The sequence below is a fragment of the Microbacterium paraoxydans genome, assembly GCF_900105335.1.
Lineage (GTDB): Bacteria > Actinomycetota > Actinomycetes > Actinomycetales > Microbacteriaceae > Microbacterium > Microbacterium paraoxydans.
In genome coordinates this window covers 2171072-2284123 of sequence record NZ_LT629770.1, presented here as the reverse complement: position 1 = coordinate 2284123, position 113052 = coordinate 2171072, and the positions used below count along the sequence as shown (strand labels likewise).

General features: G+C 68.6%; 109 protein-coding genes (2 of these 109 only partly in view). 59 read left to right on the top strand and 50 right to left on the bottom strand.

The window, feature by feature from the left end; genetic code table 11:
• Window positions 1-465, bottom strand: partial view of a thioredoxin-disulfide reductase gene (gene trxB / locus BLU02_RS11300; protein ID WP_029264076.1) — the beginning only. Its footprint begins 513 nt before the window's first position; only the first 465 of its 978 coding nucleotides appear in the window; it begins with the start codon at window positions 463-465; its stop codon lies off the left edge, out of view.
• Between the two features lie 126 nt (window positions 466-591).
• On the opposite strand from trxB, the gene BLU02_RS11295 reads away from it, so the two are divergent.
• Complete coding sequence (locus BLU02_RS11295) at window positions 592-993, top strand: arsenate-mycothiol transferase ArsC (protein WP_029264075.1); 402 nt, start codon at window positions 592-594, stop codon at window positions 991-993.
• 51 nt (window positions 994-1044) lie between these two features.
• Here the strand turns inward: BLU02_RS11295 and BLU02_RS11290 are convergent, their stop codons facing one another.
• Window positions 1045-2346 (bottom strand): NAD(P)-binding domain-containing protein, encoded by a 1302-nt coding sequence (locus tag BLU02_RS11290; protein WP_060921752.1) that lies wholly within the window; start codon window positions 2344-2346, stop codon window positions 1045-1047.
• Window positions 2347-2375: 29 nt separating this feature from the next.
• Here BLU02_RS11290 and BLU02_RS11285 point away from each other — a divergent pair, with 29 nt between their 5' ends.
• From BLU02_RS11285 to BLU02_RS11255, 7 genes are all read left to right on the top strand, one after another.
• Window positions 2376-2771: an ArsR/SmtB family transcription factor gene (locus tag BLU02_RS11285; RefSeq protein WP_174521422.1), complete on the top strand. Its 396-nt coding sequence runs from the start codon at window positions 2376-2378 to the stop codon at window positions 2769-2771.
• A 53-nt stretch (window positions 2772-2824) separates the two neighbouring features.
• Window positions 2825-3943, top strand: a complete 1119-nt coding sequence (locus tag BLU02_RS11280) for an MFS transporter (protein ID WP_051662430.1) — start codon at window positions 2825-2827, stop codon at window positions 3941-3943.
• A 160-nt stretch (window positions 3944-4103) separates the two neighbouring features.
• The gene (locus BLU02_RS11275; protein WP_231481738.1) at window positions 4104-5066 is read left to right on the top strand and encodes a PstS family phosphate ABC transporter substrate-binding protein; all 963 of its coding nucleotides are present in this window, start codon (window positions 4104-4106) and stop codon (window positions 5064-5066) included.
• A 23-nt stretch (window positions 5067-5089) separates the two neighbouring features.
• Window positions 5090-6046 (top strand): phosphate ABC transporter permease subunit PstC, encoded by a 957-nt coding sequence (gene pstC, locus BLU02_RS11270; RefSeq protein ID WP_029264070.1) that lies wholly within the window; start codon window positions 5090-5092, stop codon window positions 6044-6046.
• The gene (pstA, locus tag BLU02_RS11265; protein WP_029264069.1) at window positions 6046-6960 is read left to right on the top strand and encodes a phosphate ABC transporter permease PstA; all 915 of its coding nucleotides are present in this window, start codon (window positions 6046-6048) and stop codon (window positions 6958-6960) included. The genes pstC and pstA overlap by 1 nt, the downstream gene beginning before the upstream one ends.
• Before the next feature lie 112 nt (window positions 6961-7072).
• Complete coding sequence (gene pstB / locus BLU02_RS11260; protein ID WP_081859936.1) at window positions 7073-7843, top strand: phosphate ABC transporter ATP-binding protein PstB; 771 nt, start codon at window positions 7073-7075, stop codon at window positions 7841-7843.
• Window positions 7840-8526 (top strand): winged helix-turn-helix domain-containing protein, encoded by a 687-nt coding sequence (locus BLU02_RS11255; protein ID WP_029264067.1) that lies wholly within the window; start codon window positions 7840-7842, stop codon window positions 8524-8526. The genes pstB and BLU02_RS11255 overlap by 4 nt, the downstream gene beginning before the upstream one ends.
• Here BLU02_RS11255 and BLU02_RS11250 read toward each other — a convergent pair.
• The 3 genes from BLU02_RS11250 to BLU02_RS11240 form a co-directional block, all read right to left on the bottom strand.
• Window positions 8508-9392, bottom strand: coding sequence for an arsenate-mycothiol transferase ArsC (locus tag BLU02_RS11250; RefSeq protein ID WP_231919561.1), 885 nt, complete (start codon window positions 9390-9392; stop codon window positions 8508-8510). The two genes, BLU02_RS11255 and BLU02_RS11250, sit on opposite strands and share 19 nt — an antisense overlap.
• Before the next feature lie 68 nt (window positions 9393-9460).
• Window positions 9461-9778, bottom strand: coding sequence for an ArsR/SmtB family transcription factor (locus BLU02_RS11245; protein ID WP_029264065.1), 318 nt, complete (start codon window positions 9776-9778; stop codon window positions 9461-9463).
• 463 nt (window positions 9779-10241) lie between these two features.
• Window positions 10242-14000 (bottom strand): hypothetical protein, encoded by a 3759-nt coding sequence (locus BLU02_RS11240; protein ID WP_157547052.1) that lies wholly within the window; start codon window positions 13998-14000, stop codon window positions 10242-10244.
• A gap of 258 nt (window positions 14001-14258) precedes the next feature.
• On the opposite strand from BLU02_RS11240, the gene BLU02_RS11235 reads away from it, so the two are divergent.
• The 4 genes from BLU02_RS11235 (at window position 14259) to BLU02_RS11220 (ending at window position 17633) form a co-directional block, all read left to right on the top strand.
• On the top strand, window positions 14259-15020 hold the full coding sequence (locus BLU02_RS11235) for a hypothetical protein (RefSeq protein WP_051662429.1): 762 nt from the start codon (window positions 14259-14261) through the stop codon (window positions 15018-15020).
• The gene (locus BLU02_RS11230; protein WP_081859934.1) at window positions 14936-15655 is read left to right on the top strand and encodes an RES domain-containing protein; all 720 of its coding nucleotides are present in this window, start codon (window positions 14936-14938) and stop codon (window positions 15653-15655) included. The genes BLU02_RS11235 and BLU02_RS11230 overlap by 85 nt, the downstream gene beginning before the upstream one ends.
• A gap of 73 nt (window positions 15656-15728) precedes the next feature.
• Window positions 15729-16532: a hypothetical protein gene (locus tag BLU02_RS11225; protein ID WP_157547051.1), complete on the top strand. Its 804-nt coding sequence runs from the start codon at window positions 15729-15731 to the stop codon at window positions 16530-16532.
• Window positions 16533-16880: 348 nt separating this feature from the next.
• A complete protein-coding gene (locus tag BLU02_RS11220) occupies window positions 16881-17633 on the top strand; it encodes an SDR family NAD(P)-dependent oxidoreductase (RefSeq protein ID WP_060921943.1) in 753 nt (250 codons plus the stop codon).
• 167 nt (window positions 17634-17800) lie between these two features.
• On the opposite strand, the gene BLU02_RS11215 is transcribed toward BLU02_RS11220, so the two are convergent.
• Together BLU02_RS11215 and BLU02_RS11210 are read right to left on the bottom strand one after the other, a co-directional pair.
• Window positions 17801-18127 (bottom strand): DUF7882 family protein, encoded by a 327-nt coding sequence (locus tag BLU02_RS11215; RefSeq protein WP_060921944.1) that lies wholly within the window; start codon window positions 18125-18127, stop codon window positions 17801-17803.
• Between the two features lie 69 nt (window positions 18128-18196).
• On the bottom strand, window positions 18197-18643 hold the full coding sequence (locus tag BLU02_RS11210) for a MarR family winged helix-turn-helix transcriptional regulator (protein ID WP_060921945.1): 447 nt from the start codon (window positions 18641-18643) through the stop codon (window positions 18197-18199).
• A gap of 129 nt (window positions 18644-18772) precedes the next feature.
• On the opposite strand from BLU02_RS11210, the gene BLU02_RS11205 reads away from it, so the two are divergent.
• Entirely contained in the window at window positions 18773-19009 is a 237-nt protein-coding gene (locus tag BLU02_RS11205; RefSeq protein WP_060921946.1) for a hypothetical protein, read from the top strand.
• Window positions 19006-19551 carry a MarR family winged helix-turn-helix transcriptional regulator gene (locus BLU02_RS11200; protein ID WP_060921947.1) on the top strand — a complete coding sequence of 182 codons (546 nt, stop codon included), beginning with the start codon at window positions 19006-19008 and terminating at the stop codon, window positions 19549-19551. The genes BLU02_RS11205 and BLU02_RS11200 overlap by 4 nt, the downstream gene beginning before the upstream one ends.
• Here the strand turns inward: BLU02_RS11200 and BLU02_RS11195 are convergent.
• Window positions 19548-20771, bottom strand: a complete 1224-nt coding sequence (locus BLU02_RS11195) for an MFS transporter (RefSeq protein WP_060921955.1) — start codon at window positions 20769-20771, stop codon at window positions 19548-19550. The two genes, BLU02_RS11200 and BLU02_RS11195, sit on opposite strands and share 4 nt — an antisense overlap.
• A gap of 119 nt (window positions 20772-20890) precedes the next feature.
• On the opposite strand from BLU02_RS11195, the gene BLU02_RS11190 reads away from it, so the two are divergent.
• Window positions 20891-22474 carry an SDR family oxidoreductase gene (locus BLU02_RS11190; protein ID WP_060921948.1) on the top strand — a complete coding sequence of 528 codons (1584 nt, stop codon included), beginning with the start codon at window positions 20891-20893 and terminating at the stop codon, window positions 22472-22474.
• A gap of 18 nt (window positions 22475-22492) precedes the next feature.
• On the opposite strand, the gene BLU02_RS11185 is transcribed toward BLU02_RS11190, so the two are convergent.
• The 8 genes from BLU02_RS11185 to BLU02_RS11150 all read right to left on the bottom strand — a co-directional run bounded on the left by BLU02_RS11185 (window position 22493) and on the right by BLU02_RS11150 (window position 31763).
• On the bottom strand, window positions 22493-24448 hold the full coding sequence (locus BLU02_RS11185; RefSeq protein ID WP_060921949.1) for a BCCT family transporter: 1956 nt from the start codon (window positions 24446-24448) through the stop codon (window positions 22493-22495).
• Between the two features lie 137 nt (window positions 24449-24585).
• On the bottom strand, window positions 24586-26319 hold the full coding sequence (locus BLU02_RS11180; protein WP_060921950.1) for an ABC1 kinase family protein: 1734 nt from the start codon (window positions 26317-26319) through the stop codon (window positions 24586-24588).
• Window positions 26320-26364: 45 nt separating this feature from the next.
• The gene (locus BLU02_RS11175; RefSeq protein ID WP_082750032.1) at window positions 26365-26982 is read right to left on the bottom strand and encodes a PadR family transcriptional regulator; all 618 of its coding nucleotides are present in this window, start codon (window positions 26980-26982) and stop codon (window positions 26365-26367) included.
• A 71-nt stretch (window positions 26983-27053) separates the two neighbouring features.
• The gene (locus tag BLU02_RS11170) at window positions 27054-27965 is read right to left on the bottom strand and encodes an ROK family protein (protein WP_082750029.1); all 912 of its coding nucleotides are present in this window, start codon (window positions 27963-27965) and stop codon (window positions 27054-27056) included.
• Complete coding sequence (locus BLU02_RS11165) at window positions 27962-28645, bottom strand: N-acetylmannosamine-6-phosphate 2-epimerase (protein WP_060921951.1); 684 nt, start codon at window positions 28643-28645, stop codon at window positions 27962-27964. Before BLU02_RS11165 ends, BLU02_RS11170 begins: the two co-directional genes overlap by 4 nt.
• The gene (locus tag BLU02_RS11160) at window positions 28642-29508 is read right to left on the bottom strand and encodes a carbohydrate ABC transporter permease (RefSeq protein ID WP_025104068.1); all 867 of its coding nucleotides are present in this window, start codon (window positions 29506-29508) and stop codon (window positions 28642-28644) included. Before BLU02_RS11160 ends, BLU02_RS11165 begins: the two co-directional genes overlap by 4 nt.
• Window positions 29495-30463, bottom strand: a complete 969-nt coding sequence (locus tag BLU02_RS11155; RefSeq protein ID WP_082750030.1) for a carbohydrate ABC transporter permease — start codon at window positions 30461-30463, stop codon at window positions 29495-29497. The genes BLU02_RS11160 and BLU02_RS11155 overlap by 14 nt, the downstream gene beginning before the upstream one ends.
• Window positions 30464-30473: 10 nt before the next feature.
• Window positions 30474-31763, bottom strand: coding sequence for an ABC transporter substrate-binding protein (locus BLU02_RS11150; protein ID WP_060921952.1), 1290 nt, complete (start codon window positions 31761-31763; stop codon window positions 30474-30476).
• Window positions 31764-31891: 128 nt separating this feature from the next.
• On the opposite strand from BLU02_RS11150, the gene BLU02_RS11145 reads away from it, so the two are divergent.
• The 3 genes from BLU02_RS11145 to BLU02_RS11135 all read left to right on the top strand — a co-directional run bounded on the left by BLU02_RS11145 (window position 31892) and on the right by BLU02_RS11135 (window position 35880).
• Window positions 31892-32608: a GntR family transcriptional regulator gene (locus BLU02_RS11145; protein ID WP_060921953.1), complete on the top strand. Its 717-nt coding sequence runs from the start codon at window positions 31892-31894 to the stop codon at window positions 32606-32608.
• Window positions 32609-32648: 40 nt separating this feature from the next.
• Window positions 32649-34151, top strand: coding sequence for a DUF4127 family protein (locus tag BLU02_RS11140; RefSeq protein WP_167627846.1), 1503 nt, complete (start codon window positions 32649-32651; stop codon window positions 34149-34151).
• 127 nt (window positions 34152-34278) lie between these two features.
• Window positions 34279-35880, top strand: a complete 1602-nt coding sequence (locus tag BLU02_RS11135) for a glycosyltransferase family 2 protein (protein WP_167627845.1) — start codon at window positions 34279-34281, stop codon at window positions 35878-35880.
• 85 nt (window positions 35881-35965) lie between these two features.
• On the opposite strand, the gene BLU02_RS11130 is transcribed toward BLU02_RS11135, so the two are convergent.
• Window positions 35966-37309, bottom strand: coding sequence for an HNH endonuclease signature motif containing protein (locus BLU02_RS11130; RefSeq protein ID WP_231919560.1), 1344 nt, complete (start codon window positions 37307-37309; stop codon window positions 35966-35968).
• 266 nt (window positions 37310-37575) lie between these two features.
• On the opposite strand from BLU02_RS11130, the gene BLU02_RS11125 reads away from it, so the two are divergent.
• The 5 genes from BLU02_RS11125 (at window position 37576) to BLU02_RS11105 (ending at window position 43513) form a co-directional block, all read left to right on the top strand.
• Window positions 37576-38655 carry an extracellular solute-binding protein gene (locus BLU02_RS11125; RefSeq protein WP_060921318.1) on the top strand — a complete coding sequence of 360 codons (1080 nt, stop codon included), beginning with the start codon at window positions 37576-37578 and terminating at the stop codon, window positions 38653-38655.
• A gap of 37 nt (window positions 38656-38692) precedes the next feature.
• Entirely contained in the window at window positions 38693-39712 is a 1020-nt protein-coding gene (locus tag BLU02_RS11120; protein WP_060921317.1) for an ABC transporter ATP-binding protein, read from the top strand.
• Window positions 39713-39863: 151 nt separating this feature from the next.
• Window positions 39864-41573, top strand: a complete 1710-nt coding sequence (locus BLU02_RS11115) for an ABC transporter permease (RefSeq protein WP_060921322.1) — start codon at window positions 39864-39866, stop codon at window positions 41571-41573.
• Complete coding sequence (locus tag BLU02_RS11110) at window positions 41570-42592, top strand: LacI family DNA-binding transcriptional regulator (protein ID WP_060921316.1); 1023 nt, start codon at window positions 41570-41572, stop codon at window positions 42590-42592. The genes BLU02_RS11115 and BLU02_RS11110 overlap by 4 nt, the downstream gene beginning before the upstream one ends.
• 42 nt (window positions 42593-42634) lie before the next feature.
• Window positions 42635-43513: a metallophosphoesterase gene (locus BLU02_RS11105; protein ID WP_060921315.1), complete on the top strand. Its 879-nt coding sequence runs from the start codon at window positions 42635-42637 to the stop codon at window positions 43511-43513.
• Window positions 43514-43517: 4 nt separating this feature from the next.
• On the opposite strand, the gene BLU02_RS11100 is transcribed toward BLU02_RS11105, so the two are convergent.
• Window positions 43518-44030, bottom strand: coding sequence for a hypothetical protein (locus BLU02_RS11100; protein ID WP_060921314.1), 513 nt, complete (start codon window positions 44028-44030; stop codon window positions 43518-43520).
• 140 nt (window positions 44031-44170) lie between these two features.
• Between BLU02_RS11100 and BLU02_RS11095 the strand changes: the two genes are divergently transcribed.
• The 8 genes from BLU02_RS11095 (at window position 44171) to BLU02_RS11060 (ending at window position 58094) form a co-directional block, all read left to right on the top strand.
• Entirely contained in the window at window positions 44171-45673 is a 1503-nt protein-coding gene (locus BLU02_RS11095) for a SulP family inorganic anion transporter (protein ID WP_060921313.1), read from the top strand.
• Between the two features lie 538 nt (window positions 45674-46211).
• Window positions 46212-46796 (top strand): Swt1 family HEPN domain-containing protein, encoded by a 585-nt coding sequence (locus BLU02_RS11090; protein ID WP_060921312.1) that lies wholly within the window; start codon window positions 46212-46214, stop codon window positions 46794-46796.
• Window positions 46797-46886: 90 nt separating this feature from the next.
• A complete protein-coding gene (locus tag BLU02_RS11085) occupies window positions 46887-48716 on the top strand; it encodes a lipase family protein (RefSeq protein ID WP_082749946.1) in 1830 nt (609 codons plus the stop codon).
• A 55-nt stretch (window positions 48717-48771) separates the two neighbouring features.
• Window positions 48772-50910 (top strand): AAA family ATPase, encoded by a 2139-nt coding sequence (locus BLU02_RS11080; protein WP_082749945.1) that lies wholly within the window; start codon window positions 48772-48774, stop codon window positions 50908-50910.
• Window positions 50907-52139: an McrC family protein gene (locus tag BLU02_RS11075; protein ID WP_082749944.1), complete on the top strand. Its 1233-nt coding sequence runs from the start codon at window positions 50907-50909 to the stop codon at window positions 52137-52139. The genes BLU02_RS11080 and BLU02_RS11075 overlap by 4 nt, the downstream gene beginning before the upstream one ends.
• A gap of 56 nt (window positions 52140-52195) precedes the next feature.
• Window positions 52196-53764, top strand: a complete 1569-nt coding sequence (locus tag BLU02_RS11070; RefSeq protein WP_060921309.1) for a type I restriction-modification system subunit M — start codon at window positions 52196-52198, stop codon at window positions 53762-53764.
• The gene (locus BLU02_RS11065; RefSeq protein WP_082749943.1) at window positions 53761-54993 is read left to right on the top strand and encodes a restriction endonuclease subunit S; all 1233 of its coding nucleotides are present in this window, start codon (window positions 53761-53763) and stop codon (window positions 54991-54993) included. Before BLU02_RS11070 ends, BLU02_RS11065 begins: the two co-directional genes overlap by 4 nt.
• Entirely contained in the window at window positions 54990-58094 is a 3105-nt protein-coding gene (locus BLU02_RS11060; protein WP_060921308.1) for a type I restriction endonuclease subunit R, read from the top strand. Before BLU02_RS11065 ends, BLU02_RS11060 begins: the two co-directional genes overlap by 4 nt.
• A gap of 62 nt (window positions 58095-58156) precedes the next feature.
• Here BLU02_RS11060 and BLU02_RS11055 read toward each other — a convergent pair whose 3' ends face one another.
• Window positions 58157-58786, bottom strand: coding sequence for a MerR family transcriptional regulator (locus BLU02_RS11055; protein WP_060921307.1), 630 nt, complete (start codon window positions 58784-58786; stop codon window positions 58157-58159).
• A 70-nt stretch (window positions 58787-58856) separates the two neighbouring features.
• On the opposite strand from BLU02_RS11055, the gene BLU02_RS11050 reads away from it, so the two are divergent.
• Window positions 58857-59375: a DUF4188 domain-containing protein gene (locus tag BLU02_RS11050; protein WP_060921306.1), complete on the top strand. Its 519-nt coding sequence runs from the start codon at window positions 58857-58859 to the stop codon at window positions 59373-59375.
• Between the two features lie 12 nt (window positions 59376-59387).
• Here the strand turns inward: BLU02_RS11050 and BLU02_RS17435 are convergent, their stop codons facing one another.
• Entirely contained in the window at window positions 59388-59561 is a 174-nt protein-coding gene (locus BLU02_RS17435) for a hypothetical protein (protein WP_157547050.1), read from the bottom strand.
• 116 nt (window positions 59562-59677) lie between these two features.
• Here BLU02_RS17435 and BLU02_RS11045 point away from each other — a divergent pair, with 116 nt between their 5' ends.
• The 6 genes from BLU02_RS11045 to BLU02_RS11025 all read left to right on the top strand — a co-directional run bounded on the left by BLU02_RS11045 (window position 59678) and on the right by BLU02_RS11025 (window position 63848).
• The gene (locus BLU02_RS11045) at window positions 59678-60676 is read left to right on the top strand and encodes a hypothetical protein (protein WP_060921305.1); all 999 of its coding nucleotides are present in this window, start codon (window positions 59678-59680) and stop codon (window positions 60674-60676) included.
• 10 nt (window positions 60677-60686) lie between these two features.
• Window positions 60687-60917 carry a hypothetical protein gene (locus BLU02_RS11040; RefSeq protein ID WP_060921304.1) on the top strand — a complete coding sequence of 77 codons (231 nt, stop codon included), beginning with the start codon at window positions 60687-60689 and terminating at the stop codon, window positions 60915-60917.
• Between the two features lie 154 nt (window positions 60918-61071).
• On the top strand, window positions 61072-61239 hold the full coding sequence (locus BLU02_RS17605; RefSeq protein ID WP_167627844.1) for a hypothetical protein: 168 nt from the start codon (window positions 61072-61074) through the stop codon (window positions 61237-61239).
• The gene (locus tag BLU02_RS11035) at window positions 61217-62050 is read left to right on the top strand and encodes a hypothetical protein (RefSeq protein WP_060921303.1); all 834 of its coding nucleotides are present in this window, start codon (window positions 61217-61219) and stop codon (window positions 62048-62050) included. Before BLU02_RS17605 ends, BLU02_RS11035 begins: the two co-directional genes overlap by 23 nt.
• A 156-nt stretch (window positions 62051-62206) precedes the next feature.
• Window positions 62207-62539, top strand: coding sequence for a YciI family protein (locus BLU02_RS11030; protein WP_060921302.1), 333 nt, complete (start codon window positions 62207-62209; stop codon window positions 62537-62539).
• 10 nt (window positions 62540-62549) lie between these two features.
• A complete protein-coding gene (locus BLU02_RS11025; RefSeq protein WP_082749942.1) occupies window positions 62550-63848 on the top strand; it encodes an RNA polymerase sigma factor in 1299 nt (432 codons plus the stop codon).
• A gap of 388 nt (window positions 63849-64236) precedes the next feature.
• Here BLU02_RS11025 and BLU02_RS11020 read toward each other — a convergent pair whose 3' ends face one another.
• From BLU02_RS11020 to BLU02_RS11010, 3 genes are all read right to left on the bottom strand, one after another.
• Window positions 64237-64620 (bottom strand): hypothetical protein, encoded by a 384-nt coding sequence (locus tag BLU02_RS11020; RefSeq protein ID WP_157547049.1) that lies wholly within the window; start codon window positions 64618-64620, stop codon window positions 64237-64239.
• 16 nt (window positions 64621-64636) lie between these two features.
• Window positions 64637-65650, bottom strand: a complete 1014-nt coding sequence (locus BLU02_RS11015; RefSeq protein ID WP_060921299.1) for a hypothetical protein — start codon at window positions 65648-65650, stop codon at window positions 64637-64639.
• Between the two features lie 99 nt (window positions 65651-65749).
• Window positions 65750-66328, bottom strand: a complete 579-nt coding sequence (locus BLU02_RS11010; RefSeq protein WP_231919559.1) for a TetR/AcrR family transcriptional regulator — start codon at window positions 66326-66328, stop codon at window positions 65750-65752.
• A 75-nt stretch (window positions 66329-66403) separates the two neighbouring features.
• Here BLU02_RS11010 and BLU02_RS11005 point away from each other — a divergent pair, with 75 nt between their 5' ends.
• Complete coding sequence (locus BLU02_RS11005) at window positions 66404-67405, top strand: SDR family NAD(P)-dependent oxidoreductase (RefSeq protein WP_060921297.1); 1002 nt, start codon at window positions 66404-66406, stop codon at window positions 67403-67405.
• 63 nt (window positions 67406-67468) lie between these two features.
• Here the strand turns inward: BLU02_RS11005 and BLU02_RS11000 are convergent, their stop codons facing one another.
• Window positions 67469-67801, bottom strand: a complete 333-nt coding sequence (locus BLU02_RS11000; protein ID WP_060921296.1) for a hypothetical protein — start codon at window positions 67799-67801, stop codon at window positions 67469-67471.
• 43 nt (window positions 67802-67844) lie between these two features.
• The gene (locus BLU02_RS10995; RefSeq protein ID WP_060921295.1) at window positions 67845-68714 is read right to left on the bottom strand and encodes an NmrA family NAD(P)-binding protein; all 870 of its coding nucleotides are present in this window, start codon (window positions 68712-68714) and stop codon (window positions 67845-67847) included.
• 82 nt (window positions 68715-68796) lie between these two features.
• Here BLU02_RS10995 and BLU02_RS10990 point away from each other — a divergent pair, with 82 nt between their 5' ends.
• Together BLU02_RS10990 and BLU02_RS10985 are read left to right on the top strand one after the other, a co-directional pair.
• Complete coding sequence (locus tag BLU02_RS10990) at window positions 68797-69501, top strand: helix-turn-helix transcriptional regulator (RefSeq protein ID WP_060921294.1); 705 nt, start codon at window positions 68797-68799, stop codon at window positions 69499-69501.
• A 58-nt stretch (window positions 69502-69559) separates the two neighbouring features.
• The gene (locus BLU02_RS10985; protein WP_060921293.1) at window positions 69560-69937 is read left to right on the top strand and encodes a VOC family protein; all 378 of its coding nucleotides are present in this window, start codon (window positions 69560-69562) and stop codon (window positions 69935-69937) included.
• Between the two features lie 342 nt (window positions 69938-70279).
• Here the strand turns inward: BLU02_RS10985 and BLU02_RS10980 are convergent, their stop codons facing one another.
• From BLU02_RS10980 to BLU02_RS10965, 4 genes are all read right to left on the bottom strand, one after another.
• Window positions 70280-70486, bottom strand: coding sequence for a hypothetical protein (locus BLU02_RS10980; RefSeq protein ID WP_060921292.1), 207 nt, complete (start codon window positions 70484-70486; stop codon window positions 70280-70282).
• 382 nt (window positions 70487-70868) lie between these two features.
• Window positions 70869-71591, bottom strand: a complete 723-nt coding sequence (locus BLU02_RS10975) for a 3-keto-5-aminohexanoate cleavage protein (RefSeq protein WP_060921291.1) — start codon at window positions 71589-71591, stop codon at window positions 70869-70871.
• Between the two features lie 7 nt (window positions 71592-71598).
• The gene (locus tag BLU02_RS10970) at window positions 71599-71826 is read right to left on the bottom strand and encodes a hypothetical protein (protein ID WP_025104100.1); all 228 of its coding nucleotides are present in this window, start codon (window positions 71824-71826) and stop codon (window positions 71599-71601) included.
• 275 nt (window positions 71827-72101) lie between these two features.
• Complete coding sequence (locus tag BLU02_RS10965; protein ID WP_060921290.1) at window positions 72102-72542, bottom strand: VOC family protein; 441 nt, start codon at window positions 72540-72542, stop codon at window positions 72102-72104.
• Window positions 72543-72641: 99 nt separating this feature from the next.
• Here BLU02_RS10965 and BLU02_RS10960 point away from each other — a divergent pair, with 99 nt between their 5' ends.
• The 5 genes from BLU02_RS10960 to BLU02_RS17600 all read left to right on the top strand — a co-directional run bounded on the left by BLU02_RS10960 (window position 72642) and on the right by BLU02_RS17600 (window position 76951).
• Entirely contained in the window at window positions 72642-73592 is a 951-nt protein-coding gene (locus BLU02_RS10960) for a helix-turn-helix transcriptional regulator (RefSeq protein WP_060921289.1), read from the top strand.
• Between the two features lie 138 nt (window positions 73593-73730).
• A complete protein-coding gene (locus tag BLU02_RS10955; RefSeq protein WP_060921288.1) occupies window positions 73731-73994 on the top strand; it encodes a type II toxin-antitoxin system Phd/YefM family antitoxin in 264 nt (87 codons plus the stop codon).
• A complete protein-coding gene (locus tag BLU02_RS10950; RefSeq protein ID WP_060921287.1) occupies window positions 73991-74371 on the top strand; it encodes a PIN domain-containing protein in 381 nt (126 codons plus the stop codon). The genes BLU02_RS10955 and BLU02_RS10950 overlap by 4 nt, the downstream gene beginning before the upstream one ends.
• 109 nt (window positions 74372-74480) lie before the next feature.
• Window positions 74481-76808 carry a phosphoribosylformylglycinamidine synthase subunit PurL gene (purL, locus tag BLU02_RS10945; RefSeq protein WP_060921286.1) on the top strand — a complete coding sequence of 776 codons (2328 nt, stop codon included), beginning with the start codon at window positions 74481-74483 and terminating at the stop codon, window positions 76806-76808.
• Window positions 76808-76951 carry a hypothetical protein gene (locus tag BLU02_RS17600; protein ID WP_017202962.1) on the top strand — a complete coding sequence of 48 codons (144 nt, stop codon included), beginning with the start codon at window positions 76808-76810 and terminating at the stop codon, window positions 76949-76951. The genes purL and BLU02_RS17600 overlap by 1 nt, the downstream gene beginning before the upstream one ends.
• A gap of 78 nt (window positions 76952-77029) precedes the next feature.
• Here the strand turns inward: BLU02_RS17600 and BLU02_RS10940 are convergent, their stop codons facing one another.
• On the bottom strand, window positions 77030-77602 hold the full coding sequence (locus BLU02_RS10940; RefSeq protein ID WP_025104106.1) for a TetR/AcrR family transcriptional regulator: 573 nt from the start codon (window positions 77600-77602) through the stop codon (window positions 77030-77032).
• A gap of 68 nt (window positions 77603-77670) precedes the next feature.
• Here BLU02_RS10940 and BLU02_RS10935 point away from each other — a divergent pair, with 68 nt between their 5' ends.
• From BLU02_RS10935 to BLU02_RS10925, 3 genes are all read left to right on the top strand, one after another.
• Window positions 77671-80208 (top strand): MMPL family transporter, encoded by a 2538-nt coding sequence (locus tag BLU02_RS10935; protein WP_060921285.1) that lies wholly within the window; start codon window positions 77671-77673, stop codon window positions 80206-80208.
• A gap of 245 nt (window positions 80209-80453) precedes the next feature.
• Window positions 80454-80798 carry a TraR/DksA family transcriptional regulator gene (locus BLU02_RS10930; protein ID WP_060921284.1) on the top strand — a complete coding sequence of 115 codons (345 nt, stop codon included), beginning with the start codon at window positions 80454-80456 and terminating at the stop codon, window positions 80796-80798.
• A gap of 21 nt (window positions 80799-80819) precedes the next feature.
• Window positions 80820-81257 (top strand): VOC family protein, encoded by a 438-nt coding sequence (locus tag BLU02_RS10925; RefSeq protein ID WP_060921283.1) that lies wholly within the window; start codon window positions 80820-80822, stop codon window positions 81255-81257.
• 100 nt (window positions 81258-81357) lie between these two features.
• On the opposite strand, the gene BLU02_RS10920 is transcribed toward BLU02_RS10925, so the two are convergent.
• Window positions 81358-82206 (bottom strand): Gfo/Idh/MocA family oxidoreductase, encoded by an 849-nt coding sequence (locus BLU02_RS10920; protein WP_060921282.1) that lies wholly within the window; start codon window positions 82204-82206, stop codon window positions 81358-81360.
• 65 nt (window positions 82207-82271) lie between these two features.
• On the opposite strand from BLU02_RS10920, the gene BLU02_RS10915 reads away from it, so the two are divergent.
• Both BLU02_RS10915 and BLU02_RS10910 read left to right on the top strand, forming a co-directional pair.
• Complete coding sequence (locus BLU02_RS10915; RefSeq protein ID WP_060921281.1) at window positions 82272-83093, top strand: hypothetical protein; 822 nt, start codon at window positions 82272-82274, stop codon at window positions 83091-83093.
• Entirely contained in the window at window positions 83090-83938 is an 849-nt protein-coding gene (locus BLU02_RS10910; RefSeq protein ID WP_060921280.1) for an SMP-30/gluconolactonase/LRE family protein, read from the top strand. The genes BLU02_RS10915 and BLU02_RS10910 overlap by 4 nt, the downstream gene beginning before the upstream one ends.
• Window positions 83939-84204: 266 nt before the next feature.
• On the opposite strand, the gene BLU02_RS10905 is transcribed toward BLU02_RS10910, so the two are convergent.
• Both BLU02_RS10905 and BLU02_RS10900 read right to left on the bottom strand, forming a co-directional pair.
• The gene (locus tag BLU02_RS10905) at window positions 84205-85062 is read right to left on the bottom strand and encodes a fumarylacetoacetate hydrolase family protein (protein WP_060921279.1); all 858 of its coding nucleotides are present in this window, start codon (window positions 85060-85062) and stop codon (window positions 84205-84207) included.
• Between the two features lie 10 nt (window positions 85063-85072).
• On the bottom strand, window positions 85073-86047 hold the full coding sequence (locus tag BLU02_RS10900) for a C-terminal binding protein (protein WP_060921278.1): 975 nt from the start codon (window positions 86045-86047) through the stop codon (window positions 85073-85075).
• A gap of 77 nt (window positions 86048-86124) precedes the next feature.
• Here BLU02_RS10900 and BLU02_RS10895 point away from each other — a divergent pair, with 77 nt between their 5' ends.
• Both BLU02_RS10895 and BLU02_RS10890 read left to right on the top strand, forming a co-directional pair.
• Complete coding sequence (locus tag BLU02_RS10895; RefSeq protein ID WP_060921277.1) at window positions 86125-86874, top strand: SDR family NAD(P)-dependent oxidoreductase; 750 nt, start codon at window positions 86125-86127, stop codon at window positions 86872-86874.
• A complete protein-coding gene (locus BLU02_RS10890) occupies window positions 86867-87217 on the top strand; it encodes a nuclear transport factor 2 family protein (RefSeq protein ID WP_060921276.1) in 351 nt (116 codons plus the stop codon). Before BLU02_RS10895 ends, BLU02_RS10890 begins: the two co-directional genes overlap by 8 nt.
• Window positions 87218-87286: 69 nt before the next feature.
• On the opposite strand, the gene dinB is transcribed toward BLU02_RS10890, so the two are convergent.
• The 11 genes from dinB to BLU02_RS10835 all read right to left on the bottom strand — a co-directional run bounded on the left by dinB (window position 87287) and on the right by BLU02_RS10835 (window position 101522).
• On the bottom strand, window positions 87287-88483 hold the full coding sequence (gene dinB, locus BLU02_RS10885) for a DNA polymerase IV (protein ID WP_060921275.1): 1197 nt from the start codon (window positions 88481-88483) through the stop codon (window positions 87287-87289).
• Between the two features lie 62 nt (window positions 88484-88545).
• Window positions 88546-89349, bottom strand: coding sequence for an SDR family NAD(P)-dependent oxidoreductase (locus BLU02_RS10880; protein WP_060921274.1), 804 nt, complete (start codon window positions 89347-89349; stop codon window positions 88546-88548).
• Window position 89350: 1 nt separating this feature from the next.
• Window positions 89351-90427 carry an enolase C-terminal domain-like protein gene (locus BLU02_RS10875; RefSeq protein ID WP_060921273.1) on the bottom strand — a complete coding sequence of 359 codons (1077 nt, stop codon included), beginning with the start codon at window positions 90425-90427 and terminating at the stop codon, window positions 89351-89353.
• A complete protein-coding gene (locus BLU02_RS10870) occupies window positions 90424-91182 on the bottom strand; it encodes an SDR family NAD(P)-dependent oxidoreductase (protein WP_060921272.1) in 759 nt (252 codons plus the stop codon). Before BLU02_RS10870 ends, BLU02_RS10875 begins: the two co-directional genes overlap by 4 nt.
• Window positions 91183-91207: 25 nt before the next feature.
• A complete protein-coding gene (locus tag BLU02_RS10865; protein WP_060921271.1) occupies window positions 91208-92680 on the bottom strand; it encodes a hypothetical protein in 1473 nt (490 codons plus the stop codon).
• A 34-nt stretch (window positions 92681-92714) separates the two neighbouring features.
• Window positions 92715-94931 (bottom strand): peptidase C14, encoded by a 2217-nt coding sequence (locus tag BLU02_RS10860; protein ID WP_231919558.1) that lies wholly within the window; start codon window positions 94929-94931, stop codon window positions 92715-92717.
• Window positions 94928-96691, bottom strand: coding sequence for a dipeptide ABC transporter ATP-binding protein (locus BLU02_RS10855; RefSeq protein WP_060922910.1), 1764 nt, complete (start codon window positions 96689-96691; stop codon window positions 94928-94930). The genes BLU02_RS10860 and BLU02_RS10855 overlap by 4 nt, the downstream gene beginning before the upstream one ends.
• Entirely contained in the window at window positions 96688-97536 is an 849-nt protein-coding gene (locus tag BLU02_RS10850) for an ABC transporter permease (protein ID WP_197676691.1), read from the bottom strand. Before BLU02_RS10850 ends, BLU02_RS10855 begins: the two co-directional genes overlap by 4 nt.
• Entirely contained in the window at window positions 97529-98491 is a 963-nt protein-coding gene (locus tag BLU02_RS10845) for an ABC transporter permease (protein ID WP_082750124.1), read from the bottom strand. The genes BLU02_RS10850 and BLU02_RS10845 overlap by 8 nt, the downstream gene beginning before the upstream one ends.
• 1 nt (window position 98492) lies before the next feature.
• Entirely contained in the window at window positions 98493-100028 is a 1536-nt protein-coding gene (locus BLU02_RS10840; protein WP_082750123.1) for an ABC transporter substrate-binding protein, read from the bottom strand.
• Window positions 100029-100160: 132 nt separating this feature from the next.
• Window positions 100161-101522: an MFS transporter gene (locus BLU02_RS10835; protein WP_060922907.1), complete on the bottom strand. Its 1362-nt coding sequence runs from the start codon at window positions 101520-101522 to the stop codon at window positions 100161-100163.
• 151 nt (window positions 101523-101673) lie between these two features.
• On the opposite strand from BLU02_RS10835, the gene BLU02_RS10830 reads away from it, so the two are divergent.
• From BLU02_RS10830 to BLU02_RS10820, 3 genes are read left to right on the top strand one after another with little or no spacing between them, the layout of a single operon-like run.
• Window positions 101674-102324: a GntR family transcriptional regulator gene (locus BLU02_RS10830; protein WP_060922906.1), complete on the top strand. Its 651-nt coding sequence runs from the start codon at window positions 101674-101676 to the stop codon at window positions 102322-102324.
• A gap of 8 nt (window positions 102325-102332) precedes the next feature.
• Window positions 102333-103175, top strand: coding sequence for an SDR family NAD(P)-dependent oxidoreductase (locus BLU02_RS10825; protein ID WP_060922905.1), 843 nt, complete (start codon window positions 102333-102335; stop codon window positions 103173-103175).
• A 24-nt stretch (window positions 103176-103199) separates the two neighbouring features.
• A complete protein-coding gene (locus BLU02_RS10820; RefSeq protein WP_060922904.1) occupies window positions 103200-104111 on the top strand; it encodes a phosphotransferase family protein in 912 nt (303 codons plus the stop codon).
• Between the two features lie 27 nt (window positions 104112-104138).
• Here BLU02_RS10820 and BLU02_RS10815 read toward each other — a convergent pair whose 3' ends face one another.
• Window positions 104139-104726: a helix-turn-helix domain-containing protein gene (locus BLU02_RS10815; protein WP_231919557.1), complete on the bottom strand. Its 588-nt coding sequence runs from the start codon at window positions 104724-104726 to the stop codon at window positions 104139-104141.
• 77 nt (window positions 104727-104803) lie between these two features.
• Between BLU02_RS10815 and BLU02_RS10810 the strand changes: the two genes are divergently transcribed.
• From BLU02_RS10810 to BLU02_RS10800, 3 genes are read left to right on the top strand one after another with little or no spacing between them, the layout of a single operon-like run.
• Complete coding sequence (locus tag BLU02_RS10810; RefSeq protein WP_060922903.1) at window positions 104804-105718, top strand: NAD(P)/FAD-dependent oxidoreductase; 915 nt, start codon at window positions 104804-104806, stop codon at window positions 105716-105718.
• Window positions 105719-105744: 26 nt separating this feature from the next.
• Window positions 105745-106011: a putative antibiotic biosynthesis monooxygenase gene (locus tag BLU02_RS10805; RefSeq protein WP_060922902.1), complete on the top strand. Its 267-nt coding sequence runs from the start codon at window positions 105745-105747 to the stop codon at window positions 106009-106011.
• A 32-nt stretch (window positions 106012-106043) separates the two neighbouring features.
• Window positions 106044-107519, top strand: coding sequence for an APC family permease (locus BLU02_RS10800; RefSeq protein WP_060922901.1), 1476 nt, complete (start codon window positions 106044-106046; stop codon window positions 107517-107519).
• Between the two features lie 56 nt (window positions 107520-107575).
• Here BLU02_RS10800 and BLU02_RS10795 read toward each other — a convergent pair whose 3' ends face one another.
• The 5 genes from BLU02_RS10795 to BLU02_RS10775 all read right to left on the bottom strand — a co-directional run.
• Window positions 107576-109729, bottom strand: a complete 2154-nt coding sequence (locus BLU02_RS10795; RefSeq protein WP_082750122.1) for a peptidase C14 — start codon at window positions 109727-109729, stop codon at window positions 107576-107578.
• 104 nt (window positions 109730-109833) lie between these two features.
• On the bottom strand, window positions 109834-110760 hold the full coding sequence (locus BLU02_RS10790) for a GNAT family N-acetyltransferase (protein ID WP_083370978.1): 927 nt from the start codon (window positions 110758-110760) through the stop codon (window positions 109834-109836).
• A complete protein-coding gene (locus BLU02_RS10785; protein ID WP_083370977.1) occupies window positions 110757-111770 on the bottom strand; it encodes a hydroxyacid dehydrogenase in 1014 nt (337 codons plus the stop codon). The genes BLU02_RS10790 and BLU02_RS10785 overlap by 4 nt, the downstream gene beginning before the upstream one ends.
• Complete coding sequence (locus tag BLU02_RS10780; protein ID WP_083370976.1) at window positions 111767-112852, bottom strand: dihydrodipicolinate synthase family protein; 1086 nt, start codon at window positions 112850-112852, stop codon at window positions 111767-111769. Before BLU02_RS10780 ends, BLU02_RS10785 begins: the two co-directional genes overlap by 4 nt.
• Window positions 112852-113052, bottom strand: partial view of an NAD-dependent epimerase/dehydratase family protein gene (locus BLU02_RS10775; RefSeq protein ID WP_060923531.1) — the 3' portion only. 834 nt of this gene lie beyond the right edge of the window; only the last 201 of its 1035 coding nucleotides appear in the window; the start codon falls outside the window, past its right edge; the stop codon is at window positions 112852-112854. Before BLU02_RS10775 ends, BLU02_RS10780 begins: the two co-directional genes overlap by 1 nt.

Below are 113052 nucleotides of genomic sequence, written 5' to 3'. Positions count from 1 at the left end.
GCCGCCGACGACGACGATCTCCTGCTCACGGAAGAAGAAGCCGTCACAGGTGGCGCACCAGGAGACGCCGTGACCGGTGAGTCGATCCTCATCCGGCAACCCGAGCTTGCGATAGGCGGAGCCCATGGTGAGGATGACGGCGCGGGCGAGGAAGGTCTCTCCAGCGCCGGTCTCGACCGTCTTGATAGGCCCGTCGAGGTCGACCCGGATGGCGTCGTCGAGGAGGATGCGGGCACCGAAGCGCTCGGCCTGAGCGCGCATCGACTCCATCAGTTCGGGTCCCTGCACGCCGTCGACGAAACCGGGGAAGTTCTCGACCTCGGTCGTGGTCATCAGCGCGCCGCCCGCGGTCAAGGAACCGGCGAGGACCACGGGGGCAAGGCCTGCACGCGCGGCATAGACCGCGGCGGTGTAGCCCGCAGGCCCGGACCCGATGATGACCAGCTCAACCTCTTGAATCGACATGTGTCTATATTGACATTCATCGATACCGAGTGCAACTGTTGGTGACGGAGTTCACCTTCTCTTCACCTGGCGCACAGATCATGCAGGTGGAGCAATCGAGACAGTCAGGAAGCCAGAGGACCCCAGATGACCCAGCCCAAGACAGTTCTGTTCATATGCAAGCACAATGCGGGGCGCTCCCAACTCGGCGCCCATCTCCTGACACACATCGGCGATGAGCGACTTGTCGCGACGAGTGCGGGAATCACCCCAGCCGCAACGATCAACCCAGCCGTCGCGTCAACGCTGCACGAGCTCGGAATCGACACGTCAGCGGCCACGCCCCGGGCCGTGACAGTGGATGATCTCAACGCGGCCGATGTCGTGGTCTTGATGAAACCGGGCCTCCCGCTGCCTGGCGCGGTGCACGGAGAGCTGGTCGAGTGGTCATTCCCGGACCCCTCGAACTGGGAGGCCGACGGGGTGCGCGAGCTCCGCGACGCCATCGACGCGAAGGTGCGTGGTCTGGCGGCTCGGCTCGTCAGCTAAGTACTGAGAGGTGGGGCTCGGTTCGGGAGCCCCACCCCTCATGAGTTGCAATCAGCCGACAGTGACAGGCCGCGCGCCGATCTGCAGGGTCTGGGGAGCCGCGCAGCAGCTTCCCGCATTGTCATCGAAGTCACCGGATCCACCGCACACACCAGTGTCAGGGAGAGAGAGTTCGTTGCGTGCGGCCGCCTCGTGGTCGCCAGCGAGGTGAGCTGCGACACTACGGACCTGCTCGAAGCCAGTCAACGCGAGGAACGTTGGGGCTCGCCCGTAGGACTTCACTCCGACGATGAAGAACCCTTGCTCCGGCTGCGCCAGTTCTCTCGCGCCCGTCGCGGGCACCGATCCGCAGGAGTGAATATTCGGGTCGATCTCGGAAGCGATGCCTGCGACCGCCTCGAGAGTGGGATCGAGGTCGATCCTGAGCTCTCGCAGCATCCCGGTGTCAGGGCGGAAGCCCGTGAGTGCGAATACTCGCCCGACATTCGTCACCTCGCGCCCATCTTCGGCGACGAGCGTCAGACCATCGACTCCGTGCTGGAACTCGGCGACACGGAAACCTGTCACCAGATCGACGACCCCCTCGTCGATCACCTTGCGGGCGCGGGAACCGAGCGCGGCACGCTCCGGCAGCTCGTCCCCGATTCCGCCGCCGAAGACGTTGGCGGCGCTCCCTCGGCGTAGCAGCCAGGTCACGCGCGTTCCCGGCGACCGGCGGGCCAACTCACTCAGACGCAGCACGGCATGCGTGGCTGAGTGCCCCGCACCGACCACCACGACGTGCGAACCGGCGAGGTCCGACACATCGGATGGGATGCGGTACGAAATCAGATCGGACGCCGCGGCTTCGCCGGGGGCCGGGAACCCATCCGCCCCGGCGGGATTCGGCAGGCCCCAGGTGCCACTGGCATCGATGACCGCGCGGGCGAGGAGGCGAGATTCGTTGCCCGCGGCATCTACAGTGTGGACGACGAACGGCTGGCTCCGGCGGCCTGCGTCGACGACTTTGTCGCGGCCCTGGCGGGCGACTCCGGTGACAGTCGTCGCGTAGCGGATCCGCTCGCCCAGGACATCCGCGAGTGGCATCAGGTAGTCGCTGACCCACTGCGCGCCGGTCGGATACCCCGAGTCGGGTGCGCTCCACCCCGTGGGCTCGAGCAGGCGGCGCGCAGCGGCGTCCGTGAGTTCTGGCCACGCTGAGAACAAGCGCACGTGTCCCCACTCGGAGACTGCAGCTGCTGGGCCGTGCCCGCGCTCGACGACGAGGACATTCTCGTCGCGTTCGACCAAGTGTGCCGCTGCGGCGAGGCCCTGCGGCCCTGCTCCGATGACGACGACGGGAAGCTCAGACATCACATCTCCTCAAATCGAAAAACTTCAATATGAAGACTGTCGCCTATCTATCGAAGATTGTCAATACGTGCCAGACTAGTCGCGTGAGCTTGCCAACGACAATCGAATCGACCAGCTGCTGCGTCCCGCCAATCACCCCCTCCATGACCGTCGCGGATGCCGAGCGGGTTGCACGCCTGTTCAAGGCGCTCGGCGATCCAACGCGGGTGAGGCTCCTGTCTCTCATCGCCGCCGGGGCTGGCGGCGAGGCGTGCATTTGCGATCTGACCGAGCCCGTGGGGCTTTCGCAGGGCACGGTGTCGCACCATATGAAGCTCCTCGCCGACGCCGGCCTCGTCACGCGTGAACAGCGCGGCAAGTGGGCGTACTTCGCTCTCAACGGCGACGCGATGGATGCCGCTGCCGACTCTCTCCGCGCGGTGTGACCTCAGCGAGTGCCCCTTCGCCACACCTGGGCGGCCGGCTAGCCGCGCTGTCGGTGGGGCAGGTCATCAGTTGGGGAATCCTGTTCTATGCACTGATCGTCGCCTCTCCCGCGGTCGCGGATGACACCGGGTGGCCGGTGGCCCTGGTCACGCTGTCGTTCTCGTCGGGCCTGGTCGCCTCCGCTGTCGCTGGCGTTTTCGTCGGGAAATGGCTCGACGAGCGGGGGCCGCGCCTCATCATGACTGTTGGCAGCGTCGTCGGCCCGCTCGGCGTCGTGCTCGTCGCTCTCGCACCGACCCTTGCAGTCTTCACAGTGGGGTGGGTCATCGCAGGACTCGCACAATCGGCAGTGCTCTACCAGGCGGCGTTCACTGTCATCGCTCGCCGGTACGACGCTCGACGCCGCGGGGCGATGACGATCTTGACGTTGGCCGGCGGGCTCGCCTCCACCATCTTCGCCCCGATTGTCGCCGGACTCCTGGCGATAACCGACTGGCGGACCATGTTCCTGATACTCGCCGGTTTCCTGCTTCTCACCACCGCGCCGCTGCACTGGTTCAGCCTGGAGCGCACCTGGTCACCCGTTCGCCACGACGACGCCGCAGAGGTTCACACGGTGAGCACGGTCGTGCGCACGCGACGATTCTGGATGCTCGAGCTCTCCATGTTCGCTCTCGCTGCTGCGCTGTTCAGCGTGACCCTCGCGCTCATCCCGCTCTTCATGGAGAAGGGCATGAGCTACGAGCTCGCCGCCTGGGCTCTCGGACTCCTCGGCGCCGGTCAGGTGATCGGGCGACTCCTCTACGTCGCCGTCCCGCACACTGCCCCACCATGGGCCCCCCTCACGGTGACCGCCGGCCTCAGTGTCATCTCTCTCACCTTGCTGGCCCTGATTCCCGGGCCTCCGTGGCTGCTGATCTCCATAGGTATCGCTGCGGGTGCGGTGCGAGGCGCTCAGACGCTTGTTCAGGGTTCCGCCGTCGCGGATCGCTGGGGCACCCAGAACTACGGCGCCATCAACGGGATCTTCGCTGCTCCGATCACGCTCGTCGGAGCGTTCGGCCCGGCACTCGGTCCGCTGCTCGCAGTGGCCACCGGTTCGTACTCCGCCATGGCCCTCATCGCCGTCGGGCTCGCTGCGATCTCGCTCGCGTTCGCTCGGTTCTCCTAGCGGTCAGCCGAGTGCTTGCCGGCGATGCGCGGGAGTTCTTCCGAGTCCGTTAACCTCACGTTCACATAGATGACCTTCTATCAATACGTCGAATAGATCACCATCTATTCGAGGCGGTCTATCGGCCGCCTGTCACGAGTCTGAGATGAAGGAAGCAATCGTGCGAAAGACCACAGCAAAGATCTTCGCCTCCACAGCATTGGTCATCGGCGTTCTCGCGCTGAGCGCCTGTGGTGGGCAGCCGAGCGCAGGCGAATCCGCCGGCTCCGGCGAAGGATCGGGCGGGCTGACCGGCTCGGTGAACACCGACGGGTCGTCGACAGTCGCCCCTCTCACGGAAGCCGCAGCCGACCTGTTCCGCGATGAGGAGTCCGGAGTGAACGTCTCCGTCGCTACCTCGGGCACCGGTGGAGGCTTCAAGACCTTCTGCGCGGGCGAGACGGACATCTCCAACGCCTCCCGCGCCATCAAGGACGAGGAAGCCGCCGAGTGCGAGGCTGCCGGCATCGAGTACACCGAGATCATCGCGGCCAACGACGGCCTGTCCGTCGTCGTCAATCCCGAGAACGACTGGGCTGAAGACCTCACCGTCGAGCAGCTGAACAAGATCTGGGGTCCCGAGGCCGAGGGCGAGATCACGAACTGGAACCAGGTCGACTCGAGCTTCCCCGACCAGGCGATCACGCTCTTCGGTGCAGGCACCGACTCGGGAACGTTCGACTACTTCACCGACGCCATCAACGGCGAAGAGGGTGCGATTCGCACCGACTACAGCCCCTCGGAAGACGACAACATCACCATCCAGGGTGTCGCAGGTGACGTCGGTGCCATCGGGTTCCTCGGGCTCAGCTACGTCGAAGAGAACGAGGGCGTCATCAAGGCTGTCGCGGTCGACGGCGTGATGCCGAGCACCGAGACCGTCCAGGACGGCACCTACACTCCGCTCGGGCGCCCGCTGTTCATCTACGTGAACAACGCCTCGTACGTCGACAAGGAGCCGGTGAAGTCGTTCATCGACTTCTACGTCGCCAACTCGCTCGACATCGCCGAGCGCGCACTCTTCGTGCCCCTCACCGAAGAGCAGGTCACCACGGCGGCTGACGAGCTCGCCTCGCTCGGCTAAGCCTCCGGCTCAGGACGATTCCCATGACCACCGTCACTGAGCGGCCCGGGGGCCCGGCTACCGGCCGGGCCCCCGCCCCCTCCTCGTCTTTCGCAGGCCGCCGCCGGCCCGGTGAGTTCCTCATCAAACTCGGTCTGCGCCTTGCCGCAGCCATCACGGTCATCACCACCGTGGGCATCGTCATCGCGCTCCTGGTCCCGTCCCTGAGCTTCTTCGCGGAGGTCTCACCGTTCGAGTTCCTCTTCGGCACGCGCTGGGCCCCTCGATTCGCGGACGCCTCCTTCGGCGTCCTCCCCCTGGTCACGGCAACCCTGTGGACCACGGTCATCGCGCTCCTCGTCGCCGTTCCTTTCGGCCTCGGTGCGGCGATCCTCCTCGCCGAGTACGCGAAACCGCGAGTGCGCAAGGTGCTCAAGCCCCTGCTGGAGATCCTCGCGGGTATCCCGACCGTGGTCTACGGGTTCTTCGCCCTCCAGTTCGTGCAGGGCACCGTCCTCCGCGACTGGCTGCAGCTCCCCACAGGGGCGTTCAGCGTCCTCGCTGCCGGCCTCGTGATGGGAGTCATGATCATCCCGACCATCGCATCCATCGCCGAGGACGCGATGTCTGCTGTCCCCAGCGCGCTCCGTCAGGGAAGTGCCGCTCTCGGCGCCAACCGCATGCAGACCACTCTTCGCGTGGTCTTTCCGGCCGCGCTGTCTGGCATCGTCGCCGCCGTCGTTCTCGGAATCTCCCGGGCCGTCGGAGAAACGATGATCGTCGCAATCGCTGCGGGCAGTCAGGCACAGCTCGTGAGCAATCCGCTGGAGCAGGGGCAGACGATGACCGGCTTCATCGCGAACGCCGCTCTCGGCGACTCCCGCGTCGGAAGCCTCGAGTACAACACCCTCTTCGCTGTCGGACTGCTGTTGTTCCTCATCACACTGCTCATCAACTTCATCAGCATCCGATTCGTCCGCCGATTCCGGGAGGCCTACTGATGTCCGCGCCCACGATTCCCGAGTCCCGTGTGCTCAACGCGACCCGGCCGCTGAATACCGGGCGAAACGGCGAACTGCGTCCCACCGCGCTCATCTTCCTCGTACTTCTTTGGCTGTCGCTCTTCGTCGCATTCGCTGTGCTCGTCACTCTGCTGATCACGATCTTCATCACTGGACAGAACAAGCTCACCTGGAACCTGGTGACGAACTTCCCCTCCGCTGACCCGGAGGAAGCCGGAGCTCGTCCAGCCATCCTCGGATCGGTCTGGGCGATTGGGGCCACCGCTGTGATGACCCTCCCCCTGGGAATCGCCGCCGCCGTGCACCTCGAGGAGTTCGCCGACCGGAAGCGCTGGTTCAACCGGTTCGTCGAGCTCAACGTCCAAAACCTCGCTGCTGTCCCCTCAATCGTCTACGGTCTCCTCGCTCTCGCCTTCTTGTCGATGCTCGGAGTCACCAACAAGAACATCGTCATCGGTGGAGCATTCGCGCTGACGCTGCTCATCCTCCCGGTCATCATCATCGCCACCAGGGAGGCGTTGCGCGCCGTACCCCGGGAGATCCGCGACGGCTCGCTGGCGCTGGGAGCCACCCAATGGCAGACGACGTGGAGGCAGGTGCTTCCCGCGTCGGTCCCAGGCATCGCGACCGGCTCGATCCTCGCGCTGTCCCGAGCTCTCGGCGAAGCAGCTCCATTGCTCGTCCTCGGAGCGCTCGTCTACATCACGTTCGATCCGAACGGGCTGCTCAGCGGATACACCACGCTCCCCATCCAGATCTTCAACTGGACCGGGCGCCCGCAGGAGGGATTCCACGAGCTCGCCGGCGCCACGAGCCTCCTCCTGCTCGCCGTCCTCATCCTGATGAACGCCCTCGCCATCTTCATCCGCAACAAGTTCCAGAAACGGTGGTAAACCCATGAGCACCTCCACGAGCACCTCGACGAGCGCAGCGGCGCCGACGGCGGCCCACACCCACTTCCAGACCGCAGACTCACGGCGGGTTGCCGAAACCCCCAGCGGACTCATCCGCTGCGAAGACGTCAACGTGTACTACGGCGACTTCCGGGCCGTCACAGGCGTCAACCTCGAGTTCGGACGCAACGAGATCACCGCGCTCATCGGCCCCTCCGGATGCGGCAAATCCACGCTCCTGCGCTCCCTGAACCGCATGAACGACCTCGTCGACGGTGCCCGCGTCGAAGGAAACGTCATCTTCCAAGAGGAAGACATCTACGCGAAGGGCGTCGACCCCATCGAGGTCCGACGACGCGTCGGGATGGTCTTCCAAAAGCCGAACCCGTTCCCGAAGTCGATCTACGACAACATCGCCTACGGCCCTCGCGTCACAGGGATGAAGGTCGACAACATGGACGACCTCGTCGAGGAGGCACTCACACGCTCAGCACTCTGGGGCGAGGTGAAAGACAAGCTAAAGCAGTCCGCGTTCGGACTCTCCGGCGGCCAGCAGCAGCGCCTATGCATCGCGCGCACCATCGCGGTGCAGCCCGACGTGATCCTGATGGATGAGCCGTGCTCGGCCCTCGATCCCATCGCCACCTCGCGGATCGAAGACCTCATGCACGAGCTGCGCCAGGACTACACAATCATCATCGTCACCCACAACATGCAGCAGGCTGCACGAGTCGCCGACCGCACGGCATTCTTCACCGCCCTGGCCGACGAGACCACCGGAGACCGCACAGGAGTCCTGGTGGAATACGACCTCACCAAGAACATCTTCGAGCAGCCGCAGGACCAGCGCACGGAGGACTACATCAGCGGACGATTCGGATGACCTCCCTGTCTGGTGGTGACCCGCGGTTCGTTCTGCACGGGCGCAGTTCGGAGATCCTTCGTGGGAGCTTCGCCGAGTTCAGACATGCAGGCGTCCCGATAACGGTGCACGCTGAGATCGTCGATGCGCTGGCAGACTTGGCCCACGATTACGAGGCGTCGCTCGTCCTCGCCGGCGGGGAGTCGGTCGACCGGCTCGCGGCCATCGTGCAGATCGCCGAACCGGTGTGCGGAGGACCGATCTTCTTCGGGGTGAGCGAAGACACGGAGACGTCGATGATCGAAGCTGCGATGCGAGCAGGAATGCGTGGCACCATCCGCCTCCCCATCACCCCCGACCGATTGCGTGAATTGGCGCGCCTCCACCCACGGACAGGCCCGCTTGACCGCACCCTCCGATTCGGGGAGCTGACCCTCGACATCACGCACCGCAGCCTCCGCTGGCAGAAGCATGCACTGTTGCTTCCCCCGCGCGAATTCGAACTCCTGCATCAGATCGTGCGCGCGTATCCCGAGAGTGTGAGCATCGATACACTCGCGCTTGCGTTCGGCTCCGACCTCGAGGATCCGCACGCTTCTGTTCGCGTCGCCATGACGAAGCTGCGCGCCCGGCTGGCGACTTTCGCCCCCGCACAAGCCCTTATCGAGACGGTGCGAGTGGCCGGCTACCGACTCGCGTCCTGAGGCTCCACTTTGAGCTCGACCAGGAGCTGAAGCACCCGGGCGCGAATGTCGTCTCTAACGCCACGGAGACCGTCTTCATCGAGTTCCAACGGATCTGGTAGATCCCACTCCATGTAACGGCGCCCAGGGAAGACGGGGCACGCATCCCCACACCCCATCGTGATGACGTAGTCGGCGGCACGCACCACTTCGTCGGTCAGCGGTTTCGGGAACTCGCCCCAGAGCTCCACGCCCACTTCCTCCAGTGCCGCGGCAACACGAGGGTGCGCGCCCTCCGCCGGTGAGGATCCAGCCGTGCGCACGTGCACCCGGCCGCCAGACAGATGGCGGAGTAGGGCTCCAGCCATCTGCGACCTCCCCGCATTCTGCACGCACACAAACAGGACCTCAGGAGTATCACGCAGAACCAGGCCCTGACTGGTTGCGAGCGCATCCAGGCGGTCGGCGGCGTACCGGGCGGTCATGGTCAACAGGTGCTCGCGCACTCGCGTCCGCTGGCTCAGGAGGAGGTAACTCTGGGCGACATAACCCGCCACTGTCTCGCGGCTGAACGTCGAGCTGAATCGGTACGAGAGGTCGTCAACGATGGTGGACACAGCTCGCGGGAGAGCCGTGACGGAAGCCTCGGGTGTTTTCGGCTCAATCGACTCACTCGACAGCAATCTCCCAAAACGGACCCAGGCATCGGCTGTCGGCACCCAGACATCGCCGTCGCTACGGATGAGATCAACGAGCTCCAGCGAGTGGATTGCCTGCTCGACGACCGATAGATCGGCGTTCAGGACAGCCGCGATCTCCGGGGCTTTGATCCCGGAGGCAAGGGCACTGAGAACGCGGAGCGTATCGGGGTTGCCGAGGACTGACACTTGACCGGCCCGTTCCCGGGCAGCCTGCTCCCCGAGGGGGCTCCCCACTCGGTGCGGCGACCCCTCATTCATCGGAGGAAGTCCTCGACGGCGCTACGGCGCGTCGGGTGCACGGAGAGCCAGCCGAGCTTGCCGTCCTGTTCGCGTGCCAGGAACCCGTCGTCCAACAGAATGCGGACGTGATGGGTCACTGTCGGCTGACGCAACCCCAACGCCTCCGCTAGTTGGCCCACGGTCGCCCGCTCGTCAGCCGATCCCAGAATGATGCTCAAGATCTGCAACCGCGTCGGATCAGCGACCGCCCTCAACGTCCGCGCCAGCTCTTCGGCAGCACCACGATTGAGCGCAGCTCCGACATGAGGCTTCGGTGCGGGCTGAGCGGTCATGCCAGGATTCTAGTTGCCGAACCTTGCGAGCCCCTCAGACGTGCCGGTGATCGAAACGTGCGGACTGGGACGTGACTACTTCGCAAATATGTCGCCGCGAAGCTTCGATGCGGCGTGCAAACGGAGGAGCTCTATGCTGACGGCCGCGCTTGCCGGGATGCTGTGAGATAAGCTCTTCGCGGCAACTGCGAGGGCGGGACGAGCTGCGTTTCGGTCGAGAGCGATCAGCATGTCGACCGAGACTCCGAGGGAACGTCCTCGCCAGACAGCACCAGGTGTCTGGCTGCTCCACAAGGAGTAGGACCTCCGCCGCCGGGCTGGGGGCCCGAGCTAGTGCACGTGCGAGGATCGCCGCATCGGCGTGAATCGGTCCAAGTTCGGTGAGTTGAGGCCATCAGGCCGTTTGTGATCGAGCTGGCGAAGGCGGGGGCCCGCGATGCGCGCCGCCGCTCTCGCATGTCACCTACGGCGTTTGGCCTCGAGCTGCGAGAAACTCCGTCGCCGTCTCAACCCGATACCGCTCGTCGACGTAGTTTGCCGGAGTGAGATTTCGGGTTACGAAGAGCGTGTTCAGGCGAAACTGCTCGCCTTCAGGCGGGTCCCCGAGTCCGAGGCGCGTCGCAATGCTCGCGACGTGGGGCGCTAGTTCGCTCTCCTTGCGGGCTAGCTGCGTGGCGTAGCAGGGCTTGGTCCCGCGGTCTCCTACCTGGTCCCGGAAGAAGGTGCGCAGTTGGCGTGCCGTCTCAGCGAATCCGTGCACCGACGCAGGATCCTTCGCCTCGATTAACCAGATGGTGCTATCGCCAGGGCGTCCGCACACGAGGTCAACTTCGGTCGTGAGAATCGGCACGCCGAGTCGCGCGTGGTCGTTGGGTTTCACGCGGGCGACCGTGGTGTAGCCGAGTTCCTCTAGCCGGTCTTGAAGGAATCTTTCGAACCGAATATTGCGGCGCGCACGGCGATCCGCAAGCGCGTTGCTGACAGGCTGGGGAACGTCTCCCGCCCAGGGAAGAACTCCTTGGAGGAGGTGGCGGTAGTAGACCTGGAAGGACGTCAGTAAGTACTGCGGGCTGATAATGAGTCGTCCGTCCGAGTCTTGCACCAGCGGTTGCACGAGGAGCCGGTGACGCCGTGTGCGCGTTTGCCAGGGTTTCCACTCCACGGCTTGCATCTGGACGGCCGTGCTCGTAAGCATCCCGACAGCGACTTCGACACGCGTTCTCTGCGACTCATCCGCGTCCGGGCCCAGCGCGTCACAGACCCATGCTGTTGCCTCGGCCACGGTGACGTGCGCGGTCGTCCTGCCTGGCTCGAACGTTTCCCACTTTGCGAGGGTGGCGAGTGCGGCGAGCATGTCCTGCGACGTCGCTCCCCATGCCTGCTGGAACGCATCTTCGACGTCGTCTTCTTCGTTCGCCTGCTGCAGCGAGTCGTCGTCTTGAGTGCCGTGCAACCGAACGCTCGCAGCTGCACGGGTCAGTTCGTCGTTTCGCAGGCCCCACGCCGATGCGTCGGGATGCGAATCGTCGTCAACGGCCAGCTCGTACATCGGGCCGAGGTTGATGACTGCAGGCACGACTTGGTGATACATCCGCTCACTCAGCGTGGTCGCGGTGAGGTACGCATCTGCGGCGGCAAGAAGACCGCTCCACGCCTGAGGAGTGATCGGCTTCACCGCCGCCGGATTGTCCAGGATGCGCAAGGCAGCCTCCACCACGATCTCGTTACACTGACGAAGCTGAAGTGTCTCCGCCGAGAGCTCGGCCGTGCGGGTGAGCGGATCCCATTCGGTCGCGAGATTCGCCGCGACTCGGGATAGATCGTCTTGCTGATGAATACCGCTGTCCATCACCCTCGCCAGCTGCTCCATCCCCGTCAACACCACCTCGCTCACATCGTGTCTCTTGATTCCTTCAGTCAGGGTCTCGAGAGCAAGGGGCGCAAGATGCTCGCGGATGAGCCGATTCGCGTCGTCCGCCCGGTACTCTCCCGGTTGAACGCCGGCATCGTGGAGTCGTCGTCCCAAAGCCGCAACCATGCGGCTCTCATCAGAGGGTCGTAAACGCCACGGATCAGGCAGGTGATTGAGAGTGGTCCGGGCCTGCTTCATCTCCAAGATGAGAAAGGGTCTCGCTGTGCGCCACTGGTCGCGGAGCGCCGCTGCGGTTTCGATATCCATGCCTCCCGCGCGGAGCAGATCGAACACTGCATCCGCTGTTAGGAGATTCGCCGCGTGCGGATCTCCATTCGCCGAATCTGCGAATCCCTCGACATCGATGCGCCACAAAAAGTTGACTGGTTCATCGACGGCACGCGCGTGCGGGTCGAGATACGGCGTGACCACGCCGGACGGTTCACCCGAGACCGTTTCCGATGCGTGGAGGTAAAGGACGTATCCGGGCACATCGATCTCCTGGTGCGCGAAACGCCATCGATCACCAAGCGCAGCGAAGCCGTAGATTAGCCCGCCGCAGAAGTCGAAGAAGAACCGTCGGCGGTCGGCAGATGCTTCCTCCAGGCTCGCTCGTGCCACGGCAACGGGAGGTTCGGTGAGAGCGAGGGACCACCCGTCAACACTCGGCGCGATGTTGACACCGCGGGTGGCGTCGTACATGGGGTCACCTGCAATCATCGCGACGTTTGCGACGGGCCCCGGAGCGACTTCTGCCGCTCGGAGGTCTCGAATCGGGGGAAGCCCAACCCTGAGGAGCGCCACTTCGAGATCGGATAGCTCTACCGCTCGATCCCACTCGGCCTCGCCCGCGTGCGCTTCAAAGTAGACGGCATTGGGTACCACGCCACCCTTGAAAAACGACTTGCCATTCGCTGTCCATGGCTCCCAGTAGTTGATCGCCTCCCACCCGAAACTCTCAGGGAAATCGGGAGCGCTCAGATCCCGCGCGAATGCGTAGAGATCATCGTCGGACGTAGCCGTTTCCGCGATCCAGGTCAGGTCTTCGAGCGCGAGCTTTGCTTCGCCGACCGCCTGGGGCACAGCGATGTGGCCGGGTGCAGCGAACACCGTCAGCGGGATGACCTCCGCGCCCGGCCTGATGGTTCCTTGTCGCCCGCCCGCCATCCGCACCGGCACAGGGCCTGATTGCGACCTCACCTGTTTCGCCAGCTCCACTGAGCCGATGTATGGCGGCGGCGCGGCTCCCAGGTCGGGGACGTAGATGACTGAGACGGCGATGAATGTGGATGGGTTCACCGGCACCAGCCACTGAACGTCAATCCCGCGAAGCGGGGACTCGACGCCTTCACTGCGGGGAGGAGCTTCGATCAAGCTGTTGGAGAAGCGCCATAGGGACCGGCGGATCTGGTTCAGGCAAGAACTCCGGAGGGCTCGTCGTGCTTGCCCGTCCCGGTCGAGCGCAGACACCAGTTCTCGTACGGCATGGGCCATGATCTCTGGGATGAAAAGTGGCGGCACCCATCGGTGTGCACCCGCCGAGTGAGCAAAGCGAAGGTACCTCCCGAACGGGCTGGAGAGACTCTCCGCGTCGAACGTGGCCCGACTTGCGGAGTTCGTCATCCATTCCAACGCCCTTTCATCAGCTTCACCGAGTTCGATGTGGTCGAGCGGGTTCAGGTTGAGGAAGGCCCGCGTCGCTTCGTACTCCGCGTCCGGTAGGGAGACCTCGTCGTTGAGCGCGAGATCCGGGGCTGGTACCCATGCGTCTGCAAGGTGGCGGGCGCAGAAGTCGCCGTACTTCATCGCCACGTTCACCACGTTTGCGATGCCGAATTGAAATCGTCTGTGAAGCCGACCGTCTACCGCTTCCGCCATTCTGAGCGCACGCGTGAGGTCGGCGACCGGCCGTTCGGTGAGGCCGGGCACCGCGCGCAGCGGCTCAGAGCCGACCGCGAGGAAGACAGTTCGGGTCGGGTCGGTGGGGATGAAATCTTCACGCGCCGGGCCGATCCCATAGGTGGTAGCCGCTAGATCGGACAGTGCTTGGATCGCAGGCAGCGGCTGGTATTCGTCTGGCGCCGGAGCGGCGGAGGCTCGTAGCGCAGCCGCGAAGCTGCTCCCCAATGTCACCGACCGATGCCTGTTGCCGGGGGACGTGGCGGCGGCGAAAATCAGCGTCCAGAGCTCGTCCGGATCGTACGCTGAAAAGGCCAGTTCGAGTGCGTCGGGCTCCCGTCGCGCGGCGCTCACCGCCCGCAGTTGAGATCGAGACCGCTTGCTTCTCCGAGTTTTCTTGCTCTTTCCCACGCAAGCATTCAAGCGTAAGCCAACGACATCCGCACTGATCACTGAGCGTTGAAAGCGTTGCGCCGGGGAGGAAGGTGGCGAAGAGTTGGGGTGCCGCCTCGAACGCGCGGACGACAGGTCTCCTTCAACGCCGCTGCTCCCTTGCCAGGGAGCTCTTGACCGCTCTCACCTCGTCACCTCGCGGGGGTGCATACACGCAAAAGCGCGCGTAAGATATTGCGTGTGCGTGCTAACCAGATGACGACACGAGGAGGCAAGATGGCCGTGAAGAAAAGTCGCACTCGTGCCGCCTCCGCTCGCGAGGCGACTGTGAACCGCGGCACAGTGACAGGTCGATTCCTCAACGGAAACCCGAAGCTCGTCGTGGCGACCAAGGCCCCCGCAAAGACCGACGTACAAGCCGGTGTCGAGCGCCTTGCGCAGGTGGCGAAGACGTCAAACGTCGACGTATCCGTGTTCAACGCACTCATCGACGAGCTCGCCGATGCCATGGCCGACCGTCAATCGACCGAGCTGGGCCTCACAGAGCAGGAAGCCAACTTCCTGATCGAGTCCGGCGATTTCACTCCGGAGGAGCTCGCCGAGGCAGCCGCATTCGTCACCAGCGGTGGGCTCGCCAAGCTCGAGCGCGAGACTCACGTGCGCGCCCTAACCAACACCTACACCGCATCCGAGGTCGCAGCGCTCCTCGGCATCGATGCCTCCAGTGTGCGTCACCGCCAGAGCAAGAACACCTTGTACGGCTTCCGGGCCGGAAGGATCCGCCTCTACCCTCGATGGCAGTTCATTCCCGGCGATAGGGTCTCGACGATCCCCCACCTCCCGCTGCTCGTCCGAGCGATCCCGTCCGACTGGGATCCGGCCGACGTCGAAGGCTTCATGACAACACCTCAAGACGACTTGCGGTCGAGCGATGAGTCTGTCGACCCCCAGGAATGGATGACGCCGATCGAGTGGCTGGCTGCCGCGAAGGATCCTGCACCCGTAGTGGACATCCTCGAAGACGCCGACATCACGTGAGCCCGTCGAACGCGAAAGTCCCCGCAACACCCCCGGCGCCGCTCACACTCGACGCGAGTGAGCACCTGAGATCATTCGATGGGATCCTCTGGCGGGTCTTCGCTACAAGAGGTGCTCACCCACAGGCGTGGGATGAGCTACGGCACTTCGGGCCGATCAGAACCATGCGCTTTGACCCGCATCCCGAGCCGCATCAGCACCATGCCGATTATGGCGTGATGTACGCAGCTGCCGGATCTACAACAGCTCTCGGCGAGGTGTTTCAGAAGGGCCGACTAATCAATCGGCGCGTTCGTGGAAACACCCTCGCGGCTTGGCGGCCGACGCGTGAGCTTCGGCTACTGGATCTCACCAGCAACTGGCCCGTGATCAACGGGACGACCTCTTCGATCCAGATGGGGCCTAAGCGATACACGCGGAACTGGGCGAATGCGATCCATGACCAGCTTGGGTCGAGCATCGACGGGCTCTACCATGTGTCATCGATCGACTTCGGCCCGATGGTGACGCTGTTCTCGTCCGCCGAGGGCTCGTTCCCGCCGCTGCCGTTGGTGCACACCCGACTGGACTCATCCAGTGCGAACGTGTACCTCGCGAAAGCCGTGAAAAGGCTCGGCTACCGCGTTAAGAAGTAGAACCGCCCCAGGACGGCAGTCCGCGATTCTCGGATTATCAGATGACGCTCGATCCACCCGTACGCTCAGTGCTATGCCAAAGCGTTCCACATTGCAGACTCTCGGCGGTGCTGTCGAAGGATTCCGGGACTTCGCGGCGGCGATCAAGAGTGGAGTGCCCACGGTTCGAAAGGGGTCAATGGCGGAGGAAGATCAAGCCCTCGCAGGAAACATCGTCATCCCTCATGCCATAGTCTCCGGGCTCGTCCTCACCGCTGCGGACCACGTATCCGCCTGGGCGGAGCTTGCGGCTAGCCCCGAGGAGAACGTGTTGCTCCTTCATATGCAGGCTGACTACACCTTGTTCCGTCCTGTGTTGGAGGGGCTCGTGGAGCTCATCTGGATCCTGGACGGCACCGATTCCTCTACTCGAGTCCGCAGGGCGCTCGAGATCGCCCGCATCGAGTACAGGCACGGGCTGAAGCTGACGAACGCTCTGCGCAAAGCTCAAACACCAGATGACAGAACGGAACAAGGAATAGCCGCGCTGGGGCGTTTCCTTAGGACCACCGCGACCAACCTCGGGTCCGATCCAGAGGACGTTCTCAGTGCGCCATTGATCGATCCCTCCTCGATCACAAGGAAGATTGCGAGTCGCGTTCCAGGCCCCACGTTGCGGACCTTCAACTATTGGGCGATAACTTCGGCCCACGCGCACGGGCAGTTCATCACCACTCTGCGCCACGCGATCGAGACGCCCCCATCTACACCTCAGATGGGCGGGACTCTGTACGAACCAGACGAGGAGTTGATCGCAGACCTCATCGAGTTCATTGGGACGCTGCTCGAGATCGCAATCAACCTCCTTAACGAACAGGGTTACGAAGTTCGACGCTAGAGCTGTCCTGCTCGGCCGATCGGGGAGCGCTGGGTCGCCGAGATGCGCGCCATGGGGATTCAGAGCTCCCTGAGGCGAGATGTCCGACCCCATCCGTATGATCGAATCAGCCCCTTCGTGAGGCGGTTCGGTGAGGGAGTGGGCTTCGCGCTTTACATCGGACTTAGTCCGATTTCATCGCGATTCTGACATTTTCCCCGGGACAGACGGTTCCCACAGCGTAGCCAGGCGGCCGAGCATTTCCATTCACATGAATCCACACCGGTATTACGGGCGTAGGCTGGAGGGAAGGACGGACCGTCCGAGAAGATCTCCCGGCACCGCGCCCGCCCGGGAAGGAGCCCGAAAGTGGCTCAGTACGACGTCTCGAACCGCTCGGCGATCGTGACAGGAGCGGGCAGCGGCATCGGCCGCGCGGTCGCCCTGCTGCTGGCGCAGAACGGCGCGGCGGTGGTGGTCAACGACCTGAACGCGGAGCACGCGAACGCGGTCGTCGAGGAGATCCGCGCCGCCGGCGGCACCGCGGAGGCGTCGGTCGGCGACGCGACGGACCCGGCCTGGATCGCCTCGTCGGTCGAGCTCGCCAACTCGCTCGCCCCGCTCCGCATCGGCGTCAACAACGCCGGCATCGGCGGCGCCACCGCGCCCACCGCGGACTACGAGGAAGACGCGTGGGACAAGGTGATCGCCATCAACCTCAACGCCGTGTTCCGCAACATGAAGGCGCAGATCCCGTCGATCCTCGCCAACGGCGGCGGCTCGGTCGTGAACATCGCCTCGATCCTCGGCAGCGTCGGCTTCGCAGGCTCCCCCGCCTACGTCACCGCCAAGCACGGCGTCGTCGGCATGACGAAGACCGCCGCCCTCGAGTACTCGGCGCAGGGCGTCCGCGTGAACTCGGTCGGCCCCGGCTTCATCAACACCCCGCTCCTGGCGAACATGGGCGACGAGGCGAAGGACTTCCTCGTGTCCAAGCACCCGATCGGGCGCCTCGGCCAGGCCGAGGAGGTCGCGAACCTCGTGGTGTTCCTCGCGAGCGACGCCGCGAGCTTCATCACCGGCAGCTACCACCTCGTCGACGGCGGCTACACCGCCCTCTGACGAAGAAACGGCATCCGGCTGCCGGGAACCCGAATCCCGGCGGCCGGATGCCGCGGTCGGCGATCGAGAGCCCCCGCTCCGTTCTCGCCGTAGCCATCACCGCCCGGGATCCGAGAGCCCTTGAAGAGGATCCCGAGGCGGTGAGGCAGGTCTGCACCCCTCCGTTATCAGGCGGACATCGCGTGCAGTTCGCGCGATACCGCATCGAGCGCGAGCTCGGGGTCTGTGAGGTCGAGTCCGCCGGTCGAGCCCGCGGCCTGCATGAGACGGGCCAGCAGCGGTCGCTGCAGGGTGACCGACGTCTCGACGACGAAGCGGATCGGGATGGACGCGTGGATCCACAGCGTCTCGGTGCGGTCGGCGCCGGTCTGCACCGTGAGCGCGAACGGCTCGTTGCGCCGCAGCTTGGTGACGGTGGCGGCGCGAAGGTGGGCGAGCAGCTCGTCGTCGATCTCGATCGGCTCGGCGAGGTTCGCGTAGGTGAGGGTTCCCATGTTCTTCTCCTCGTGGCAGAAAACCTGGACGAGGATAGTTTACTAGTTTAACTAGTTAAATCAAATCGATCAGGGAAGATCGCCGAGCTCATCGGTCAGGCGGCGCAGGAAGCGGGAGATCACAGCCACCTCCTCCGCCGTGAACTCGCCCTCGACGGCGGCCACACGCTGCGCCAGCTCGTCACCCTGGCCGTGCAGATCTCGCAGGGACGGGCGGAGGACTTTGGACCGGGCATCCAGGGGGTGCGGGGCGACGACGATCTGTCCCCGCTCCGACATCCGCCGGACGACGCTCGTGACGGCGGCCGTGCTGATACCGAGGTAGGTGGCCAGGTCGCGGGGAGTGACGGGCTTCTCGACGGGCGCGGTGCTGATGAAGTGCATCGCGGCGCGGTCGGTATCGTTGGGTTCGCGCCGAGCCGCGAGACGGCGGTTCAACTGCGCGTCGGCGCGACGGAAGTCGTCGACATCGCGCGCGAGCGCTGAGGTCGAGACGTCGGTGCTCACGTTTCCCATGCAGAGATCCTCCTTCCCCGCTCTCCATGGTACCTCGACAGTCTGACAGTAAGGCTGACTAGCGATATTCGCGGGAGACCAGGGACTTCCGGAGGTGCGATGATGGAACCCTGCCCCCGAAAGGATGCCATGCCCGAGCCACTGAGCCTCGAGGAGGCGTCGTACATCCGCTACGCCGATCTGCTCGCACGCCTGGAGGAACTCTTCCCCTCCGTCTCGCGACGCCGGATCGAGCAGATCATCGGCGCCGAGACCGACGCGATCACCGGCGGGCTCCTGCGCATCGTCCCGGCCGAGGTCGAGACCGGCGCGATGGAGATGCTCGAGCGGGAGGCCGGTTCCAGCGACGAAGGAGAGGTCGCGTGACCGACAGCACCGGCGAGTTCCACGCCTCCGGGTACTGGTACCCCGACAGCGAGCGCGCCACCACGGTCGACGTGCTCAACATGCTGCGGCGGTACCGCAGCGCCGAGACGGCGATGCGCGCCCGCACGCGCGCGTCCATGGGGATGAACGAGACAGACCTCGTCGCCCTCCGGTTCCTGCTGCGCGAGCAGAAGGCCGGGCGCATCGTGCGGCCCATCGATCTGGCGCGCATGCTCGACATCTCCACCGCGTCGACGACGACGCTCATCGACCGACTGGAGAAGGGCGGGCACGCCCGCCGCGAACCGCACCCGACCGACCGCCGCGCCGGGATCGTCGTGCCCACCGTGAGCAGCGACGACGAGGTGCGCGCGACGCTGGGTGCGATGCACCGGCGCATGCTGTCCCTCGTGGACGACCTCTCCGACGAGGAGCGCGTCGTCGTCATGCGGTTCCTCGTGGGAATGACCGCCGCGATCCAGGAGGCCGCGGACGCCGACGCCGCGCACGGCGGCGCCGATCTCGTGGAGGAGCCGGCCTAGTCCGACCCGTTCCGCGGGCGCCGGGCGTCCAGGAAGCCCGCGAGCAGCACCGCCACGAGCGCCGCGACAGGCGCGACCACGAGCCCCGCGCGGAGACTCTGCGTCTCCGCCAGCCACCCGACGAACGGCGGCGACAGCAGGAAGCCGAGCCGCAGCAGCCAGGACACCACGGTGAGCCCGACCCCGGGCCGCAGTCCAGGGAGCTCGTCGGCGGCGTGCATCGCGGCGGGGATGAGGGTGGCGATGCCGAAGCCGACGGCCGCGAACCCGAGGATTGTGCCGGGCACGCTCGGGAAGAGCAGCGCGAGCGTCATCCCGACGGCGGCGATGAGGCCGCCGACCCGCGCCACCCAGCGCTGCCCGAAGCGATCGGTCATCGGATCGCCGAGCAGACGCCCGACGAACTGCGCGCCGACGAGGGCGATGAATCCGAGCGGTGCGACCGCGGCCGCCGCTCCCAGGGAGTCACCGAGGTAGAGGGTGGCCCACGAGTTGCCCGCGTCTTCGGCGATGGCTCCGGCCATCGCGATGAGGGTCAGGGCGATCACGGCCAGCACCGTCCGCGCCGGAACGCCGCGACGGACCGCGGAGGCGATCTCCTCGGGTTCCGCCACCGCCTCCTCGTCGGCCTCGTCGTCGCGGCCGGGCAGGCAGAAGCGGAGGGCGACGAGGGCGACCGTCGCGAACACCGCGGTCGAGATCCCCAGGTGGACGGCGAGCGGGAGCTGCAGGGCGATCGCGCCCGCGGCCATCACTCCGCCGAGCACCGCGCCGATGGACCAGATGGCGTGGAAGGAGTTGATGATCGAGCGCCCGTACCGCCGCTGCACGCGCAGGCCGTGGGCGTTCTGCGCGACATCGGTGATGGCATCGGAGGCGCCGCCGACGAAGAGGGCGATCGCGAAGAGCGCGCCGGTCGGGGACAGCGCCGCCGACAGCAGGCCGAGGCTCGTGAGGACGGTGCCGATGACCGCGATGCGCGCCGACCCGAAGCGGCGGATCAGCGTGGCCGCCAGGAGTCCTGCCGCGATCGCCCCGGCGGGGAAGGCGGCGAGCGCGAGACCGTAGCCGAGGTTGTCGAGGCCGAGGGCGGCCTTGATCTCCGGGTACCGCGGCAGGATGTTCGCGAACAGGGCGCCGTTCGTGAGGAACAGCGCCGAGACGGCGACGCGCGCGCGGCGGGTGGCGCGGCCCGCGGGCGCTCGTCGAATCGATTCGATTGAGGTCACGGATACGACCGTACCCTGTCGCCGGGGGTGCTCGCGACGTCACCCGGAGGCGCCGATGCTGCGGGCGCAAGCCCGTACCGCATGTCGGCCCCGGGATCTACCCTCGGAGCATGAGCGAGCTCACCCAGCCCACCGGTCGCGAGGACGCCCTGCGGGCGGTCCCCCGCGACGACGGCTCCGCACCCCGCGCCCTCGTGCTCGGTGCCACCGGATACATCGGCGGCCGCCTGACCCCGCGCCTGCTGAACGCCGGCTACCGGGTCCGGGTCCTCGCGCGGGACGCCGTCCGCGCCGCCTCCTTCGGCTGGGGCGAGGAGTGCGAGATCTTCGAGGGGTCCGCCGACGACGAGCACGCCGTCGCCTCCGCGATGGACGACGTCGACGTCGTGTACTACCTCATCCACTCCATGTCGGCCGGGAAGGGCTTCGAGGAGAGCGACGAGCGCGCCGCGACCACCGTCGCCACGGCAGCCGCCCGGGCCGGGGTGCGGCGGATCGTCTACCTCGGCGGCCTGCACCCGGACGACGTGAAGCTCTCCCCGCACCTCCGCTCCCGGGTTCACGTCGGCGAGATCTTCCTGGAGTCCGGGGTGCCCACCCTCGTCCTGCAGGCGGGCGTGGTGATCGGCTCCGGCTCGGCATCCTTCGAGATGATCCGGCACCTCACCGACGTCCTGCCGTACATGCCGGCGCCGAAGTGGGTGCGCAACCGGATCCAGCCCATCGCCGTCCGCGACGTGCTGCACTACCTGCTCGGGGCGGCACGGGTCGACGATCAGGTGAATCGCGCGGTCGACATCGGCGGACCGGATGTGCTGCGCTACGGCCAGATGATGAACGGGTACGCGGTGGAGGCCGGACTGCGGCAGCGCGCCATCGCGGCCCTTCCGGTGCTGACCCCGGAACTCGCCTCGCACTGGGTGAACCTCGTCACGCCGGTGCCGCGCTCCATCGCCCGGCCGCTCGTCGCGTCGCTGCAGAACGAGTGCATCATGAAGGACCATGCCGTCGACGCACTCATCCCGCGCCCCGAGGGCGGGCTCACGCCGTATCGCCGGTCCGTGGCGCTGGCCCTCGGCCGGGTGGACGCGGACGCCGTGGAGACGAGCTGGCAGGACGCCGAGGTGACCGGAGCCCCGAGCGACCCGCTGCCGAGCGACCCGGACTGGGCCGGACGCACCGTCTTCACGGACAAGCGCTCCGTCGCGACCCGCGCGTCGGTCGCGGAGCTGTGGCGCGTCATCCTCGGGATCGGCGGGGAGAACGGGTGGTACTCGTCGCCGCTGCTCTGGGCGGCCCGGGGACTCATGGACCGCGTGGTCGGCGGCGTGGGCCTGCGCCGCGGACGCCGCAGCCGCACCGCCGCCCGAGTCGGGGATGCGATCGACTTCTGGCGCGTCGAGGCGGTCGAGCAGACCGAGGAGGGGCATCTGCTGCGCCTCCGCGCCGAGATGAAGGTGCCGGGCGAGGCGTGGCTCGAACTGCGCGCGGTGCCCGACTGCGACGGCGCCCGCTACGAGCAGCGTGCCGTGTTCTTCCCCCGCGGACTGCTCGGCCGCCTGTACTGGCTCGCCGTGCTGCCCTTCCACGGGCTCATCTTCTCCGGCATGGCCGCCCGGATCACCGCGGCCGCCGAGACAGGCGACCACGCCGGTTCAGGCGTCCTGCGTGAGGACGTGCCTGATCCGGCGTGAGCGCCTGAGCTCCCGCGTTCAGTCCTTGTCGGCAGGGGCGTCCATCGCCGCATCGACGGCGGCGTCCACCTCGGCCGGCGGGATGATGTCGATCGCCTCGGTCGCGGCCTCGTACACCTCGGCGAGGGTGTCGTCGACGGTGTCCTCGTCGATCCAGGCGAGGTCGTCCTCCGAGTGGTCGTACTCGACGGGCACGAGGGCGAAGTCGTCGCCGTACTCCTCGAGCCCGGCCATGACGCTGTGGCGGACGGCGGCCCGGGCATACCGGTCGCGCAGGATCAGGGGATCCCGCCGCAAATCCTTCATGAACGCGATCATCATGAACGCCATGATGATCGCGAACGGCAGCGCCGCGATGATCGTCGCGTTCTGCAGGGACTGCAGGCCGCTCCCCTCGGCGCCGCTGACGAGCAGCACCGCCGCGATCACCCCGACGAGCACACCCCAGACGACGGCGACCCAGCGCGACGGCTCCGGGCGGCCCTGCTGGGACAGCGTGCCCATGACGAGCGAGGCGGAGTCGGCGCCCGTGATGAAGAAGATCGCGATGAGGATGATCAGGATGATGCTGGTGACGAGCGGGAACGGCAGGTTCTCCAGCACCCCGAACAGCACCTCCTCCGGCGGGTCGACGACGAGACCCGCGCCGTCCATCTGCTGCTGGATGGCCGTGGTGCCGAAGATCGCGAACCACACGAGCGAGATCGCGGACGGCACCACGATGACGACCGACACGAACTGACGGAGCGTGCGGCCGCGCGAGATCTTCGCGATGAACATCCCGACGAAGGGCGACCACGAGATCCACCACGCCCAGTAGAAGATCGTCCAGCTCGACAGGAAGGCCTGCGCGGCTTCACCCTGCGAGGCGGAGCGGCCGATCATGGTGGGCAGGTCGCCGAGGAACTGGACCGCGACCGACGGGATGACGTTGAGGATCAGCAGCGTCGGGCCGACGAAGAACACGAAGAACGCCAGCAGGATGGCGACCACGGCGTTGATGTTCGACAGCGCGCGGATGCCCTTGGAGACACCGGAGACGGCGGACGCGATGAAGCAGGCCGTGAGCACCGCGATGACCGCGATGAGGATGCCGTTGCCGAGGGGTCCGGCTCCGCTGACGATCTCGACCCCGTGCCCGATCTGCAGCGCACCGAGCCCCAGCGAGGCGGCCGTGCCGAACAGCGTCACGATGATGGAGAAGATGTCGATCGTGCGGCCGACCGGGCCCGTGGTGCGGTTCTCGCCCAGCAGTGGGGCGAAGATCGAGGAGATCAGCGGCGTGCGGCCGCGGCGGTAGGCGCCGTACGCGATGGCTCCGCCGACGAGCGCGTAGAACGCCCAGGCCTGCGGACCCCAGTGGTACAGCACCTGGGTCTGCGCGGTGTGCATGGCCTCGAGGGTGTTCGCCTCGACGGTGCCTGGCGGCGGGTTCTCGAAGAACGTCAGCGGCTCGGCGGCGCCCCAGAACACCAGGCCGATGCCCATGCCCGCCGCGAAGAGCATGGAGATCCACGAGAACATCGAGAACTCGGGCTCCTCGTCGTCGCGGCCGAGCGGGATGCGCCCGTACTTGCTGAAGCCGACGAACAGCATGAACACGAGGATGATCGTGGCGATGGTCGTGAAGAAGAAGCCGAAGTACTCCACGACCCAGGCGAGGACCGTGCTCGTGGTGCCGGCGAGGTTGTCCCCCGCGAACACGCCCCACGCGATGAAGGCGAGGGCGAACGCGGCGGCGACGCCGAAGACGAGCGGGTCGGTGCGGTAGGTGCGCCCCGTCTCCTCGACCGAGACACCGGGCACGAGCGCCGGGTGCACGCTGCGCGGCGGGACCGTCGTGATGTCACGGACGATCTTGCGCGCGGTCTCGGAGGCCTTCGCGGCTTGTCGGTGCGTCCCGGTCACGACGGCGTCAGTGCGCGGACGGGTCGATCCTGCGGAGCGTTCGGTGGGCTTCTCAGGCGTGTCCATGAGAGACCATCTTTCCACCTGCGGGGCCTCAGGCGGACGCGGGAGATCAGGCGCTCCTGGTTGGGAGCGCCTGATTCCGCGCGTTCGCCTGTTCTGGCGGGGCCGTCGGGCGGGGTTCAGGCGGGGTTCGGCGGGAGTCAGCGGGGGCGGCGGCGGCCCAGGAAGAGGGCGCCGAGGAGCGGCAGCACCGAGACCCACAGCAGGGTGATACCCAATGGCGGGAGCGGACCGACGAGCAGCGCCCCGCCGACGAGTATCGCGGCGAACAGCACGCCGGAGGCGATCCGCCGTGCGATGCCCTCCAGCCGGTCGAGGCGGCGCTCCAGACGCGAGGTGTCGAAGGAGACGTTGCCGTCGTCGACGCGGGTGATGATGTCGTCGATGCGCTTCGGGAGCCGCCAGGTCGTGGCCGCGTTCGCCATGGCCTGCTCCGCCATGTCCTGCATGAGGTTTCCGGACTCGTCGCGGAGGAGCCGCGCGGCGTACGGCTCGGCCGCGTCCCACACGTTGAATGCCGGGTTCAGGCCGCTGCACATGCCGGACGTGAGGGACACGGCCCGGATGAGGAGCAGCATGTCCTCGGGGAGCTGCAGCGGAAGCCGCCGCACCATGTCGCCGAACTCCTCGGCGAAGTCGGTGAACTCCCGCGGGTCCACCCGGCTCAGCTCCGCGAACCCCATGCCGCCGAAGCGCGCGAAGAGGGCGGTCAGCGCTCGCTCCAGCTCCCCCGTGTCGGCCGTGGGGAGCAGCACGCCGATCTCCTTCGCGGCACGGACGAGGCCGCGACTGTCCCGCGCTGTCACCGCGATGAGGAGGGTCCGCAGCCCCTGGCGGAGGTTGTCGGAGACCTCGGCCATCATGCCGAAGTCGATGAACGTGAGCCGGAAGCCGCCCTGGGCCCCTGAGCCCCCTTGGGTCCCTGAGCCCGCTTGGGTCCCTGAGCCCGTCGAAGGGACGGGCGTGACGAAGATGTTGCCGGGGTGCGGGTCGGCGTGCACGAACCGGTGCGTGAAGACCTGGTCGAACATGACCTCAGCGAAGGCATCGGCGACCGCGGAGGGGTCGATGCCCGCCGCCCGGAGCGCCGCGGTGTCGTTGATCTTGATCGCGGTCACGTCGGACAGCGTCAGGACCCGGCGGGTCGTGCGCTCCCAGACGATCTCGGGGGCGGCGACGCGCGGGTCGTCGGCGAAGTTCTCGCGGAACCGCTCGGCGCTGCGGGCTTCGTGGAGGTAGTCGATCTCCTCGAGGCTCGTGACGGCGAACTCCTCCACGAGGGCGGGGGCGTCCACGCGGTCGGCGACGATCCGGACCCGGGTCAGCCACCGCGCGACCCGGCGGAGGGCGGCGAGGTCGACGGCGACGATCTCGTCGATGCCCGGGCGCTGCACCTTGACCACGACCTCGTCGAGCCCGGTGTCCTCCGCATCGAGCGCCGACAGCCGCGCCCGGTGCACCTGGCCGAGGGACGCGGCCGCGACCGGGGTGTCGTCGAACCAGGTGTACACCCGCTCGAGCGGCATGCCCAGCTCGGCCTCCGCGAGCGCCCGGATCTGCGGGGTGGGCACGGCGGGAACCTCGTCCTGCAGCCCCTCCAGCTCGGCCGTGATCTCGGGCGGGAGCACATCGAGGCGCGAGGACATGAACTGCCCGACCTTGATCATGAGCCCACCGAGTTCGACCGCGAGCGTGTGGAACCGCCGCGCGAACCGCTGCATGCGGCGGGCGCGCGTGCGCTCCGCGACGGACGACAGCCCGAACCGCGGAAGCACGAGCTCGAACCACCAGATCTTCAGGAACTCACGGCTCGCGAACGACAGGATGCGGCGGTACCGGGCTCGGTGAGGACCCTGTGCCGCCGCTGCCGTCATCGCGTCATCCTTCCGCCGTTCCGCGCCGGACGCCGCACGACGCGGTCAGTCCTGGGCGAGGATCGTGTACAGCCTACGGCGGGCCTCGTCGAGCACCTCGATGGCCTGCTGCACCTGCTCCGGGGAGCCGCTGCGCCCGACCTGCGCGGCCGCGGCGGCGAGATCGACTCCCGCCTTCGGCAGAGCGCTGTACCGGGCGTCACGACTGCGGTCCTTGTCGGAGGACGGCACCCACGGCGGGGTCTCGGTGCTCTCCGCGGCGACGGCCCGGCCGGCCTCGGTGAGGGCGTAGGTCTTGCGGCCGTTCTGCTCCTCGGCCTCGATCAGGCCCTCGTCGGCGAGGAGCTGAAGCGTCGGGTAGACGGAGCCGGCACTGGGCTTCCAGGTACCGCCGCTGCGCTCGGCGATCTCGTTGATGATCTGGTAGCCGTGCATCGGTCGCTCGGTGAGGAGCGAGAGCACGGCGGCGCGCACGTCGCCGCGGGCCATGCGGGACCCGCCGGAGGGACGCGACTCGAACGACTTGCGGAGCTGGTCCATCGCTTCGAACAGTGCTCCGGCCGGACCCTGCGAGCCACCGAAGAGGTTGCCGAGGCCGCCGGCGAAGTCGCCGCCGTTGCTGCCGTTGCCGCCGAACGGGGTGGAGGGGAATGCGTTGTTCATGATGACCTCCCAGTCGTGAACGATACTCAACGATATATCGTTAACGCTGAATGTGGGGTGGGAATCCGGACTCAGACCCGTGCCAGCACCGCAGCCCCGGTGACGGTCGCATCGACCCCGAGCTCCGCGGATCGCACCCGGGCCGTCGACGGGCCCGGCATCGCCGCCTCGCGGTAGGCGCGGGCGACCCCGGCGAGATACCGCTCCCCGATGGCCGCCACGCCGCCGCCGACGGCGACGACCTCCACGTCCAAAAGCGCCTGCGCCCCGGCCAGCGCGCGCCCGAGGAACGCCGCCCCCTCCGCGATCACCTCTTCGGCGACCGGCTCCCCGGCACGAGCGGCCGCGTCCACGTCCCGCAGCGTGCGCGCCGTGCCGGTGCGCTCGAGGTACGTCTGCTCCAACGCCGGACCGGAGGCCACGGCCTCGACGTGCCCGACCCCTCCGCAGCCGCATCGACGACCGGCCAGTCCTGGCGGGAGGGCGAGCTCGGTGTGCCCGACCGATCCCGCCGTGCCGGTCACACCCGCGCGGAGACCGTCCGGGAGGACGACGGCTCCCCCGATGCCGGTGCCGACCGTGACCATCAGCAGACCACGCGCTCCCCGACCCGCCCCTGCCGTGGCCTCCGCGACCGCCGCCGCGTGCACGTCGTTGACGACGACCACCGGGGCATCGAGGGCTCGGATGAGCGTCGCACGCAGCGGGAAGCCCGCCCAGCCGCTGATCGCATCGGTGGCGGAGGTGATGCCGCCGTCCTGATCCACCACGCCCGCAGTGCCCACGCCGACCGCCGCGAGCTGCTTCCCGCCGCGGATCACATCGATCGCATCGACGACCGCCCGCACGATGGCCTCGCCACCCTCCCGAGCCGGCGTCGGCAGGGTGTGCACGGCGGTGGCGCGACGGCGCGCCCCGCCCGGCTCCGCACGGAACCCGGCGACGGCGATCTTCGTCCCGCCGATGTCGACCCCGACGATCACACGCGCTCCCGGGCGGCCGGCGTCGCGGCGACGAACCGACGCGTGAGGGCGATCGGATCGGTGATCGCTCCGCCGACGACGACTGCAAAGGCCCCGGCGTCAAAGGCCGCGCGCACCTGCGCAGGGGTCTGGTAGCGACCCTCGGCGATGGTCGGGATCCCCGCGGCGACGAGCGCGGCCACAAGGTCGAGGTCAGGGTCGTCCTGACGCGGCGAGTGCGGGGTGTAGCCGGACAGCGTCGTGCCGACGACCGCCGCCCCCGCCGCCCAGGCCCGCTCGCCCTCCGCGACCGTCGACACGTCGGCCATCACCGGTCGCCCCGTCGCCGCGGCGATCTCCCCGATGAGCCGGAAGTCCGTGCCGAACTGCTCCGTCGTGGCGTCCACCGCGATGATGTCGGCCCCGGCCTCCGCCAGCCCCGCGGCGAGCGCGCGTTCCGGGGTGATGACGTTGCGGACGCCGTTCCAGACCTTGTGGAGCCCGATGATCGGCGCATCGGTCACCGGTCGCACCCGACGGATGTCCTCCGGCCCGTTGAGCCGCAAGCCGCTCGCACCGCCGAGCAGCGCCGACTCGGCGAGCGCGCCGATGACGTGGGTGTCTCTCGCGGGGGCTCCCGCGGAGGCCTGGACCGAGGCGACGAGCCGGCCGCGGAGGAGGGCGAGGGATTCATGGGTCACTTGAGGGCTCCTGCACTGGCACCGCCGATGAAGAACTTCTGGCCGAGGAGGAAGATCGCCACGGCCGGGAGGGTGAACATCACGCACGCGGCCATGAGCGGCCCCCAGGCCACGTCGTTCTCCCCGAAGAAGGCGTACAGACCGATGGACAGCGTGTACGTCGACTGGTCGTTGAGGTAGATGAGGGGATTGAGGAAGTCGGTCCACGCCCAGACGAACTGGAAGATCGCGGCGGTCACGATGGCCGGGCGCGCCAGCGGGAGCACGATCGTCGCGTAAGTGCGGAACTCGGAGGCACCGTCCAGGCGGGCGGCCTCGATGAGCTCGTCCGGCACCGCGAGGAGGAACTGCCGGATCATGAAGATGAAGAACGGCGTGCCCAGGAACGCGGGGACGATGAGCGGGAGGTAGGTGTTCGTCGCCTCCAGCCCGTTCCACACGAGGAACAGCGGGATCAGCGTGACCTGCGGCGGCAGCATCATCGTGGCGAGCACGAGGATCAGGAGCGGTCGGGCGCCGCGCCACTTCACCTTCGCCAGCGCGTAGGCGACGAGGGGGCAGGAGATGACCGTGCCGAGGATGCTCATGCCCGAGACGAAGAGCGTGTTGGCGAGGTAGCGCCACACCGGGATCTGCGCGAACGCCTCGGCGAAGTTGGCCGTCGTCCACTCGGCGGGCAGCAGGGTGGGCGGGGAGGAGAAGACGTCGCCTGGTGTCTTGAACGCGGTCGACAGCATCACCAGCAGCGGGAACAGGAACAGCAGCGCGAGCAGCGTCACCGCGATCTGCTGCCGGACGCGGCGGAGCGTGCGCCGGGTGCGGCGGGGCCGGCGCACCGGTGCGGAGATGTCAGCGTGCACCATCGTGGACCCACTTCCTCGAGGTCGCGAGCACGATGAGGCTCACGGCGAGCGTGATGATGAACAGAGTCCACGCCATGGCGGAGGCGTAGCCCATCTTCAGGAACACGAAGGCGTTCTGGTACAGGTACATCGCGTAGGAGAGCATCGACTGCCCCGGCCCCGAGCCCGCCTGGTTGAGGCGCTCCTGCGACAGGATGTAGGGCTGCGTGAAGATCTGCAGGAACCCGATGATGCTCACGATCACCTGGAACAGGGTGACCGGGGAGACCGTGGGCCAGGTGACGTTCGTGAAGCGGCGCCACGCCCCCGCGCCGTCGAGCTCGGCCGCCTCGTACAGCTCCTTCGGCACCTCCTGCAGGGCGGCGAGGTAGATGATCATGGTGCCGCCGACGGTCCACAACGACATGAGGATGATGGCGGGCTTTGTCCACTCCGGCTGCTGCAGCCAGGCCGGCCCCTCGATGCCGAACCACGACAGGAAGTAGTTGATGAAGCCGTACTGGGCGTTCAGCAGCCAGCGCCACAGGTAGCCGCCGACGACGACCGGCACGATCGACGGGAGATACACGAGCGCGCGATAGAGCGGCTGGCCCCGCACGGGCGTGTTCAGCAGGTGCGCGCCGGCGAGCGCGATGCCGATCGCGAGCGGCACGCCGAAGACGGTGAGCACGGCTGTGTTGGCGAGCGACTTCCAGAAGACCCCGTCGGCGAACATCTGGGTGTAGTTGTCCAGCCCCACCCACTCCGGCGCCTGGAACAGGTTGAAGTCGGTGAAGCTGTAGTACGCCGACGCTGCGATCGGATAGGCGAAAAGGAACAGGAAGCCGACGATGAACGGCGACGCGAAAGCCAGGCCGATCAGCGTGGTCCGGCGGCTGCGGCGCCGCCGGACGGGAGCGCCGGGTCCGGCAGGAGCGTTCTCCTGCCGGACCCGGGGTGCTGTTGCCGTGGTCACGAGAACCGACTCACTTCGAGGCGTAGGAGGCCATGCGCTCCTCGACGGTCGCGATCGCCTCCTCCGGGGTGGCGGTCAGTCGCACGACCTCGTCGAACGCGGTCGCGAGGTCGGTCGCATACTCGGCGCTGTACGGACGGCTCGCCAGGGACTTCGCGTTCGGGGAGGACGCGGCCTCCGCCCAGACGCCGAAGTCCTGCAGCTCGTCGAACGCGGCGCTGCCCGCGAGGGAGGAGCGGCCGGGGAGGTTGCCGAGGGCGACGGCGAACTTCTCCATGGGCTCGTCGCTCACGAGGTAGGCGAGGAAGGTGGCCGCCTCCTCCTTGTGCTTCGAGTTCGCGGGGATGAAGAGGGTGCTCGCGGTGACCTGCGTGCTGTTCTCCAGGTCGGGCGAGGCGGCGGGTATCGCGGTCACGCCCCACTCGAACTCGGGGGCGATCTTGGCGGCGCTGGCCGACCGCCACTCGCCGTCGATGATCATGGCGACCTGGCCGCTGAAGAACGGGTCCTGCGCGGAGAGGTACTCGCCCTGTCCGGACACGAACGTGGCCATGGCGTCGGCACCGACCGGCTCGATCACGTTGTCCTGATACCACTGCAGGGCCTCGATGTTCCCGTCTTCCGCGGGGGTCGGGCCGTCTTCGCCGTCCCAGCTCCCGCCGAACGCGTAGCCGAGGGTCGTGAGGGTGGTGCTGTCGTTCGCCGAGCCGAGTCCGAGCTGCGTGATCTTGCCCGACGCGTCCTTCTTGGTGAGCTTCGGGATGGCGGCGGCGAGCTCGTCCATCGTGGTCGGCGGGGTGACCCCGGCCTCCTCCAGAAGCTGTGGGTTGTAGAGGAGCTGGAAGCTGTGGATGGCGATCGGCAGCGAGTAGATCTTGCCGTCGTAGGTCATCTGCTCCATGGCGCTGGGGACGAAGTCGTCGACATCGATGTCCTCGGCGGCGATCGCCTCGTCGAGCGGTGCGAGGATGCCCTTCGAAGCCCAGGCGCCGACGGTGTTGCCGAAGTTGTCGGAGATGTCGAAGGAGCCGTTCGACGACGACATCGACGTGAGCTGCTTCTGGGTGTCGGGGCTGGAGACGCCCTTGACGACGATGTCGTCCTGACTGGCGTTGAAGTCGGCGATGATCGCCTCCAGCGCCTTCGCCTCCTCCCCTCCCCACAGGTACGAGAACGTGATCTCGGTGGGGCCGTCCGCATCACCGCCGCCGCCGGCGCAGCCGCTCAGGGCGACGATCGTCGCCGTGCCTACCGCCCCGGCGACCAGGACGCGTCGGCGCATGTTGTGCTTCACGTGCATGGGGATTCTCCGCTCATCGTTGACCGTGCAAAGGATTGGAATAGACCAATTAAGAACCGCTGAGAGGAGACATTGACACAATCCCGGGTGATCGTCAAGATTGGGTTAGTCCAAACGAGGGGGAAACCATGGCGGCGATCGAGGGCGTCACGAAGCACGAACGCGTGCGGCGGCATCTGGAGAAGGTCATCGACCAGGGGCTCGCACCCCACGAGAAGCTGCCCACGGAGCGCGAGCTCGCGGAGTCGCTCGAGGTGAACCGGCAGACGGTGCGTCGCGCCCTCGACGAGCTCGAACGGGACGGCCTGGTGTACCGGCTGCAGGGGGCGGGCACCTTCGTGAGCGCCTCGCGGATCAGCAAGGCGTTCGAGCTGACGTCGTTCTCGGAAGACATGCTCGCCCGGAACATGAGGCCCGGCTCCCTCTCCGTCGACGTCGGCACCGCGGCGGCCGGGCAGACCGCCGGATACGCCCTGAACCTCAGCCCGCAGTCCCCCGTCGTGCGGATCCGCCGCGTCCGGACCGCCGACGACATCCCGATCTGCCTGGAGGTGTGCTCGATCGCGGCCGACACCGTGCCGGGTCTGGAGGACGGCATCGTGGGCGACTCGCTCTACGACGACCTGCGCACCCGGTTCGGCATCACCGCCGTGCGCGCCGACCAGGAGATCCACGCGGTCGTCCTCGACGAGGAGCAGGCGGCCGCGCTGCAGACGCCGCCGTTCTCCCCCGCCTTCCTCGTGAAGCGCACGACCTACGACGCCCGCAGCCGCCCGATCGAGTACGCCGAGTCGGTGTACCGCGGCGACCGCTACTCGTATCTCGTCTCCATCGCCCGCCCCTGATCCCCGATCTGCGACCCTCTTCACCGACGAAAGGCTCCTCGTGTCCGACCCGATCCTCCGCCCCCGCATCGCGCTGCTGCCCCTCGACGACCGCCCGGTGAACGTGAAGCTCCCGGGAGACGTCGCGGCCGTCGCCGGGGTGACCCTCGACGTCCCGCCCGCCGCGATCCTCCCCTCCTACCGGACCGCGGGCGATGCCGACGGGTTGGGCGCCTGGCTGCGCCAGCGTGCCGCAGACCCGGCGACCGTGCACCTGGTGGTGTCGGTGGACATGCTGCTCTACGGGGGACTCATCGCGAGCCGCACGAGTCACGACACCACCCGCGACGTGCTGGCGCGCCTGGACGTGCTGCGCGAGGTGCGGCGGATGCGGCCCGACCTGCCGATCTCGGCGGTGTCGCTGGTGACCCGGGCGAGCAACTCCTACTCCGCGGCCGAGGAGCCGACCTACTGGACGGAGCACGGCAAGGAGATCCACGCGCTCGGCGGCGACGCGCACCGGCTGCTCGGCGAGACCGAGGTGCTGCCGCTCGACGAACTGACCCCGGTGCCGGCCGATGTGGTCTCCGACTACTCGTCTCGGCGGCTGCGCAACCACATCATGAACCTCTCCACGCTCGGCCTCGTGGAGGACGAGACCCTCGACTTCCTGGCGATCACCGCCGACGACACCGCTCCGTTCGCGGCGGGCAGCGCGGAGCAGGTCTGGCTCCGGCACTGGATGCGGATGCTGCCGTCGGGCCGGCGCGTGCTGATGTACCCGGGGGCCGACGAGGTCGGGGCCGCGCTCGTCGCCCGGGCCCTCGCGGCGAACGCCGGGGTGACCGCCTCGTTCTCGGTGGTCTGCGCGGACGCCGCCGGCATGGAGCGCATCCCGCCCTACGAGAACATGTCGCTCGCGGCGTCGGCGAGCCGGCAGATCCGCGCAGCCGGCGCCGAGGAGGTCGCCGCAGGAGGCGATGTCACCCTCGTGCTGCACGCCCCGGACCCCGACCGGCACGACATGTTCCGCGGGCGGCCGGAGGTCGTCGACGCCGAGGCCGTCGCGGGGACGGTCGCACTCGTGCGGGAGCGTCTGGACGCCGGGCAGCACGTGGCCCTGGCCGACGTGCGCTACCCGAACGGCGCGGACGAGGCGCTCGTACGCGCGCTGGCCGAGGCCGGACTGCTCGGGCGCCTGGAGGCCTTCGGCGGGTGGAACACCGCCGGGAACACGCTCGGCAGTGTCGTCGCAGTGGCCGCCGCCGCAGTGGTGGGCAGGGCCGCCGGCTCCTTCGACGAGCGCGCCGCGCGGATCGCCCTGCTCACGCGGCTGCTCGACGATTTCGCCTACCAGGCCGTGGTGCGCACCGATGCGGGCCCGTCGCTCTTCCCCGACATCTACCCGATGACCGAGGATTCGCAGGTCGCGACGGCCGAGCGCGTCATCCGTGCGGAGCTGACGGCCCTCCTGGAGTCGATGCTGCCCGCCGATGACGTGCGAATCGTGGAGCTGACCCTCCCCTGGCGGCGCTCGTTCGAGATCGGTCTCACCCTGCACTGATCCTCCGCGGCGTCGGCATACACCCGAGACCGCCGCGAGCCTGGCGCGCTCCACAGGAAGGGATGGTTGGCTGGAACCTCCGGCGGGGGAGATTCGGGCCGGCCATGATCACAGGGGGATGACGTCCATGAGCAGTGCAACCGGGGACGAGGCGGCCGGGGGCCGCGTGCGGGTGAGCGTGGTGGTACCGGTGTTCCGGCCGAAGGCGTCGTTCGACGACCTCATCGCGTCTCTCGACGCCCAGACGCTGGATCGGGAGGCGTTCGAGGTCCTGCTCTGCGACGACGGCTCCGGGGAGGAGACGGCCGCGCGGCTCGAGAGCATCGCGAAGGGTCGCCCCCACGTGCGCGTGCTTTCGCTGCCGCACTCCGGGTGGCCGGGCACTCCGCGCAACCGCGGCGTCGAAGAGGCCAGGGGCACGTACGTGCAGTTCGTCGATCAGGACGACTGGCTCTACCCGCGCGCACTGGAGCGGCTGTGCGACTACGCGGACGAGAACGGCTCCGATGTCGTGGTCGGCAAGGAGGTGGGCATCGGACGCAAGCTGCCCGCCAAGATCTTCCAGCGCGACATCCCGAACGCCGTGCTCGGGGAAGACCCGATCCTGGAGATGCTGACGCCGCACAAGATGTTCCGGACGGCGTTCCTGCGGGAGAACGGCATCCGCTTCCCTGACGGGAAGGTGCGACTCGAGGACCATCTCTTCGTGATGCAGGCGTACTTCGCCGCCGACACGATCTCGGTCCTCGCGAGCGAGCCCTGCTACGCGTGGGTGAAGGAGCCGGGGAGCGCGAGCTCGTCCCGGATCGAACCGGAGTCGTACTTCCCGCATCTGGAGACCGTGCTCGACGTGGTCGAGGCGAACACCGAACCGGGGAAGGTGCGGGATCGACTGCTGCGGCACTGGTTCCGCGGCAAGATCCTCAACCGGGTCGCCGGGCGACGGATGGTGAAGTACCCGGCGGAGTATCGCGACCGTCTGCTAGACGTGGTGGTGCCGCTCGCGCAGCGCCGCTTCGGACCCGGCGTGGACGCGGGGCTGTCGTTCCCGCAGCGCATCCGGGCCGCTCTGCTGCGCGCCGATCGCCGCGACGACCTGCTCGCCTTCGCTGCCTTCGAGGCGGACACGACCTGCACCGCCACCGTGACGGCGGCGCGCTGGTCGCGCGGCGGCCTGCAGCTCACCGTGCGCGTCCGTCTGCTCCGGGACGGCGAGGAAGCGTTCGTGTTCGAGACCGTCGGTTCCGCCGACCGACTGGTGTCCCTGCCGCTGTCGACGACCGAGGATCTCCCCTCCGGGCTTCTCAACGCCCGCAAGGAACGTCGCGCGGACCGGGTCGACCTGGTCGCGCGCGATACGCCGACGCCCGGCCGACCCGCGGAGTCGACGGCCGGCTCGGAGCGCAAGATCGGCGGCCGGCGCCCGAAGCGTCTCGACGCGGTGCCGATCGCCCTGGACCCGATGAAGGTGTTCCGTGAGGACGGCGCTCGCGAAGCCGACCTCACCGTCGCCGTGCGCTACGCCGGCTGGATGTTCACCGCTCCGCTGACAGCGGCTCCCGACGTGACGGCACACCTCGGCAGGTCGCCGCTTCTCGCGGGCCGTCGGGTCGAACTCGTGCGTAACGAGGACGGCAGCCTGCGGCTGCGCCGCGAGTGGCCGGGCGGCGCCTGGCGCGACGCCCTCGCGCGTGCCGCCCGCCGCGTCCGCTCCCGACTTCGCCGCTGACAGCGCGAGCACAGCGCACCCCTCCCCTTCGGGCGCCGGCCGCCCGAGACCCCGACGCCCGGCATCGCGAACAGCCGCTATCCACTCAGGCCGCGACATCGAAGCGCGCCCGTCCGCCCAGCCGCGGTGTGCGCTGCGGGTCGACCCACCGCGGCGGAAGGAACCACGGCCGGCCGGCCACACCGGAACCCTCGATGACGATCTCCCACCCGTTGTCATGGATACGGTGGTGACAGGTCTCGCAGAGCAGGATCCCGTTCGAGAGATCGGTCGGACCTCGGTCGCGCTGCCACCAGCGGAGGTGATGAGCCTTCGTCATCCCCGGCGGGAGCCCGCACATGGCGCACCCGCCATCCCGCTCGGCGAGCGCCAGGCGTTGGGCTCGTGTGAAGAGGCGCTTCTCGCGACCCCAGTCGAGCACTTCGCTCGCCCCGCCGAGGACGCAGGGGATGACGCCGCCGCTGGCAGCCATCCGCCGCGCGGCGCCGATGTCGATCACCTGGTCGAGGCCGTCGATCGTCGCCGACCCGGCTCCCGCCTGCAGATCGTCCAGCGATACCCGGACGATCACCGTCGCCCCCGCGAGCGGCACCCGATCACCCTCGCACCCGAGCACGTGCCCGCAGAAGAGGGCCAGCGCATCGGCCTGGATCATCGCGACAGTCCGCCGATCCGCGTCCGGCGCACCGGCGTCCGGGGCGTCGAGGCGGGCGGCGAACACGGCGGACACGTGCCCCCGGATCGCAGTGACGACCGGCGCCGCGGTCTCGGCATCGAGCTGCGCGTGCAGGTGCACCATGCCGTCACGTTCGAAGATGCGCAGTCCGCGCCGAGCGCGCTGCTCCTCCGCCCGCGGCGCCACGCCGTCGGGGTCGAGCCACGCTTCGGCGCGGAGGACGAGCTTGCGCACCGCATCAAGCTCGAGACCTTCGGATGCACCGATCAGCACACGCTCCGCCTCGGCGATGCGCTCCGCCCCGGCGGCCACACGGCAGCGATCCAGCAGCGCGACGAGGAGACCAGCCGCCGGCGCCCCGAGCGCACCCGACGCGAGCGCTTCCCGGAGGAGCGGGTACCGCGCGGGCAGCGGCGCACCGAGCAGATCGCTCCGCGGGGCCGTCGCCTCTCCCACCTTCACCAGACGCTGTGCCTCCCCCGTCGAGATACCCGTCACCGCGGCGATGAGCTTCGCCGCCGTCCGGTAGCCGCGTTGCTTCGCCAGGCTGTCGGCGCCGAGCTCGGCGCGCGACTCCCGGGCGATGCCGGCGGCCACGTCGACGTGCAGTGCATCGAGCCGGCGCTGCAGGAGTCCGATCGCGTCGGCGACGTCGACGAGTTGCGCGCGGGAGAGCTCCGGGGCATCGCCCGCAGACCCCCACGCCTCGTCGAGACGCTCCATCGCCTCGCGCAACCCGGACATTTTCGACATGCTTCATTCTATCTCGCGAGGTGCGATTTTCGAAGAAATGTTCGAGTCAATACCGGCATTCCGCGCCCTCCGACAGGACACCCCACACCCCGGTCCGGGACCCATCCCCCACCCGTTCACCTCATCGCATCCTCGCGTTCACGCCGCGCGCCTATCTTGAGTGCGGACGCGCGACCGCGCTCACGAAATCAGGCAATCTTTGTGCCTTCACCACAAGAACCGGTAGTGTCGCATCGACACACCTCGAAGGCGAGAAAGGGACGAACATGGCCGACAGGCAGCAGAGGCGCTGGGCGCTCATCGGATTGACGGCCGCGGCGGCGATCGCGCTCACCGGATGCACGGCGGGCGGCGACGGAGACGCGGACGGCGGCGGCAGCGACAGCGGCTCCGGGGACACCCTCATCGTCTACACGAACTCGAACAGCGACGGCCGCGGTGAGTGGATCACCGAGAAGGCGGCCGACGCGGGCATCGACATCGAGATCGTGGGCCTTGGCGGCGCCGACCTGACGAACCGCATCATCGCGGAGAAGAACAACCCCGTCGGCGACGTGGTCTTCGGCCTGAACAACATGTTCTTCGAGCAGCTCAAGACGGAAGAGGCCATCACGGCCTACGAGCCGAGCTGGAGCGGCGAGGTGCCCGCGGACGCCGGCGACCCGAAGGACGGCGCGTTCTGGCCGCTCGTGGAGCAGGCGATCGTCACGGTCTACGACGAGAACCGCATCAGCGACGCGCCCACCGACCCCGACGACCTGTACACCGACGAGGAGTACGCCGGCCGCTACGAGGTCAACCCCGCGCTCGGCCAGGCCACCCCGCAGCTCGTGCTCGCCAGCATGCTCACCCGTCACCTCGACGAGGACGGCGACCTCGGCGTGAGCGACGAGGGCTGGGACCTGGTGAAGTCGTACTACGCCAACGGCTCCCCCGCCGTGGAGGGCACCGACCTCTACGCCCGCATCACCCGCGACGAGGTGGACTACGGCGTGCTGCCGTCGAGCGGCATCTCCGCCCGCGACGAGGAGTACGGCACCAGCACCGGCATGATCGTGCCCGAGTACGGCGTCCCCTACGTGACCGAGCAGATCGCGCAGATCAACGGCACGGACAACGAGGACAAGGCGCAGGAGTTCATCGACTGGTTCGGCAGCGCCGAGGTGCAGGGCGAGTTCGCCGCGGAATTCAACGCCATGCCGGTGAACGAGGGCGCGGTCGAGAAGGCCAACCCCGAGGTCGTCGAGCTCATGGGCACGCTCGACCGTCAGGACATCGACTTCGGCTTCGTGAGCGAGAACCTCGGCGCCTGGGTCGAGAAGGTCACGCTCGAGTACATCGGCTGACCCGCGCAGTCCCGCACCGGCAGAGAGAGAGAAGACGATGATCCGTTTCGACGACGTCGAGGTCGTGTTCGGCGACCACCGTGCGGTCTCGCACCTCGATCTGGAGATCCAGGAGGGTGAGTTCTTCACCCTCCTGGGTCCGTCCGGATGCGGCAAGACCACCGCCCTGCGCACGCTCGCGGGGTTCATCGAGCCGACCGGCGGCCGCATCCACATCGCCGGTCGTGACGTGACCCGCGTACCCAGCGAGAAGCGCGGCGTGGGGATGGTGTTCCAGAACTACGCGCTGTTCCCGAGCATGAACGTGCGGGAGAACATCGCGTTCGGCCTCTCGGTGCAGAAGGTGTCGAAGGCCGAGCAGCGGCGGCGCGTGGACGAGGTCGCCGATCGCACCGGGCTCGCCGCGTCGCAGCTCGACAAGAACGTGGCGGAGCTGTCCGGCGGCCAGCAGCAGCGCGTCGCCATCGCCCGGGCGCTCGCCCTCACCCCCAGCATCCTGCTGCTCGACGAGCCGTTGTCGAACCTCGACGCCAAGCTCCGCGTGCAGCTGCGCGAGCAGCTCAAGGAGCTGCAGCACGAGGTCGGCGTGACCACCGTGTACGTCACGCACGATCAGGAGGAGGCGCTCACCCTCAGCGACCGCATCGCCGTGCTCGACGCCGGGACGCTGCAGCAGGTGGGCACCCCGGAGGAGATCTACGACCGCAGCGCCACGCCGTTCGTCTGCCGGTTCATCGGCGAGAACAACCGGCTCACCCCCGCGCAGCTCGTCGCGATCGGCGCGGGCCTCGACGCCACGGCGGAGAGCTACGTGCGGCCGGAGAAGCTGCACCTCGCGTCGCCGTCCGAGGTCACCGCCGGCGGCACGGCGTCGCTCGACGGCACCGTCGCGGAGCGCACGTACCACGGCAGCCACAGCGTCTACACAGTGTCGGCGGCCGACGCGACGCTCCGGGTGAGCGTGCCGGCCGCGGCGAGCGCGCAACGGTGGGACGTCGGCGACGCCGTGCGCATCGACGTCGACCCGCGGTGGATCCTGCAGTACCCGGCGGCGTGACATGAGCGCTCCGCAGAACGAATCCCGCCCGGTGCCGCCGCCGTCCGCGGCCATGACCGACGCTCCCGGCGCGCTGACCACCGAGGCCGCCGAAGCGGGCACCGCGACGGAGCCCCGCCTCCGCCGCGGCCGCCCCGGCAGCGTGCGCGCGATGCTCCGCTCGCCGCTCGCCTGGGTGACCGGCATCGTCGTGATCTGGTTCGCCGCCGCCTTCCTCGTGCTGCCGAACGCCGAGCTGCTCGCCGCGACCTTCTTCCCGGACGGCCAGTTCAGCATCCGCGCCGTCGAGAAGCTGCTCGGCAGCGAGCGCGCGCTGAAGACGCTCGGCAACAGCTTCCTCCTCGCGATCACGCTGTCCGTCACGGTCAACGTCGTCGGGGTGTTCATCGTGCTGGTGACGCAGTACTTCCAGGTGCGCGGCGCGAAGCTCCTGTGGCTCGGCTACGCCACGACCCTGATCTACGGCGGCATCGTGCTCGCCGCCGGCTACAACTTCATCTACGGCAAATTCGGCTTCATCACGAACCTGATGGTGAACATCTGGCCGGACATGAACCGGGACTGGTTCTCCGGCTACTTCGCGGTCGTGTTCGTGATGACGTTCGCGACGACGACGAACCACATGCTGTTCCTGTCCTCGTCGCTCGGCAAGGTGGACTACGCGTCGATCGAGGCGGCGAAGCTCATGGGCGCCTCGACCTGGACGATCCTGCGCCGCATCGTGCTGCCGGTCATGAAGCCGATGCTCTTCGCGGTCACGGTGCTGACGTTCCTCATCGGTCTCGGGGCCCTCACCGCGCCCCTCGTGCTCGGCGGGCCGGACTTCCAGACCGTCGCACCCCTCATCATCGACCTGTCGCGCAGCCCGATCACGCGCGACATCGCGGCGCTGCTGGCGATCGTCCTCGGCGTCGCGACCATCATCCTGCTCGCGATCATGAACCGCGCCGAGAAATCGGGGGTGTACTTCTCGGTGGCGAAGGTGGCGACGCCGATCCAGAAGCAGCGCATCCGCAACCCGTTCGCGAACGCGGTCGTGCACGTGGTCGCCTACCTGCTCTGGGTGATCTACCTCATCCCGGTCGTGCTCATCGTGATCTTCTCGTTCGTGGACGCGCGGAGCATCCTCGCCGGATCGATCACGCTCGACAGCTTCACGCTCGACAACTACATCACCGTGTTCTCCAGCGCGGCGGCCCTCCGCCCGTTCATCGTGAGCGTCGTCTACAGCGCCCTCGCCGCGGTCATCGTGGTGGGCGGGCTGCTGTTCGTCGCGCGGATGATGCAGAAGCACCGCAACCTGCTCACCACGGCCATCGAGTACGTGCTGCACATCCCGTGGATCCTGCCGATCGTGCTGATCGCGCTGGCCTTCGTGATGGCGTTCGACGCGCCGCAGCCGTTCGTCGGCAACATCGTGCTCACGGGGACGCCGGTGCTGCTGCTCGTCGCGTACATCTGCGTGAAGATCCCCTTCACGCTGCGGCTGCTCAAGGCCGGGTTCGCGTCCGTGCCGGACTCCCTGGAAGACGCCTCGCGCATCCTCGGCGCCCGCTCGCTGACCACGTTCCGGCGCGTGCTCATCCCGCTCGTGCTGCCGACCGCGGCCGCGATCACGGCGCTGAACTTCAACAGCCTGCTCGACGACTACGACGCCGCGATCTTCCTCTACCACCCGCTGTACAAGCCGCTCGGGGTCGCGATCCAGGAGAGCACGCGCGGGGAGAACAACCTCGACGCGATGCCCATCACGTTCGTCTACACCGTGCTGCTCATGATCATCATGGGTGTCACCATGTATCTCGTGTATGGACGAGGTTCGCGCGCCGGAGCGCCCCGCCGACGGAAGCAGCGCGCATGAGCGGGGCGGACGCCGGGACGCCCGCCCTGCGGGTCACGATCAGCGACGTCGCCGCGGCGGCCGGGGTGTCCCGCGCGACGGCGACCAGGGCACTGAAGGGCGAGGGGCGGTTCGCGCCGGAGACGCAGGAGCGCATCCTGGAGGCGGCCGAGCGGCTCGGGTACGTGCGCAACACGATGGCCGCCGAGCTCGCCGCCGGACGCACCGGCACCGTCGGCCTCATGCTGCGCGACGCGAGCAACCCCGCGTACGGTCTCCTCTTCTCCCGGTTGCAGGAAGAGGCCCATCAGAGCGGCCTCGACCTGGTGACCGTCACGATCGGCGCCGACGAGCAGGGCGCCAAGCAGGTGAATGCGCTGCACCGGCTGCTCGGCATGCGCGTCGCGGGACTCATCGTCGCCACCGGCGGCATCTCCGCGGCTCAGCTCGAGCCCTTCGCCGACCAGGTGCCGATCCTGCGCGCCGGGCGCGTGGAGTCGGCGGGCCGCATCCACACCGCCCACTACGACGACGAGGGCCACGGGCGCCTGCTCGCGGAGCACATCGTCGCGCTCGGGCATCGGACCGTCGTCGTGCTCGCCGGAAGCCCCGACGCGTCGTACCCGGAGCACCTGCGCGCGCTCGCGATGCAGGAAGTGCTGACCGCGGCTGGGGTCGCCGTGACGATGATCTCGGCCGGCGCGCGTCCCGAGGACGGCGTGCACGAAGCCCTCGCCGCCGTGCGCGCCGGGGCGACCGCCGTCATGTGCGCCTCGGACTACCGGCAGCTCGCCGTCATGCGCGCCGCTCGCGCGGCCGGGCTCCGCGTGCCGGAGGACGTGAGCGTGACCGGGTGCGACGGCATCCTTCCCGGCGCCGACCTGCTCGGGCTCACCACTCTGCGGATCCCCGTGGAGGCGGTGGCCGCGGCCGCCGTCGAGACCATGCAGCAGCTGCTCACCGCGGACGAGCCGGAGATGCTCGTGCGCCGCTCGTTCACGGGAACGCTCGTCTCCGGATCCACGGCCGCCGCCGTCTGACATCTGCCCCGACCTGCCTCCGTCCGCCGACCAGGAAGAGACATGATCCTCACCGAACACCCTCGCCCGTCGCACACCTTCGTGCACATCTCCGACACGCACCTGCCGGGTGAACGGTCGCCGCTGTACGGCAGCGGGGCCGACGCCGACGCGAACCTGGCGGAGATGCTCGACCGGCTCGTCGCCTCGGGGCTCCGTCCCGACGCGCTGCTGTTCACGGGAGACCTGACGGACCGGGGCGATGCCGCCGCCTACAAGCGACTGCGCGAGCTCGTGACGCCCGCCGCCGATGCGCTCGGCTGCGAGGTCGTGTGGGCGGCCGGCAACCATGACGACCGTCGTGCCATGCGATCGGAGCTCGGACTCGCGGGGGCGGGTGACGAGCCGATCGTCGAGGTGCGGTGGTTCGGGGGGATGCGCGTCATCGTCGTCGATTCGACGGTGCCCGGCGCGCATTGGGGGGAGGTGCCGTCGTCGCAGCTGGATCGGCTGGAGGGAGAGCTGTCGACGGCGGCACCGCAGGGCACGCTGCTGCTCATCCACCATCCGCCCCTGCCGACGGTGCTCGACCTCGCCGTGACGGTCGAGCTGCGGGATCAGGACGCGCTGGCCGCGGTGCTGCGGGGGTCGGACGTGCGGGGCATCCTGTCCGGGCACGTGCACCATCCGTCCTTCGGCACGTTCGCCGGGATCCCCGTCGCCGTCGCCTCGTCGAGCGCGTACGGTCAGGACCTCGCGCAGCCCGTGGGTGCCACCCGCGGACAGGACGCCGCGCAGGGCTACAACCTCGTGCACGTGTACGCCGACACCATCGTGCACTCCGCCGTCTCGCTCGAGCGCGGAGCGGACGTCGGCGAGCCGGTCGCCGCCGACGAGGCCGGGCGACGGATCGCCGGCGTCGGGATCGACTGGCGGGACTAAACCGTCACGAGGCGGTCATCGGCGTCACCTCGACGTCGATCGAGCCGAACGGGAACGGGCTGACGACGCTCCAGGATTCGCCCGTGAACTGCTCGATCGGGATCAGCGCGAACCACACGTGCGAGACGACGATCGCGACCACCACGAACAGTCCGACTCCGCGCAGGGTCCACTCCAGGGTTCGCAGCGCCGCGCGCTCGTCAGTCGCCTTCATCACGCGACCGAGCGCGAGCAGCACGATGCCGGCGATGGCGACGTAGACGAGGGGGCTCGGCGCGAGCGTCAGCTGGATGCACTGGGGAGCCTCGTCCACCGGCTGGCCCGCGGAATCGATGAACCCTCCGTTCGCGTCGACCCCGCCGGGGCAGATGCCCTTGCTGGCGGTCATGAACACGGGGTAGAGGAATGCGGCGATCAGCGACCACAGGAGGACGCGGCGGATCGCGGCGATGACCACGGCGCCGGGGAGCGCGGCGGGTGCTGTTTCCGGGGAGGTGGAGGGGGCTTGCGACGACATACGGGGCTCCTCTCGGCGGTCGTGTTCATCCTGGCGGATGTGAGGGGTGAGGTGGAAGGGGCGCGGGGTGGGCGACTTGCGCATCAGTCATAGGCTGGAACGTCTGCCTCTTTCTGTGAGGCGCCTTCCCCTGGAGCTCCATGTCTGCAACGACGGTCGACGACCGCGCCCGCTATCGCGCCCACCCTTCGGTGCTCGATGCCCTGAAGAATCCGCGACTGCTGACGCGAGAGGTGCTGGCCGGGCTCGTCGTCGGACTCGCGCTCATCCCGGAAGCGATCGCGTTCTCTGTGATCGCGGGGGTGGACCCGAAGGTGGGGCTGTTCTCGTCGTTCATCATGGCGGTGTCGATCGCGTTCCTCGGCGGGCGACCGGCGATGGTGACCGCGGCGACCGGTGCCGTGGCGCTCGTGATCGCTCCCGTCGCGCCGACGTACGGCCTCGACTACTTCATCGCGACGGTCATCCTCGCCGGGATCTTCCAGGTGGTCCTCGGGGTGCTCGGCGCGGCGAAGCTCATGCGGTTCATCCCGCGCAGCGTCATGGTCGGGTTCGTGAACGCGCTCGCGATCTTCGTGTTCAGCTCGCAGTTCCCGCAGCTCATCGACGTGCCGTGGCTGGTGTATCCGCTGGTGGCGCTCGGGATCATCGTGATGCTCGTGATGCCGAAGCTCACCAAGATCGTGCCGGCGCCGCTCGTGTCGGTGATCATCGTGACCGGCGTTGTGCTCGCGTTCGGGATCACGGTGCCGACCGTCGGCGATCAGGGTGAGCTGCCGCGGAGTCTGCCGTCGTTGTTCATCCCGAACGTTCCCCTGACGTGGGAGACGTTCACGATCATCGCGCCGTTCGCGCTCGGGGTCGCGCTCGTCGGGCTGATGGAGTCGCTGCTCACCGCGAAGCTCGTCGACGAGATCACCGACACCCACTCGAACAAGACGCGCGAGTCGTGGGGGCAGGGCGTCGCGAACGTGCTCTCCGGGATCTTCGGCGGAATGGGCGGCTGCGCGGTGATCGGTCAGACCATGATCAACGTGAAGGCGTCAGGCGCGCGGACCCGCATCTCGACGTTCTGCGCCGGGATCTTCCTGTTCCTGCTGGTCGTGGTGTTCGGCGACTTCGTCGGGACGATCCCGATGGCGGCGCTCGTGGCCGTGATGATCATGGTCGCGATCGGGGCGTTCGACTGGCACAGCGTGCGGCCGTCGACGTTGAAGCGGATGCCGAAGAGCGAGACGTTCGTGATGGTGGCGACGGTGGTGCTGGTGCTGATCACGCACAACCTGGCGGTCGGGGTCGTCGGTGGGGTGCTCGTCGCGTCCGTGCTGTTCATGCGGCGGGTGGCGCACTTCGTATCAGTTACTCGGGTTCTGGGGCCTGCGGGCGATGTGGTGACGTATGTCGTGGAGGGGGAGCTGTTCTTCGCGTCGAGCAATGACCTGACGACGTTGTTCTCGTATACGGAGGATCCCGATCGGGTTGTCGTCGATCTGTCAGGGTCGCATGTGTGGGATGCGTCGACAGTTGCCGCGTTGGATGCGATCGAGACGAAGTATCAGGCGTTGGGGAAGACGGTGGAGATCGTCGGGATGAATGACTCCAGCGGGACGATGCACGGGCGGCTGACGGGTGGGTTCGAGTAGCGGGGGGCCCTCACAGCTACCGCGGCCAGAGCCAAGCTAATTTGCCTTATCCTGACCAGCAGTGAGCCAACGAATGCCTTTGAGCATTGGAGAATCATGGCGTCCAACGCAAGCATCCCACCGGAGCCGACTGTTGAAAGTACTCTCGCTGAGTAGAAGAAGTACTTCGACCAGATGCGGAAGCAGCAAGAGAGCATCTCCATCCGCGACTTGATCGGGTCCTGGGGCGCGCGAGGAAGAGGACGAAATATGGTCGAGACGGTTACGACCGATCTCGCCAACATGGGATTCGAGATTGATCCACCAATTGACACCGGAACCCTCGACACTCGCGTCAAAATTCGAAACGCGACAGCCTCGTCCAAGCAAGCCGACCCCGACGACCATCTTCTAACCCTCGCGCGGATTCCTGCCGCATCCTTCGCTTTGGCCAATCGAGACGAGCCATCGCTTCCAGGCCTGGTCGAGCCATCGACACCAATTGATGATGCGACTGCGATGATGCTGCGGTACGACTACTCGCAACTCCTCGTTGTTGATGACGTCACTCAAGCGCAACCTCATCGGTGTGGTCAGCTGGAAATCTTATGGCTCGGCGCGGCTTCGCCGCGAAGAGTCTCGATACGTCGCGGACATTCTCATGCCCGCCACACCGGTCGACCTACACTCAGACCTATTTTCAAATGTCGGCCCGGTGGTGAAGTACGACTTCGTTGCAGTGACATACCAAGGGAAGCTGGCAGGCATCGTCACCGCAACCGACCTCACGGAGCAGTTCGAAGACCTAGCGGTGCCGTTCCTCGCGGTCGGTCGCTGCGAGAGAGAGCTGAAGCGAGTGGCGCGCGCCAAGTTCACCGGTGTAAACGCAGAGGACATCGACAGTGCGATGCTGGGAAAGCTGCAGCGGATGTACGCCGAGCACTGGGATGATCTCGGTTGGTCCATCAGCAAAGACGAGTTCAACGCCTGGATCGACTCAGTTCGGGAGCTCCGGAACAAGGTGGCGCATTTTGACGATAAGGATCTCGACCTGCGCCCCGCCGTGAGAACCGTCCACCAGCTCGCCGCTTGGCTTCGGGGGGTTCGAACCGAACAATTAACGTCCACAAGTCCGGCCACTTAGCCCGGCGCGCTGGGGGAGCTCGCCGGGTGCCTGTATGCACGCGCAGGTCAGTCGTACACCAGTATGCGAGATCTCGGCCATGATCAGTACATGGACATCGACGGCGCTTCCGGCCCCACCGAGACGACCCTGCTCTTCCTGCATGGTGTGGGCACGGGCGACCCCGGGGACCTCTGGCGGAACCAGCTTGACTTGACACTGCGACGCCTTGGTTATCCAACTCTCGACGATTCCGCTGTCATCGCACCGAAGTATGCGCACGCGCTCAAGGGCTTCGACGGCAAGACGACCATCCCTCCGGTGACAATCACGCAGCCCGGACGAGAAGCCGCACGAAGGAACCGGCGCGAGTTCGAGCGGCGGGTCGGAGCACTCGAGTTCCGACTCGGTCGGCATCACCGTGGAGGCGGAACGCTGGGTGGACAAGTAGTGATCGATACTGCCCTGGCGCTCCCCGCTTTCGTGCAGGCCCGCAACTACGTGTCGAACGAGCAGATCCGCGCCAACGTGCTCCGCCGCATCCTTGAGGCGTTACCCGACAGGGGACGTCTCGTCATCGTCGCGCACAGCCTCGGTTCGGTCATTGCCGCCGATGTGCTCCGACGCTTGCCCACCGCCCTCGAGGTCGCGGGGCTCGTGACTATCGGCAGTCCGCTCGCGAGCGCACGCTTCGAAGTCGACAAGCTGCGTGATGCGCTCAAAGAACCGCCGACGAACCTCTCCTGGTGGGTGAACTTCTGGAATCGACATGACCCCGTTTCAGCTAGTCGCGGCGTGTCCTCGGTCTTCCCCTGGCTCATCGACTTCCGCATCGACTCGCTTCCGAGCATCCACGTCCACGATGCCGTGCAGTACCTTGCCGACGACGCCGTGGGTGCCGCGGTCGGATATGCACTTTTCGGCTCACAGTCGAAAGAGGTCGAGCGCGCGCACACTGCCGTTGACATCCCGCTCGATGTCGCGGAACGGTACGCAGTAGTCGCGCTGCGTTACGCATCGCTGATCCGCAACAGGCTCGACGGCGACGTTGGCGATCGATACTCCGGAGCCCTCCGCTACGTGCAGGCCACGGCGATCGACAACATCATGCAGCGCAACGAGCAGACGCGGCGCCCGACCCCGTCAGCGGTCGCGCGACTCGCCTTCGACCTTGCCGACCCGGATGCCCCGACGCCGGCTTCCCTTCCCACGAGCCATATTGCGAAAGACGATGCGGTCGTGCTCTTCACGGTGCTTGCGTCTGAGAACATCCTGCGCCCCTTCGAGATCACGATCCCTCAGGACAAGCAGCAGAGCGCGCTGAGAGATCTGGCAGCGGAGATGGACCTAGGCAGCCAGTTCGGCGCCGACGTCTTCGAAGCGGCAAAGCGATCCCGTGAGGTACTCAGCGGAAGCAAGGTAGCCGCCAACCTGATCAAGTGGGGCGCCATCGGCGCAGGAGCTGCGGCTCTCGTTGCCGCGACCGGCGGGTTGGCACTCGCGGTCGCCCCCGGCGTGGTCGGCGCTGCCGTTGTGACGACAGCTCTGGCGAGCTTCGGCCCGGGCGGCATGATCGGTGGGCTCATCACGGCGGGCACACTCGTCAGCGCCGGCGGAGGTGGCATCGCTTTCGGCCTCGCCAGCCCAGGAGCAAGTGCAGAAACGGTCGAGACCGTTGTCGCGCGGCAACTCGCCGCTGTGATCTTGCGTGAGCTCCAAGGTCTCGAGCAAGATCCCGCGGTGTGGCATAACCTCGTCGAGATCGAATCCGAGGTTCGGCGAGAGTACGAGCGGCTTGATGAGTTCTCCGACGACAACGCCGCGGGGATGAGAGAACTCAAACGCAAGCTCGCAGCAGCCGAGCGGGCTCTGGCCTATATGCGCGGCCGCGGGTTGGAGCCGGGCGCTTTTATCGACGACGAGGAAGACTTGTCGGCGTGATCATGGACGGCGCCCGCCCGCGTCGTTTCGAAATGAGCTGATCCGGAGGGGATCGATGGACAAGAACGTCAAACGTGCCGAGCGCGCGCGTACAGCCCTGAAAATTCTTGCCGAGCGCGCCCCAGACGGTTCGTATCTACCCGTGTCGGATCTGTGGGCGGAATGTCTCCAACGTGTCCCCCTGACTCCGTACGAATCAGAACTCAAATCGCACAACCGCCCTAGGGGAGAGATCGACTGGCGGTGGTCGAGCGCTGATCTCGTCGCCGCCGGATGGCTCCGCAAGAACCCGTCCGGCATCGGCGAATGGGCCATCACATCGGAAGGTGTCGACGCGCTTAGCGGTCACCCGGGAGACTCGCTTCTTCTCGAGGCTCAACGCCGATACTCACTCGGACGTGCGCGACTCCGCGACGAGATCGACCAAGCGCTTCCTGAGCGGTGGGTCAGCACTGACAGCGCTCAGCGGAAGCTTCTCGCGGCTGCTGACGTGATCGTTCAGGAGGGACTCCGCAAGGGGATGTCCGCCTTCGCTCCCGGGCGGGAGGTGTGGAGCAGCGAGAACATCCGCGAAGTTCGTGCCATCTGGAACTCGGCGGAAGCAACCGAGGGGCAGGGCTTCACGGGCAACCTCGCGATCCAGTTTGCCGACGCTACAGATGATCAGCGCCTTCTGATGGCCGAGGTCATCACACTTCAGGTGCTGCCGATCGGCTGGATCATCGGCCACGCCAAGAAGCGTGAGCGCGTCGAGTCAATGCTGAAGACGATGCGGCATCCGGTCGAAATCCCCCAGGTCTTCGACGAGGCATTCGGCGGCGGTGCGTTCAACCCGGGTCAGGGGATGCAATCACACGTCAACAAGGCGATCACCGTCATCCTCGATGTTCTCCTTGCGTGGACCGAGCTCAATGATGAAGAACAGGTCGCAGCGTTGGAGGATCCCCGAAAATGGCGTGATGTCGTGTTGGGCTCCGACACGGCTTTCCCGACCCAGCGGTATGCGCTGCTGTACCTGGTGCACCCCGGCTTCTTCGGACCGATCGTCTCGACGGATCATCGTCGTCTCATCCGAGAGGCATTCATCGGCGAGATCGGCGGGGAGTTCTCCGACGACGCAGACTCAGACCTGCAGCGCATCCAGATCGCCCTTCAGCTCAAGGCGGGCAAGCCGGTGACTGTGTACGACGAGCCGCTTCGCGACCGTTGGCACCCTGATACGCAAAAGGGCACCCCTGAGCTTCCGCTGGATGACGATGAAACCGACGATGTCGCGAGCGCGGACCCGCGCGGCTTTGTCCCCTCCGAGGTCGACGTCATCGAACTCGCAGACGCCACCCACCTGCACGAAGCCTGGCTGGAGAAGGTCACGAGCGCGCTGCACCGTCGCGGTCAGGTGATCCTCTACGGCCCTCCCGGAACGGGCAAGACGTATGTCGCTCGCGCGCTGGCCGACCGACTCGGCAAGCCCGGCAGCGTCGTGAAGCGCATTCAGTTCCACCCGTCGTACACCTACGAAGACTTCTTCGCCGGCTACCGACCGGTAACGGATGCCGCGGGGCAGCTGTCTTTCTCCCTCACACGGGGGCCGCTGCGAGAGATTGCGGACGAAGCCCGAAAGAACCCTGATGTGCCGCACGTGCTGATGATCGATGAGATCAACCGGGCGAACCTCAGCAAGGTGTTCGGTGAGCTGTACTACCTGCTCGAGTACCGCGACGATGCGATCGACGTGCTCTACGCCGGGTCGGGCGATGATGGCGGGAAGTCTTTCAGTCTCCCCGCGAACGTGCTGATCATCGGAACGATGAACACCGCCGACCGGTCGATCGCGCTGCTCGACTCGGCGATGCGCCGCCGGTTCGCTTTCTTCGAGCTGCATCCGGATGTCGCTCCTGTGAAGGGCATCCTCTGGCGGTGGGCGGAGCAACATCCGCAGACACTTCCGGTCGCAGAGCTGTTCGAGCTGCTGAACGAGAGCATCCGCGATCGCGAGGACCGCATCGGCCCGAGCCATCTGCTCCGGACGGATGACCTGAGCGAGGCGGACCTGCGCGCCGTGTGGGAAGAGAGCATCCTGCCCCTGCTCGAAGAGCGGCACATCGGTACCGGCGTCGACGTACACGTGAAGTACGGGCTGGATGCTCTGCTCGCGGCCGTCACGGTGAGCGCGGACCCATCGCCTCAGACATGAACGCCGTAGTGGCCGAGCCTCGAGTCGAGGAGATCGCCGAGAAGGGCGAGTCCTTCGTCGCGCTCACTGCGTCACAAGCAGCGCGTCTGCAGGAGCTGCGATTCTGTCGGGTCTCGCCAACGACGGATCTCGACATCTGGCGGGTCACGGAAGTGACGCGCGTCGGTGTGGTCGCGATCGATGACGTACGTCTGATCGTGCGCCCGAAGACGCCGCTCCGAAGTCTTATCTTCATGGCCTCGTACTCAGGCTTGCAGGCGGAGGTGGATGATGCGTCGTTTTCCTTCGAGGCCGATCAGGATCTACCTGCCGCGCTGGCATCCGCGTTGCTGCGGGCAGTCGGAGAGGCGACGGGCCGAGGGCTACTCAAGGGATACGTCTCCGTCGAGGAGACGCGCACCGTGATCCGCGGCCGCTGGGACATCGCGCGGCAGCTCAAGGTGCGGCCGGGTATTCCCGTGCCGGTGGAGCTCACCTACGACGACTACACCGAAGACGTTCCCGAGAACAGGATTCTCAAGGCTGCGCTGCGCGCGTTGGTGCGGTTGGACCAGCTTCCGGGGCGGGTGGTCGACAAGCTCGGTCCGCTGCTGGGGTTGTTCTCCGAGGTATCCGATCTGCGTGCGACGGGCCCGGTCATGCTGCCCGCGGAGTCACGGTTGAACGCGCACTACCAGCCGGCACTCCGCCTCGCCCGATGGGTTCTCGAGGCGACATCGTGGGCACACGCCGAGGGTGCGAGCTCGGGGTCCGCGTTCTTGCTGAACGTTGCGAAGATGTACGAAGACTTCGTCGGGCGGGTTCTTCAGGCGACGCTGCATCCGGAGGGGTTCGACGTCGACCTGCAGATGTCGGACTGGCGGTTGGACACGGATGGGAAGGTCCGGATGCGCCCGGACATCGTGATCTCGCGGGGTGGGCGAGTAATCACGGTCGCGGATACGAAGTACAAGGTGTGGGGCGAGAGCGACGGCTCGCCGCCCAACGTGGATGTGTATCAGGCGCTCGCGTATGCCGTGACGGCAGGAGTGCGCGAGGTGCATTTGCTGTATGTGTCGGGAGATGTGGGGCCGCGGCGGTATGAGATCGCGGCGACGGGAACGACAGTTGTGGCGCATGCGGTGGATATCGGTGGCGAACCGGGCGCACTGGTGAGTCGGGTGATGGAGCTCGGCGCATCGTTGGTCCCCGCTGTGGTACTCCCGCCCGGTGTCGGCATCGACCGATAGCTTTGGGGTGAGCGTGACTATACGAATCGCGCCACGCTGCGCAGGAGACAAACACCATGGCACCGACCACCAAAGAAGGCCAGCGAGCCGAGCTACACAAGACGATCTGGCGGATCGCGAACGATCTTCGTGGATCCGTCGACGGCTGGGACTTCAAGTCCTACGTGCTCGGCATGCTCTTCTACCGATTCATCTCCGAGAACCTGACGGCATATATCAACAAGGGCGAGCACGAGGCGGGCGACGCTGAGTTTGACTACGCCCGGCTCCCGGACGCTGCTGCCGAGTTCGGTCGGGCAGAGACGGTGGCCGAGAAAGGCTTCTACATCGTCCCGTCGGAGCTCTTCGCGAACGTCCGCACCCGGGCGGCGTCGGATGAGAACCTCAATGAGACTCTGGAGCGGGTCTTCAAGAACATCGAGGGCTCGGCACTCGGCACGGACAGCGAAGACGACTTGAAGGGGCTTTTCGACGACCTCGACGTCAACAGCAACAAACTCGGCGCGACGGTGCCGAAGCGAAACAAGACGCTGGTCAAGCTGCTGGATGCCATCGGCGACCTGCCACTCGGCGATCTGCAGGACAACTCGATCGACCTGTTCGGCGACGCCTACGAGTACCTCATGCAGATGTACGCGGCGAACGCCGGAAAGTCGGGCGGCGAGTACTACACGCCGCAGGAGGTCTCTGAGCTGTTGGCACGCATCACGGTGCTCGGCAAGACGACGGTGAACAAGGTCTACGACCCGGCCGCCGGTTCCGGTTCGCTGCTGCTGAAGTTCGCGAAGGTATTGGGTAAAGAGAACGTCCGTGACGGCTTCTACGGTCAAGAGATAAACCTGACGACGTACAACCTCGCGCGGATCAACATGTTCCTCCACGACATCAACTACGCCGATTTCAACCTCGCGCACGGCGACACCCTTATCGACCCCGCGCATTGGGACGACGAGCCTTTCGAGGCGATCGTGTCCAATCCGCCGTATTCGATCAGGTGGGATGGTGACGCGAACCCGCTTCTGATCAACGACGAGCGCTTCGCGCCGGCCGGTGTACTCGCACCGAAGTCGAAGGCTGACCTTGCCTTCACGATGCACATCCTCAGCTGGCTCGCCGTGAACGGCACCGCGGCGATCGTCGAGTTCCCCGGAGTGCTGTACCGCGGTGGCGCGGAGCAGAAGATCCGCAAGTACCTCATCGACAACAACTACGTCGACGCCGTGATTCAGCTGCCACCGGACCTCTTCTTCGGCACAACTATCGCGACCTGCATCATCGTGCTCAAGAAGTCCAAGACAGACAACTCCGTCCTTTTCATCGATGCCTCGGCAGAGTTCACTCGTGCCGGCAACAAGAACAAGCTGACGCCCGACCACCAGCAGAACATTCTGACGACCCTCGAAGGTCGCGTCGAGACAGCGCACTACTCCACACTGGTATCGAACGCTGACATCGCTGCCAACGGCTATAACATCGCCGTCTCCTCGTACGTCGAAGCTGAAGACACCCGCGCGGCTGTCGACATCACGACGCTGAACACTGAGATCGCGCGGATCGTGGCACGCCAGGCGGAGCTCCGGATTTCGATCGATGCGATCGTTGCGGATCTGGAGGGCTCTGAATGAGCCGCATCGATGAACTGCTCAGCGAACTGACCCCGCGGGGGGTTCAGTTCATGGCGATTCGCGAGATTTCAGGCAAGAGCTCGAAGATCAAGTGGGCGAATACTGGAGACGAGGAGTTTCGGTACATCGACCTGACTTCAGTAGATCGAGTGACGCGGCGCATCCGAGTCACAGCGACGATTAATGCAGACGATGCACCGAGCCGAGCGCAGCAGATCGTGCGCACCGGCGACGTGATCTTTGCTACCACGCGCCCGGCGCAGATGCGCTGGGCGGTTATTCCGCCGGACTACGACCGTCAGATCGCAAGCACGGGATACTGCGTAATCCGGCCCGATACCTCGATCGTGCTCACGAACTTCCTCGCGCACCTTCTCGGGACTGATGCCTTCCGCCGATATATTGAGGCGAATCAGATTGCAGGCAACTATCCGTCTATTCCGGACAATCGAGTTCGGGATTTTCGAATCCCCGTTCCGCCACTCCAAGTGCAGCGCGAGATCGTGACGGTACTGGATCAGTTCGCAAGGTTGGAAGCTGAGCTGGAGGCGGAGCTGGAGGCGGAGCTGGAGGCTCGTCGGCAACAGTACGCCTACTATCGCTCCGCGCTACTCGCCCCCAACACGTCAAGCCTTGTCGAGTGGTCAACCCTCGGTAACGTATCGACACGGGTATCCTCAGGCGCAACCCCGAAGGCGGGTGCCGACAAATACTATGACGGCGGCACGATTCCTTGGCTACGCACCGGTGAGGTGACGTTTGGGGAGATCTGGGAGACTGAGATGCGGATCACCGAGCGTGCGCTCAAGGAGACCGGAGCATCCTGGATCCGTGAGAACTGCGTGATCGTTGCAATCTCCGGTGCAACCGCAGGACGGTCTGCCATCAACAAGATCCCGCTGGCGACGAATCAGCACTGCTGCAACCTGCAAATCGACGAGTCGCTCGCCGATTATCGCTACGTGTTCTATTGGGTGAGCGCGAACTACGAGGAGCTCAAAGCGCTCGGGCGTGGCGCGCGGGCCGACCTCAACGCTCAGATCATCAAGGACTTTCCAATTCCGCTGCCATCGCTTGATGAGCAGCGACGGATCGTTGATGTTCTCGACAAATTCAACAAACTCGTCAACGACCTCAGCTTCGGTCTCCCCGCCGAGCTCGCCGCTCGTCGCAAACAGTACGAGTACTACCGCGACAAGCTCTTGACATTCGAGGAGGCGGCATCATGAGTGACGCACCTGGGCGCAAGTACGATCCGATCGCCGTCTCTGCAGAGAGTACAGTCGTTGCTGAATACGTTCCCGACTCCACCCAGGCGACGTCGTACCAGTCGGAGGCAGATCTCGAACGCGAGATGGTTCGCCTGCTCCAGTCGCAGGCATATGAGTACCTTCCGATCACAACGGAAGCGCAGCTCGTCGCGAACCTCCGCACCCAGCTCGAGGCGTTGAATGGCATCGTGTTCAGCGACGCGGAGTGGGAAGACTTCTTTAAGGACAAGGTCGCGAGCCAGAACGACGGCATCGTCGAGAAGACGATCCGCGTCCAGGAAGATCACGTCCAGATCCTGACGCGCGATGACGGCTCGACAAAGAACGTGATGCTGATAGACAAGAAGAACATCCACAGCAACCGCCTGCAGGTGATCAACCAGTACGAGATCGGGCAGAACGAGGGCGGTGCGAAGCACGCCAACCGCTACGACGTGACCGTGCTGGTTAACGGTCTGCCGATGGTGCATGTCGAGCTCAAGCGCCGCGGCGTCGACATCCGCGAGGCGTTCAACCAGATCAACCGCTATCAGCGCACCAGCTTCTGGGCTGGCTCGGGTCTCTTCGAGTACGTCCAGCTCTTCGTGATCAGCAACGGCACGCTGACCAAATACTATTCCAACACGACGCGCAACCGTCACATCGATGAGGGCAAGAAGACCGCGGGCAGCAAGAAGAAGACCAGCAATAGCTTCGAATTCACATCATGGTGGGCTGATGCACAGAACCGGCCGATTCAGGAGCTGACAGCGTTCGTTAAGACGTTCTTTGCGAAGCACGCGCTATTGAACATCCTGGCGAAGTACTGCGTACTCACCGTCGACCGTGACTTGCTGGTCATGCGTCCGTACCAGATCGTCGCGACTGAGCGGATCCTTCGACGCATCGACATCGCGACAAACAACAAACGCCTCGGCACCGTCGAGGCTGGCGGCTATGTCTGGCACACCACCGGGTCGGGCAAGACCCTCACCTCGTTCAAGACGGCACAGCTCGCATCGAAACTTTCCAGCGTCGACAAGGTGCTGTTCGTCGTCGACCGCAAAGACCTCGACTACCAGACGATGCGCGAGTACGACCGCTTTGAGAAGGGAGCCGCGAACTCAAACGCGTCAACCGCGGTCCTGAAGAAGCAGCTCGAGGATTCGAGCGCGCGGATCATCATCACGACGATCCAGAAGCTCTCGAACTTCATTCGCGCGAACAAGGGCCACGAGATCTACTCGGGGCACGTCGTGATCATTTTCGATGAGTGCCACCGCTCACAGTTCGGTGACATGCACACCGATATCACCCGCGCCTTCAAGCGCTACAACCTCTTCGGGTTCACCGGCACGCCGATCTTCGCCGCGAACTCAGGAACGGGTGGCAACCCCCAGCTCAAGACCACCGAGCAGACGTTCGGCGACAAGCTGCACACCTACACGATCGTCGACGCAATCACGGACAAGAACGTCCTTCCCTTCCGGATCGACTACATCAACACCGTCAACATCGGCGACCCGGACGACAAGCAAGTGTCGTCCATCGACACCGAGAAGGCGCTACTCGACCCACGGCGCATCAGCCAGATCGTCAAATACACGCTGGAACACTTCGATCAGAAGACCAAGCGTGCGTCGAGCTACGAACACTCCGTTGTCACGAACGTCGTTGAGTCGGTCCGTACCGGGAAGCGCGCTGAGGCGCTGCGCGAGAAGAAGCGTATTCGCGGATTCAATGCGATTTTCGCGACGGCATCGATCGACGCGGCCCGCCGGTACTACAACCATTTCCAGTATCAGCAGCAGGATCTGACACCGGACCGCCGGCTAAAGGTCGGCGTCATCTTCTCCTACGGCGCCAATGATGCACCGGACGAGGACATCCTCGATGATGAGGCGTTCGACACCGATGCGCTCTCAACAGACAACCGTGAGTTCTTGGAAGATGCCATCCAGGACTACAACGACATGTTCGGGACGAGCTACGACACGAGTGCCGATAAGTTCCAGAACTACTACAAGGACCTGTCGCAGCGGATGAAGAACCGCGAGATCGATCTGGTCATCGTCGTCAACATGTTCCTAACCGGCTTCGACGCCACGACGCTGAACACACTTTTCGTCGACAAGAACCTCCGGTCCCACGGCCTCATACAGGCGTACTCGCGAACAAACCGCATCCTTAACTCCGTCAAGACGTACGGCAACATCGTCTCGTTCCGGAATCTCGAGGATGCGACCAACGCTGCCCTCGAACTATTCGGCAATAAGGATGCCCGCGGAGCTGTTCTTCTCAAGCCGTACCAGGACTACTACGGCGACTACGTCGCGAAGGTCACGGAGCTGCTGCAGCGCTTCCCGCTCGGCACCCAGATCATCGGCGAGTCTGCACAGAAGGAATTCATTGCACTGTTCGGCGCCATCCTTCGGCTCCAGAACATCCTCACCTCCTTCGATGACTTCGCCGGTCAAGATCCGCTGACCGAGCGGCAGGCGCAGGACTATCGCAGCTGGTATCTCGACTTCTACGCCGAGTTCCGCCGAGACCGCGACACGGACAAGGAACTCATCAACGACGACGTCGTGTTCGAGCTCGAGCTGATCAAACAGGTCGAGATCAATGTCGACTACATTCTGATGCTCGTCGAGAAGTATCGCACCAGCTTCGGAGACGGAGAAGACAAGGAGATTCGCGCCGAGATCTCCCGTGCGGTCGACGCCAGCCCGAGCCTGCGGAGTAAGCGCGACCTTGTCGAGGACTTTGTTAACTCCGTCTCTGTGACCGGCGCCGTCGACGAACAATGGAAGGCCTTTGTGAAGGCGAAGCGCGATGCAGAGCTTGAGACACTGATCACCGATCAGAAGCTCCGCCCCGATGAAACGCGTGCCTTCGTCGAGGCGGCGTTCCGCGACGGCCAGCTACGGACGACGGGGACCGCCATTACGACGATCCTTCCGCCGGTATCGCGGTTCGCTCCCGAGGGCGGGCATGGCGAGAAGAAGCGGACGGCAGTCGAGGCGCTTGCGCGCTTCTTCGACCGATTCTTCGGACTGGGCTCGGGGAGCGACTGGTGAGGCCTAGCGATCGCGTGGGCGCCTCTTCTCCCCGATACCCGTCCGCACTGCGGTCGAGAACCCTAAGAGCAATCGCTAGCTCCCGTAGGGCGTCCGAACCGCTCCCCCGAGCTCACCTGCTGCGCCACCCGCCGCAACGCCAACAACAGGGGCTCCACCAGCACCGACCCCAGCACCACGTACCGCACCGCCGCCTCCGCCGACCCCTCCGGCACCCCCGCGATCTCCGCATCAGCGATCCGCCGCGCACTCGCGAGGTACTCCTCCATCACCGCCTCCGGCACCGTGAACCCGACGCGCTCCAGCCCCTGCAACGCTCGCGAGACCGCATGCAGTACCGCCGGGTCACACATCCCCGGCTTCCACCCGAGCCGGGCCGCGAGCGCCTCGGCGCCGGCGAGGTCCAACGAGTCATCGGCCGGCGGGGTGATCGCGGCGTGCGCGGTCCCCAGCAGCTCGTGCGGGTTCGCGGGCGGATCATCCAGCGCCGCGACCACCCGTCGCGTCTCGGCAATGCTCACGCCCGCATCGAGGAGCGCCCGGATGACGCGCAGCCGCTCCACGTGCTTCTCGTCATAGACGGCCTGCGTCGCGGAGGTGCGCTCGCCTTCGGGCAGCAGCCCCTCGCGCAGGTAGTACTTGATCGTCGGCACGGTCACGCCGGTCTGCGCTGACAGTTCGGAAATCCTCATGGCCACCTCTTGACTTCGATAGTAGCGCTATCCATTATGGATAGCGCTGCTATCCATTTGAGGAGTCGCCATGTCTACAGTCGTCACGGGCCGCATGACCCACCGCCACGAGGGCGAGCTCGTGGTGTTTCACATCGGGATGCAGATCAACCGGTGGTGGCGCCCCGATCTGTGGCTGCCCGCGTTCGTCGCCATGCCTCGCATGCTCCGCGAGCTCAGCACCGAGCCCGACTCCGGGCTGCTCGGCTACCAGCTCCTCCTCGGGTCGGGCGGGCCCTACGTCGTGCAGTTCTGGTCTTCGGTCGACAAGCTCTACGCCTATGCCTCGAACCCGGATCAGCAGCACCGTCCGGCGTGGACCGCCTTCAACCGCGCCGCCCGCAAGGCTCCGGGAGCGGTCGGCGTGTGGCACGAGACGTTTCTCGTCGACACCGCCGAGAGCGTGTACGTCTCGACGAAGCGCATGGGCCTCGCCGCCGCGACGGAGCACGTGCGCGTACCGCGGCGCCACGACCGTGCGCAGGCGCGGTTCACGGACGGAAAGACAGTGACCCCCACCGCAGCGCCCGCGAACGAGCCCACGGCGTGAGGCAGGTCGCGCTCAGCTCCCGGACGGGCGTCGAGGTGCGGATGGCACGCGCCCTCGGCCGCGATTCCGACGTCGCGCGATCACTCGCGCCACCGCGCGGACGAAAAGGAACGCGAGTACGAGGATCACGACCGCGACCGCTGCCGTGATGGCGAAGCCGGTCCAGCTGAAGAGCGACGCATCCATGCCTGGAGCCTAGCGCTCCGCCCGCTCCGCGGCGGACTCCTCGAATATATTGCATACGTCGTCGTATGAGGTCTTCAATTGGTCACAGGCGGGCAGTTGATCTGATCGGAGAGAACGTGCGCAACCATCTCAGACTCGCCAGCCTGCTCACCGCTGCGATCGTCGGCTCGTCATCCCTCGCGGCCGTCCCAGCCCCCTCCGCGGATACCGGTGCGGACGGAACCGACCTCACGACCGAGGAGATCACCGCCCTGGTCGCGGAGGTCGCGCCGGCCCCCATCACCGCCACCCAAACGAGCGAGAGTTCCGGGCAGATCGTGGCCGCCCTCGACGGCGACGGAACGGCCACGATTGCCGCGGCGCCGGACGACGGAGTCTCCGTCCGCTCGTCCGACGGCGAAGAAACGATGTCCGTGTCGCTTCCCGGCGCTGGCCACCTTGATGACGCGACCGTCGGAGAGGACGGGTCAGTGACCTACTTCGGCGACGCGAACACGCCATCGATCAACGTCATCGCCGGCGAGGAGAAGATCCGGGCGAGCGCGATCATCAGCGATACCTCGCAGACCGAGCGCTTCGAGTACGACTTCGGCGGAGGGGTGACGGTCGAGATCCAGCAGGACGGGAGTGCGATCGCGTATACGACGGAAGAGATCACCGACCCGGACACGGGCGTGACCGCCCCGGTCGAGAAGATCGTCGCCGACGTCGCGACGCCCTGGGCACGTGATGCGGACGGTATCGACGTGCCGACACGATACGAGGCCTCCGGATCGACGCTGGTTCAGGTCGTCGAGCACCGCAGCGGCAACTATACGTATCCGATCGTCGCGGACCCGACGTTCGACCGCCCCAACTTCTTCCAGTACCGCATGCGATTCAACCGCGCGGAGACGGCCATCATCTATGACAAAGGCCTTGGCGCCCTCGGAGGGCTCGCATGCGGGACCATGGCACCCGTCTGCCTCCTCGCCGCGGGATCACTGGTGTGGAACGCCGGCATCGCTGAAAAGTCCCGACCCAAGAAGTGTGTGCAGGTGACGGCGACCCAGCCCTATGTCGTCCCCGGTCTCGTCTGGTGGGTCGATACCTACCGCGGCGGACCTTGCCGGTGAGGAACAGACGATGAAGCCCACGTGGTTCTCAACGATCACACGCCCTCGAAGCCATCTCATCGCGACCCTGTGCGTATGGGGCTGGTTCCTTGCGGTGCTCGTGGGAGCCAACTCCGTGCCGCAGCTCGCTCCGGCGCTCGAAGCGACTGCGGCGACGGGCGCCGCGGTGTGGTTCGGCGCGATGATGAAGCGATATCACGACGCGCGCCAGGATGGCACGCCGCCCGGCCCCGCGCCGTGAGCCACGGCCGGGCTGCTGTACGAGAGCGCGACGCTGCCGCCGCACCGCCAACTTGGCCTGGGCAGCCACAAGGGGATCTACCGGGATCCGCGTAAGTGGCACATCCGTCTCCACCTATCGAGCGCCGCCAGCGCTGCGGCACGAAGGAACCCCAATGTTCGGAAACGTCTTCGCGGTCACCGTCATCCTTCTCTGGTTCGTCGTCGTCGGCGGCGTGGGGTACGCCATGTACTTCATGGGAAGAGCGGCCTACCGCCAACTTCGGCACAACTTTCGTCACGATGTCGAGCAGGAGCGACGTGGGCGCCCGGATCTTCGTTGATGAGCCGCTCGGAGTCGACCGCTTGAGGTTCTCGGTGGTCTCGCAACGCCGTCAGAACCTCGTCGCCACCCTCACCCTGTGGAGCATCTTCACACTGAGCCTCGTCGCGATCCTGACATCCTGCTCTCCCGAGGAAACGACACCGTCGACCGCCTCCTTCGCACGGACATCCGCGACTATCGTCCAGCCGACCAACGCGACCTATCCGATCAACCTGATCTTCGTGGCCGCGCCCGACGACGCGATCTGGACCGACCTCACCGGCATCGTGCTTTCGGACGAGTTGTCGATCCCGCCGGGCGACTTCACCGTCATCCGTGGAGACGGCACCAACGGGGTCATACTCGGGAACGTCACCTTCACTGTCGACGTTGCCGCCGCCGGGCTGTCGTTCCGTACGGTCGGCCTCGTCTTCGCAGGCTCGTCGACGGTCACTCAGGTGCCCGTCGGCAGCTGGTCGCTGAGGGGCGCGCCGGCCGACGAATTCGCCTCCAAAGACGCCAGTGCGGACGTGGTCGGGATGCCGCGGTGCACGATGGCCGACTTCCCCGTTCCTGAGGCGGTGGCGTCGGTCCAGCGCTTCGACCCGGGCTCACCAGATGTCCGCCCAGACGAGGTCTCATTGGACACCCGGTCGCACAGCGTCACAGCGGAACTCGCGTGCGAAGGAGACTTCGACTTCCGCATCATGAGCCCGTCCATCGACTACACGGACGACAGCGGCAAGGCACGCACCACTCGCCTCGCGCCCGTGTCGATCGGCTTTCAGGATGTCACCGATGCGGACCTGCAGCGCATTCGGAGTCGTTGACGCATCACGAGGAGGGAACCAGGGTGTTCAGCCCCGCCCCGGAGCCGGATTTCATTGCCTTGGGCGCGATCCGCCATTTTCCGGACCGGTGTCCTGTGCGCTGGTGGTCGTCCGTCGTCTGGGTAAGTAGATGTAGAAAGACCTTGAGGAGAACACATGCGCTACGTACTTTTCATCTGCACCGACCCGACCGCTGAGCCCTACGTCGAGGCCGAGGACAACGCCGGAGAGTGGGTGGCGTCGCTGCAGGACAGCGGCTCCTACGTCTTGGGCGACCGTCTGCGGCCCGTCGAAGACGCCACGACCGTGCGCGTCCGAGCCGGCGAGCGGATCGTGGCCGACGGACCGTTCACCGAGAGCCGCGAATGGATCGCCGGGTTCGACGTGATCGACGCCGACGACCTCGACGCCGCGATCGAGATCGCCGCCGCACACCCGATGGCCCGGTTCGGCCTGGTGGAGGTGCGGCCCGTGTGGCCGCTCGGGTGACGATGTGACCATGCCGGAAGGGCCGCCGGGCACGCTTCCGGATGCCATGGCCGCCGTTCGGCACGTGGCATCGATCGAGTACGGCCGCGTGGTCGCGAGCGTGATCGGCACGGTCCACGACTGGACCCTCGCCGAAGACGCCGTGCAGGACGCTCTGGCTCGAGCGGTCGAGCGGTGGCCAGGCGACGGGGTTCCGGCGAACCCCGCCGCCTGGGTCACGACCGTCGCGCGCCGACGCGCGATCGACCTCGTCCGGCACGCGGACGCCGAGCGCCGGGCGGTGGCTCGACTGGAGCACGAGCCACCGCCCGGTGGCGTCGACAACACCCCGGAAACCGACGACCACGAGGACGCGTTCCCGCACGGGGACGAGCGGCTGAAGCTGATCTTCACCGCCTGCCACCCCGCGTTGACCTTGGAAGCCCGCGCGGCGCTGACACTCCGCACTGTCCTGAACGTGTCGATCGAACAGCTCGCCGGGATCTTCGCGGTCGCACCCGCAACGATGGAGAAGAGACTCGTGCGGGCTCGAGCCAAGATCGCGCACGCGAACATCCCGTACCGCGTTCCGGATGCCGCGCAGCTCGACAGTCGAAGCGCGAGCGTCTGCGAGGTCCTGTCCGCCCTGTTCACCATCGGCTACTCCGATCCGACGCTCCAGCCCGACCCCGGCGCCGAGGCCATCCGCCTTGCTCGGCTGTGCCGGCAGCTGCTCCCCGCGGACTCCCCGGCTCGACTCGAGTTCACGGGGCTTCTCGCCCTCCTTCTTCTTCAGCACTCCCGCCGTGCAGCACGCACGACGCCCGACGGCCTGTCCGTGCCGTTCGACGAACAGGATCGCGAACTGTGGGATGTCTCCGAGATCGAGGAGGGGCTGCGGCTTCTCGACGACGCCGTCGAGGAGGCGGCACGGGCGGGCATCCACGGCGGACGGCACCTCATCCGCGCCACCGTCGCGGCCGAGTACGTCCGCCCCGACCCGGGCATGGAGATCGACCACGCCCGCATCGCCGACATCTACGGGGTGCTGGAGCAGGTGGATGCATCGCCGTTCGTCCGCCTGAATCGTGCGGTCGCCGTCGCGAACGCGGGACGACCGGCCGAAGCCCTCGCATTGATGGAGGCGCTCGAGAGCTCGCTGGGAGGGCACCACCTCTACTCAGCGGTTCGGGGCGATCTCCTGCAGCGCCTCAGGCGCGTCGAAGAAGCGAGGTCAGCGTTTCGCGATGCCGCGCGTGCTGCTCCGACGGAACGCGAGCGACGGTCTTACTCCCAGCACGCGGACGACATCGCTTCGGCGTCGACGTGACCTGCGCCCCTCCGGCTCCTTGAGGCCTTCGATCCTCACAGTCCCGAGCCTGCGCACCGGTCCCGGAGCCTGGGTGAGTTTCCACCAGGTCACCTCTGCCGAGCACGATCTGAAGGCTCGCGTCGAGTGGTGAGGTTCACTCCAACCAGAAACGCGAACAGCCCTACCAAGAGGTAAGCAGGAAGAGCGTCTCCAGTGGAGCGATCGGTGCCACCCGACCAGGTGAACCACGCGAGAACTCCGCCCCACACCAGGACAGGGAGGATGGCGAGGAAGTACCCAACTTCCGACCCACTCGCTCGACCAAGGCCTCCCAGAGGAGGAGTGCTACCCCGATGGCGATGTAGACCATGGTGTCCGTCGTTCACAGTCACGACTCCACCTTTGTTCAAGCAGACTCTGGGGTTAGAGCTTCCTCGGGATCACGCGCGTTCGCGTTCTCAGGGATGCGAACTCGTCGAGGAGAGAACACCAACACGGCTCGGTGAACGAAGGGCTCCTCACTCAGCGCGGGTAAACGAGCCAGTTCCATCGCCCCCGTCACCACCCTCATCACCAGAGCCGCGAACACAAAGAGCGGTCCAATCCACGGCACCTCTGACCCGAATAGGAATCCCACAGCGACAACGCCGCCCACGATAATCACGTTGACGATCGCTACGACCACTCCCAGACCTCGAGGGAGGGTCATCCCGGAGCTGATACCGATACTGCTCCCCAGGGCTCCGACGACGAGGTAGACAGCGAGCTCGCCGCCGATTTCCAAGACCATTGTCATCGCTCCTTCGTCAGCACTTCACTCTCATGATGACCCCTGGCACCGGCGCGGCAGTGAAGAACAAGCACGTCTTGGGGTTGTCCCCTTGAGCGATATGTGCCTGAGCCACAATGTATGAGCCAAAGACAGCGCATGCCTGGAACACCTTCGGCAGTGCTTTTGTGAAGATTCCACACATCCCGAGCGCAGCCGAGTAGTCCCGGACCCGCGAGGTTTCAGCACGCGTGAGCTCCATGCCCCAGATGGGGCCGTTCCAGATCCAGCTCGGATCAGCCACCACTGGGTACGCGGTGGCCGCGCTCGGGGCCACAACCTGGAACAGTTCATCCCCTCGCACGTCATACCGCGTCTCCACCGCGGCACCATTCGCGTCAGTCGCCCACGGAGCCGCAACGGGCACATAATCTCCGGACTCGCCCAAGAAGATCACTTCACCCGTGTCACTCTGGTACGGCTGATAGCCATCCATGCGGTATCCGAATTCGTGTGGGCTCTCGGCACCGCCCAGCACGGTCTGGATGCGCGTCGATCCGTCGGCGAGCGTCTGCACAGCAACTGCATCACCCGAACGGTCGTCGGCAGTGAAGACAACGGTGCCATCCTCGGCCACCAAGCCATCGCTGATGGGAATTTCGTCGGGTAGCTCGATGGCCCGACTCTCCGTCTGGGTGCCTCCATCGATCAGCACATTCACAACGACGTTCTCGTCAGCCGAAAGCGGTACTGCCGCTGACATGTCCCCTACCGTCGTGCTCAACCGGCCGCCCTCGATCACCCCCGGCTCGGACAGAGTCGTTGTCGGGGTCGCCGCCTCAATGGTGGCCGAAACAGACTCCACGCCATCAACGGCCCTGTCGGAGGCATGAGCTGGTGAAGCCATCGTTGCCGTGAGGGCAAGGGTGGCGGCTATCGCGACGATGAGTTCGCGCGTTCTTTGCAACATCTCGTGGGTCCATTCACTCGTCGCGGCCCGCCGATAGTTGACCTCACCCGCCAAGCTGGGCCACATGAGCAATGAAAGCATACATATGAGGACGCTACTAATATTCTGCGTCCGCCGGAGCCACCCGTCACGTGGCCGCGAGCGTCTCACACCTTGTCGAGCAGGCCGATGAGCGGTGCCTCAGCGACCAGTCGCCGCGATCCCCCGCAGCAACCGCACCACGGTCTCCTCCACCCGCTCCGCACTCAACGGCTGCCCGATCAGCGCGGAGTACGAGGCGATCGCGATGAACTCGTCGGCGACCGCGGCGGCATCCACGTCCGCTCGCACGTCTCCGTCCGCGCGTCCGCGTGACACCCGCTCCGCGACCCACTCCCGGATCGGCGCCGCCAGCCGCGCGTTCAAGACGAGACCCAGCTCCGGGTCGGCCGCCGTCACCTCGATGAGCGCCCGCGCCAGCGAGACGCCCTCAGGCCGGGCCAGTCCCGCGGACACCGCCGTGAACCACGCACGCAGGTCCGCGCCGAGGTCATCCGTCATCGGTACGACAACATCCGAACCAGGGACCGCCCCTTCGAGCAGCGCCTCGCCGAGGATCGCGGCCTTCGACGGCCACCACCGGTAGATCGTCTGCTTCGACACCTCCGCCTCAGCCGCGAGACCCTCGATCGTCACGGCCTCGTACCCGTCTGCGGCGAGCGCACGACGCATCGCCTCCAGCACGGACTGGCGGGCCTTTTCACTGCGAGGACGGGGCACCTTTCGAGCGTACAGAGGCGTACACTGGGACATAAGTAGACGCACCGTTGCGAAACCCGAGCAAGGAGAAAGAGCATGGCCCTCACCGCACACTCCACCATCGGCGACTGGATGAACGACCCCACCGGCGGCCCGCTCATCCGGGGCCTCTTCGAGCAGACGGGTGCCGACCCCGAACTCCTCACCCCCGTGCTCGGACTCCCCCTGCAGCAGCTCGTCGCCATGAGTCAGGGCCAGCTCCCGCAGTCGGTCGTCGACGACCTCGTCCGCGCCGCGAACAACGGCGAGATCCCCGAGGACAACGCCTCCGAGGGCTGGACCGAGAAGGTCACGGCGGGCCGCTTCGCCGGCAAGACCGTCATCGTCACGGGTGCCGCCTCCGGCATCGGCAAGGCCACCGCCTCGCGCATCGCCCGCGAAGGCGGACGCGTGATCGCCAGCGACATCGCGGCCGAGAAGCTCGACGCCCTCAAGGCCGAGCTCCCGGATGCCGACATCGTGACGGTCGCGGGCGACCTCACGAAGCAGGACGCGATCGACGCCGTGCTCGCCGCCGCGGGCGACCGCATCGACGGGCTCGCGAACGTCGCCGGTATCAACGACGACTTCTCCCCTGCTGGCGAGACCCCGGATGCCGTGTGGGACCGCGTCATCGCGATCAACCTCACCGCGCCGTTCAAGCTCATGCGCGCGGTCATCCCCGTCATGGAGAAGGCCGGTCGCGGCGCGATCCTCAACGTGTCGAGCGAGGCGGGCCTGCGCGGCAACGCCTCGGGCAACGCCTACACGGCCAGCAAGCACGGCATCATCGGGGTCACCAAGTCGGCCGCGTTCATGTACGGGCCGAAGGGCATCCGCGTGAACTCCGTCGCCCCGGGCGGCGTCGCCACTGGCATCCCGATGCCCCCGCACATGTCCGAGTACGGCTCGGGCCGCCTCGCCCCGTTCCAGCAGGCCATCCCGACCGTCGCGACCGCCGAGCACCTGGCCGCGTCGATCACCTTCCTGCTCTCGGACGACGCCGTGAACATCAACGGCGCGATCCTCGCCTCCGACGGAGGCTGGTCCGTGCAGTAACGCGACTCCATGGAACCGACGCCCCCGGCCGACCCGAACGGCGGGGGCGTTCTCCGTCCGGGGTCAGCGCCTCTGCGTGAGGACCATGGTGGCGAGGGCGGTGGCGATGATGCCGAGTGCACCCACGCCCAGGAGCACGAGACCCGCGGGCCAGACCTCGCGCGTGAAGACGTCGTAGCTGTCGCTGTACTCGACGATGTGCTTGACCGTCCCGACTCCCGTGAGACTGATGCCGACGATCAGGGCGACGACGGACACACCCCACGCGACGATCCATCCGAACCGGTTCGCGGCCAGCCGGCGCCGCTCCGCGCGCTCGGCCTGCTCCGCCTCTGGCGCGGTCCCTGACCGTGCGTCGTCATCGGTCTCGTGCATCACCTCGGATGTGGTCTCCATGGCCGCACCATATCGGACGGGACCGGTTCCGGCAGGATGCCGGTCACACCACCCCGAGGAGCTCCTCGCGCACCCACGCTTCGAGAGTCGTCGGCGTCGTCGAGAAGACGGACCGCGCCTGCTCGGCCACGAAGCCGTCGCGGAGCCCGGTCGACATCCCGAGCACGGCCTCGGCCATCGCCTCCGGCATCCCGGCGGCGCGGAGCCCCTGGCGCATCTCCTCGTCGTCGATGCGCTGCACGGTCACCTCTCGCGCGAGCTCGCGCGTCAGGATCGCGGCGACCTCGCTCCAGCCCAGGTCCGCGGGTCCATGCACGGCCTGCACCCGCCGCCCCCTCCACTCCCCGTTCAGCAGCGTGAGGGCGGCGACCTCCGCGATGTCGCGCGGCGCCACCCAGGGCATCCGGAAGTCCAGCGGCAGCACGGTGGCGAGCGTCCCTGCCCGCAGCGACTCGACGTCGAGCAACAGGTTGGTGAAGAAGTAGCCGCAGCGCAGATGCGTCACGTCGATGTCGAGGGCGTCGAGCGCGACCTCCGTGCCGGCCAGGCCGTCGATCTCGCCGACGCCGTGCCGCTTCTCCGCCCCGACGCTGCTCTGGAACACCACGCGCCGGACGCCGTTCGCCCGGACGGCCTGCACCAGGGCCTCGCTCGCACGCGCGTAGTCGGCGAGCGGGTCGTCGGAGAACACCGACGGATCCACCCAGTACAGAGCATCGACGTTCCGCGTCGCGGCGACGACCTCCTCGGGATCCTGCGAGTCGGCCTGCGCGACGTCGACGTACGGGCGCAGGTCGGCGGCGATGGCACCCGGGTTCCGGGCGAGCAGCAGGGGACGGACGCCGGCGCGGATCAGCATCCGCGTGAGGTGGTGCCCGACGTGGCCGTTGGGGGTGGTGACAGCGATGCGCATGAGGGTCCTCTCGGTCGTTGTCGATCCACGCTACGAACGGATACGGCCTGATTCCGGCCGCATCTCAAGCGATGATGGAGCCGTGGACGCCCCCTCGCACCGCACCCTCCATCTGCTGTCTCTGCTGCAGACCGGCGGCGAGTGGAGCGTGCCCGACCTCGCCGCCCGCCTCACGGTGAGCCCGCGGACGGTCCGCCGCGATGTGCAGCGCCTGCGCGACCTCGGCTACGACGTGCACTCCCGCCCCGGTCCCGGCGCCGTCTATCGCCTGCGACCGGGGACGCGCATCCCGCCGCTGCTCCTGGACGCCGACGACGTCACCGCGATCATCACCGGGCTGCTCGTCCTCGAAGCGTGGAGCCCGGAAGACCCGGCCGCCGCCGTCGCTCGCGGGAAGATCGAGCAAGTCCTCCCGCCGGGCCTCCGACGACGGGCCGCGGCGACGGCGCTGTCCACGCAGATCCTCCGCGCAGAGCCGGCGCCCGCGGCGTGGGCTGCGGTCGGGACACTCGCGGACGCAGTCGCCCAGGGGGCGCGCATCGCATTCAGCTACACCGACCAGCACGATCACGCTTCGGAACGGGTGATCGCACCGCATCGCCACGTCCTCCGCGGAGGGCGGTGGTACGTGGTCGGCTTCGACATCGACCGCGACGACTGGCGGCTGTTCCGGCTCGACCGGATACGCGAGGTGCGGACGGTGCCGGGAGTGTTCGCGGAGAGGGAGTTCCCGTTCGCGTCGGTCGAGGAGTGGCTCACGAGCGACTTCGGCCGTTCCGGAAGCTGATCCCCCGCGGCGGCGCAAGCCCCTCCGCGGACACCCTCCCTCGCCGTACCCTCGCCGCATGTTGAAGATCGTGTCGATCGTGATCCGCGTGGACGACCTCCCGGCCCAGACCGCCTTCTGGAAGGCCGCCCTCGACTACGTCGAACGGGACCCCGCGGAGGACGACTGGGTCATACTCAAACCCCGCGACGCAGACGCGCCCTGCATCGCGCTCGACGCGCACCACTCGGAGCGTGTGCTGCCGCCGCGCATCCACCTCGACATCTACGCGGAGGACCAGGCTGCCGAGGTGCAGCGCCTCGCCGGGCTCGGAGCACGGGAGGTGCACTGGGACGGCCGGCCCGACGACGCCGACTACATCATCATGGAAGACCCCGAGGGGAACCGCTTCTGCATCGTTGACCGTCCCGACTGGGACGGGTGGAGTGCGGGGTGAGTCCGGGGGTCTTCGTGCGGCCTCCTGCGGGTGCGGAGTGCGAAAACGTTCCGTGACAGGCGGAACTATGGACGTTTCTGCACCCGCACCGGGTCCCGCGCGGCGCGCATGACGTTGCGAGTGCGAAGACGTTCCGGAGCGGGCGAGGCCAGGGACGTTTCTGCACTCGCACTGAGGCGGAGTGGCGCACCCGCTGGGGAGTGCGGAAACGTTCCGCTAGTGGCAAGACCAGGGACGTTTCGGCACCCGCGCCGGTGTCCCGGACGGGCACCCGTGCAGGGAAGCGCAGAAACGTGCCGGAGCCGGGTGGCGGGAGGAGCGGTTCTGCACCTGCACCCGACGTCAGGGGCGAGGCATGCGGGCACGAGAGCGCTGGAAGCGCAGGATCAGGGGGTGTCCGGCGCGGTGGTGCGCTCCGCGGCGAGGGCGCGGCGGTGCAGTCAGTGCCGCCCGGACCGCCGAGTAGATGATCAGCCACAGGAGCAGCAGCGCGAGGAGCGGGACGACCACGTAGACGAGCAGGAAGTAGACGGAGGCACCGGCGAACATCGCTCCAGCGTAGGGGCGCTCGTCCTCGTCGGGAAAACCCTGACACGGTTCGGACCGCCCCCTTCCGAAGTCGAGTGCGAGAACGCCCCGGAACCGGCGACGGGAGGTGCGGTTCTGCACTCGCGTTCAAGGGCCGGGATCAGTCCCCGCGGCGCGGAGTGCGAGAACGGACCGAAGCGCGCCACGGGAGGAGCGGTTTCGCATCCGCGGCAGGGCGTGTGCGGCCGGCGCTGGGGAATGCGAAAACGGGCGGGAGTCTGCGCGGTGAGGCACGGTTCTGTACTCGCACAAGCGGGTCTGCGCCGTAGAGTGCGAAAAGGGACCGGAATCCGCGGAGAGAGGGACGTTTCTGCACCCGCACGGGTGCCACGGTGCGGCGGAGCTAGGCGCGGGGGAGGCGGGCGCGGGCGGCGCGGACGAGGGCGGCGTTGCTCGGGGCGTCGGCGCCGTCCGGCAGGAGGAGCGTGTCCTCCAGGCCGATCCGCGTGTCGAGGTCGAGCTCCCCGGCGAGGTCGAGGGCGGGCCAGGCCGACAGCTCCTCACCGTGCAGCAGGATCGGCAGGTCGGGCTCCTCGCGCGCCACGTGGGCGATGAGTCCTTCGGCGTGCGGACGGACGACGTCGGCGGCCTCCGCGGCAAGCTCGACCAGCACGCGCAGGCAGACCCCACGGACCGGGGAGACCCGCCAGGCCTCGAGCCCTGCCGCGTCCCAGATACCCGCTTCCACGCCGATCCCCCGTCGATGCAGCGCCGCCGCCACCTCGTCCGCCCCGGCCTCGTGCCAGTTCACGGAGGCATAGTCGGGGAGTTCCGTCCAGCCCTCGATCGCCTCGAGGCGCCTCGACACGTCCGGCTCGGCCCAGGCGCCGGTCGTCACTCCCACGAGCACTCTCGGCGCCGCGGCACGGACGGCTCCGAGCCACCGCCGCACATCCTCGGGCGTCAGGGAGTCGCGGCCGGCGGCGTCCTTCGCATGCACGTGGATCTCTGCGGCACCAGCATCCACGGCCGCCGCGGCGTCCTGGGCCACCACCGTCTCGTCGGCGCTCAGCCACGGATGCTCCGCGACATCCCTGGCACCGTTCACGCAGGCCTGCAGGATCATCCGCGACTCACCACATGAGGTCGCGCGGGTGGGCCTCATTCGGGGCCACGTCGTCGGACGGCCCCTCCTCGGTGCGCACGAAATGCTGCACCTGACGCGCCGTCGCCGCGCCACGGCCGACCTTCACCGCCTCCTCCATCGACTCGAAGCTGCTGCCCAGCGTGTGCGACTCGCCCTGGATCCGGTTGAACCAGATGCCGTTGCGCGAGAACGTCTCGATGTCTCCTGCGGCCATGCCTTGCCTTTCGTCTCCTCCTTTCTACGTCAGGCGACCGACGACGAAGAGGCCCTTGACATGTCATGTCGCCCACGGGCGGTGACCCACCCCGTTACGTGCATCCCGGCCCGTTGCGGACGGGCGCAAGGGGCCGGGTCGACCGCACGGGGCCGGGTCGACTTCAGGAGGGACGCCGCTCGGTGATCCACCCCGTTCCGTGCATCCCGGCCCGTTGCGGACGGGCGCAAGGGGCCGGGTCGACCGCACGGGGCCGGGTCGAGCGTCCGACGCGGTCAGGCGACGTCGAGGACCCAGGTCACGCCGAAGCGGTCGGTGAGCATGCCGAAACCGGCGGACCAGGCGGAGGCGGCGAGAGGTTCGATCACGGTCGCCCCCTCGACGAGAGCGTCCCAGACGGGCTGCAGCTCATCCAGGGAGTCCGCCCGCAGCGACTGGAAGAAGGAGCGGTCGGTGATCGTCATCCCGTTCTCGCGGCGGGTGGCTCCCGAGGGCGCAGCGGTGTCATCCGCGCCCGGGATGTCGTACGCCATCAGCCGCACGGGCCCGTCGAGCTGCCCGAACACGAGCTTGTCGAACCCGGGAACGCCCTCCGGCATCCCGAACTGTCCGTAGGTCGCCGCGGTCACCTCGCCGCTGAAGAGCGACCGGTAGAAGTCGAGGGCCTGACGGGCCGTGCCGCGGAAGATGAGGTGGGTGGTGGTCGTGAGAGTCATGGTGTCCTCCGTGTCCCGGCCCGCCGATCGGACCGTGTGAGCCCACCGTCACAGCAGTAGAGGTCTGTTTCTGTCCGCTTCCTCGCACAGAATGGAGCCATGACCGGAAGCTCGTCGCGGATGCTCGCGCTGCTGTCCCTGCTGCAGGCGACACGGGACTGGCCGGGCGGGGAGCTCGCCGACCGCCTCGGCGTCACACCGCGCACGGTGCGCCGCGACGTCGATCGGCTGCGCACGCTCGGCTACCGCATCGGATCGAGCAAGGGCCCGTACGGCGGCTATCGCCTCGAAGCGGGGTCGGATATGCCGCCGCTCCTGTTCGACGACGAGCAGGCCGTGACGATCGCCGTCGCCCTGCAGAGTGCGAGCGCGACCGGGATCGAGGTCACCGAGGCCGCTCAGCGCGCTCTCGCGACCGTCCGTCAGGTCATGCCCTCGCGCCTGCGCCACCGCATCGACGGGATCCGCTTCGACGGAGCACCCGCCGAGGTCCGCGCCGAGCCGGCCGTGCTGGAGGCGGCGAGCGCGGCGGTACGCGACCGGAAGGTGCTCCGCTTCGACTACGGCTCCGAGCGGGACCGCCCGCCACGGCGCACGGAGCCCCATGCCGTCGTGGCGCGCGAGGGCCGCTGGTACCTGCTGGCCTGGGACCAGGACGCGGCCGACTGGCGCACGTATCGCCTCGATCGACTGCGGCCGCGGACGCCGACCGGCCCCTCCTTCGCGCCGCGGCCTCTTCCCGCCGCGGACGCGCAGACCTTCCTCGCCGCCCGCGCCAAGGGCTCGACGACCGAGGACCGCTGGCCGTGCACGGGGGTGGTGGACATCGCCCTGCCCGCGAGGGAGGTGGCGCCGTGGGTCGGAGACGGCGCTGCGGTGCCGCTGTCGGAGGACTCGTGCCGGGTCACGGTCGGCTCCTGGTCATGGACGGGTGTGCTCGCCGCGGTGGCCCGGTTCGACGCGCCGTTCACGGTGGTCCGGCCCGAGGCCCTGCGCGAAGCGGCGGGGATGCTGGCGCAGCGGTTCGCGGCAGCGCACTCCTCCTCCTGACGCCGCCCTTCAGGAGAGTTATCCAGAGCCTTCGGGGAGATCCGTCCGTGCGGCCTCGCAATGTCGCCGAGCGATGGTTCACTGGACCCACGAATCGGAGAACTAGTAGTTCTACTACTTTGGATCTACCCTGAGGAGATGGGCACCGTGTCGAAGACCGAACTGAATCAGCAGACCGCGCGGGTGCTGGCGCGCGTCACCGCCGGCGAACACCTGACCGTGACAGACCGCGGGCGCCCGATCGCCGAGCTGTCGCCGCCCGCCGAGACGGCATGGACGCGCATGATCGCCAACGGGCGGGTGACGCTGCCCCGCGCGAGCGGTCCGCTCCGCCGCGCCCCCGTGCCGGACTCGCTGTCCGTGACGGAGATCCTCGACGAGCTTCGGGCCGACCGGTCGTGATCTACCTCGACACCTCAGCGGCTGCGAAGGCACTCATCGAGGAAGAGGGGTCGGAAGCGGTCGTCCGCGCTTTCGCGAACGGCAGCGAGTTCGTCTCCTCGCGCCTCCTCGCCGTGGAGCTGCACGCGCTCGCCGACCGCCGCTCCCTCGACCGCGAGGCCGTCGTCGACCTCCTCGACCGCGTCGCGCTCGTCTCCCTCGACGACGAAACGCTGACCGCGGCCATCCGGGCAGGCTCAGGGCTCCGCACTCTGGATGCTCTCCACCTCGCCGCCGCACTCGAACTCGGCGACGTGGTCACCGCGCTCCTCACCTTCGACCGTGAGCTGGCGGCCGCCGCACGCGCACAGGGCCTGAGCCTCGCCGAGCTGCCATGACGCCGCCGCCTTCCCACCCCGACGCCGTGCGACAGCACGCACGAGAGAACGGCCCCGACCGCGCCGGTAGACTGAACACGCCCCGCCGGCCCCTTCCTTTGGAGTGCGCGTGACCACCGCCCCTGCACCTTCCCCCCAGCACGTCCCCGACTCCGTCGAGAACGCGATCGCGACGCCCGAGAAGGAGCAGCCGTACGGCGCCCTCGGGCTCAAGGACGACGAGTACGCGCGCATCAAGGAGATCCTCGGCCGCCGCCCCACCTCGGGCGAGCTGGCGATGTACTCGGTGATGTGGTCGGAGCACTGCTCCTACAAGTCGAGCAAGAACTACCTGCGCCGCTTCGGCCAGAAGGTCTCCGACGAGATGAGGGAACGCCTGATGGTCGGCATGGGCCAGAACGCGGGCGTCGTCGACGTCGGCGAGGGCTGGGCCGTCACCTTCAAGGCCGAGTCGCACAACCACCCGTCGTTCATCGAGCCGTTCCAGGGTGCGGCCACCGGCGTCGGCGGCATCGTCCGCGACATCATCTCGATGGGCGCGCGCCCCGTCGCCGTCATGGATGCGCTGCGCTTCGGTGCGATCGACCACCCGGACACCGCCCGCGTCGTGCACGGCGTGACCAGCGGCATCAGCTTCTACGGCAACTGCCTCGGTCTTCCGAACATCGGCGGCGAGACGGTCTTCGACAGCGTCTACCAGGCCAACCCGCTCGTGAACGCGCTCGCGGTGGGCGTGCTGCGGCATGAAGACCTCAAGCTCGCCAACGCCACCGGCGTCGGCAACAAGGTCGTGCTGTTCGGCGCCCGCACGGGTGGCGACGGCATCGGCGGTGCGAGCATCCTGGCCTCCGACACGTTCGCCGACGGCGGCCCCACCAAGCGCCCCGCCGTGCAGGTGGGCGACCCGTTCGCCGAGAAGGTGCTCATCGAGTGCTGTCTGGAGCTCTACCGCGGCGAGCTCGTCGAGGCCATCCAGGACCTCGGCGCCGCCGGCATCTCCTGCGCGACCAGCGAGCTCGCGGCCAACGGCAACAGCGGCATGCACGTCTCGCTCGACAACGTGCTGCTGCGCGACCCCACGCTGACGGCGGAAGAGATCCTCATGTCGGAGTCGCAGGAGCGCATGATGGCGATCGTCGCCCCTGAGAAGCTCGACGCCTTCCTGGCCGTCGTGAACAAGTGGGAGGTCGAGACCTCCGTGCTCGGCGAGGTCACCGGCGACGGACGCCTCATCATCGACTGGCAGGGCGAGCGCATCGTCGACGTCGACCCCTCGACCGTCGCGGTCGACGGTCCCGTCTACGACCGTCCGGTCGCCTACCCGACGTGGATCGACGCCCTACAGGCGGACGCCGCCGAGAACCTGCCTCGCGCGAACGATGCCGAGACGCTGCGCGAGCAGTTCCTCGCCCTCGTCGCCTCCCCGAACCTCGCCGACACGAGCTGGATCACGAACCAGTACGACTACTACGTGCTCGGCAACACGGCCCTGAGCTTCCCCGACGACGCCGGCATGATCCGCGTGGACGAGGAGTCCGGCCTCGGCTTCTCCGTCGCGACGGACGCCAACGGCCGCTACTGCCAGCTCGACCCGTACGCCGGCGCGCAGCTCGCCCTCGCCGAGGCGTACCGCAACGTCGCCGTGACCGGTGCCGTGCCGACCGCGATCACCGACTGCCTCAACTTCGGTTCTCCCGAGAACCCCGAGGTCATGTGGCAGTTCGGGCAGACCGTCGACGGCCTCGCAGACGGCTGCTACGAACTGGGCACTCCGGTCACCGGCGGCAACGTCTCGTTCTACAACCAGACCGGCGATGTGCCGATCCACCCGACCCCGCTCGTCGGCGTGCTGGGCATCATCGACGACGTCTCCCGCCGCATCCCGTCCGGATGGCAGGACGAGGGGCAGAACATCTATCTGCTCGGCACCACCTCGACCGAGCTCTCCGGCTCCGCGTGGGCCGAGGTCGTGCACCAGCACCTCGGCGGCCGCCCGCCGAAGGTCGACCTCGCGGGCGAGAAGCGCCTCGCCGGACTGCTCGCCGCCGCCCGGGACGAGTGGCTCATCTCCTCGGCGCACGACCTCTCCGAAGGTGGTCTCGCGCAGGCCCTGGCCGAGGGCGTCATGCGCTTCGGCGTCGGTGCCCGCGTCTGGCTCAACGAGATCATCGAGCGCGACGGCGTGGACGCCGCGACCGCCCTGTTCTCCGAGTCGACCGGCCGCGTGATCGTGACCGTTCCTCGCGAGGACGACGTGAAGTTCCGCGGGCTCTGCGAGGGCCGCGGCTACCCGGTCGCCCGCATCGGCGTCACGGACAGCGAGCCGCAGCTCGAGGTGCAGGACGTCTTCACCGTCTCGGCCGCCGAGCTCCGCGAGCGCTCGCAGGCCACGCTGCCGTCGTACTTCGGTCCGACCGTCACGGAGCCGGTGGCCTGATGAGCGGCGACGGCCTCAGCGAGGACTACGGCGACCTCGGCGAGAAGCGCAACCGGCGCATCCGCATCATCGCGTGGACCGTCATCGTGGCGCTGATCCTCGGTGGCGGCGGCGCGACCGTGCTCACCCTGCTCCTCGGCTGATCCGGGCCCGCGTCGCAGATTCGCACCCGGGTCGCGGGGACTCCATGAATCCGTGCGACGTCGTGCGGACCCGCGACCTCAGCGCGCGAAGAGGTAGCGGGTCAGGGCGACGACGGAACCCGGATCGTGGGCCTCGCGGCCGAGGGACTCCACGATGATGGCCCCGAGGATGGCGCGACCGAGCTGCTCGACCGGGGCGTCCTCCGGCAGCTGACCGTCGCGGATGCCGCCGCGGAGACGCTCCGACAGGTACTTCTCCACCCCGAGGCTCTCCCCGAGGTGAGCGCCGACCGACGCATCCTCCGTGGCCGCGGCCACGAGCGACCGCAGCAGCACGCCGCCCTGCGGCTTCTCGAGAATGGAGAGCACGCTCCGCAGCCAGGTCTCCACGTCGGCGGAGAGGTCTCCGGTGTCGGGCACGACGAAGTCCACGGGGATGAGGCGTCCCTCGGCCAGGCACTCCCCGATGAGGGCGCCGCGCGACGGCCACCAGCGGTAGATGGTCTGCTTGCCGACCTTGGCCTCCTTGGCGATGCCCTCGATCGTGAGCCGGTCGTACCCCTGATTGTGGAAGAGCCGGGCCGTCGCGTCGAGGATCGCCTCGCGGGCCGCCGTGCTGCGCACAGGGCCGCTGCGATGCTCGTTCACCATGCGTTCAGGATAGCCACAGATCTCTAGACGAGACGTGCCGTATGCTCTTTTCGTCTGAAGGAGATCACGTGGCTTCACTGCTGTTCCGTCTGGGTTCTTTCGCTGCGCGCAGGGCGTGGACGGTGATCGTCTCCTGGGTGGTCATCCTCGGGCTCGGCGTCGGCGCCTTCCTCACCTTCGGCGGCACGCTGAGCAACAGCTTCGACATCCCCGGCACCGCCTCGGGCGAGGTCACCGATCAGCTCGCCGACAAGTTGCCGGACACCGCCGGCGGCACCGGGACGGTCGTCTATCGGACGGTCGACGGCGAGCCCTTCACCGACGAGCAGAAGCAGGCGATCTCCGACCTCGCCGCGAGCGCGGAAGACCTCGACGGCGTCGCCTCCGTCGTCGACCCGTTCGACGCCCAGCGGCAGCAGGATGAGCAGGCGAAGGAGCTGACCGACGGCCGGACCCAGCTCGAGAACGGGCAGGCCCAGCTCGACGCCGGCCAGGCCCAGCTCGACGATGGCCGGGCACAGCTCGACGCCGGGATCACCCAGCTCGAAGGCGCGCGGGCTCAGGCCGAGGCCGCCGGCGCGCCGCCCGAGCAGACCGCCGCGCTCGACGCGCAGCTCGCAGAGCTGAACGCCCAGCTCGCGCAGCTCGAGGCCCAGCAGGCCACCATCGACGCGAACCGCGACGAACTCGCCGACAACGCGGAGCAGCTGGAGCTCGGCACAACCCTCCTCGACCTCGCGGACGGCATCGGCGTCCTCTCGGAGGACGGCTCCACGGCGATCGTCAACGTCTCCTTCGTCGACCCGCGCCTGGAGCTCGCCGAAGAGACCAAGCAGAGCACCATCGCCCACTTCCAGGACGAGGAGATCGACGGTGTGACGGTCGACTTCGGCACCGACATCGCCCAGGGCGTGCCGGAGATCTTCGGCGTCGGCGAGGCCATCGGTCTCGCGTTCGCCGCCGTCGTGCTCATCGTGATGCTGGGTTCGCTGATCGGTGCGGCCCTGCCCATCGTCACCGCCGTGGTCGGCGTCGGGGTGGGCGTCACGGCGTCCCTGGCGTTCTCCGGCGTCGTCGACATGGCCTCGGTCACTCCCGTCCTCGGCGTGATGCTGGGGCTCGCGGTCGGCATCGACTACTCCCTCTTCATCGTGAACCGGCACCGCAAGCAGCTGCTGGCCGGGTCGCCCGTGCGCGAGTCCATCGGTCTGGCCACCGGCACCTCCGGGACCGCGGTGGTGTTCGCGGGGACCACCGTCATCGTCGCGCTCCTCGCCCTCAACGTGACGGGCGTGCCGTTCCTCGGCCTCATGGGCACGGTGGGCGCCGTCTGCGTCGCCGTCGCCGTGCTCGTGGCCGTGACCCTCGCCCCGGCGATCCTCGGCCTCGTCGGCACCCGACTGCTCGGTCGCAAGGCGCGGGCGACGATCGGCCAGGAGCACGCGGCCGGGAAGCCCGTGCGCCGGATGTCGACGCTGCGCGCGGTCGTCACCGCCCTCGTCAGCGTCGTCGCGCTGCTCGTGATCGCGATCCCCGCCATGTCGATGCGCCTCGGCCTTCCGGACGGGTCGAGCGAACCCGCCGACTCCACCAGCTACCGCGCGTTCCAGACCGTCGACGAGCAGTTCGGCGAGGGCGCGAACGGGCCGCTCCTGGTGACCGCGACCCTCGACGACGCCGTGAGCGACGACGACCTGCTGGCCACCCAGGTGACCGTCGCGGAGAAGATCGCCGAGCAGGACGACGTGGTCGCGGTGGCCCCCATCGCCACGTCGGACGACAACACGCTCCTCGCCTTCCAGGTGCTGCCCGCCGAAGGCCCGAACAGCGCCTCCACCGAGGAGCTGGTGCAGGACCTGCGGGGTCTCCCCGAGATCAACGGCGGCATCACCCTCGGCGTCGCCGGTCAGGCTGCCACCAACATCGACATCTCCGAGGCGCTGGCGAGCGTGCTCCCGCTGTACCTCGTGGTCGTCGTGGGCCTGTCGCTGCTCATCATGATCGTCGTGTTCCGCTCGCTGCTCGTGCCGCTCATCGCCACGGGAGGGTTCGTGCTGTCGCTGTTCGCGACGTACGGACTCATCGTCGCGGTGTTCCAGTGGGGGTGGGGCGCCGACCTCATCGGATTGCACAGCACCGGTCCGATCCTGAGCTTCCTGCCGGTGATCCTCGTCGGCATCCTGTTCGGACTCGCGATGGACTACCAGCTCTTCCTCGCGTCGGGGATGCGGGAGGCCTACGTGCACGGCGCCTCCGCGCGCGATGCCGTGGCCCAGGGCTTCCGGGCCGGGCGCTCGGTGGTCATCGCGGCCGCGCTCATCATGGTGTCGGTGTTCGGCGGGTTCGTGTTCTCGGAGTCGACCATCATCCGGTCCATCGGGTTCGGTCTCGCTTTCGGCGTGCTGCTCGATGCATTCGTGGTGCGGATGCTGCTGATGCCCGCGCTCATGCACCTGCTCGGACGCTCGGCTTGGTGGCTGCCGAAGTGGCTCGACCGCATCATCCCGAACGTCGACATGGAGGGCGCGGCGCTGGAGCGGGACCACCCCAGCGTGCACACCGACTCCGTGCCCACCGTGGAGGCGCCGCGCACCCGTCGCGGCTGAACCGCGTTCGCGGGTTCAGGCAGTCCGGGAGGACAGGCAGTCACGCCGGTTCAGGCGCCTGTCACCGGTGTCGCCTGAACCCGCGCGGGCGCCTGATCCTGCGCGAGCGGTCGCGGGGGCAGGCTGTCCGGAGAGGACAGGCGGGCGCGGGAGTTCAGGCACCTGCTGCCGATGTCGCCTGATCTCGCGGGGATGCCTGGTCCGGCGACGACGCGAGTGTCGCAGGGCGGGCCTAGAGTGGGCGGATGGATCTGCGAGCGCTGTTGCAAGAGCGCCGCGCCGAGGCCGAAGCCCGCGTCACGGCGACGGCGACTACGCTCGCGGAGCTCATGCACGACCGCGAGGGCTCGAACGACGATGACGAGCACGACCCGGAGGGGGTGACGCTCTCGTCGGAGTGGTCCCGACTGTCGGGGCTCGCCGAGGCGGCGCAGGCGGAGCTCCGCCAGGTGGACGAGGCGCTGATGCGGATGGACGCCGGAACCTACGGCATCTGCGCGCACTGCGGGCGGCCCATCCCGCCGGAGCGCCTGGAGGTGCGGCCGTTCGCGGAATACTGCGTGGCCTGCGCCGGGAAGCTCGGTCGTTGACGCCGGAGTAGCATCGCGGGCATGGCCATCGCCTTCGAGAACGTCGGGATCGCCGTGCGCGACCTCGACGCCACCATCGCCTTCTTCACCGACCTGGGCCTCTCCGTGGTCGGACGGGACGAGGTCAGCGGCGAGTGGGCGTCCACCGCGGTCGGGCTCGACGGGAACCATGCGCGGATCGCCGTGCTGCAGACCCCGGACGGGCACGGGCAGATCGAGCTGTTCGAGTACATCCATCCCGAGGCGATCGAGACGCAGCCGACGAGGCCGAACGAGATCGGCATGCACCGGATCGCCTTCTCCGTCGACGACATCGACGCCTCCCTCGCCATCGCCGCCCGACACGGATTCCACCCCTTGCGCGGCGTCGCGAACTACCGGGACATCTACCGGCTCACCTACCTCCGCGGCCCCAGCGGGATCATCCTCATGCTCGCGCAGGACCTCACGAAGGCCTGATTCCGAATCCTGGGCCCGACTTCGGAGACGGCAGGCGACACGCCGCCGCACAGGGCCTGTCGACCGCGCGGCGGATCCGATCTCCGAAACTGTGCCCGGGTCAGCGGGAGGCGAGGGCCTCGGCGACCTGTTCGAGTACGGCGATCGGAGCGCGCATCTCGGACGCGGGAACCGGCGGCTCGCCGGTCTCCAGCATCCCGGCGAAGGCACGGACGCCGGGCTGCACGTAGCCGGGGCCGATCGGGATCTCCCAGCTCGCGATGCCCCGGCGGCCGACGACGGTCGCCCGGAACGGCACCTGACTATCCCCGTCCGGCCGCACGAACTCCAGCGCCACCGGCACCCCGCCGACCCGGTAGCGGGCGACGACACCCGCGGGCAGGGACTGCACCTCGACGTCCTCCGCGATGCCGGGCCGCAGAACCTGGGCGAGATCGGCGAGGTGGATGCCGTAGAAGAAGATGCCGCTGTACGGGCTGTCCGGATCGGCCGGCCCCATGACGGTGACCGCCTGGACCTCCCCGATGCGGGCGGCCTCCGCCACGAGCTCCGCGGTGTCCGCGAGCCAACGGAGCGTGGACGACGAGGTGACGGGCACCCGGCCACGCTGCGCGGCGGCGAGGATCGCGTCAGCATCGGCGACGGTCGCCGCGAGCGGCTTGTCGACCCAGACCGGCACCCCGGCTTCCAGGAAGGGGACGGCGAGGGCGCGATGATCGGCACCGTCGCGGGCGGTCACGATGAGCGCATCCACCGTGCCGAGGAGCGCGCCCGCCTCGTCGACGACACGTTCGATGCCGCCGAGCGCGGCCAGTTCCCGCGTGCGCTCCGGCTCCCCTGCCACGAGGGCCGTGATCCGCACGGGCACGTCCGGGGCCTCGACGTTCAGGAAGCGGACGATCTCCGTGGCGTGGCTGTTCTCGATCCCGACGATGCCGACGCTCTTCATGCGGCCGCCCTCCCTCTCGTGCGGGCCCCCGGCGACCCGCCGTCGCGCAGTAGGCTGAACCCATCATGGACGAGTTCATCCGGGGCTTCTGGAACTTCGCGGGTGACTACTGGTGGCTCGTCTTCCCGATCATGGGCATGGCCGGCGGAGTCGCCAAGGCCTGGGAGCGCGGCTCCAAGCGTCGGCACGAGCGCCGGCTGGAGGCCCTGCGCATGAAGGCGCAGGTCAAGACCGCCGAGATCGAGGCGCGCGCGGCCGTCCGGCAGGCGAAGCACGGCGGTCCCACTGTCGTCGACACGACGGCGTCGGTGGCGCCCGACGACCTGCTCGCCCGCCTCTTCGCCGAGCACGACGAGATCACCGCGCGCTGGCTGGACTACGAGCTCGACGTCGCCAAGCTCATCGCGTTCCCCGCCATGAGCGACGGCCGCCAGCCGCTGACGGCCGCCTTCCTCCGCGCGAAGAAGACCGCGGACGCGCTGCGTCCGGCCTCCGCCGACGCGAAGCTCACGGAGCAGCAGATCGCGGAGTACCTGCAGGCCGTCGGCGACTACGCGGTCGCGTTCGAGATCGCGGAGAAGGACGCCCGGCGCCTGCGCGACTCGACGTTCACCGAGGCCGAGCGCAAGCGCCTCGACCGCGCGCAGCAGCTCCTCAAGGTCGCCGTGGACGAGTCGGCGACGCAGTCCGAGCGGAACATCGCCTACAAGCGGGTGCGCGAGGAGCTCGACGGCCTCATCCTGCTCTCCGACGAGGCCGTGACCGTGCTCGAGAAGCAGGTCGCGAAGGAGCTTCCGTCCGCGCCGGCCGCAGCGGCGGATCATGCCGACCCCGTTCCGGAGCCGCTCCCCGTGACCGACCCGCGGCGGACGGCGGAGGGCGCATGACCCCCGAGAACGTGACCGGACCGGTCGCCGTCCACGCCGAGGCCCCGGTCTGGTGGCCCGGGTGGGGCGGCCTGCGCTGGGTCGACGGAGACGCGGGCGATCTGCTCACCCTCCGCGGCGACGAGATCGTCCGCCAGCACATCGACGACGAGTACCTCGCGTTCTTCCGGCCGCGGACGGCCGGGGGCTTCGTGGCGGTCGGGGCACGCACCCTGTACCTCGCCGACGGTCCCGATGCGGAGGCCCGTCCCGTCGCGACGCTGCTCGACGACGACGCGGTACGCATGAACGACGGCTGCTGCGACCCGCGAGGACGACTCCTGGCCGGATCGATGTCCACGGACTCCACCGCGGGTGCCGGGACCGTGCTCCGCATCGACGCCGCCCTCGACGTGACCACGGTGCTCCCCCGCGTGACCTCGTCCAACGGTGTCAGCTACTCCCCGGACGGCCGCCGCGTCTACTACGTGGACACCGACACCGGCCGGATCGACGTGTTCGACGTGACCGAGGGCGACCTCCGCGGACGCCGGGTGTTCGCCCACATCCCCGAAGACGACGGCGTGCCCGACGGCCTCACGGTCGCCGCGGACGGCAGCGTCTGGGTCGCGCTGTGGGGCGGGGGCCGCGTGCGCGGGTTCGAGCCGTCCGGGGCCGTGCGCGAGGACATCGTGCTGCCGGTGCCGCAGGTCAGTGCCTGCACGTTCGGGGGCGACGACCTCGGCACGCTCCTCATCACGACCTCCGCACAGGGCCTGCCGTCCGATCACGGCACCGCCGCGGGCTCGGTGTTCGCGGTGCGCCCCGGGGTGCACGGCCTCCCGGTCCTCCCCTTCGCCGGCTGACCCCGGCGCGGGTTCAGGCGCTCGCGCGGCATCAGGCACCTTTCCCGTCCAGCCGCCTGAGCCCGCGCGGATGCCTGAGTTCACGTGGATGCCTGAGCCGCCGGGGGCTTGCGGCAACAGGCTGTCGCGCGAAAGCAGGCACCTCTCCCTCCAGCCGCCTGAGCCCGCGCGGATGCCTGAGCCCGCGCAGGCGCCAGCGGTGGGTGAGGGCTCTACCCGGGACACGGTTGCACTCAGCGAAAGGAACCGTGCCCCGGGCACAGGCCTCACCCGAGACGGACCCGCTCCGTGCGCTGGTGCTGGCGGCCGAGCCGTTCGATCTCGATGGTCATCTCGTCGCCGTCCTGCAGGTAGGGGAAGCGTCCGGACAGCGCGACACCCTGCGGGGTGCCGGTGTTGATGACATCGCCGGGTTCGAGCACGAGGTAATGGCTGAGCTCGTGCACCAGCTGCAGCACGGGGAAGATCATGTCGGCGGTGGAGGAGTCCTGCCGCGGCTCGCCGTTCACGAAGGATCGGAGGCGCAGCGCCTGAGGATCGACCTCGTCCGCGGGGACCAGTGCCGGGCCGAGGGGGTTGAACGTCTCGGAGCACTTCCCCTTCGACCACTGTCCGCCGGAGACCTCGAGTTGATACGCGCGCTCGGACACGTCGTTCGAGATGGTGTAGCCGGCGATCACGTCGCGCGCGGCCTCGACGGAGGGCAGGTACCGCGCTGTGCGGCCGATGACGACCGCGAGCTCGACCTCCCAGTCGACCTTCTCCGCGCCCGGCGGCAGGAGCACGACATCGTCCGGACCCACGACCGTGTTCGGGTGCTTGAAGAACACCACCGGGTGTGCGGGCGGCTCGGCGCCGGACTCCGCCGCGTGCGCCGCGTAGTTCTGGCCGATGCAGATCACCGCGGTCGGCCGCGCCACGGGGGCGCCGACGCGCAGTCCCGTGGTCTCCACCTGCGGCAGGGAGCCGTCCGCGAGCGCCGCCCGCACGCGGACGATGCCGTCCGCGGCGAGGAAGGCGCCGTCGATGTCGCGGGTCAGGGAGCTGAGATCGCGCACCACGCCCTCGTCATCGCGGACGTATGGACGCTCGTGGCCGATCGCGCCGAGTCGCAGCAGTTCCATGGGAGTCCTCTCAGCGCGCGGCGGCGAAGGCCGGGTTGACGATGGGCACGGCCTCGCCCGCGAGCGAGCGGATCACGTTCTCGGCGGCGTGCACGGGAAGATCCGCCAGAGCCTCCGGGGAGTACCAGGCGGCGTGCGGCGTGAGCAGCACGGTGTCGAGCGCGCGCAGCGGGGACGCCGCGGGGAGCGGCTCCTCCGCGAAGACGTCGAGAGCGGCACCGGCGAGCCGGCCGTCGCGGAGCGCCGCGGCCAGGGCGTCCTCGTCGATGAGCGGACCCCGGCAGGTGTTCACGATCACAGCGTCCGGCTTCATCGTCGCCAGGGCCGCGGCGTCGATCAGATGGCGGGTCTCGTCCGTCAGCGGCACGTGCAGGGTGAGGATGTCGGCGCGGGCGATCGCCGACGGGATGTCCACGGGCTCACAGCCCGCGTCGCGCACGGCGTCGTCGGAGGCGTACGGGTCGGCCACCAGCACGCGGAAGCCGAGCGCCCGGCACCCGCGGGCGACGATCGATCCGATGCGCCCGAAGCCGAGCACCGACACGGTGGTGGAGGACGGCCGCACGGCGAGCGGGCGGGCGTCGACCGCCTTCCAGACGCCCTCCCGCACGGCGCGGTCGTAGGCGGAGAGGCCGCGGGCCTGGGTCATGATCATCGCGACGGTGTGCGCGGCGACCTCTTCGATGCAGTAGCTCGGCGTGTTCGCGACGGCGATGCCGCGGGCCGCGGCGGCCTCGACGTCGATCATGTCGTAGCCGATGCCGACACGGCTGATGAAGCGGAGGTTCGGCAGGCGGTCCATGAGGGCGCCGTCGATGCGCGCCCACTGCACGACCAGCGCCTCGGCGTCGGCTCCGGCGGCGGCGATGTCGTCCGGGCTCCCGGAGGCGGCGCGCTCGGCACGGAGGCCGGCGGCGCGGAGGGTGTCTTCGATGACGGTTCCCGGGAGGTCGCAGTCGGTGACGAGGATGAACGGCGCGGTCATGGATGCGATGCTATAGCATCTAGCAACTTCTCGTACAGCGCTGTCCCGAGAGCGCGTTCTTGCTATAGCGTTTAGGCATGACTGTTCGCCGCGCACTCGTCACGGGCGCCAGTTCCGGCATCGGAACCGCCGCCGCCCTCGAACTCGCCCGCGAGGGCGTCGCCCTCTGGATCACCTACGCCGGACGGGAGGCCGAAGCCGTCCGCGTGGCGGAGGAGTGCCGCGCGGCGGGCTCCCCGGACGTCCACGTGTCGCGCCTCGACCTCCGCGACCCCGACTCCATCGCCGCGCTCATCGCCGAGATCACGGCGGCGTGGGACGACCTGCACGTCGTCGTCAACAACGGCGGCGTCTGCCCCTACACCCCGTACCCCGAGATAAACATCGAGGAGTGGGACTTCGTCCTGGAGACGAACGCCCGCGGCACCTTCCTGCTCACCCGCGCGGCGCTCCCCCTGCTCCGGGCCGCCGACGGCGACCGCTCCGTCATCAACATCGCCTCGATCGCCGGGCAGGTCGGCGCGCTGCAGACGGGCATCCACTACGCGGCCAGCAAGGGGGCGATCCTCGCGATCACCCGCAGCTTCGCCCGGCACCTCGCCGCCGAGGGCATCCGCGTCAACGCCGTCACGCCCGGCCCGGTCGCCAGCGCGATCACGGATCAGCTTCAGGGCGAGGGCCGCGCGAAGCTCGAGTCGGGCATCCCCCTCGGCGCGTTCGGTCAGCCGGAGGACGTCGCCTGGATCATCGCGTCGCTCGCCTCGGAGCGGGCCCGCTTCATCACCGGAGCCACCTACGACGTCAACGGAGGAGTTCGCATTGACTGACCGCACCGCCCAGGACCGTTCTGCCCTCGACACCGTGCAGGCGCAGCTCGACGCCTTCAACGCCCACGACCTCGACGCCTTCGTCGCGACCTATGCCGACGACGCCGTGGTCACCGGGGTTGCACCTGAACCCCTCGTCGGGTCGGCTGCGATCCGTGCCTTCTACGAGCCGCGGCTGCAGAACCCGGAGCTCTCCTGCGTGATCGACACGAGCGTCCTGTTCGGCTCCCGCTGGGTCGTCGCGCAGGAGCGGGTGATCAACGCCGGCGTCGCGACGGAGACCATCGCGACCTTCGACGTGGTCGACGGCATGATCTCGCGGGCGTCGATGCTCAAGGCCTGACCCGCTTCGAATCGCCCGATTGGCTGTATTTCCGGCCGAAATGGGACCATTCAGGCGATTCGAAAGGGGTCAGTGGTGCTCCGGCAGCACCGGGGACGACCAACCGGGGTCTCGACCGAGCTGAGCGGCACGGGCGACCGAGGCGGAGCCGTAGCGGTCGCGGAGCGTGTCGAGCACGGTGTCGAGGCGAGACTCGTCGCCCCAGTCGATCGGCAGCTCGGGCGGGACGCTGTCCGCCGCGTCGAGCTGGGTGAGCGAGAGACCGAGCAGGGTGATACCGCGACCGCTGATCTCGGGCTGCGCCGCGGCGAGGAGCGTGCGGGCGACGGCGAGCAGCAGGGCGGTGCGGTCGGTCGGCGCGCGCAGCGACCGCGAACGGGTGGCCTTCGTGAAGTCGCCGAAGCGCAGGCGCAGCACCACCGTCCGGCACACGCGGTCGCCGTCGCGGAGACGCCGCGCGAGCCGGTCGACGATCTGGGTGAGGATCACGTCGAGCTCTTCCGGCGACCGCGGACGGACGCTGAGCGCCCGCTGCGACCCGATCGATCCCCGGCGCCTCGTCGTGTCCACGGGGCGGGGGTCCCGCAGGCGGGCGAGAGCATGGACGTGCGCTCCGGTGGCCTTTCCGAGCATGCGCTCCGCGGTCGCGGCCTCGAGCTCCGCGAGCTGTCCGACCGTGCGGATGCCGTAGCGGTGCAGCTTCTCCGCCGTCACCGCGCCGACGCCCCACAGCCGCTCGACGGGGAGCGGCAGCAGGAACTCCTCCTCCCGATCGGGCTCGACGACGAGGAGTCCGTCGGGCTTGCTCACCGCACTCGCGACCTTCGCGAGGAACTTCGTGCGGGCGACGCCGACCGAGATCGCCAGGCCCGCCTCGGCGCGCACCCGCTCCCGCAGCCGGACGGCGATGGCCTCGGGAGTGCCGGCGATGCGTCGCAGGCCGCCGACCTCGAGGAACGCCTCGTCGATGGAGAGCCCTTCCACGAGCGGGGTGGTGTCGCGGAAGATGCGGAAGACGTCTTTGCTGGCCGCGGAGTAGGCCTCCATCCGCGGCGGCACGACGACGGCGTCGGGGCACAGCTCCCGCGCCTGCCGGCCGCCCATCGCCGTGCGGATGCCTCGCGCCTTCGCCTCGTAGCTCGCGGCCAGCACGACCCCGCCGCCGACGATCACCGGACGCCCGCGGAGCTCCGGCGCATCACGCTGCTCGACCGAGGCGTAGAACGCATCGAGATCGGCGTGCAGAACCGTCGCTTCCCCGCGCATCCCGTTCTCCCGTCGACGAAGCGGATCGTCGCACGGACCAGGGACATCGGCGTGGCCGGTGTTCAGGAGGCCGGGGGCGCCTCGAAACGCTTCCGCAGCGCGGGGTCGAGCGTGATGTCGCCGAACGACGCCGTCCAGGCTCCGTCGACCGCGATGGACTGCCCGGAGAGGTAGGGGGCCTCGTCGGAGAGCAGGAACGCCGTCACCGCGGCGACCTCCTCCGCACGGGCGATGCGTCCCATCGGCGGACCCTCCGCGAGCAGGCGCTCCTCCGCCGCAGGGTCGGCCGCCCGGGCGATCTGCGCCTCCAGATGCGGGGTGCGCACGCCGCCCGGCGCGACGGTGTTCGCCCGTATGCCCACTCCGCCATATGTCACCGCGACACTGCGACTCAGGGCGTCGATGCCGCCCTTCGTGAACTCGTACGCGGCGTGATCGACGAAGCTCGACCGCCCGTGGATCGAGCCGATGTTCACGATCGCCCCGGCCACGCCCTGATCGAGGAACGCTGTGACCGCCGCCGAGCACCCCCAGAGGTAGCCGAAGCCGTTGATGTCGACGATCTCCCGCACGACCGTCTCGTCGAGCTCGTGCAGCGGCGTGCGCTTCGTGATGCCCGCGTTGTTGACCCAGCCCGCCAGCGGAGCCCTGGCGCGCGCCGCGGCGGCGGCACGCTCGTGGGCGCTCCGATCGGCGGCGTCGCCGAGCACGACCTCGGCGACGATGCCCTCCTCCACAGTCCCGGAGCCGGGCGAGCGTTCGAGCCCGACCACGATCCAGCCGTCGGCGGTGAGCCGCTCGGCCACCGCGCGGCCGATGCCCTTGCCGCTGCCGGTGACCACGACGCTGCGCGGGGAAGGTGTCATGTCAGTCCCTCTCGAATCGGAAGACGGCGGGATCGAGGCCGAAGCCGAGCCCCGGAGCCGTGGGGGGCGTGACGGTGCCGGCGAACCGCGGCCCGCCCGTGACGAACGAGGGTGCGGGGTCGTAGGGATTCACCCCGCGGGCGAAGGTCTCCACCTGGATGCCGAGGTGCGCCGTGACCTCGGGATAGACGTGTCCGGACACGGGGACACCGCGCTCCGTCGCCCAGGCGATGAGCTCGCGCGCGGGAGTGATGCCGCCGATCGCGACGACGTCGACGCGCAGCGCGTCGACCTCTCCCACTTCTACCAGGGCCCGCAGCACGGCGGGGTCGGTCACCTCGTCGCCCACCGCCACCGGCAGTCCGGTCTCCCGCCGGATGCGGGCGACACCGGCCGCGTCCTCGGGGAGCAGCGGATCCTCCAGCCAGGCCAGGCGCGGCTCGCCCCACTGCGCCACCTCCGCCACGGCGGCCTCCGCGTCGGGCCAGCCGAAGCCCACGTCCACGACGAGTCCGGTCGACGTCGGCAGCTCGGCGCCGAGGATCGCGAGCAGTTCGCGCATGTATGCCGGATCGGGAATGCGCGAGATCTTCACCTGCGCCCAGCCGTCCGCCTGCGCGAGCACCTCATCGGCGACCTCCCGCGGCGTGCGCTGCGGAGACGGATACGCGGCGACGAGCATCCCCTCCCGCGGGGCGTCGCCCGTGCCGAGCAGGGCCCACAGCGGCACGCCGGCTCGACGGGCCGCGATGTCCCACAGGGCGATGTCGACGAGGCCGATCGCCCGCCGCACGAGCCCCACCCGTCCGACGATCGCGCTGCCGCGGAGCATCCGGTCCCACGCGGCCGCCGGGTCGTCGGCGTCGAGCCCCACCGCGTGCGGGGCCACCAGGCGGTCGACGATCTCCGCCATCGGGGCCTCGCGCGACAGGCAGTAGGCGACCCCGGTGGTGCCGTCGTCCGCCGTCACCTGCACCGCGGAGTACTCCCGCCGCGTGACCGTCATCGCACCGAGCTGCAGCGGTGCCGGAAGGGGCAGGACCGCGGTGGCCGTGTCGATCCGGGCGACGGCGGTCATTCGGGCTTCTTCGCGAGGGGCACGCCGTAGTCCACCATGAAGCCGCCGTCGACGTACAGCGTCTGCCCGTTCATGTAGCGCGACTGGTCGGACACGAGGAAGCTCACGGCCGCGGCGATCTCACTCGCGTCGGCCAGGCGCTTCGCGGGGATGCGGGACAGGATCGTGTCGAGGCTCAGTGTCCCCTGCTCGACGCCCTGCCGGAACACCCCGGTGTCGACGTAGCCCGGGGCGACAGCGTTGACACGGACACCGCGCGCCGCCCACTCGGCTCCGGCCGTCGAAGTGAGTCCGATGACGGCGGCCTTGGTCGTGGCATACGGCGCCCGCCCCGCGGAGCCTCGCGAGGAGATGGAGGAGATGTTGACGATACGGCCCTCACCCCGGTCGAGCATGCGCTTCCCGGCAGCTTGGAGCGCCGAGAACACCCCGTGCAGGTTCACGTCCACGACCGCGGACCACTCGTCCCACGTGAGGTCTTCGATCCCACGATGACGCTGGATCCCGGCGTTGTTCACGAGCACCTCGATGGGCCCGAGCTCCGCCTCGATCTCGCCGAAGACCCGGTCGACGGCGGCATGGTCGGTGACATCGAGCTCCCGCCACAGGATCCCGGCGGGGTTCTCGCCCGCGGTGAGCCCGGGGACGCGATCCGTCGCGACGACGAGGTACCCATCTGCGGAGAGCCGCTGTCCGATCTCCCAGCCGATGCCGGCCGAGCCTCCGGTGACGATGGCGACGGGGCGCGCGGTCATGTCTCTCCTCTACCTCGGGGATTTGCTATAGCAACTCTATCCCGTTCGAATCGCGCAACTGGTTCGATTTCGGCCGGAAATGGAGCAAAGTGGGCGATTCGAAGGCGGAGTTACCCCAGCAACCCGGCCACGACCGACACAGCGTGGGACTCCAGGAGCTCCAGGCGCCGGGAGCCAAGGGGGTCTGCCAGGACTGATAGGCGCCGCGGTCGTAGGCTGCGCGGGTCGGGAGATACACGAACCCCGGGCCGTTCGTGAGGTTCATCACCACGATCGGCGTCTCCGGGAACCGCTCCCGCAGAGTCGTCTGCAGCCGCGAGTACGCCTCGCCCGGATGCCCCACGATCACGGCGTCTCCGAGCCGCCACGCCCACACGGGGTGCGACACGGTCGGCCCCTCGATGTAGCCGTCACGGAGGTTCCGCGCCCGTCCGAGGCGCTCCTCCCGGGACCGGGGGTCGATGTCCTTCCACTCCTCCGCGAGCTCGTCCAGGGTGGGCAGGTCGCGCAGCGGCAGCTCGACCGCCGAGAGGACTCCCGCCGTCCCGTCGCCGCCGTCCGCGGGAGTCCCGGTCCAGATCGCGAGCGGAGCCCCCGACTCCACGACACCATCCAGCGTCAGCTCCTCGCCCGGCACCGGAAGCCCGTCCAGCGCCGCGAGCACCGCGTGCCCGAGTGAGCGTCCGTGCCGGTCGGCCACCGCGACGTCGCCGGTGTACTGCTCCCGCGGGGCCAGCTCGCCCGAGGCCCCCTGCACGAACAGGCACGGTGCGCCGGTCGCGGCCTCCACGATCTCGCGCATCGCGCCGACGTAGTCCGGGGACACCTCCCGGTGCTGCCAGGCCAGGGTCGTCGGATGGCAGGCGTAGTTCACCAGCGTCGCCCGCACCTCCCCGTCGATGCTGATCCGGCCGATCGTCACCGTGTCGTCGGCGGTGCCCTGCGGGTTGTAGCCGACGAGCGCGCGGCCGTCGAGGTCGAGCTCACGCTCCGCCGCGAGGGTGCAGGTGCCCGTGGTCCACTCGATGAGCCCCGGTCGCGCGGCCTCCAGCGCCTCACGCCCGGCGGCGATGCCCGCGGCAGCAAGCGCCTCCAGGTACCCGGGGATGAGCTCCCCGCCCGGGAGATGCGCATCCGCGGCACAGAGCACGGCCCCCGCGTGGGTGTGCGAGAGCGAGAGCATGAGTTGATCGGGCGCGAGGCGCAGACCGTCGAGGATGGCCCCGCGCACGCCCTGCTCGTCCGCGACCCGGCGCCACCACGTGCCGTCCACGGCGAGCAGCACCCGGGGCCGCTCGTCCGCGGCCACCACGGCGAGCGCGGTCAGCGCGAACGGCCGGTGCGCCCCCTCGGACCGCTCCCAGTCGGCCGGGCCCCAGTTCTTGGCGCGGATGCCGACGGGCGGGGTGATGTCGCGCCGGGCGACGCCGATGCGCGCCCGCGTGCGGGGGATGCGGATGCGGTCTCCGAGGTGCGTCGCGGCTGCCGTGTGATTCACGCGTGGTCCTCCCTGATGTCCATGATGCCGTCCGTCACGCGCTCGTCAGCACGTCCGCGATGACGACGCGCGGTCCGGCCTCCGGGAGCGCGGTCTCGACGCCGCGCTCGACGGTGTCGCTGTACAGCAGCGTCGACGGCTCGGCGAATCCGTCCGCCAGCCGCACTCGTCCCCCGGCGAACTGGCTGCCGGTGACGCGGGCGTGATTGACGCCCGTGCCGATGTCGAGGTGCGCCGCGCCCTTCGGCACGGTCGAGGTCACGCCGCTCACCCGCCAGGTGACGAGGCCGGCACCGGCGGCCCTGCTCAGCAGCGCGCCGTCCGTCCGCTCCGTGGACAGCTCGACGCCGTCCAGAGCGACGAGCTGATCCCGCACCGCGGTCGCGGTCAGGCGCACGTCGCGCACGGACCCGCCGCGGATGGTGACGCGGGAGGCACCGAGCTCGAAGGGCGCACCCGCCGCCGGGCCGCTGAGGCGGCAGTCCACGAACTCGACCGGCCCAGACCCTCGCGCCTTGACCCCGTCGATCCCGGTGATCGTGCAGTCCACGAAGCGCACGGGAGCCGTGACCGGGGTCTGCACGAGCACCTGGTCCTTCGGCAGCGCGAAGGTGGAGTCCGCGATCACGGTCGGCCGCGACGAGCGCTGCGACCGCTGTCCGATCGCCAGGAGTCCGGCGGTGCACCCGCGCACCTGGGCACCGTCGGCGTTGATGGTCATCGTCGCCTGCGGATCGAAGGTCGAGCGGCCGATGACCCGCACGTTCTCCAGCGTCAGATCGCTGATCTTGGTCCCGGCGACGAACCAGGAGCAGACGTGGTCGCGCACCGTGATGCGCTTCGCGGCGGTGCCCCACTGCGCCCCGGAGTTGGCGATGTCCATGAGCCCGGAGTTGCCGATGAAGGTGAGGTCGTGCTCGTACTGGCCGTGCGTGGTGAAGGGGTTGCCGCCCTGATCGTCGCCGTCGCCGTGGCAGTTCTCGACGATGCAGTAGGCGCTGGCGGTGAGGTCGTTCAGGTGCCGGGCGTTCGACGACGTGCAGTCGCTGACCCGTCCGTAGAGGCTGTAGATCTGCTGCGTGAGGTAGCCGGCGCCGCCGTAGAACACGGTCGGCGGGTTCTCCACCGAGCAGCGCTCCGTCGTGAAGTGCGTGTTCCACCGCCGCATGATCACGGGCCACCAGGTGCGGCTCGCGTGCACATCGGCGACGTCGCAGTGGATCGCGTACTCGAAGGCGATCGGGTGGGAGCCGGTGAGCTCGCGGGAGTCGGGGAAGGAGCCGTCGGTGGGACCGTCGAAGGGACCGGCCCCCAGGAACCGCATGTTCGCGATCCGGACGCCCGCGACCGGTTCCATCTGCCGCCAGATGAGCTTCCGCCCCTTGTCCAGCGGCCAGCCATTGAGGTAGTCGATGCGGATGTGGGTGCCGTCGATCTGCTGCGTCACCTGCACGAACCGCTGCAGCTCGCGCTCGTCCGCACCTCCTCCGGCGACGGGATCGCACTGTACCGCCCACCAGGAGTCGACGGGGAACCGGGAGGCATCCGGCACGGCGACGGCGTCGGTCAGCTCCGGCCAGGCCTCGGCCAGCGCGTGCTCGACCGTCACGTCCTTCGACACCCCGGTGAAGAACATCACGGCGCCGAACGGGTTGTCGTGCGTGTTCTTCTCGATGCCGTCGGTCGTGATGAGGTGTCCGCCGAAGTCGATCTCGACGTACGACCGGGTGAAGCGGTGTCGTCGCTGGAACAGGAGATCCGTGCTCGCCTCGATCCGGCGGATGCGGGGATCGTTCACCATCGCCGCGAGCGCATCGTCGGCCGGCTTCTCCGGTCCCGTGATGCCGAAGACCCGGAAGTCGACGGTGCCGTCGTGCTGCAGGATCCAGCGGGTGTCGTGCTTCCCCGCGATCACGGTGCCGCCGTTGGGCGCGGTCTTCGCGTTCTCGCTGCCCACGTACACGAGCAGCCCGGCGTCGCCCGGCTTCCGGTACCCGGCGACGATCGCCACCTCGCCGTCGCGGGCCAGGAGGCGGCCGAGGTCGGCGACGGACTCCGCTCGCGTGACGTCCTTGGCGCCGGCGGCGACCGGGGCGGCCTGCGCCGGTGCCGTGCTCGCGAGCGCGCCCGCTGTGCCGAGCGCGACCGCGCCGAGCCCGGCCATGAGCGCGCGGCGGCCGGTGGACCGCACCGCCGCGCCGGCACCCGCGGTGTCCGCCGCGGGCCCCGTCCCCTGATCCGTGATGGTCATCGTCGTCCTCCTCGTCCGGCGGTCGTCGCGGGGACCGCACCCGTCTGCCCGCCGTGGGTCTGCCAGAGCGCCGCGGCCTCCGCACGCCGTCGGCGCTCGAGGACCGGGTCGGCGACGGGGATCGCCGCCATGAGCCCGCGCGTGTACTCGTGCTGCGGATTCGCGAAGAGCGCGTCGCGCGCGCCGATCTCGACGATGCGGCCCTGCTGCATCACGGCGACCGTCGAGGACATGTACCGGATCACCGCCAGGTCGTGGCTGATGAAGAGATACGTGAGGCCGAGCTCGGCCTGCAGCTCCCGGAGCAGATTGAGCACCTGCGCCTGGATCGACACGTCGAGCGCCGACACCGATTCGTCCAGCACAAGGAACTCCGGCTCCAGCACGAGCGACCGGGCGATGGACACGCGCTGGCACTGCCCGCCGGACATCGAGCGCGGCAGCCGGTGCGCGAACTCCTCGTCCAGGCGCACGCGGTGCATGGTCTCGCGCACCTTCTCGGCGCGGGAGGCCCGGGTGCCGATGCCGTGGGCACGCAACGGCGCCTCGATGATCTGCGCGACGGTCTGCCGCCGGTTCAGGGCCGAGAACGGGTCCTGGAACACCATCTGCATGCGCTTGCGCAGCCGCCGCAGCTCCTCGCCGCGGAGGTCGTGCGGGCGCTGCCCGTCGAAGACGACCGTCCCGCCGTCGATGCCGCCGAGCGCGAGCACGGCCTTCGACACGGTCGACTTGCCGGAGCCCGACTCGCCGACGAGCCCGACCGTCTCGCCGCGCCGGATCCGGAACGACACGTCGTCGACCGCGGTCACCCGGCGTCCGGAGCCGAGCGTGAACACCTTCGACACGCCCTGCACGTCCACCAGCACGTCGCCGGACTCCCGCGCCCGGTCCACGGCGCTGATCGACCCGGCCTCGGCGAGCGGCTCCGTCCCGCGTTCGAGCACCTCCGCGGCGGTGCGGATGGGCTGCTGCACGTCCACCGTGAGGTCGACGACCGCGCCGAGCAGCGCCTGCGTGTACGGGTGCTCGGGGGCGGCGTAGATGCGGTCGACCGGGCCCTCCTCGACCACGCGCCCGTGCCGCATCACGTGGATGCGCTCGCAGAACCCGGCGGCGACGCCGAGGTCGTGCGTGATGAGCACCACCGCGGTCCCGTGGTCCTCCGCGAGCCGGTCGAGGAGGTCGATGATCCGGGACTGCGTCGTGACGTCGAGGGCCGTGGTCGGCTCGTCCGCGATGAGCACGGCGGGTCGAGACGACATGGCCATCGCGATCATGACGCGCTGCCGCATCCCGCCGGAGAACTCGTGCGGGTACTGGCCGAGACGCTCCTCAGGGAGCGGCACCCCGACCTCGGTCAGCAGCTCGACGGCCCGCGCGCGGGCGGCCGCCGCCGAGACCCGGTCGTGCAGCCGGATCGCCTCGACGAGCTGGTGCCCGATCGTGCGGACCGGGTTCAGCGACGACATCGGGTCCTGGTAGACCATCGCGATCTCGCCGCCGCGCACGCGGGTCATCTCCCGCGGGCTCAGCGTGAGCAGTTCGCGGTCGCGCAACCGGATGCTGCCGCCGAGAGTCGCCCCGTCGTTCAGCCGCATGATCGACAGCGCCGTGAGCGACTTGCCGGAGCCGGATTCGCCGACGAGGCCGATGCGCTCCCCGGGCCGCACCGCGAACGTGATGCCCTGGACGGGCATGACGTCCCCATAGGAGACGGTGAGGTCCTGCACCTGCAGGACGGGCGTGAGGTCGGTCATCGGCCCTTCCCCTTCCGATCGCCGCCGAACTGGTCGGCGAGCACGTTGAGCAGCCAGATGGTGACGAAGATGAACAGGGCGGGGAACAGCACGTACCCGATGGACTGGTACATCTTCTGGTAGCCCTGCTGCACGAGCGTGCCCCAGGTGGCCTCGGGCGGCGCGATGCCGAGCCCGACGAAGCTCATCGACGCCTCCAGGAGGATCGCGTTGGCGGCGTTGATGGCCGCCTGCACGATGATCGGCCCCTTGGCGTTCGGGAGCACCTCGGCGAAGAGCAGCCGGCGCCGGGTCGAGCCGAATGCCACGGCGGCCGTGAAGTAGTCCTCCTGCAGTTCGCTGAGCACCGACGACCGCACGAGCCGCGCGGTGGTCGGCGTGAGGAGCACCCCGATGATGACGGCGAGCTTGACGGGGTCGGCGCCGAACGCGGAGATGAAGACGAGCGCGAAGAGGATCTGCGGGATCGCCATGACCGTGTCGGCGAGGCGCATGAGGATCTCGTCGACCCAGCCGCGTCCGAACGCCGCCGCCATGCCCCAGGCGATGCCGAGGACCATGGCCACGAGCGTCGCGCCCCCGGCGATGAACACGGTGAGCTGGCCGCCGTAGAGCACGCGGCTGAAGAGGTCGCGGCCCAGCTCGTCGGTCCCGAAGAGGTGCGCCGCGGAGGGTCCGGCGAACCGGTCGGACGACTGTGCCGCGGGGTCGTACGGGGCCAGGAGCGGGGCGAGCACGCAGGCGAGGACGATGATCGCCAGCAGCCCCAGCGGGATCCAGGAGGCGACGGCGACCCGTCGCCGCGGACGCGCCGAGCGCAGCGCGAGGGTGAGGGTGTCAGCCACGGCCGCTCCTTGCACGAAGACGCGGGTCGAGCACCCCGTAGAGGAGGTCGACGATGAGCGTGGTGAGGATGAACATCGCGGAGATCAGCAGCACGACCGACTGCAGCACCGCGTAGTCCCGCTTGAAGACGGCGTCGATCGCGAGCGACCCGAGGCCGGGGACGCCGAACACGTACTCCACGATCACCACTCCGCCGAGGGTGTAGCCGACGATCAGGCCGAGCATGGTGAGCCCGGGGATCAGGGCGTTGCGGAGGGCGTGGCCGAGGACGACGCCGCTCGCCGACTGCCCCTTGCCCTTCGCGGTGCGGATGTAGGGGGCGTCCAGCACCTCGACCATCGAGGCCCGGAGGAACCGCATGAGCAGCGGCGCCGCCGCGAAGGCGAGGGTGAGGCCGGGGAGGATCATGCGCACGAGGTTCTCGGCGGGGTCCTCCGCGAACGGCGTGTAGCCGCGGGCCGGCAGCACCTTGAGCTGCACGGCGAACACGACGATGAGCACGATGCCGATGAGGAACTGCGGAAGGGCCATGCCCGCGGTCGAGATCGCGGTGAGCACCCGGTCGACCACGCCGAGCGGACGCAGCGAGGCGAACACGGCGGCCGGGGTGGCGATGAGCACGGCCAGGAGCACGCCGATGAGGGTGAGCTCCAGCGTCGCGGGAAGACGCTGGGCGATGAGCTCCGTCACCGAGTACTGGTTGAAGTAGGACTGACCGAAGTCGCCCGTGAAGACGCCGCCGATCCAGCGCAGGTACTGCTCGATGACGGGGGCGTCGAGGCCGGCCTCCTCCCGGAGCCGGGCGATGGTCTCGGCATCCACGCCCGGCGTCGAGCCGAGGCGGGTGATGACGGGGTCGCCCGGCAGCAGCCGGAGCACGACGAAGACGAGGAGCGAGGTGGCGATCAGCATCGCGATGCTGATCGCCACCCGCCGGAGGACGGAGAGGACCACGTCAGCCCTTCAGCTGCGCGCCCTCGAGGTGCAGCTGTCCGCCGCCCTCGACCCACACGCCGTCGACCGCCGTGCTGGTGGCGGTGACGACCGTCGACTGCAGGGGCACGATGAGCGGCACCTGCTCGTTGATGATGGTCTGCACGGTGCCCCACTTCTCGGCCCGCGCGGTCTCGTCCGGCTCGGCCACGGCGTCGGCGAACGCCGTCTGGAAGTCGGGGTCGACCCAGTTGCACTCGCACCGCCCCTCCAGGTAGAAGTTCAGCGAGTAGGCCGGCTCGGGCGGGGTGGACTGGAAGTTCGGCACGATGTACCCGGGGTAGCTCTTGCCCGCGGGGTAGAACGCGTCGACCCAGGTGCCGATGTCGTTGTTGTCGATCTTCAGCGTGATGCCGATCTCCTTCAGGCTCGCCTGCAGGATCTCGCCACTCGTGTTCCACTCGGGGTACTGTCCGGCCACGCCCCACCAGGTGAGCGTGCTGCCCTCGGTCACCCCGGCCTCGGCGAACAGCTCCTTCGCCTTGTCCAGGTCGTAGGAGTAGTCGGTCAGCTCGCCTCCGAACCACGGGTTCACCTCGCCGAGCGCGTTGTTCGTCGGCGAGACCGTGCCCTGACCGTAGTAGGCGGCGTCGAGGATGGCCTCGCGGTCGGTCGCGTACGCGAGGGCCTGCCGGGCGCGCACGTCGTCGAAGGGCGGCGACGTCGTGTCGATCTCCCACGACGGCCACTGGCTCGGGTTCTCGGGCTTCACCAGGGCGATGTCGCCGCCCTCCAGACCCGCCACGTCGCCCTGCGGCACGGACCACAGCACGTCGATGTCGCCGGAACGCAAACCGGTGACGGCGGCGGTGGACTCGGCGGCCTTCACGATCGTGATCTCGTCGAGCGCCGGGGCCTCGCCGAAGTACTCCGGGTTCGGGACGAGCGTGAGGCTGTCGTCCGGCGTGAAGGCGTCCACGACGTACGGACCGGTGCCGATGGGCTCCTTGTCGATGGTGTCGAGCGCGTCGACGTCGATCATCTTCACCCAGACGATGCCCGCGGGGAAGGTCGCGATGGGCTCGGACAGCGTCACCACGACGGTCTTCTCGTCCGGCGCGGTGACGTCGGTGACCATCGAGATCTTGTTCTTCTCCTGCGTCGCCGTGTCCGGGTCGAGGTAGTAGTCGAACGCGGCCACCGCGTCGTCGGCGGTGAAGTCCTCGCCGTTCGAGAACGTCACGCCGTCGCGGAGGGTGAACGTCCAGGTCTTCTGGTCGGCGGATGCCTCCCAGCTCTCGGCGAGGTCGCCGACGATCTCGCCGGACTCGTCGGTCTTGGTGAGGCCGTTCCACAGCAGCGGGAACAGCACCTCCTCCCACGCGAACGTGCGGATGGCGGGATTGAGCTGCGGGATGCCCTGCGCGGCGGCGACGGTGAGGGTGCCGCCCTCCTGCGCCTGGCCGTCGGGGGTGGATGAGGTGCTGCAACCAGCGGTGATGAGCGCGGCGGTCAGCAGCACTGCTGCTCCGCCGAGCCGAACACGACGACGCGACATGGGTGCCTCCAAGGTCGGGTGGTGCTTCGGGTAAGGGTGTTGCGCTATAGCATGTAGCAAAAGCGCAGGGGCGTCTAGAGCGAACCGGGCCGGCGGGGTCACGTTCTCGTCACGACCGCCGACCCGGACCGGTCATCGCCGGGCGGTGGACGCCTCGACGGCGAGCGCGGGCGCCGTCGTGAAGTCCGTGCGGCGGCTGAGCACGAAGGCGATCGTCGCCCCGAGCAGCGTGAGCCCCGAGATGAGGAGCAGGCCCCACACCGCCGATCCCGTGGTCTCGCTGATCCAGCCGATTGCGTAGGGTCCCGCGAAGCCGGCGAGGTTGCCGACCGAGTTGATGAACGCGAGGCCGGCCGCGGCCGCCGTGCCGGTGAGCACCATGGGCGGCAGGCTCCAGAACAGCGGGGTGGTCGAGAAGAGCGCCGACATCCCGACGCACAGCGCTGCGAGCGCGAGCACCGGCGTGCCCTGGGCCGCGACCGCCGCGATGAGCGACAGGGCGGTGATGCTGAGCGTGATGCCGATCTGCAGCGGGATGTTGCCCTGCTTCCGGGCGGCGCGCTCCCACGGCAGCATCACGAGGGCGGCGCACAGGTTCGGCAGCGCCACGAGCCACCCTGTGGTCGCGTTCGAGAAGTCGCCCATGCTCTTCACGATCGTCGGCAGCCACATGCCCAGCCCGTAGGCACCGAACACGACGCCGAAGAAGAGCACGATGAGCGTCCACAGGCGGCCGTTGCGGAAGACCTCCCCCAGACGCAGGCGTCCGTGCCGCTGCTCGGTCGCCTGGGTCTCGGCGGCGAGCGTGTCGGTGATCCAGCGCTGCTCGGCGGGGGTCAGCCAGCGCGCGTCCTGCGGGCGGTCGGGGAGCCAGAAGAACACGACGAACGCGAGCAGCACGGCCGGGATGCCCTGCAGCAGGAAGACGAGCTGCCAGCCGTCCAGGCCCCACAGCCCGTGCAGCTCCAGCATCCAGCCGGACAGCGGCGCGGCGACCGCGTTGGCGATCGGGTTCGAGAGCACGAAGACGGCGAGCACCTGCGTGCGGTACTGCCGCGGGAACCACAGCGTGAGGTAGAGCAGCACGCCGGGGAAGAACCCGGCCTCCGCGATCCCGAGGATGAAGCGTGCGATCGCGAACTGCGTCGCGTCCTGCACGAAGGCGGTCAGCGCGGCGACGATGCCCCACGAGATCATGATGCGGGCGATCCACTTGCGGGCGCCGAACTTCTCCAGGAGCAGGTTGCTCGGCACCTCGAACAGCAGGTAGCCGATGAAGAAGATGCCCGCCGCGAAGCCGAAGGCGGCCTCGGTGATCTGGAGGGCGGCGGTCATCTCCAGCTTCGCGAAGCCCGCGTTGTTCCGGTCGATGTAGGCGACGAGGTAGAGCAGTCCGAGGAACGGACCCAGCCTCCAGATCGCCTTCTTCATGGCGGCGGCTCCCACTGCGTCCTCCGCGGCGCGCGCCTGCGCGAGGGTCTCTCTGCCGGACATGACAACTCCTTCGTCATCGGTTTCGGGTTTTGCTATAGCATCTAGCACCGCGCGGTTCCTGTCCAGTCCCGGCCTCATGCCATAGCATCGACCGAGCGAAGGAGCCCCGCTCGACGAGCACCGGGCCACGCGAGATCGAGAAGGGCCCCGGATGCGCAGCGTGTCGGATCAGAACATCGCCGAGCAGGTCACGGACGAGCTGCGGGCGGCGATCCACTCCGGAGAGCTCGCCCCCGGCGAGCGCCTCGTGGAGCGCAAGCTCGCCGACCGTCTCGGCGTCAGCCACATCCCCGTGCGCGAGGCCCTGACCCGGCTCGCCGAGGAGCGCCTCATCACCCGCGAGCCCCGCCGCGGCGCCCGCGTCGCCCAGCTCAGCGCGCAGGACCTGGAGGAGATCTCGAGTCTGCGGATCGTCCTGGAGCAGTTCATGGCGATCCGGGTGCAGGAGCGGTGGAACGACGAGTCGGCGGCCCGGCTGGAAGCGATCATCCAGGCCATGGCGGCGGCGGCTCCGGGCGATGTGGCCGAGGTCCTGCGCCAGGACCGCCTCTTCCACGAGACCCTCGCCGACCTCGCCGAGCACCGGTTCCTCGACGAGCTCAGCGCCCAGCTCCGTGGCCGGATCGCCGGGTTCATCCAGGCGGCCAACTCCGCCCTCGACCCCGCCGAGCAGGAGGAGCACGTGCGCAGCCACCAGCAGATCGTCGACGCCATCGCGACCGGCGATCCGGAGCAGGCGCGCGCGGTGATCGCCGAGCACGTGACCAGGGCCGTCCGCCGCATCACGCCGTCGGCCGAGTGAGCGCCGCCGTGGCCGCACGCACCATCGTGCTGACCGGAGCCTCGGACGGGATCGGCGCCGCCGCCGCCCGCCAGCTCGCCGGGTCCCCGCACCGGCTGCTCCTCGTGGGCCGCTCGCCCGACAAGATGCGGGCCGTGGCGGAGGAGACCGGCGCGGAGTGGTTCACCGCCGACTTCGCGCGTCTCGACGACGTGCGCGCGCTCGCCGCGCAGCTCGCGGACGCCGTGGGCGCAGAGGGCATCGACGTGCTGGCCAACAACGCCGGCGGCATCTTCGGCGACCGCACCCCCACGGTCGACGGGCACGAGAAGACCATGCAGGTGAACCACCTCGCCCCGTTCCTGCTGACGAACCTCCTGCTCCCGCAGCTGCTCGCCGCCCGCGGCGCGGTCGTGAACACCTCCAGCGTCGCCCATCGCCTCTTCGGGCATCTCGACGTCGACGATCTCGACAACACCCGCCGGTACTCCCCGAACAAGGCCTACGGCGACGCCAAGCTCGCCAACGTCCTGATGGCGAAGAGCCTGCACGAGAAGTTCCATGCGCAGGGACTCAGCGCGGTGGCCTTCCACCCCGGCACCGTGGCGACGAACTTCGCCGCCGAGTCGTCGAGCATCATGCGCCTCGTCTACCGCACCCCGCTGCGCCGCCTCGTGCTCATCGGCAGCGACCGCGGCGGCGCGACGCTGCGCTGGTTCCTCGAAGGCACGCCGGGCGAGACCTGGATCTCCGGCGGCTACTACGACGAGCGCGTCCTCAGCACCCGCGTGAACCCGCAGGTGAACGACCCGGCTCTCGCCGAGGCCCTCTGGCAGCGCAGCGCCGAGCTCGTCGGCGTGTCCGGGGACTGAGCGCCCGCCGTCTACGCTGGGGCGATGGCGCGCCTCGACTGGACTCAGCTCCCTCCTGCTCTCCGAGCCCGGGTCGAGGAGTTCGCCGGTTCGCCGGTGGCCCGGGCGGAGTCGCAGGACGGCGGCTTCTCCGCGGGACTGGCCTCACGGCTGACCTTCGCCGACGGACGGCGGCTGTTCGTCAAGGCGGTGCAGGAGTCCGCGGAAGGCACGTTCGCGCTCTACGTGCGGGAGGCCGAGGTGCTCGGCGCGATCCCCCGCTCCCTCCCCGCCGCGCACCTCGTCGACGCCTTCACCGCGGACGGGTGGGCGGTGCTGCTCATCGAAGACGTCGAGGGTCGTCATCCGGAACGCTCGGCCACCGCGCCCGACACCGCGCACGTCCTGGATGCGATCGCCGCCCTGGCCACCGCCGAGGCGCCGGGCACGCTTCCCCGCCTCGCCGACGAGCTGCACGACGACTCCGGATCCTGGCGGCGGCTCGAGGAGGCCGGGCTCCTGGAGACGACCACCCCGTGGTGCGCGCAGAACGTCGACCTCCTCCGCACGGCGGCGGAACGCGTGCGCACCGCGGTCGCGGGGGATCGGCTCCTGCACGGCGACCTCAGGGCCGACAACATCCTCATCGAACCCTCCGGCCGCGCACGGCTGCTCGACTGGCCGTGGGCGGCCCGCGGCGCGGGGTGGGAGGACGCCCTCCTCTACCTGCTCGACCTCCGCGTCGAGGACGCCGCGGCCGAGGTCGGTCCCCTGCTCGATCACCCCGTCTTCGCCGGGTCGACCACGGAGGACCACATCGCCCTCCTGTCCGCCGCGGGCGGCGCCTGGTTCGAGAAGTGCCGTCTTCCCGCGCCGGACGGGATGACGACGCTCCGCGACTTCCAGCGCCGGGAAGCGGTCATCGCCACCGACTGGATCGCCGAGCTCGTCCACTGATCGCCCCCGAGGCGGGGGCGTCCGCCGTCATCCCTCGGGCTGCGCGCCCGACTCGCCCGCGTGGACGCGTTCGCCCTGTCGACCGAACAGGCTGAGCACCTCGGCGGGCTCCCCGTCCGCGCTCCCGAACCAGTGCGGCACGTGCGTGTCGAACTCGGCGACCTCTCCGGCTGCCATGCGCAGATCGCGCGTGCCGAGGATCAACCGCATGGTGCCGCTGAGCACGTAGAGCCATTCGCGCCCCTCGTGCGCCCGGGGACGCGGAGTCACCTGGCTCCCCGGGATGAGGATCTTCCAGGCCTGGACCGGGCCGGCGTGCGGGGTCAGCGGCACGACGATCCGGCCGTGCACGCGGCGCGGCTTCAATCGCACGCGCGGATCGCCGACGTCGGGCGCCCCGACGAGGTCGTCCAACGGCACCCGGTGGGCGCGGGCGAGCGGGAGGAGAAGCTCGAGGCTCGGTCGGCGTTGCCCGGTCTCCAACCGCGAGAGCGTGCTCGTGGAGATCCCCGTGGCGTCGGCCAGGTCGGTCAGCGTCATCCCCCGCTGCTTCCGGAGCCACCGCAACCGCGGGCCCACGCCGTCGAGCGTCGCGTCGATCTCGTCCCCCTGCACGTCCTCAGTCTGGCCGCATTTCCCAGGAGCAGCAAAGAAGTTTGCCGCCCCGGCACCTCCGGGGCGACTCTCGTGGCATGAAGAGATTCGATGTGCTCATCGTCGGCGGCGGTGCCGCCGGCCTCAGCGCCGCCCTGGTCCTGCTCCGCGCTCGACGCACGGTCGCGATCGTCGATGCGGGGGAGCCCCGCAACGCCCCCGCGGCGCATCTGCACGGCTTCCTCTCCCGGGACGGCGCCGCGCCCGCTGCGCTGCTCGCGAGCGGACGCGACGAGGTCGCGGGCTACGGAGGCACGATCATCGACGGACGCGTCGCCGAGCTGTCCCCGGGCTTCACGGCCACCCTCGACGACGGGCGACGGCTGGAGGCCCGGCGGGTGCTGGTCACCACGGGCCTGCGCGACGAGATCCCCGACATCCCGCATCTGCGGGAGCGCTGGGGGCGAGACGTACAGCACTGCCCGTACTGCCACGGCTACGAGGTGCGGGATCGCGCTCTCGGGGTGATCGGCGGCACGGCTGCGTCGGTCGCCCACGCGCTCCTCATCGCCCAGTGGTCCGCCGACGTCGTCTACTTCCCCCACACCCGGCCGCTCACGGACGACGAGCAGGAACGTCTCGACGCGCGCGGCGTCCGGGTGCATCCGGGGGAGGTCTCCCGCCTCATCGTCGAGGCCGACCGCCTCCAGAGCGTGGAGCTGAGCGACGGCACGCACGTCGAGCGCGCCGCGGTGTTCGTCCGCCCCGAGATGCGCGCTCACGACGCCCTCCTCCAGGTTCTCGGCTGCGAGACCGACGAGAACGGGTGGGTCCGGCACGATGCCGGCGGGCGCACGAGCGTGCCAGGGGTCTCCGTCGCCGGGAACGTCGCCGATCCGCGTGCGCAGCTCATCACCGCGGCCGGACAGGGCTCCGCCGCCGCGATCGCCCTCAACGCCGACCTCACCGACGACGACCTCGCCGCCCAGCTCGCGACCCACCGCGGCGCCTGACCCCCCGAGAGAGAAGGAACACAGCAATGTCCGCAGCACCCGCCCCGACGGCGACCCCCGTCCCCCCGCCCACGCAGCACCAGCTCGCGCTGATGATCTGGATCGCCGTCTTCCCGACCCTCACGGTCTTGAACCTCGTCCTCGCCGCCCCGCTTTCCGGACTCCCGATCGTCGTGCGCACGCTGGTGCTCGTCACCATCGCCGTCCCCCTCGTGATCTACCTAGAGATGCCGCTGCTGCACCGCGTCCGCCGCCGGATCCACGGTCTTGTGACGGCGCGTCGGCGAAGGTAACGTTCTACCGTTCCTGACGAGAGAAGGCGACGATGCCCCGGACAGATCGACCCCGTTCCACGACGTCCGTGTGGCGCCGCAAGCCCGTCAGCGACATGACGGAGGAGTCGGGCGGGAGCAGTCTGTTCCGGACGCTCGGGCTCTGGCAGCTCACCGCGATCGGCGTGGGCGGCATCGTCGGCGTCGGGATCTTCTCGCTCGCCGGACTCGTCGCCCACGGCGATGCGACGACTCCCGCCGTGGGCCCCGCCGTCGTCCTCTCCTTCCTCATCGCCGGGCTCGCGTCGGCAGCGGCCGCGCTGTCGTACGCGGAGTTCGCCGGCATGATCCCGCGGGCCGGTTCCGCCTACAGCTACGGCTACGTCGCGCTCGGCGAGCTCGTCGGCTGGTTCATCGGCTGGGACCTGCTCCTGGAGTACGTCGCCATCGTCGCCGTCGTCGCGATCGGCATCTCCGGCTATCTCGACGCGTTCCTCTCCGGATTCGGGCTGGAGCTGCCGACCGCGATCACGGAGACTGCCGACCAGCCGGGCGGCGTGATCAACATCCCGGCCATCCTCATCTGCCTGTTCGTGACGTTCCTGCTGAGCCGCGGCACCCGCACGTTCGGCCGCTTCGAACTCGTCGCCGTGGCCATCAAGATCCTCCTCGTGGTGTTCATCGTCGTCCTCGGCGTCTTCTTCATCGACCCCGCCAACTACGACCCCTTCCTGCCGAACGGCTTCGGCCCCGTCTTCACCGGTGCCGCGACGGTGTTCTTCGCGGTGTTCGGCTACGACGCGATGAGCACGGCCGCCGAGGAGGCGAAGGACGGGCGTCGGCACATGCCGAAGGCGATCATCCTGTCCCTCGTGATCGCCATGGTGCTCTACGTCGCCGCGACGCTCGTGCTCACGGGCATGCAGAACTACCAGGACATCGATCCGAAGGCGGGCTTCGCCTCGGCGTTCACGGGTGCGGGGCTCCCGGTCGTCGCCTCCGTCATCTCGGTGTTCGCCGTCGTGTCGATCCTCACCGTCATGCTCACGTTCCTGCTCGGCGCCACCCGGGTGTGGTTCAGCATGAGCCGCGACGGACTGCTCCCCGGCTGGTTCGCGCGGGTCGACCGCCGCGGCGTCCCGCAGCGGGTCACCTGGATCGCGGGGCTGGGCGCGGCGTTCTTCGCGGGGGTGTTCCCCATCCGCGCCGTCGCCGACCTCACGAACATCGGCATCCTCGCCGCCTTCGTCGTCGTCTGCATCGCCGTGATCGTGTTCCGTTACACCAAGCCGGAGGCGCCGCGGACGTTCCGGCTGCCGCTCATGCCCGTGGTCCCGATCGTCGGCGTGGGCTTCTCGCTCTTCCTCATCTCGCAGCTCCACCCCGAGACGTGGCTCCGGTTCGGGGTCTGGCTCGTGATCGGACTCGTCGTGTACTTCGCCTACAGCCGCCGGCACTCGCTCCTGAACCCGGACAGCCCCCGGCACCGCCCGGGCACGACTTCGGAGACCCCCGGCGACACGCCGTAGGCGGGGCCGGGGAGGCGGCGGGTCGCGCCGCAGCTCCGAAGTCGTGCCCGGGAGGATCAGCCGACGACGAGGTTGGCGGTGTCGACGACGCGGTCGCCCTCGCCGGGGAACGCCGTGCGGGTGACCCCGGCCTCCACATTGCCGGTGTGCAGCAGCGTCGAGCCTGTGCCGAAGGCGTCGTCGCGGAGCTCCAGGGCGCCGCCCTCGAAGCGGTTGCCGACCGCGCGGTAGTGGGTCGCGCCGCTCGTCACGGCGACGTGCGTGGTCGCCCCCTCGGCCCGGAAGGTGCTGTCGGCGAGCGTCAGGTGCAGCTCGCCCGCGCCCGACCGCGACACCGTCGTCCCACCCTTCGCCGACACCTCGGATCCCGCGATCTCGACGACCTGACGGTCCTTTCCGGCGGCCGCGATGCGGGCGTTGCGGAGCGTCGAGCCTTCGATGCGCAGCTTGCCCGTCGCGGAGGCGATGGGGGCGGCGTCGTCCGCCGCGGTGAGGGTCGAGCCACGGAAGGTGACCGCACCCGGCCCGTTGATCTTCATGCCGCCCACGCGGTCGAGCACCGTGTCGACGAAGGTCACCGGCGTCTTCACCGTCGCGTTGGTGAGCTCGCCCGGAGCGACGAACGTGAAGTGCGAGTCGGCGATCACGGTCGGGCGGGCGGAGTTGTCGGACGCCTGGGTGATGATGAGCGTGTCCGACGCGGTGCAGCCCCGCAGCTGCGCGCCGTCCGCGTTGATCCACAGCATTCCTGAACCGGACAGCGAGGGCTTGCCGATCACCTGCACGTCCTCCAGCGTCAGGTCGGTGATACGCACCCGCGCGACGAACCATGAGCACACGTGCTTGCGGACGGTGATGCGCTTGGCGGCCGAGCCCCACGCGGCGCCCGAGTTGGCGAACGTCATGAGGCCGGAGTTGCCCGTGTAGGTGAGGTCGTGCTCGTACTGGCCGTGGGTGACGAACGGGCCCTGGTCGTCGCCGTCGCCGTGGCAGTTCTCCACGAGGCAGTAGGCGCTCGCGGTGAAGTCGTTGAGGTGCCGGGCGTTCGCGGTGTGGCAGTTGGCGACGTAGCCGTACAGGCAGTAGATCTGCTGCGTCAGGTAGCCCGCGCCGCCCCAGGTGACGGAGGTCGGGTTCTTCAGCGTGCAGCTCTCCGTGGTGAAGTACGTGTTCCACCGGCGCTGGATCAGCGGCCAGAAGGTCGCCGTGCCGTCGATGTGGTCCACGTCGCAGCGCACCGCGTACTCGAAGGCCAGCGGGTGCGACCCCGTGTACTCGTCCGTCCCCTTGCCGAGGAACTTCAGGTTCGACACCGTCACGTCCTGCACCGGCTTCACGTGCCGCCAGGTCATCGTGCGGTCCTTGCCGAGCGGCCAGCCGTTCTTGTAGTTCACGCGGATGTGCCGACCGTCGACGATCTGGGTCACCTGCACCAGCCGCTGCAGCTCGCGCTCCCAGCGGCCCGACAGCGCGTTGACCTCGGCGGCGTACCACTCTCCGACCGCGAAGAACGACGAGTCGGCGACGGGGAAGATGTCGGCGAGGTCGGGCACGTCCTCGCCGAGCTTCGCCTCCTGCACCGCGTCGGTCACCTCGCCGCGGAAGAACATGACGGCCGCGAAGGGGTCGTCCTTCCCGGCGTTCTCGATACCCTCGGTCGTCATCAGGTGGTTCCCGAAGTCGAAGGCGATGTTCGACCGGGAGAACTTGTGGCGGCGGACGAAGTTGAGGTCGGTGTGCGCCTCCACGCGTCGCACCCGGGCGTCGCCCACCATCGCATCGAGCGCGTCGTCCGCGGGCGCGGAGGCGTCCATGATGCCGAACTTCCGGAAGTCGACCGTGCCGTCGTGCACGAGCACCCAGGCTCCGCCCTTCGGCCCCGCGAGCACCGTGCCGCCGTTCGCCGTGGGGGCGTCCTTCTTCACGAAGCGGTAGAGCCCGTCGCCGCCGTCGCCGGGGGTCGCGTAGCCGCTCGTGCGCACGAGGTCGCCCTCCTTGCCTTTGCGCGTCGCGAGGGCGGTGGCGACGCCTCCGTGCGCGACGTTCTTCGAGCCCGACGACTCCTGCGGCACGGCGGGTCCCGCGGCCTGGGCCGCGGCGGGCGCGCCGATCGCGGCGACCCCGCCCAGGGCGGCGGCGCCGAAACCGGCGAGCAGCATCCGTCGACTGCGCATCGCCGCGGTCTCGGTGGTGGTGTCCAGCTGGGTCATGCTCATCCTCCTTGCGGCGTCCTCGCCGCGGTCAGGCGTCCGGCCCTCGGCCGGATCGCGGTCACCGATCAGTCCCCGATCCCCAGCGCTCTCCGAGCGGATGCTCAGAAGTAGTCGCCCGCCGTGAAGTGGCGGATGCCGTCCACCCGGGCCTGGCGGCGAAGCGGGCGGATCATCCCGGTGCGGTCGTCCTGCCGCACGGCCGCGGGAGCGAACGCCCGGACGGCGGCCTCCTCCGCGGCGAGCGCGGGGACGGCCAGCTCGCAGGTGCGGACGCCCGCCGCGGCCCAGTCCGCGGCCACGGCCTCCAGCAGGGTGTGCCGCACCGCGGCCGGATCGGCCACGGTGGGATCGGTCGCGCTCTCGTGCAGCAGCCCGATGCCGTCGCGCACCTCCGCCACCGCGTAGCCGACCGTCGCCTCCGCCTCGGCGAGCCGATACAGCGTGGTGCCACGCAGCCGCACCTCCGCCATCGTCCAGTCGCGGTCGCCGCGCACCGGAGCGAGCACGACCACACCGGTGCGGGAGCGCTCGTAGACCTCGCGCAGCGGGCCGAGGACACCGAGTCCTACGCACTCGCGCGCGACCGAGGCGGACTCCGGGGCCGTCGCCGACGCCGCCCACGGCCCGGCGAAAGCACGGGGCATCGAGAAGGTCGTGAAGCCGCTCGACCGGTACACGTCGGGGGTTCCGGTGAACAGCAGGGCCCAGTCGGCGTCACCCGCCGCGTCCAGGGTGGCGGCCACGAGCCGGCGGGCCAGGCCCCGACCGCGAGCCCGCTCGGCGACCGCCACACTGCCGATCGCGTGCACCCGCGCCACACCGCCGTCCGATTCCCGCAGGCGCTTCGGCAGTCCGAAGATCGACCCGCACACGCCCTCGTCGTCTTCCGCGACGAGCGTGTGGCTCAGCCGCTCGTCGTCCACGAGCCACTGGTCCGGCGCGAGGGGCGGTGTGAAGGCGGCCGCCCACAGTGCCGCGAGGGCGGGCTGGTCCTCCGCCCGCGCCGACCGCACGACTACGGCGCTCATGCCATCGAGGAGAGCTGGGCGCGGTCGACGGCGTGTGCGAGCGGCCGCCCCGCAGCGAAGGCGTCGAGCTCGTCGGCGACGATCCGCCCCTGCCGCAGTCGGCCCTCCCTGGTCCCGGCCGCGCGGTGCGGAGTGAGCAGCACGCGCGGTGCCGAGCGGAAGGGACTCTCCGCGGGGAGGGGCTCCTCGTCGAACACGTCGATCGCGGCGCTCAACCGGCCGCGCCGGAGCTCGGCGAGCAGGGCGGCCTCGTCGACGAGCCAGGAGCGCGCCGTGTTCACCAGGCCCGCGCCGTCCGGCATCAGGGCGAGTTCGCGTGCACCGATCAGGTGATGCGTCTCGGGCAGGGTCGGGGCATGCACCGCGACGATCTGCGCGCGACGGAGCGCCTCGTCGAGCGTCACGAGCTCCGCCCCGAGGGACGCCGCCTCCGCGGCCTCCAGGGTCGGGTCGACGAGCAGCGGCTGTGCGCCGAGCGCCCGGAGGAGCTCGAGGTACGCCCGCCCGGTCCGGGAGGCGCCGATGACCGCGATGGGCGCGCCGAGGATCTCGTGCTGCACCCCGACGGCCTCCGCGTCCCACCAGCCGCTCCCGGCGCGCAGCGCGTCGTGCATCTCGGGCACCCGGTGCAGCAGCGCGAGCGTGAAGGTCAGCGACACCTCCGCCACCGACCGGGCCATCCCCGCCCCGGCCTGCGTCACCCGCACGCCGCGGTCGAACAGCTCGTCGGTCGCGAAGGGCTTGATCGTGGCCCCGGTGTGCGCGACGAGCTCCAGCTTCGGAAGGGTGGCGAGCACCGCGTGGTCGAAAGGACCCACGCCCCAGCTCGTCACCACGACGCGCGCCTCGTCGAGCACCGCGTCCGCGAGCCGGTCCACCCGCACGAACGTCCCGCCGAGCCGCGCCGCGACGGCCTCCAAGCGCGCCGCGTCCTCGGGCGAGAAGAACTCCGCGAACAGCTCGGCGGAGACGACCGCGACCACGCTCGGAGCGCCCGTGCCGGCGGTCATCGCAGCCAGGCCTCGAGGTTCTCGGCGATGAACGCGTCGTCGTTGAGCTCCGGATACGCCTGCCGGACGCGGGCGATCTCCTCCGCCTGTCCCGGCGAGAGGCCCTCGGCCGGGTCGAGGCACCAGATGCCTTCGAGAAGCCCCTGCTGGCGGAGCATCTCGTGCACCCCGGCGATGACGCCGTGGAAGTCGTTGCCCGGGTCGAACACGGCCTGGTTCACGTCCACCATGTCCGAGGCACGGCGTCCCACCTCACGGTAGGCCTCCGCGTCTCCCGCCAGGGCGCGATGCACCCGCTCCAGCAGCGCGACCGCCGCGTGCGTGCCGACCGCCCACTGGCCGAGCAGCCCGCCGACGAACCGGAGGGTGCGCCGCCCGGACGGGGAGTCCACGTGGAACTCGGAGAGCAGGTCGGCGACGATCGCGTCGTCGTTGCCCGTGTACAGCGCGATCTCGTCGGCGCGGCCCGAGGCGGCCACGCCCCGTACGAGCTCCAGCGTGCGATAGCGGTCGAAGGGAGCGGCCTTCACCGCGACGACGGAGGGGATCGCGGCGAACTCCCGCCAGAACTCGCGGTCGAGCACGGGTCCGCCGATCGCGGTCTGCAGGTAGAAGCCGACCAGCGGCAGCACCTCGCCGACGGCGCGGGCGCGGTCGAGCAGGGCACGCTCGTCCGCACCCGCGACGCGGGGACTCACCAGCACGGCGTCGTAGCCGAGGGAGCGGGCGAGCTCCGCTTCGGCGACCGCCTGGGCCGTGTCGCCCGCCACGCCGGCGATGCGCACGAGGGTCGCATCGTCGCGGGCGTCCATCTCCTCCGCGGCCAGCGCGAGCACCGGCTCGAAGAGCGCGTGCTCCGGGTCGCGGATCTCGAACTGCGTCGTGTGCACGCCGACGGCGAGGCCGCCGGCCCCGGCGTCGAGGTAGTAACGGGAGAGCGCCCGCTGCCGCCGCTCGTCGAGCGTGCGCGCGGCGGTGAGGGCGAGCGGATGGGCCGGGATCACGGCCCCGCGGGCGAGGGTCGCGGCGGCCTCAGGGCGCAGCGACGGCACGGTCGCCGTCCGCGCAGCGGGGTCGGTCATCAGAACTTCCCGTCCCGTACGGCCCACTTGGTGGGCTTGGCGATCATCGGCAGTCCGTCGCGGATCCAGCCGGCCTGCATGCGGATGAGCTCCTCGGCGGAGACGGACGGGTAGCCGAACAGGGCCATGCAGCGGCGCGCATCGCTGAGCAGCGCGGTCGGCTGCGGCTCGTCCACGATCTCGACCTCCCGCTCGAACAG

Excerpts from the sequence above, each read along its gene's own strand:
- BLU02_RS11295 (WP_029264075.1), top strand. The coding sequence starts at position 592 with ATGACCCAGCCCAAGACAGTTCTGTTCATATGCAAGCACAATGCGGGG.
- BLU02_RS11290 (WP_060921752.1), bottom strand. The coding sequence starts at position 2,346 with ATGTCTGAGCTTCCCGTCGTCGTCATCGGAGCAGGGCCGCAGGGCCTC.
- BLU02_RS11285 (WP_174521422.1), top strand. The coding sequence starts at position 2,376 with ATGAAGACTGTCGCCTATCTATCGAAGATTGTCAATACGTGCCAGACT.
- pstC (WP_029264070.1), top strand. The coding sequence starts at position 5,090 with ATGACCACCGTCACTGAGCGGCCCGGGGGCCCGGCTACCGGCCGGGCC.
- pstA (WP_029264069.1), top strand. The coding sequence starts at position 6,046 with ATGTCCGCGCCCACGATTCCCGAGTCCCGTGTGCTCAACGCGACCCGG.
- BLU02_RS11255 (WP_029264067.1), top strand. The coding sequence starts at position 7,840 with ATGACCTCCCTGTCTGGTGGTGACCCGCGGTTCGTTCTGCACGGGCGC.
- BLU02_RS11245 (WP_029264065.1), bottom strand. The coding sequence starts at position 9,778 with ATGACCGCTCAGCCCGCACCGAAGCCTCATGTCGGAGCTGCGCTCAAT.
- BLU02_RS11235 (WP_051662429.1), top strand. The coding sequence starts at position 14,259 with ATGGCCGTGAAGAAAAGTCGCACTCGTGCCGCCTCCGCTCGCGAGGCG.
- BLU02_RS11230 (WP_081859934.1), top strand. The coding sequence starts at position 14,936 with ATGGATGACGCCGATCGAGTGGCTGGCTGCCGCGAAGGATCCTGCACC.
- BLU02_RS11225 (WP_157547051.1), top strand. The coding sequence starts at position 15,729 with ATGCCAAAGCGTTCCACATTGCAGACTCTCGGCGGTGCTGTCGAAGGA.
- BLU02_RS11215 (WP_060921944.1), bottom strand. The coding sequence starts at position 18,127 with ATGGGAACCCTCACCTACGCGAACCTCGCCGAGCCGATCGAGATCGAC.
- BLU02_RS11210 (WP_060921945.1), bottom strand. The coding sequence starts at position 18,643 with ATGGGAAACGTGAGCACCGACGTCTCGACCTCAGCGCTCGCGCGCGAT.
- BLU02_RS11205 (WP_060921946.1), top strand. The coding sequence starts at position 18,773 with ATGCCCGAGCCACTGAGCCTCGAGGAGGCGTCGTACATCCGCTACGCC.
- BLU02_RS11190 (WP_060921948.1), top strand. The coding sequence starts at position 20,891 with ATGAGCGAGCTCACCCAGCCCACCGGTCGCGAGGACGCCCTGCGGGCG.
- BLU02_RS11185 (WP_060921949.1), bottom strand. The coding sequence starts at position 24,448 with ATGGACACGCCTGAGAAGCCCACCGAACGCTCCGCAGGATCGACCCGT.
- BLU02_RS11180 (WP_060921950.1), bottom strand. The coding sequence starts at position 26,319 with ATGACGGCAGCGGCGGCACAGGGTCCTCACCGAGCCCGGTACCGCCGC.
- BLU02_RS11175 (WP_082750032.1), bottom strand. The coding sequence starts at position 26,982 with ATGAACAACGCATTCCCCTCCACCCCGTTCGGCGGCAACGGCAGCAAC.
- BLU02_RS11160 (WP_025104068.1), bottom strand. The coding sequence starts at position 29,508 with ATGGTGCACGCTGACATCTCCGCACCGGTGCGCCGGCCCCGCCGCACC.
- BLU02_RS11150 (WP_060921952.1), bottom strand. The coding sequence starts at position 31,763 with ATGCACGTGAAGCACAACATGCGCCGACGCGTCCTGGTCGCCGGGGCG.
- BLU02_RS11145 (WP_060921953.1), top strand. The coding sequence starts at position 31,892 with ATGGCGGCGATCGAGGGCGTCACGAAGCACGAACGCGTGCGGCGGCAT.
- BLU02_RS11135 (WP_167627845.1), top strand. The coding sequence starts at position 34,279 with ATGAGCAGTGCAACCGGGGACGAGGCGGCCGGGGGCCGCGTGCGGGTG.
- BLU02_RS11130 (WP_231919560.1), bottom strand. The coding sequence starts at position 37,309 with ATGTCGAAAATGTCCGGGTTGCGCGAGGCGATGGAGCGTCTCGACGAG.
- BLU02_RS11125 (WP_060921318.1), top strand. The coding sequence starts at position 37,576 with ATGGCCGACAGGCAGCAGAGGCGCTGGGCGCTCATCGGATTGACGGCC.
- BLU02_RS11120 (WP_060921317.1), top strand. The coding sequence starts at position 38,693 with ATGATCCGTTTCGACGACGTCGAGGTCGTGTTCGGCGACCACCGTGCG.
- BLU02_RS11115 (WP_060921322.1), top strand. The coding sequence starts at position 39,864 with ATGCTCCGCTCGCCGCTCGCCTGGGTGACCGGCATCGTCGTGATCTGG.
- BLU02_RS11110 (WP_060921316.1), top strand. The coding sequence starts at position 41,570 with ATGAGCGGGGCGGACGCCGGGACGCCCGCCCTGCGGGTCACGATCAGC.
- BLU02_RS11105 (WP_060921315.1), top strand. The coding sequence starts at position 42,635 with ATGATCCTCACCGAACACCCTCGCCCGTCGCACACCTTCGTGCACATC.
- BLU02_RS11100 (WP_060921314.1), bottom strand. The coding sequence starts at position 44,030 with ATGTCGTCGCAAGCCCCCTCCACCTCCCCGGAAACAGCACCCGCCGCG.
- BLU02_RS11095 (WP_060921313.1), top strand. The coding sequence starts at position 44,171 with ATGTCTGCAACGACGGTCGACGACCGCGCCCGCTATCGCGCCCACCCT.
- BLU02_RS11090 (WP_060921312.1), top strand. The coding sequence starts at position 46,212 with ATGACGTCACTCAAGCGCAACCTCATCGGTGTGGTCAGCTGGAAATCT.
- BLU02_RS11085 (WP_082749946.1), top strand. The coding sequence starts at position 46,887 with ATGGACATCGACGGCGCTTCCGGCCCCACCGAGACGACCCTGCTCTTC.
- BLU02_RS11080 (WP_082749945.1), top strand. The coding sequence starts at position 48,772 with ATGGACAAGAACGTCAAACGTGCCGAGCGCGCGCGTACAGCCCTGAAA.
- BLU02_RS11075 (WP_082749944.1), top strand. The coding sequence starts at position 50,907 with ATGAACGCCGTAGTGGCCGAGCCTCGAGTCGAGGAGATCGCCGAGAAG.
- BLU02_RS11070 (WP_060921309.1), top strand. The coding sequence starts at position 52,196 with ATGGCACCGACCACCAAAGAAGGCCAGCGAGCCGAGCTACACAAGACG.
- BLU02_RS11065 (WP_082749943.1), top strand. The coding sequence starts at position 53,761 with ATGAGCCGCATCGATGAACTGCTCAGCGAACTGACCCCGCGGGGGGTT.
- BLU02_RS11060 (WP_060921308.1), top strand. The coding sequence starts at position 54,990 with ATGAGTGACGCACCTGGGCGCAAGTACGATCCGATCGCCGTCTCTGCA.
- BLU02_RS11055 (WP_060921307.1), bottom strand. The coding sequence starts at position 58,786 with ATGAGGATTTCCGAACTGTCAGCGCAGACCGGCGTGACCGTGCCGACG.
- BLU02_RS11050 (WP_060921306.1), top strand. The coding sequence starts at position 58,857 with ATGTCTACAGTCGTCACGGGCCGCATGACCCACCGCCACGAGGGCGAG.
- BLU02_RS17435 (WP_157547050.1), bottom strand. The coding sequence starts at position 59,561 with ATGGATGCGTCGCTCTTCAGCTGGACCGGCTTCGCCATCACGGCAGCG.
- BLU02_RS11040 (WP_060921304.1), top strand. The coding sequence starts at position 60,687 with ATGAAGCCCACGTGGTTCTCAACGATCACACGCCCTCGAAGCCATCTC.
- BLU02_RS17605 (WP_167627844.1), top strand. The coding sequence starts at position 61,072 with ATGTTCGGAAACGTCTTCGCGGTCACCGTCATCCTTCTCTGGTTCGTC.
- BLU02_RS11030 (WP_060921302.1), top strand. The coding sequence starts at position 62,207 with ATGCGCTACGTACTTTTCATCTGCACCGACCCGACCGCTGAGCCCTAC.
- BLU02_RS11025 (WP_082749942.1), top strand. The coding sequence starts at position 62,550 with ATGCCGGAAGGGCCGCCGGGCACGCTTCCGGATGCCATGGCCGCCGTT.
- BLU02_RS11020 (WP_157547049.1), bottom strand. The coding sequence starts at position 64,620 with ATGGTCTTGGAAATCGGCGGCGAGCTCGCTGTCTACCTCGTCGTCGGA.
- BLU02_RS11015 (WP_060921299.1), bottom strand. The coding sequence starts at position 65,650 with ATGCTTTCATTGCTCATGTGGCCCAGCTTGGCGGGTGAGGTCAACTAT.
- BLU02_RS11005 (WP_060921297.1), top strand. The coding sequence starts at position 66,404 with ATGGCCCTCACCGCACACTCCACCATCGGCGACTGGATGAACGACCCC.
- BLU02_RS11000 (WP_060921296.1), bottom strand. The coding sequence starts at position 67,801 with ATGGAGACCACATCCGAGGTGATGCACGAGACCGATGACGACGCACGG.
- BLU02_RS10995 (WP_060921295.1), bottom strand. The coding sequence starts at position 68,714 with ATGCGCATCGCTGTCACCACCCCCAACGGCCACGTCGGGCACCACCTC.
- BLU02_RS10985 (WP_060921293.1), top strand. The coding sequence starts at position 69,560 with ATGTTGAAGATCGTGTCGATCGTGATCCGCGTGGACGACCTCCCGGCC.
- BLU02_RS10980 (WP_060921292.1), bottom strand. The coding sequence starts at position 70,486 with ATGTTCGCCGGTGCCTCCGTCTACTTCCTGCTCGTCTACGTGGTCGTC.
- BLU02_RS10975 (WP_060921291.1), bottom strand. The coding sequence starts at position 71,591 with ATGATCCTGCAGGCCTGCGTGAACGGTGCCAGGGATGTCGCGGAGCAT.
- BLU02_RS10970 (WP_025104100.1), bottom strand. The coding sequence starts at position 71,826 with ATGGCCGCAGGAGACATCGAGACGTTCTCGCGCAACGGCATCTGGTTC.
- BLU02_RS10965 (WP_060921290.1), bottom strand. The coding sequence starts at position 72,542 with ATGACTCTCACGACCACCACCCACCTCATCTTCCGCGGCACGGCCCGT.
- BLU02_RS10960 (WP_060921289.1), top strand. The coding sequence starts at position 72,642 with ATGACCGGAAGCTCGTCGCGGATGCTCGCGCTGCTGTCCCTGCTGCAG.
- BLU02_RS10955 (WP_060921288.1), top strand. The coding sequence starts at position 73,731 with ATGGGCACCGTGTCGAAGACCGAACTGAATCAGCAGACCGCGCGGGTG.
- BLU02_RS17600 (WP_017202962.1), top strand. The coding sequence starts at position 76,808 with ATGAGCGGCGACGGCCTCAGCGAGGACTACGGCGACCTCGGCGAGAAG.
- BLU02_RS10940 (WP_025104106.1), bottom strand. The coding sequence starts at position 77,602 with ATGGTGAACGAGCATCGCAGCGGCCCTGTGCGCAGCACGGCGGCCCGC.
- BLU02_RS10930 (WP_060921284.1), top strand. The coding sequence starts at position 80,454 with ATGGATCTGCGAGCGCTGTTGCAAGAGCGCCGCGCCGAGGCCGAAGCC.
- BLU02_RS10925 (WP_060921283.1), top strand. The coding sequence starts at position 80,820 with ATGGCCATCGCCTTCGAGAACGTCGGGATCGCCGTGCGCGACCTCGAC.
- BLU02_RS10920 (WP_060921282.1), bottom strand. The coding sequence starts at position 82,206 with ATGAAGAGCGTCGGCATCGTCGGGATCGAGAACAGCCACGCCACGGAG.
- BLU02_RS10915 (WP_060921281.1), top strand. The coding sequence starts at position 82,272 with ATGGACGAGTTCATCCGGGGCTTCTGGAACTTCGCGGGTGACTACTGG.
- BLU02_RS10910 (WP_060921280.1), top strand. The coding sequence starts at position 83,090 with ATGACCCCCGAGAACGTGACCGGACCGGTCGCCGTCCACGCCGAGGCC.
- BLU02_RS10905 (WP_060921279.1), bottom strand. The coding sequence starts at position 85,062 with ATGGAACTGCTGCGACTCGGCGCGATCGGCCACGAGCGTCCATACGTC.
- BLU02_RS10900 (WP_060921278.1), bottom strand. The coding sequence starts at position 86,047 with ATGACCGCGCCGTTCATCCTCGTCACCGACTGCGACCTCCCGGGAACC.
- BLU02_RS10895 (WP_060921277.1), top strand. The coding sequence starts at position 86,125 with ATGACTGTTCGCCGCGCACTCGTCACGGGCGCCAGTTCCGGCATCGGA.
- dinB (WP_060921275.1), bottom strand. The coding sequence starts at position 88,483 with ATGCGCGGGGAAGCGACGGTTCTGCACGCCGATCTCGATGCGTTCTAC.
- BLU02_RS10880 (WP_060921274.1), bottom strand. The coding sequence starts at position 89,349 with ATGACACCTTCCCCGCGCAGCGTCGTGGTCACCGGCAGCGGCAAGGGC.
- BLU02_RS10875 (WP_060921273.1), bottom strand. The coding sequence starts at position 90,427 with ATGACCGCCGTCGCCCGGATCGACACGGCCACCGCGGTCCTGCCCCTT.
- BLU02_RS10870 (WP_060921272.1), bottom strand. The coding sequence starts at position 91,182 with ATGACCGCGCGCCCCGTCGCCATCGTCACCGGAGGCTCGGCCGGCATC.
- BLU02_RS10860 (WP_231919558.1), bottom strand. The coding sequence starts at position 94,931 with ATGACCATCACGGATCAGGGGACGGGGCCCGCGGCGGACACCGCGGGT.
- BLU02_RS10855 (WP_060922910.1), bottom strand. The coding sequence starts at position 96,691 with ATGACCGACCTCACGCCCGTCCTGCAGGTGCAGGACCTCACCGTCTCC.
- BLU02_RS10840 (WP_082750123.1), bottom strand. The coding sequence starts at position 100,028 with ATGTCGCGTCGTCGTGTTCGGCTCGGCGGAGCAGCAGTGCTGCTGACC.
- BLU02_RS10835 (WP_060922907.1), bottom strand. The coding sequence starts at position 101,522 with ATGTCCGGCAGAGAGACCCTCGCGCAGGCGCGCGCCGCGGAGGACGCA.
- BLU02_RS10830 (WP_060922906.1), top strand. The coding sequence starts at position 101,674 with ATGCGCAGCGTGTCGGATCAGAACATCGCCGAGCAGGTCACGGACGAG.
- BLU02_RS10820 (WP_060922904.1), top strand. The coding sequence starts at position 103,200 with ATGGCGCGCCTCGACTGGACTCAGCTCCCTCCTGCTCTCCGAGCCCGG.
- BLU02_RS10810 (WP_060922903.1), top strand. The coding sequence starts at position 104,804 with ATGAAGAGATTCGATGTGCTCATCGTCGGCGGCGGTGCCGCCGGCCTC.
- BLU02_RS10805 (WP_060922902.1), top strand. The coding sequence starts at position 105,745 with ATGTCCGCAGCACCCGCCCCGACGGCGACCCCCGTCCCCCCGCCCACG.
- BLU02_RS10800 (WP_060922901.1), top strand. The coding sequence starts at position 106,044 with ATGCCCCGGACAGATCGACCCCGTTCCACGACGTCCGTGTGGCGCCGC.
- BLU02_RS10795 (WP_082750122.1), bottom strand. The coding sequence starts at position 109,729 with ATGACCCAGCTGGACACCACCACCGAGACCGCGGCGATGCGCAGTCGA.
- BLU02_RS10790 (WP_083370978.1), bottom strand. The coding sequence starts at position 110,760 with ATGAGCGCCGTAGTCGTGCGGTCGGCGCGGGCGGAGGACCAGCCCGCC.
- BLU02_RS10785 (WP_083370977.1), bottom strand. The coding sequence starts at position 111,770 with ATGACCGCCGGCACGGGCGCTCCGAGCGTGGTCGCGGTCGTCTCCGCC.
- BLU02_RS10780 (WP_083370976.1), bottom strand. The coding sequence starts at position 112,852 with ATGACCGACCCCGCTGCGCGGACGGCGACCGTGCCGTCGCTGCGCCCT.